The organism is Pseudomonas sp. PA-6-3C (genome assembly GCF_021605825.1).
Taxonomy (GTDB): domain Bacteria; phylum Pseudomonadota; class Gammaproteobacteria; order Pseudomonadales; family Pseudomonadaceae; genus Aquipseudomonas; species Aquipseudomonas edaphica.
In genome coordinates this window covers 57407-172749 of sequence record NZ_WKDV01000005.1, presented here as the reverse complement: position 1 = coordinate 172749, position 115343 = coordinate 57407, and the positions used below count along the sequence as shown (strand labels likewise).

Annotated in this window: 70 protein-coding genes and 1 pseudogene (2 of these 71 running past the window's edge); 45 read left to right on the top strand and 26 right to left on the bottom strand. The window is 62.1% G+C overall.

Annotation, left to right across the window (positions count from 1 at the left end; genetic code table 11):
* The 15 genes and pseudogenes from GIW48_RS05900 to GIW48_RS05830 form a co-directional block, all read left to right on the top strand.
* A protein-coding gene (locus tag GIW48_RS05900; RefSeq protein ID WP_017139649.1) for a substrate-binding domain-containing protein crosses the window boundary here: on the top strand, positions 1 to 492 show its end. The gene continues 681 nt to the left of window position 1, outside the view; only the last 492 of its 1173 coding nucleotides appear in the window; its start codon lies beyond the left edge, outside the window; it ends in the stop codon at positions 490 to 492.
* 227 nt (positions 493 to 719) lie between these two features.
* On the top strand, positions 720 to 13337 hold the full coding sequence (locus tag GIW48_RS05895) for a filamentous haemagglutinin family protein (RefSeq protein WP_236461979.1): 12618 nt from the start codon (positions 720 to 722) through the stop codon (positions 13335 to 13337).
* A 1010-nt stretch (positions 13338 to 14347) separates the two neighbouring features.
* A pseudogene (locus tag GIW48_RS29845) lies at positions 14348 to 14447 on the top strand (transposase); the annotation flags it as partial.
* Positions 14448 to 14715: 268 nt separating this feature from the next.
* Positions 14716 to 16296 carry a ShlB/FhaC/HecB family hemolysin secretion/activation protein gene (locus GIW48_RS05885; RefSeq protein ID WP_170039727.1) on the top strand — a complete coding sequence of 527 codons (1581 nt, stop codon included), beginning with the start codon at positions 14716 to 14718 and terminating at the stop codon, positions 16294 to 16296.
* Between the two features lie 23 nt (positions 16297 to 16319).
* Complete coding sequence (locus GIW48_RS05880; RefSeq protein ID WP_236463031.1) at positions 16320 to 18119, top strand: DUF2341 domain-containing protein; 1800 nt, start codon at positions 16320 to 16322, stop codon at positions 18117 to 18119.
* 11 nt (positions 18120 to 18130) lie between these two features.
* Complete coding sequence (locus tag GIW48_RS05875; protein ID WP_017139644.1) at positions 18131 to 18556, top strand: ExbD/TolR family protein; 426 nt, start codon at positions 18131 to 18133, stop codon at positions 18554 to 18556.
* A gap of 3 nt (positions 18557 to 18559) precedes the next feature.
* On the top strand, positions 18560 to 19261 hold the full coding sequence (locus GIW48_RS05870; RefSeq protein ID WP_099549254.1) for an energy transducer TonB family protein: 702 nt from the start codon (positions 18560 to 18562) through the stop codon (positions 19259 to 19261).
* A gap of 42 nt (positions 19262 to 19303) precedes the next feature.
* Positions 19304 to 21004, top strand: a complete 1701-nt coding sequence (locus GIW48_RS05865; protein WP_099549255.1) for a putative porin — start codon at positions 19304 to 19306, stop codon at positions 21002 to 21004.
* A gap of 18 nt (positions 21005 to 21022) precedes the next feature.
* The gene (locus tag GIW48_RS05860; RefSeq protein WP_017139641.1) at positions 21023 to 21652 is read left to right on the top strand and encodes a hypothetical protein; all 630 of its coding nucleotides are present in this window, start codon (positions 21023 to 21025) and stop codon (positions 21650 to 21652) included.
* Positions 21653 to 21671: 19 nt separating this feature from the next.
* The gene (locus tag GIW48_RS05855; protein WP_099549256.1) at positions 21672 to 22151 is read left to right on the top strand and encodes a YbjN domain-containing protein; all 480 of its coding nucleotides are present in this window, start codon (positions 21672 to 21674) and stop codon (positions 22149 to 22151) included.
* Complete coding sequence (locus GIW48_RS05850) at positions 22148 to 23089, top strand: peptidylprolyl isomerase (protein WP_017139639.1); 942 nt, start codon at positions 22148 to 22150, stop codon at positions 23087 to 23089. Before GIW48_RS05855 ends, GIW48_RS05850 begins: the two co-directional genes overlap by 4 nt.
* A gap of 53 nt (positions 23090 to 23142) precedes the next feature.
* Positions 23143 to 24123 (top strand): LysR family transcriptional regulator, encoded by a 981-nt coding sequence (locus GIW48_RS05845; protein WP_017139638.1) that lies wholly within the window; start codon positions 23143 to 23145, stop codon positions 24121 to 24123.
* Positions 24124 to 24228: 105 nt separating this feature from the next.
* On the top strand, positions 24229 to 24819 hold the full coding sequence (locus GIW48_RS05840; RefSeq protein ID WP_236447468.1) for a histidine phosphatase family protein: 591 nt from the start codon (positions 24229 to 24231) through the stop codon (positions 24817 to 24819).
* Between the two features lie 9 nt (positions 24820 to 24828).
* The gene (gene cobF / locus GIW48_RS05835) at positions 24829 to 25584 is read left to right on the top strand and encodes a precorrin-6A synthase (deacetylating) (protein ID WP_236462656.1); all 756 of its coding nucleotides are present in this window, start codon (positions 24829 to 24831) and stop codon (positions 25582 to 25584) included.
* Positions 25585 to 25595: 11 nt separating this feature from the next.
* Entirely contained in the window at positions 25596 to 26315 is a 720-nt protein-coding gene (locus GIW48_RS05830; protein ID WP_236462659.1) for an alpha/beta hydrolase, read from the top strand.
* A gap of 134 nt (positions 26316 to 26449) precedes the next feature.
* Here the strand turns inward: GIW48_RS05830 and GIW48_RS05825 are convergent, their stop codons facing one another.
* Positions 26450 to 27007: a hypothetical protein gene (locus GIW48_RS05825; protein WP_017139634.1), complete on the bottom strand. Its 558-nt coding sequence runs from the start codon at positions 27005 to 27007 to the stop codon at positions 26450 to 26452.
* A 72-nt stretch (positions 27008 to 27079) separates the two neighbouring features.
* Entirely contained in the window at positions 27080 to 28888 is a 1809-nt protein-coding gene (locus GIW48_RS05820) for a monovalent cation:proton antiporter-2 (CPA2) family protein (RefSeq protein ID WP_099549260.1), read from the bottom strand.
* A 302-nt stretch (positions 28889 to 29190) separates the two neighbouring features.
* Here GIW48_RS05820 and GIW48_RS05815 point away from each other — a divergent pair, with 302 nt between their 5' ends.
* The 4 genes from GIW48_RS05815 to GIW48_RS05800 all read left to right on the top strand — a co-directional run bounded on the left by GIW48_RS05815 (position 29191) and on the right by GIW48_RS05800 (position 42364).
* Positions 29191 to 40569, top strand: coding sequence for an autotransporter-associated beta strand repeat-containing protein (locus tag GIW48_RS05815; RefSeq protein WP_236472924.1), 11379 nt, complete (start codon positions 29191 to 29193; stop codon positions 40567 to 40569).
* Positions 40570 to 40784: 215 nt separating this feature from the next.
* Complete coding sequence (locus GIW48_RS05810) at positions 40785 to 41150, top strand: type II toxin-antitoxin system RelE/ParE family toxin (protein ID WP_080593813.1); 366 nt, start codon at positions 40785 to 40787, stop codon at positions 41148 to 41150.
* Entirely contained in the window at positions 41143 to 41448 is a 306-nt protein-coding gene (locus GIW48_RS05805) for an XRE family transcriptional regulator (RefSeq protein WP_236462380.1), read from the top strand. The genes GIW48_RS05810 and GIW48_RS05805 overlap by 8 nt, the downstream gene beginning before the upstream one ends.
* Positions 41449 to 41467: 19 nt before the next feature.
* On the top strand, positions 41468 to 42364 hold the full coding sequence (locus GIW48_RS05800; protein WP_236462377.1) for a LysR family transcriptional regulator: 897 nt from the start codon (positions 41468 to 41470) through the stop codon (positions 42362 to 42364).
* On the opposite strand, the gene GIW48_RS05795 is transcribed toward GIW48_RS05800, so the two are convergent.
* Positions 42354 to 42755: a RidA family protein gene (locus GIW48_RS05795; RefSeq protein ID WP_170039707.1), complete on the bottom strand. Its 402-nt coding sequence runs from the start codon at positions 42753 to 42755 to the stop codon at positions 42354 to 42356. The genes GIW48_RS05800 and GIW48_RS05795 overlap by 11 nt on opposite strands.
* Before the next feature lie 81 nt (positions 42756 to 42836).
* On the bottom strand, positions 42837 to 43709 hold the full coding sequence (locus GIW48_RS05790; RefSeq protein ID WP_017139627.1) for an amino acid metabolite efflux pump: 873 nt from the start codon (positions 43707 to 43709) through the stop codon (positions 42837 to 42839).
* Between the two features lie 99 nt (positions 43710 to 43808).
* On the opposite strand from GIW48_RS05790, the gene GIW48_RS05785 reads away from it, so the two are divergent.
* From GIW48_RS05785 to GIW48_RS05775, 3 genes are all read left to right on the top strand, one after another.
* Entirely contained in the window at positions 43809 to 44591 is a 783-nt protein-coding gene (locus GIW48_RS05785; protein ID WP_169986385.1) for an AraC family transcriptional regulator, read from the top strand.
* An 87-nt stretch (positions 44592 to 44678) separates the two neighbouring features.
* Positions 44679 to 46232, top strand: a complete 1554-nt coding sequence (locus GIW48_RS05780) for a DUF726 domain-containing protein (protein WP_017139625.1) — start codon at positions 44679 to 44681, stop codon at positions 46230 to 46232.
* 41 nt (positions 46233 to 46273) lie between these two features.
* Positions 46274 to 47593 carry an Nramp family divalent metal transporter gene (locus GIW48_RS05775; protein WP_017139624.1) on the top strand — a complete coding sequence of 440 codons (1320 nt, stop codon included), beginning with the start codon at positions 46274 to 46276 and terminating at the stop codon, positions 47591 to 47593.
* A 28-nt stretch (positions 47594 to 47621) separates the two neighbouring features.
* Here the strand turns inward: GIW48_RS05775 and GIW48_RS05770 are convergent, their stop codons facing one another.
* The 3 genes from GIW48_RS05770 to GIW48_RS05760 all read right to left on the bottom strand — a co-directional run bounded on the left by GIW48_RS05770 (position 47622) and on the right by GIW48_RS05760 (position 49430).
* On the bottom strand, positions 47622 to 47999 hold the full coding sequence (locus GIW48_RS05770; protein WP_099549266.1) for a type II toxin-antitoxin system VapC family toxin: 378 nt from the start codon (positions 47997 to 47999) through the stop codon (positions 47622 to 47624).
* Positions 47996 to 48397, bottom strand: a complete 402-nt coding sequence (locus GIW48_RS05765; RefSeq protein ID WP_236462374.1) for a type II toxin-antitoxin system Phd/YefM family antitoxin — start codon at positions 48395 to 48397, stop codon at positions 47996 to 47998. Before GIW48_RS05765 ends, GIW48_RS05770 begins: the two co-directional genes overlap by 4 nt.
* Before the next feature lie 100 nt (positions 48398 to 48497).
* Positions 48498 to 49430, bottom strand: a complete 933-nt coding sequence (locus tag GIW48_RS05760; protein ID WP_017139621.1) for a LysR family transcriptional regulator — start codon at positions 49428 to 49430, stop codon at positions 48498 to 48500.
* 117 nt (positions 49431 to 49547) lie between these two features.
* Between GIW48_RS05760 and GIW48_RS05755 the strand changes: the two genes are divergently transcribed.
* From GIW48_RS05755 to GIW48_RS29840, 8 genes are all read left to right on the top strand, one after another.
* The gene (locus GIW48_RS05755; protein ID WP_017139620.1) at positions 49548 to 50036 is read left to right on the top strand and encodes a DMT family transporter; all 489 of its coding nucleotides are present in this window, start codon (positions 49548 to 49550) and stop codon (positions 50034 to 50036) included.
* Positions 50037 to 50040: 4 nt separating this feature from the next.
* Complete coding sequence (locus tag GIW48_RS05750; RefSeq protein WP_017139619.1) at positions 50041 to 50496, top strand: DMT family transporter; 456 nt, start codon at positions 50041 to 50043, stop codon at positions 50494 to 50496.
* Between the two features lie 89 nt (positions 50497 to 50585).
* Entirely contained in the window at positions 50586 to 50756 is a 171-nt protein-coding gene (locus tag GIW48_RS05745; RefSeq protein ID WP_017139618.1) for a metallothionein, read from the top strand.
* Between the two features lie 67 nt (positions 50757 to 50823).
* Positions 50824 to 51588, top strand: a complete 765-nt coding sequence (locus GIW48_RS05740; RefSeq protein ID WP_170039749.1) for an AraC family transcriptional regulator — start codon at positions 50824 to 50826, stop codon at positions 51586 to 51588.
* Positions 51589 to 51691: 103 nt separating this feature from the next.
* Positions 51692 to 51865 carry a DUF1427 family protein gene (locus tag GIW48_RS05735; protein ID WP_017139616.1) on the top strand — a complete coding sequence of 58 codons (174 nt, stop codon included), beginning with the start codon at positions 51692 to 51694 and terminating at the stop codon, positions 51863 to 51865.
* A 30-nt stretch (positions 51866 to 51895) separates the two neighbouring features.
* Positions 51896 to 52855 carry a quinone oxidoreductase family protein gene (locus tag GIW48_RS05730; RefSeq protein WP_099549270.1) on the top strand — a complete coding sequence of 320 codons (960 nt, stop codon included), beginning with the start codon at positions 51896 to 51898 and terminating at the stop codon, positions 52853 to 52855.
* A gap of 434 nt (positions 52856 to 53289) precedes the next feature.
* Complete coding sequence (locus tag GIW48_RS05725) at positions 53290 to 53625, top strand: DUF6124 family protein (protein WP_236461482.1); 336 nt, start codon at positions 53290 to 53292, stop codon at positions 53623 to 53625.
* 27 nt (positions 53626 to 53652) lie between these two features.
* Positions 53653 to 53850 (top strand): DUF6124 family protein, encoded by a 198-nt coding sequence (locus GIW48_RS29840; RefSeq protein ID WP_419789509.1) that lies wholly within the window; start codon positions 53653 to 53655, stop codon positions 53848 to 53850.
* A gap of 104 nt (positions 53851 to 53954) precedes the next feature.
* On the opposite strand, the gene GIW48_RS05720 is transcribed toward GIW48_RS29840, so the two are convergent.
* The 3 genes from GIW48_RS05720 to GIW48_RS05710 form a co-directional block, all read right to left on the bottom strand.
* Positions 53955 to 54983: a purine-nucleoside phosphorylase gene (locus GIW48_RS05720; RefSeq protein WP_236461479.1), complete on the bottom strand. Its 1029-nt coding sequence runs from the start codon at positions 54981 to 54983 to the stop codon at positions 53955 to 53957.
* Positions 54984 to 54997: 14 nt separating this feature from the next.
* Complete coding sequence (locus GIW48_RS05715; RefSeq protein ID WP_170039704.1) at positions 54998 to 55960, bottom strand: nucleoside-specific channel-forming protein Tsx; 963 nt, start codon at positions 55958 to 55960, stop codon at positions 54998 to 55000.
* A gap of 155 nt (positions 55961 to 56115) precedes the next feature.
* Positions 56116 to 57054: an AraC family transcriptional regulator gene (locus GIW48_RS05710; RefSeq protein WP_017139611.1), complete on the bottom strand. Its 939-nt coding sequence runs from the start codon at positions 57052 to 57054 to the stop codon at positions 56116 to 56118.
* A gap of 208 nt (positions 57055 to 57262) precedes the next feature.
* Between GIW48_RS05710 and GIW48_RS05705 the strand changes: the two genes are divergently transcribed.
* From GIW48_RS05705 to GIW48_RS05690, 4 genes are all read left to right on the top strand, one after another.
* A complete protein-coding gene (locus GIW48_RS05705) occupies positions 57263 to 58573 on the top strand; it encodes an ABC transporter substrate-binding protein (protein WP_236461476.1) in 1311 nt (436 codons plus the stop codon).
* A 13-nt stretch (positions 58574 to 58586) separates the two neighbouring features.
* Positions 58587 to 59360, top strand: coding sequence for an L-iditol 2-dehydrogenase (locus GIW48_RS05700; RefSeq protein WP_017139609.1), 774 nt, complete (start codon positions 58587 to 58589; stop codon positions 59358 to 59360).
* Between the two features lie 210 nt (positions 59361 to 59570).
* Positions 59571 to 60218, top strand: coding sequence for a nicotinamidase (locus GIW48_RS05695; RefSeq protein ID WP_170039700.1), 648 nt, complete (start codon positions 59571 to 59573; stop codon positions 60216 to 60218).
* Between the two features lie 212 nt (positions 60219 to 60430).
* Positions 60431 to 60787 (top strand): hypothetical protein, encoded by a 357-nt coding sequence (locus tag GIW48_RS05690; RefSeq protein ID WP_169986377.1) that lies wholly within the window; start codon positions 60431 to 60433, stop codon positions 60785 to 60787.
* Between the two features lie 39 nt (positions 60788 to 60826).
* Here GIW48_RS05690 and GIW48_RS05685 read toward each other — a convergent pair whose 3' ends face one another.
* Genes GIW48_RS05685 through GIW48_RS05655 form a run of 7 tightly spaced genes read right to left on the bottom strand, consistent with a single transcriptional unit; the run spans position 60827 to position 67264 of the window.
* Positions 60827 to 61858, bottom strand: coding sequence for an ABC transporter substrate-binding protein (locus GIW48_RS05685; RefSeq protein WP_017139606.1), 1032 nt, complete (start codon positions 61856 to 61858; stop codon positions 60827 to 60829).
* A gap of 12 nt (positions 61859 to 61870) precedes the next feature.
* Complete coding sequence (locus GIW48_RS05680) at positions 61871 to 62968, bottom strand: NAD(P)/FAD-dependent oxidoreductase (RefSeq protein WP_170039698.1); 1098 nt, start codon at positions 62966 to 62968, stop codon at positions 61871 to 61873.
* The gene (locus GIW48_RS05675; RefSeq protein ID WP_236461473.1) at positions 62965 to 64308 is read right to left on the bottom strand and encodes an FAD/NAD(P)-dependent oxidoreductase; all 1344 of its coding nucleotides are present in this window, start codon (positions 64306 to 64308) and stop codon (positions 62965 to 62967) included. The genes GIW48_RS05680 and GIW48_RS05675 overlap by 4 nt, the downstream gene beginning before the upstream one ends.
* On the bottom strand, positions 64305 to 64595 hold the full coding sequence (locus GIW48_RS05670) for a (2Fe-2S)-binding protein (RefSeq protein ID WP_017139603.1): 291 nt from the start codon (positions 64593 to 64595) through the stop codon (positions 64305 to 64307). Before GIW48_RS05670 ends, GIW48_RS05675 begins: the two co-directional genes overlap by 4 nt.
* Positions 64595 to 65389: an ABC transporter permease gene (locus tag GIW48_RS05665; RefSeq protein ID WP_099549278.1), complete on the bottom strand. Its 795-nt coding sequence runs from the start codon at positions 65387 to 65389 to the stop codon at positions 64595 to 64597. Before GIW48_RS05665 ends, GIW48_RS05670 begins: the two co-directional genes overlap by 1 nt.
* A gap of 4 nt (positions 65390 to 65393) precedes the next feature.
* Positions 65394 to 66239, bottom strand: a complete 846-nt coding sequence (locus tag GIW48_RS05660) for an ABC transporter permease (RefSeq protein ID WP_017139601.1) — start codon at positions 66237 to 66239, stop codon at positions 65394 to 65396.
* Positions 66236 to 67264, bottom strand: coding sequence for an ABC transporter ATP-binding protein (locus tag GIW48_RS05655; RefSeq protein ID WP_236461470.1), 1029 nt, complete (start codon positions 67262 to 67264; stop codon positions 66236 to 66238). The genes GIW48_RS05660 and GIW48_RS05655 overlap by 4 nt, the downstream gene beginning before the upstream one ends.
* Before the next feature lie 242 nt (positions 67265 to 67506).
* Between GIW48_RS05655 and GIW48_RS05650 the strand changes: the two genes are divergently transcribed.
* The 3 genes from GIW48_RS05650 (at position 67507) to GIW48_RS05640 (ending at position 70539) form a co-directional block, all read left to right on the top strand.
* Positions 67507 to 68337 carry an IclR family transcriptional regulator gene (locus tag GIW48_RS05650; protein WP_017139599.1) on the top strand — a complete coding sequence of 277 codons (831 nt, stop codon included), beginning with the start codon at positions 67507 to 67509 and terminating at the stop codon, positions 68335 to 68337.
* A gap of 248 nt (positions 68338 to 68585) precedes the next feature.
* A complete protein-coding gene (locus GIW48_RS05645) occupies positions 68586 to 69158 on the top strand; it encodes a DUF2239 family protein (protein WP_169986371.1) in 573 nt (190 codons plus the stop codon).
* A 25-nt stretch (positions 69159 to 69183) separates the two neighbouring features.
* Positions 69184 to 70539 (top strand): MATE family efflux transporter, encoded by a 1356-nt coding sequence (locus tag GIW48_RS05640; RefSeq protein WP_017139597.1) that lies wholly within the window; start codon positions 69184 to 69186, stop codon positions 70537 to 70539.
* Here the strand turns inward: GIW48_RS05640 and GIW48_RS05635 are convergent.
* Complete coding sequence (locus GIW48_RS05635; RefSeq protein ID WP_176991092.1) at positions 70523 to 71116, bottom strand: TetR/AcrR family transcriptional regulator; 594 nt, start codon at positions 71114 to 71116, stop codon at positions 70523 to 70525. The two genes, GIW48_RS05640 and GIW48_RS05635, sit on opposite strands and share 17 nt — an antisense overlap.
* A 141-nt stretch (positions 71117 to 71257) precedes the next feature.
* On the opposite strand from GIW48_RS05635, the gene GIW48_RS05630 reads away from it, so the two are divergent.
* Entirely contained in the window at positions 71258 to 72463 is a 1206-nt protein-coding gene (locus GIW48_RS05630; RefSeq protein WP_236461467.1) for an MFS transporter, read from the top strand.
* Here the strand turns inward: GIW48_RS05630 and GIW48_RS05625 are convergent.
* Both GIW48_RS05625 and GIW48_RS05620 read right to left on the bottom strand, forming a co-directional pair.
* The gene (locus GIW48_RS05625; protein ID WP_236461464.1) at positions 72430 to 72795 is read right to left on the bottom strand and encodes a type II toxin-antitoxin system HicB family antitoxin; all 366 of its coding nucleotides are present in this window, start codon (positions 72793 to 72795) and stop codon (positions 72430 to 72432) included. The two genes, GIW48_RS05630 and GIW48_RS05625, sit on opposite strands and share 34 nt — an antisense overlap.
* Positions 72780 to 73043 carry a type II toxin-antitoxin system HicA family toxin gene (locus tag GIW48_RS05620; protein ID WP_017139593.1) on the bottom strand — a complete coding sequence of 88 codons (264 nt, stop codon included), beginning with the start codon at positions 73041 to 73043 and terminating at the stop codon, positions 72780 to 72782. The genes GIW48_RS05625 and GIW48_RS05620 overlap by 16 nt, the downstream gene beginning before the upstream one ends.
* A gap of 209 nt (positions 73044 to 73252) precedes the next feature.
* On the opposite strand from GIW48_RS05620, the gene GIW48_RS05615 reads away from it, so the two are divergent.
* The 3 genes from GIW48_RS05615 to GIW48_RS05605 are packed head-to-tail and all read left to right on the top strand — an operon-like array spanning position 73253 to position 102470.
* Complete coding sequence (locus tag GIW48_RS05615; RefSeq protein WP_236461461.1) at positions 73253 to 84268, top strand: non-ribosomal peptide synthetase; 11016 nt, start codon at positions 73253 to 73255, stop codon at positions 84266 to 84268.
* A gap of 3 nt (positions 84269 to 84271) precedes the next feature.
* Positions 84272 to 92053: a non-ribosomal peptide synthetase gene (locus GIW48_RS05610; RefSeq protein WP_329606090.1), complete on the top strand. Its 7782-nt coding sequence runs from the start codon at positions 84272 to 84274 to the stop codon at positions 92051 to 92053.
* 10 nt (positions 92054 to 92063) lie between these two features.
* Entirely contained in the window at positions 92064 to 102470 is a 10407-nt protein-coding gene (locus GIW48_RS05605; RefSeq protein WP_442963266.1) for an amino acid adenylation domain-containing protein, read from the top strand.
* 135 nt (positions 102471 to 102605) lie between these two features.
* Here the strand turns inward: GIW48_RS05605 and GIW48_RS05600 are convergent, their stop codons facing one another.
* Both GIW48_RS05600 and GIW48_RS05595 read right to left on the bottom strand, forming a co-directional pair.
* Entirely contained in the window at positions 102606 to 104984 is a 2379-nt protein-coding gene (locus GIW48_RS05600; protein ID WP_017138098.1) for a TonB-dependent siderophore receptor, read from the bottom strand.
* Between the two features lie 154 nt (positions 104985 to 105138).
* The gene (locus GIW48_RS05595; protein ID WP_099549287.1) at positions 105139 to 106791 is read right to left on the bottom strand and encodes a cyclic peptide export ABC transporter; all 1653 of its coding nucleotides are present in this window, start codon (positions 106789 to 106791) and stop codon (positions 105139 to 105141) included.
* 201 nt (positions 106792 to 106992) lie between these two features.
* Here GIW48_RS05595 and GIW48_RS05590 point away from each other — a divergent pair, with 201 nt between their 5' ends.
* Complete coding sequence (locus tag GIW48_RS05590) at positions 106993 to 107820, top strand: formyltransferase family protein (protein WP_236462248.1); 828 nt, start codon at positions 106993 to 106995, stop codon at positions 107818 to 107820.
* A gap of 116 nt (positions 107821 to 107936) precedes the next feature.
* Here the strand turns inward: GIW48_RS05590 and pvdO are convergent, their stop codons facing one another.
* From pvdO to pvdM, 3 genes are read right to left on the bottom strand one after another with little or no spacing between them, the layout of a single operon-like run.
* Positions 107937 to 108809, bottom strand: a complete 873-nt coding sequence (pvdO, locus tag GIW48_RS05585) for a dihydropyoverdine dehydrogenase (RefSeq protein WP_170039678.1) — start codon at positions 108807 to 108809, stop codon at positions 107937 to 107939.
* A gap of 33 nt (positions 108810 to 108842) precedes the next feature.
* Entirely contained in the window at positions 108843 to 110123 is a 1281-nt protein-coding gene (gene pvdN, locus GIW48_RS05580; RefSeq protein ID WP_236462766.1) for a pyoverdine-tailoring periplasmic protein PvdN, read from the bottom strand.
* Between the two features lie 18 nt (positions 110124 to 110141).
* Complete coding sequence (gene pvdM, locus GIW48_RS05575) at positions 110142 to 111491, bottom strand: pyoverdine-tailoring dipeptidase-like protein PvdM (RefSeq protein WP_236462769.1); 1350 nt, start codon at positions 111489 to 111491, stop codon at positions 110142 to 110144.
* Positions 111492 to 111633: 142 nt separating this feature from the next.
* Here pvdM and pvdP point away from each other — a divergent pair, with 142 nt between their 5' ends.
* The gene (gene pvdP / locus GIW48_RS05570) at positions 111634 to 113247 is read left to right on the top strand and encodes a pyoverdine maturation tyrosinase PvdP (RefSeq protein ID WP_017138104.1); all 1614 of its coding nucleotides are present in this window, start codon (positions 111634 to 111636) and stop codon (positions 113245 to 113247) included.
* Here pvdP and GIW48_RS05565 read toward each other — a convergent pair.
* Entirely contained in the window at positions 113240 to 114187 is a 948-nt protein-coding gene (locus tag GIW48_RS05565; protein WP_236462772.1) for a DUF1853 family protein, read from the bottom strand. The two genes, pvdP and GIW48_RS05565, sit on opposite strands and share 8 nt — an antisense overlap.
* A 144-nt stretch (positions 114188 to 114331) precedes the next feature.
* Between GIW48_RS05565 and GIW48_RS05560 the strand changes: the two genes are divergently transcribed.
* A complete protein-coding gene (locus GIW48_RS05560; protein WP_010210870.1) occupies positions 114332 to 115222 on the top strand; it encodes an NAD(+) kinase in 891 nt (296 codons plus the stop codon).
* Positions 115219 to 115343, top strand: the 5' end (the start) of a protein-coding gene (locus GIW48_RS05555) for a metallophosphoesterase (protein WP_370589459.1). Its footprint extends 850 nt past the window's final position; only the first 125 of its 975 coding nucleotides appear in the window; its start codon is at positions 115219 to 115221; its stop codon lies beyond the right edge, outside the window. The genes GIW48_RS05560 and GIW48_RS05555 overlap by 4 nt, the downstream gene beginning before the upstream one ends.

Below are 115343 nucleotides of genomic sequence, written 5' to 3'. Positions count from 1 at the left end.
GCGGTCACCGGCAGTCAAGGTGTTGCCACTGCCATTACCAATAACAACGGTGCCATCGGTTACGTCAGCCCTGACTATGCACAGTTCAACAGCGCTGCCGCTGTTGCTTCGGTCAACGGTTTCCTGCCGACTGAAGTCAACGTTCAAGCCAGCCTTGACGGTGTTGTACCTCCGGTTCTTGGCAGCGACGAAGCCAAAAATCCTTTGAACTGGGTCCCTACGTTTCCTAACCCTACCGCAGGCTACCCCATTGTGGGCTACACCAACCTGGTCTTCAGCCAGTGCTACAAAGACACCACTGACACCGCGCGTATCCGTGTGTTCTTGAACCGTCACTACACCGGTTTGAACAACGCAACCACCAGCAGCCACTCGTTCATCCCGTTGTCCGCTACTTGGCAGAAAGCTGTCCACGACAACTTCTACGCCACCACCAGCGCCCTGCGCCTGGGCGACACCAACACCTGCAACGGTATTGGCCGTCCGCAGTAAGCCCCGTCTCGACAGGGTTTGCCCCACAACCGGCAATGACTTCGCGTCATTGCCGGTTTTGTCGTTTCCTCGCCCAACCAGCCAGTTGAACCGCACTGCGTGAACATTGTGTGACAACAGTTCGGTCGCGCCCCCCGGCAACTGCCTTAAGCAATAACCCCGACACGTGGCCGCGCAGTGTTTGCGTGCCCGTCGTTCGCCTGACCCGTCAAAAGGACCTGTAAGTGATGCGTTCCCGACTGAAGCTGCCTGCTACCCGTGCCGACAAGGTGCCTGCCACCTCAGGTCAAGTGTTGCTGCTCAAACCCCTGGCCCAGGTCATTGCGCTGCTGGTGTTTGCCGGTGGTGCCCACGCGGCGCAGCCTCAGGCGTTCAGTTCGGGCTGGTTTTCGGCCAAGGGCGCAGCGCAAACGGCCGGCAGCGCACGACCGGGTGTGGTGATGCCGGGAACGCCGCCGCCGTTGTCCCAGCAACAGCGCGGCAACGAGCAGTTGCAGCGCTCCTTGCAGAACCTCAATACCAGCGTCGCCGCGATTGCCGCGCAACAGGCCGTGCAGGCCGCTGCCAGAAGCAGCGCGGGCGCGGCGCCGCAGAGCATCCACAACGGCCTGGGTGGTAATGGCTTGAATGTGGTGATTGGCGCAGATGGCAAGCCGCTGTTCGTCAACGCCGAAGGGCCGGTGCAGACCGATGCCAACGGCAAGACGCTGGTGTCGATCAAGCAGACGGCCGACAAGGCGATCCTCAATTGGCAAACCTTCAACGTGGGCCGCGACACCACCGTGCAGTTCCAGCAGAACAGCGATTGGGCGGTGCTCAACAAGATCAATAACAGCACCGCGCCTAGCCAGATCCAGGGGGCGATCAAGGCCGACGGCACGGTGATGATCGTCAACGGCAACGGCGTGGTGTTCAGCGGCAGCAGCCAGGTCAATGTGCGCAACCTGGTGGCGGCAGCCACCGGGTTCAGCGATGAGCAATTCACCGCCAGGGGCCTGTACAGCGCCAGCAACAGCGCGCCGAGTTTTGCCCAGGCCGCCGGCAATGTGACGGTCGAGCGCGGCGCGCAGATCCAGACCCAGGTGCCCGCGACATCGACGGCGGGTGGCGGTTATGTGCTGTTGCTGGGCAAAGAGGTGGCAAACGCCGGGAGCATTTCCACCGCGCGCGGCCAGACTGTGCTGGCGGCGGGCGACAGCTTTGTGATCAAGAAGGGCTACAGCACCGACGGCAATGTTGCTTCCACTACACGCGGCAACGAAGTCAGCGTCACCGGCAGTGGCAAGGCCAGCAACACGGGGTTGATCCAGGCCTCTACGGGGGACATCACCCTGACCGGCCAGCAGGTGCTGCAAAACGGCGTGGTGCTTTCAAGCTCCTCGGTGGAAGCACGTGGCACCGTGCATTTGAAGGGCACCGGCAGCAACGCCAGCGTAAGCCTGGGCGAGGGCAGCCTCAGCGCCATTGTGCTCGACAGCAGCAACGCCCTCGACAGCCAGCGCGCCGGGTTGATTACCCCGGCGGCTGACCAGGCCGGTAACGTCGTGCCGGCTGACGTGTACCGGCGCGACCAATCCCTGGTGGAAATCACCAGTGACGGCACGGTGGACTTTCGCAGCGGCTCCCTGACGCTGGCAACGGGTGGTCAGGTCGGCGTGAAGGCGGCGCAGCGCAGCTTGCTGCGTGACGGCGCAGTGATCGACGTGTCCGGCGCCATCGGCGTCAAGTTGGCGATGGAGTCCAACAGCGTCAAGGTCAATATCCAGGGTAACGAGCAGCGCGATGCGGCGGTCAACCGTGACGGCAAAACGCTGAACAACAACGATGTGTGGGTGGATGTCCGCGACCTGATTTTTGTCCCGGCCGGCACCAATGGCTATGCCACCGACCGCTGGTACACCGCGGGCGGCCTGCTGGAAGTGGGCGGCTATCTGGGCACGCGCAACCACGGCATTGGCGAATGGATGGCCCAGGGTGGCACCGTGACGTTCAGCGGCAAGGACGTGGTGACCCGGCAGGGTTCGCAGATCAACCTGTCGGGCGGCACCCTTGATGTGCAGGCCGGCAAGATCCAGCAAACCTGGCTCAAAGGCCCTGATGGACGCTTGTACGAGCTGTCCAGTGCGCCGGGGGATTTGCTTTATACCGGGATCTACAAGGGTTACGAAGACCACAGCCAGCGCTGGGGCGTGACCGACTATTACTACAACCCGCTGATCGCCCCGCGCGAGCGCAGCGAAGCCGGCTATACCGTCGGGCGCGATGCCGGGCGCCTGGTCGTCAGTACTGCCGGCGCCGTGCTGGAAGGGCAAATTGTCGGCGACACCTACCAGGGTGAGCGCCAGACCCAGGCTGCGCAAAAAGGCCTGGACGGTTACCTGCAATCGCAAAAAGCCGTGGCCCGTGGCGCCGCCCTGGTGGTGGGCAGTTATGTGCCGTATTACGTCAAGGACAGTGCCCAGTTGCAGTATGCCTTGGGCGCGGACGCCAACACGGCGAAGAACGTGGTGCTGGGGCCAAGGGCCGCTGCCGTCGCGGCCGGGTTGGACTTGAACAGCGCACTGCCGGCTGATCGAGTGTCGACGTTGTATCTGGACAGTGAGGCGTTGAGCGCGACGAAACTGGGATCGATCAAGGTCGCCAGCACCGGCTCGATTCTGGTCAATGGCGCTCTGGAGGTGGAGCCCGCCGGTGACATCACCTTGTTTGGTCCCAAGATCGAGGTCAATGCCAACCTCACCGCGCATTCCGGCAGCCTGCAGCTGGGCAACGTGCAGGCGCAGATTACGCCGACCGGCAAGAACGACGTGACCCTTGGTGGTCGCGGCAGCTTGGTTGTCAATGCTGGCGTGTCGCTGGATACCAGCGGTCTGTGGAGCAACCAGTTGCTCAGTGTGAGCGACAGCAGCCGGTTGCCTTACCTCAACGGCGGCAACGTGGCCTTGCGCAGCAGTGGCGATGTGAGCCTGGCAGCCGGCAGCCGGGTGGACGTGTCTTCCGGCGCGGCCCTGGATGCCAGGAACCAACTGATCGGTGGCAAGGGCGGCGACGTCACGCTTGCGGCCAACGCCAACAGTGCAGACAGCCGCGGCAACCTGGCCCTCAACGGCGAGTTGCTCGGCTATGGCGTCAGTGGCGGCGGGCGCTTGAGTGTGCAGGCCGGCAAGGTGCTGATCAGTGATCAGCCGGCCGCGCCCCAGGCGGGCACGCTGCAACTCGACAGCGGGTTCTTCAACAAAGGCTTTGGTGCCTACGACATCACCGGCAACGAAGGTTTGTTAGTGGCCGACGGTACTCAGGTCGACGTGACTGCGCCGGTTTACCGCCTCAATGACACCGCGCAAAACCTGGTGAGCGGCGCCGACCCGCGCAGCGCACTGCAAATCTGGACCCCGCCGCAATACCGCGAAACCCCCACCAAAGGCCAGCTGACGCCACGCAAAGGCGCCAGCCTGAGCCTGCAAGCCGGCACACCATTGTCCACTGCCGCGCAAATGGCAGTGGTGCAGGCGCGCATTGGCCAGGGCGCGGTGATCAACGTGGATCCGGGCCAGTCCATCGGCGTGCGCAGCATTGGCCAGTTGACCGTGGACGGCACGTTGAATGCCTGGGGCGGCACTATCACCCTGGGTGGCGTCAGCGTGCAGCCCACGGTGGCCGATGGTGTTGAGGCCAAAGGTCACGACCGTTCGATCTGGGTCGGCGAACACGCCGTGCTGGACGTGGCCGCACGCGCAGCCACGGCTGTCGACAGCCTGGGGCGGCGCTACGGCGTGGTGGGCCAGGGCGGCACTATCGTGATTGGCGGGCTGATCGACCCGGCCACCGGAATCGCCAGCGCGGCCAACCTGTTTGTGGTGGTGCGCGAAGGCGCACGCCTGGACGCCTCTGGTAGCCAGGCGCTACTGGACATGTCCGGTGCCGGCCCCACAGTGGTCGCCAGCCGTGGCGGCAACATCTCCCTGGCTTCCAACAATGGCCTTTATCTGGACGGCACGCTTAGCGCCAACAGCGGCGGCGCCGGTGCGGCGGGTGGCAGCCTGAACGTGGCCCTGGAAGCGCCGTTGTACCTCGATACCGCCGTTGCCCGTGTGCGCCAGGCGCGTGAATTGATCGTCAGTGCCGCCGATTCAGGCGCGCCTTTACCGATCGGCAGTACGCCCGAAGCGGTGGCGGGCGGCTTGACCTACGGGTACGGACGGCTGACGGCCAACCAGGTCAGCGCCGGCGGTTTCGACAACCTGTCGCTGCTGAGCAACGGCCTGATCAGCTTTGACGGTGATGTGTCCTTGCGTCTGGGGCAGAGCCTGAGCCTGTATTCAGGGGCCATGGCTTTGACCGATAGCGCCGCGAAGCCGTCTCAGGTGTTTTTGACCGCACCCTATGTGCGCCTTGCCGGGGTGGGCAACAACAACAGCGCCACCGACAGCCTGGTGCGCCCGACGGTCCAGGGCGGCGTTTCCACTCAAGGTACGGCTGGCCTGTTGAGCGTCGAAGCGTCGAACGTGCTGGATGTGCGTGATAGCGTCAATTTCGGCGCCCATGCCGAGCGCTCCAAAGCGTTGGCCAACGGTATTGACCGGCGGGCCTTTGACCAGGCTCATTTGGTCAGCCAGGGGGATATGCGCTTTCTGGCCCGAAGCGCCGACAAAACCCAAACCGCCCTGACCACCCAAGCCGACCTGAACCTGATCGCCGCGCAGATTTACCCGGCGACCGGGGCCGTTGCCGAGGTGACGGCAGGTAACACCGGCGGTGAATTTGACCCGGCGCGTACGTTGCGCATTGGCCGGGTGCGCAGTACGGACCCGGCGCTGCCTTACTCAGTGTTCGGCAGCCTATCGCTGAACGCCTCGACCATCGAGCAAGGCGGTGTGCTTCGCGCGCCTATGGGCAGTCTCAGCTTGGGTGTGGACGGTGGTATTACGCGCGCTACCAAAGTGATCAATCTGTTGCCGGGCAGCCTGACCTCTGTCAGCGCAGGTGGCCTGGTGCTGCCTTATGGTGGAACAGTCGACGGCGTGACGTGGCGCTACGACGGCAAGCAGGTAGAGTTGTTGGGCGTTGGCGGCACCCGCAGTACAGGTAATGCGGCGGTGGGTGTGCAACTGGCGGGCGGCTCGCTGAATGTGCAACGGGACGCAGTGCTGGACCTTTCCGGTGGCGGCCAATTGCTTGGCGCGGCATTCGTTTCCGGGCGCGGCGGTTCCACGGATGCGCGCTACAACCCCTTGGTGCAAATCGGAGCGGACGGACGCTTTTCCTTACCGGGCCTGGCCACCAACCCCATCTATGCGATTGTCCCCGGCAGCCAGCCCTGGGTAGCGCCGAGCGGCGGCGAAGCGGGCGCGACCCAGCCTCTGGTCGGCCAGCAAATCAATATCGGTGCGGGTGTGCCTGGCCTGCCACAGGGGACCTACACCTTGCTGCCGTCCACTTACGCCCTGTTGCCAGGGGCGTTTCGGTTGGAGATCAACGGCTTGGCCGCGCCGTTCGCCAGCGGCGCGATGCACAGCGCCGCGGCCATGAATAACGGTTCCTGGTCAACCGAAGGCTTGCTGTCGGTTGCCGGTACTCACATTCGTGACAGTTTATCGAGCCAGTTGATTGTCACTCCGGCTGAGGTATTGCGCCGTTATTCCCAGTACAACGAAACCGCTTACGCAGACTTTATTCGCGCGGATGCGGCACGCCTGGGTGTGCCACGTGCTGCGCTTGAAGCCGATGCCAAAACCCTGAGATTGCGACTGGTGGGCGGTCAAAAAGACCTGGGGTTCAGCTTTGATGGTGAGGGGCGCTTCAAACCCGCACAGGGCGGTTTTGGCGCCACTGTTGCGGTGCTGTCCAGTGGCGACATAGAAGTGGTTTCTGACACCGCAACGGCCAGTAGCGCTGCATTGATGGCGTCGGTGCGGGCCAGCGACTTGAATGCCTTGGGGGCTGCCCGTTTGGTGGTGGGCGGTGAACTGACGGTGGTGTATGGCCAAGGTGGCAACTTCGTCAGGTCCGACCTGGCAGCCATCACCGCGAGCTCGGTGGTTGTGCGCCAGGACGCGACCCTGGCGGCGCCGGAAGTGTTCCTGGTGTCGGGCAGGTCATCGGGCGCGATTGAAATCGAGCAAGGTGCGTCGATCAATACCTTGGGGCGCGGCAAGGCCGCCTATGACTCCGATGATGGTTTTATCTACCGGCCGGGCACCCGCAGCGTGTTGGCAGTCTCCAATGGACGTTTGCAGATGCTGGCGCCGGTAAACGGTGACGGCCCCAGTGGGCCGGGCAGCATTCTTATCGGCCAATGCAGCCTGAGTGCCTGCAGCGGCGACGCATCACTCTATTCCGAAGGCTCGATAGCCTTTGCCACCACCAACCGGTTTGCCTTGAGTGACAGCGTGCGCTATGGCACCCGCCATCTGGCCCTGGCGGTGGGTGGGATCAACGTCGGCAGTGCCCAAGCGCTGGCCGACGCCGCTGCGCGGGGTGTGCTGCCGTCGGGCCTGACCCTCAACCAGCAGGTGCTGGACCGCCTGCTGCGCGGCGATGCTTCCAGCGGTGCACCGGCCTTGCAAAGCCTGGCGCTGACCGCCGGGCAATCGTTGAATTTTTATGGCAACACCACGCTGAGCACCCTCGACAGTTCGGGTAAGTCGCTGCTCGATGAGCTGCTGCTGACCACGCCTGCGATCTATGGGTACGGCAGCGCCAGTGATGTGGCGCTGATCCAGACCGGCACCCTGGTATGGGGTGGCGCCACCAGCACACCGCCAGCCGTGATCAGCAATGGGGCGGGTACCGGCAGCGGCACCCTGGCGTTGCAGGCCCGGCGCATCGCGTTCGGTTATGGCCGCGATGCCCAGCCCGACAGCCTGGCCAACAATGGCCGCATGACGCTGGGCTTTGCCACGGTCAACCTCAACGCCAGCGAACGTATCACGGCCAACCACAAAGGCAGCCTGACGGTACATCAGGCCCAGGGTGCGTACGAGGCCGGCAAAGGCTTCGCCTACAGTGGCGGCAACCTGAACATCAGCACGCCGTTGTTGACCGGCGAAGCCGGCTCGGTCAATCGCATCACTGTCGGTGGCGCGTTGACTGTGCGGGCCCCGGCCAGCGGCACAGCGCCGGTAGAGGCGGCGGCCATCGACGCCTTGGGCGCCGAGCTGCTGCTGTCCGGTCGCAGCGTGGCGCTGGATACCTCGGTGGTGCTGCCGAGCGGCAAGCTCACCCTCAGCGCCGATGAAGAACTGACCCTTGGCGCGGCTTCACGCCTGGACCTCAGTGGGCGCAAAGTGCAAATCAGCGATGTGAGTAAATACAGCTGGGGCGGTGATGTCAGCCTGGAAAGCCGTCATGGCAACATTCGCCAGGCGACAGGCGCGTTGATCGACGTGTCTGCGCAATTCAATCAGGGCGGCTTGCTCAAGGCTGTGGCGGTGGACGCCGGTGCCGGGCAGGTCGACTTGCAAGGGCAGGTTCGCGGCGCCAGCAGCGGTTATTACGATGCCGGTGGCACTCTGGTGCCGTACAAAGCCGGTGGGGTGGATATCCGCGCGCAGCAGGTAGGGGACTTTGCCGCCTTGAACCAGCGCTTGAACCAGGGCCAGGTCGTTGGCTCGCGCAGCTTCCAGCTCAAGCAGGGCAACCTGGTGATTGGCGATGAACTCAAGGCCAATCAAGTCAATGTCTCGATGGATAACGGCAGCCTGACGGTGCTGGGCACCATCGATGCCAGTAGCGAGCGGGTCGGCAGTATTCGCCTGGCCGGCAAGCAGGGCTTGACCCTTGCCGGCAGCGCGCTGCTGGATGCGCACGGCAGCGTATTGCGGGTCGACAGCTACGGCAAGATCATCGATGCGCCGAACCGGGCGATGGTGGAACTCAACAGCGGCGATGGTCAATTGACCTTGGCCGATGGCGCGCGTATTGACCTGCGCCACGGCACCGCTGCGGCCTTGGGCAGTGGTCCGGGACACTCCGACGGCGTGGCCCGGGGCACGCTGGAATTGAACGCACCGCGGCTCAATGCCAATGACGTGGCCATCGACGCCAGCGGGCAGGTCAACATCCAGGGTGCCCGCGCCATTGCAGTCAACGCGGTGGCCCGTTACAGCGATGCGCCGGTGGGCACAGAACCGTCGGCCAGTGGCCGACCGTATCAGGTGATTGACCAGAACTACCTCACGCAAAAGCACGCGCTTGCCGAGGCTTTCATCAACAACGCCCTTAACAACGCCGGGCTGATGCAGGGCAAGCTCGCGGGCTTGAATAACAGCCGTTATACCGAGGCGTTCCACTTGCGCCCAGGTGTGGAGATCGTCACCCAGGGCGACTTGGTGGTGAGCGGCGACCTGGACCTTTCCGGCTACCGTTACGCCAGCGTCAACCCCAACACGCCGAAGACTTCGGTGTACGGCTCGGGCGAGGTGGGCAGCCTGGTGGTGCGTGCCGGTGGCAACCTGGATGTCTACGGCAGTATCAACGATGGCTTTGCGCCGCCTCCGAAGACGCCGGACGATAACGGCTGGGTGCTGACGCCGGGGCTGCAAGGGTTCGGTGCCGATGTGATTGTGCCCGGCCCTGGCGTGGTACTCGCCAATGGCAGCGCATTCCCCACGGGCAAGACCCTCAACTACCCGTTGCCGATCCAGGCGACGACATTGGCCCAAGGCACTGTGCTGCCGACCCAGGGCACACTCGATGCACCACTGACCCTGCCGGCCAACACGGTGTTGAGCGCGGCGGTGCGCGACAGTGGCGGCAACCTGTTGTACGCCGCGGGCACCTTATTGCAGCAGCCTGTGGTGCTGGCGGCCGGAACACAACTGGAGGCGGGCACGGTCTTGGCCGGCGCGGCTTCGCTGCGCGCCATGACCTGGCCGGCGGGCGTGCCACTGCCCAGCCGTGGGGGCGTGACGGGCAGTGCAACGGACGGTGTGTTGCTGGCCGGTGACATGGCCCTCAAGGTCGGGGCGCTGATTCCGTATGGTACAGACGTCAAGTTGCCCAATGCTGCGGTGTCGGTACCGTTGCGCACCGTGACCGGCGCCACGGCGCGCCAGAACTGGGCCGTGGCACCGATGCTGGCCGAGGGCTCGCAGTCGTGGTCATTGCGCCTGGTGTCCGGTGCCGATACCCAGGCGGCTGATACCCGTGCGATCCAGCCAGCCTACGCCGGCGACTTGACCCTGGCCGACACGCACTACGGAATCTATGAGACCCACGACAAAATCATCATCCCGGCGCAACCGGCGCGGCCGGGTGGGGCATGGTACTGGAGTGATTTGGCCGCCGAGCTGTTCGGTTACGAGGCAGGGACTCCAGTGTCGCAGTCCGAGTCGGGATTGTGTGATGAACCCGACATGTGTATTCGCGTCAAGTACGTATGGAGCGACCTCGGGGAACTCTTCGGCTTTGTACCGGGCCAGCCGGTATCGCCTCAGGACGAAGGCACCTGCGACCCTGATTTGTGCGTTTCCCTGGGCGAACCGATTCCAGCAATACCTGAGCAGGTCACCATCGGGCCGGTGAAACGGGTCTCACCCGTGAGCCAGCACTTTAGCGTGCTGCGCACCGGCACCGGGGATCTGGACTTGATAGCCGCGGGCAATGTGGCGATGAAGTCGCCCTATGGTATTTATACCGCCGGCGCCTCCAGTGCTTCTCGTGCAGGCAGTGCCGCCGCTGAGTTTGATCGCGCTCGCGCCACCTCAGCGGATGGAACGGTGCTGGGCAGCGCGGCCAAGGCGTATGAAACGCTTGTCGATAAAAGCAGCCCCTATGCCGCTTGGTATCCCGATGGGGGCGGCAATTTGTTGTTGCGCACGGGTGGTAGCCTGACAGGCGATGTTTGGACGCCGCTCACCGACGCGATCATGCCCAATGACGGTCGCACTCAACTCAACAGTGCGAACCTGGGCAATTGGTTGTGGCGCCAAGGTACCGGAAACACTGCGGGTGTGACCCCGACACCTGCCAGTTGGTGGATCAATTTTGGTACTTACGTTAAAAGCGACAGTGGTGCCAACATCGAACTCGAAGACCGCGCACAGATAAACCTGCTTCCACGCCTGGTGGGGTTCACAGGTGTAGGCACCCTGGGCGGTGGCAACCTGACCCTGGACTTGGGCAGCGATGCCGGCATGCTCGTTCGTCGCGGCGATCCCGGTGCAGTCAGAGCACCGCGCAGCGAAGGGTTGGTGCTGGCTGTTGGCAGCACTGGCCGGGTGGTCGACGGGCAATTGCTGCTCACCGGTGGCGGTGATCTGGATGTGCGCATGGGCGGTGATTTGAACCCCGGGCTGGATGCCCGCGCGAGCCGTGATAAATCCGCTACGTTGTCAGCCGATTATAAAGCGCAGGTGCTCAGCCTCAACGGCGTACTGACCAACCTGCGTGGTGCATTGAACCTGCAAGCAGGCAGCCTGGGGGGCATTGCCTTGAACTACGGTGAAGTGCCCGGATCTCAGGATGCCAAGGACAGCCGTGCTTACTCACCGTACACCGCCAGCCTGGGCACGGCCACGGGCGGTATCACGTTGATGTTGGGGGACGCCACGGCCAACCTGTCGACCCGAGGTGACTTGGTGCTGGCGGGGACAGGCGATCCAGGACGTGTTTCTACCGAAAATACCCAGGCATTCAGTTACAACGGCACAGACTATGGCAATGGGACCACCTGGTTCTCGCTGTGGACCGATCGCACGGCCATTGACCTTTTTTCCGCAGGTGGCAGTTTGACGCCTAGCGTGCAGAGCATGTCGCTTGCCAGGTCAGGCATCCTTGCACCTTTGCAAGGGCAGAACTACTCAAGCTCCGATGGGCGTTTTATCTTCCCTTCCAAACTGGGCGTGGTGGCAGCCAATGGCAGCATCTATCTCGGTGCGTCCGCGTTGGGCGTTGGCCCGCTGCCCAATAATCCCGTTTACTCGTTATTGCTGGCGCCATCGAGCCAGGGGCGGCTGGCGATGTTGGCCGGCGATTCCATCTACGCCAGTGGCTATGCAGTCAACCAGTCGGGTGACAGCCTGAGTTCCATAGCGACGCCTTTGGCGCCAGCCTTTGTTGGCAGGAACGGGTTCAATCGCGTCATCGACAACCTGGGCGGTGACGCGATACAGGCTGATCTTTCCTTGTTTGCCTTGCGCAGCCCAACCGATCTTGCGCGCCCGCCAGCCCAGACACAGCCGGCCAGGTTTTATGCCAATCAAGGCGATATCGTCGGCTTGCGCAGTGGTGAAATCATCACGTTCAGCAGCGGTCGGCAAGGGCAGGTCCGCTATGAATCCGCAGGTCCGGTGTGGATGCGAGCGGGGCGCGATATTGTCGGCTCAGGCACGTATCTGGGCACATCCACGGTGTTTCCGGCGTTGCTTGCTGACAACGGCGACTACATAGGCGAAAGCCGCGGCAACCTGTTCGTGCATAACCGTCCCGAGGATGTCTCGGTGGTGTCTGCCGGACGCGACATTATCTACAGCAGCTTCAACGTCGCCGGCCCCGGCACCCTGGAAGTCAGTGCAGGGCGTAATCTGTTGATGGAAGACAAAGCCTCCATCACCAGCCTGGGCCCGGTGGCGGTGGGGGATTCCCGGCCAGGTGCGTCTATCGTGCTGGAAGCCGGGGTAGGGCCTAATGGCCTGGATTACCTGAAGTTCGTCACGCCTTACCTGGACCGCGCCAACCAAGCGCTCGACGGTGTGCCCCTGGCCGGGCAGACGGGCAAGGTGGTGAAAACCTACGAGACCGAACTGCTGCAATGGCTCAAGGAACGCTATGCCTTCAGTGGTGATGCCGATCAGGCGCGGGCGTACTTCGCCGGCCTGGGGCCTGAGCAGCAACGCATTTTTGCGCGCTCGGTGTACTTCGCCGAAGTGCGCGCGGGCGGTCGTGAATTCAACCTGAGCGCAGGCCCGCGTTCCGGCAGCTTTTTGCGCAGCCGCGCGGCTATCGACGGGTTGTTGCCGAGCAAGGACGTGGCGGGCAACCCGATTGTGTATGACGGCGATATCACCCTGTATGGCGGTGCCGGGGTGCATACCCGGTTTGGCGGCGATATCCAGATGCTCAGCCCTGGCGGGCAGCAGGTGTTCGGTATTGAAGGGACTGCGCCGCCGGCGACCGCTGGGGTGCTGACTCAAGGTGCCGGGGATATTCAGTTGTATGCCCAGGGCAGCATCCTGTTGGGCCAGAGCCGCATCATGACCACCTTTGGCGGCTCGATTCTGGCGTGGTCCGATGCCGGTGATATCAACGCCGGTCGGGGATCGAAAACCACCGTGCTCTATACCCCGCCGAAACGCGTGTATGACAACTGGGGCAATGTGACCTTGTCGCCCAACGTGCCGAGTGCGGGGGCGGGTATTGCGACGTTGGCGCCGATTGCCGAAGTGCCGGCCGGTGATATCGACCTGTTGGCGCCGGCGGGCACCATTGATGCGGGCGAGGCGGGGATTCGTGTTTCGGGCAACGTCAACATTGCGGCGTTGCGCGTGGTGAACGCGGCCAATATTCAGACCCAGGGCAAGTCGTCCGGGGTGCCGGTGACGGCGGCGGTCAACACTGGGGCGATGACCTCGGCGAGTGCGGCGGGGGCGGCGGCTTCCCAGGCAGCGGAGGACGCGGCGCGCAGTCAGCAGGCGGCGGCGAAGCAGGGCAGGGCTTCGATCGTGACGGTGGAGGTGTTGGGTTTTGGCGCTGAGCCGGTGGAGCGTGAACCGCAGCCTGCGGGCCAGCAAAAGACCTCGGGGTATAACCCCGGCAGTCCGGTGCAGGTGTTGGGCGCGGGGCCGTTGAGTGAACAGGCGCGGGCGCGGTTGACCGATGAGGAGCGTAGGCAGATTAGTTTGTAAGGGTTTTTGCGGGACCTCTCGTTGTAGGTTTGGGGTGATCGGTGATTGCCCCTTTTTTTGCGTGTATATCCGTTATTTGGGTGATGGCGACCTATGGTTCCGCTCTTACAGCGGGTCACTTTTGGCAAGCGCCCGGAATGCCGGCCCAGCCAAAAGTAACCAATCTGAATACACTGAAGAACTGCTTTTCTGTGGGAGCTGGCTTGCCTGCTATGCAGACACCTCGGTACATCAGGTTCACAGAGTTGATGCCATCGCAGGCAAGCCAGCTCCCACCTTTGATCGAGTGTGGCTCTGCTGTTGCTGTTGCTCTTACATCCTTTTCGCTGACGAAGTCAGCGGTCTTTTGATCTGCGCTTTTGATCTTGATCTGAAATCGCCCCCCAAATCACTGGCGGATTGCGGGCATGCCGAGCCATAGCGAGGCACCGAGTGTTGGGGCGAGGACCTTTTGGTTACTTTTGACTGGGCCGGCATTCCGGTCCTTGCAAAAGTGACCCGCTGTAAGAGCGCAACCAATAGCCGCCGTTACCTGAATAACGGATTTACCCCCTACAATCTCTCAGCAAAAATTGCCCCCGAACCAATCCCAAATGAAGCTTTCATGACAAAAGTTCGGTAGCCCCCACCCACTCCCGTCTTGCCTATGTAACGCGCTGCAGGCGATCAAAAGTCGCCTCCAAAGCCGTCAGCAGGACGCCAGGAGTGGGGCAATGGGAACTATGGAACGTTATTCGAAAGTCGGCATGCAGGAGCTCGATCAGCGCCTGTCGAAGATCGTCGAAGCCGCGCGCAAGAAGCCGGTTTCGGTATACCGCTACGGCGCGCCGTGGGTGTGGATCGTCTCCCAGGACGATTGGCAAGGCGCTTTGAAGGAAGTCTCCAGCTACATCCCGGCGGGCCACTCGCTGGTGTTGTTGCGCCCGCAGATCGACGACGTGCTCGAACAGTACCGCGACTGGCTCCAGCCCGAGCCGGGCATGTTGATCGCGCCGCACACCGTGGTGCACATCCTGTTGCTGCAACTGCTGTATTCGGTGCCCAGCGAACAGCAACTGCACGAGCAGCTTAATTACAACCTGCTGTTTCGCTGGTTTGTCGGCCTCGACCTGACCCAGAAGGTGTGGAGCCTCCACGCCCTGCAGCGTGACATCGCCAGCCTGCTGAACAACCCGCAGGCGGTGCAATTGATCCAGAAAATCATCGGTGAAGTGTTTTGTGGCGCCTTGCTGCACATGCCGGAGTTCCCACTGAACTTCGCCTTGTTGCACACCTGGCTGGCCCGGCACAGCCATCTTTCGACCACCAGCAATTGAGCAGGCCGAACGCCGTGCAATCGGTGAAGGCGCGCCACTTTTTTAGACAACCAGGGGGCCGTGTGGAGCATCTGTTCAAGTCAACGCTGGCGCTGTGCCTGACGCTGGGGGCCTTGGCCCAACCCGCGCTGGCCGAGGAGGAGGGCGCAGCGCGGCGGGTCGACGTCAACGAATATTTCGTGCGCGGCAATACCGTGCTGGATGCGGCGGCCATCGAGGAAGCGGTGTACCCGTTCCTGGGCCCGCAAAAGACCCTCGGTGATATCGAAGGCGCTCGCGATGCGCTGCAAAAGATCTACCAGGCGCGTGGCTATCAGTCGGTGTTTGTGGAGCTGCCGGAGCAGAAGGTCGATGACGGCATCGTCTACCTGCAAGTCAGCGAAACCAAGGTCGGCCGCGTGCGCGTGGTCGGCGCCAAACACTATTCGCCGGTGGAAATTCGCGAAGACGTGCCGGCGCTCAAGGAAGGCGCGGTGCCGGATTTTGCCAGTGTGCAAACCCAGCTCGCCGGGCTTAACCGGGGCGTCGGGCGCCAGGTCACGCCGCTGGTACGCGAAGGCGCGCGGCCAGGCACCATGGACGTGGACCTGCAAGTGGAAGACCAGAACCCCTGGCACGCCAGCATCGGCCTGAACAACGACTACAGCGCCGACACCGAGAAGCTGCGCACCGTGGCGACCCTGGGCTACGACAACCTCTGGCAAATGGGCCACAGCATCTCGCTGACCTACTTCACCGCGCCCCAGGACAGCAGCAATGCCAAGGTCTGGTCGGGTTCCTACAGCGCGCCGCTGGATGAGCGCTGGACCTTGCAGTTCTCCGGCTACCAGTCCGACAGCAACATCGCCACCATCGGCGGCAGCAACGTCTTGGGCAAAGGCCATTCCTACGGTGTGTCGGCGATCTACAACCTGCCGGCCAGTGATAACTGGGCCAATTCGTTCTCCTTCGGCGTGGACTTCAAGGACTTCGATGAGCAGCTCAAATTGGGCAGCAATGCCGACAAGGTGCCGCTCAAATATGCGCCGTTCACCTTCGGCTATAACGGCTATCGCTACAGCGAGCAATCGGCCCTCAGCCTGGGCCTGAACCTGGTGGTCGGCACCCGTGCGTTCTTCGGCTACGGCAGCGATGCCCAGGAATTCGAATACAAGCGCTACAAGGCCAGCCCGAGTTTTGCGGTGCTTAAAGGCGACACGACGTACACCTACACCTTCGCCAGTGATTGGCAGTCGGCAACCAAGGGCGGTTTCCAACTGGCCTCCGGGCCGTTGGTGTCCAACGAGCAGTATTCCGCCGGTGGCGCCACTTCGGTGCGCGGCTACCTGGCGGCAGAGCGCACGGGGGACGAGGGCCTCCTGTTCTCCCAGGAAATGCGCACGCCCTCATTGGCCAAGTTTCTTGGCAGCTACGTGCAGGAATGGCGCTTCTACGCGTTCGCCGAAGGCGCGCGCCTGCGCCTGCAAAAGCCGTTGGCCGAGCAAGAAGACGAATACAGCCTGGCCAGTGTCGGCCTCGGCACCCGCGCCAGTTTGAGCAAATGGTTATCCGGCAGCCTGGACTGGGGCTACCCGCTGCTCGATGGACCGAACACCCAGAAACAGGACTCGCGACTGCACTTCAGTGTGCAGGCGACTTTCTGACCCTTTCTCCCGGAGACTTCACCATGCAACGCCTATTTCTGAGCCTGTTGATCTGCCTGGGCTTCGCGCTTCCGGCCACCGCCCATGCCTGGTGGCAGGACGATTGGCACTACCGCAAACAGATTACCGTGGACACTACCGCCCAAGGCGCGGGCATCAATCAAGCCCTGGGCCGCACTGCGCTGCTGGTGCGCCTGCACACCGGTAATTTCACCTTTGATGGGGTGAAGGACGATGGCAGCGATTTGCGCTTTGTCAGCGCCGATGACAAGACCGTGTTCAATCACCAGGTCGAAAGCTTCGACCCGCTGATGGGCATGGCGCTGATCTGGGTCGACGTGCCCAAGGTCGAAGGCGGCCAGCGCCAGGAAATCTGGATGTACTACGGCAATCAAAAAGCCCCGGCCATCGCCAACGGCCAACTCACCTTCGATCCGAACTACACCGGCGTCTACCATTTTGACGGGGCCAACGGCACCCTGGCCCGGGACACCACGGCCTACAGCAACACCGCGCTGAACGCCACCGGCGCCAGCATCGATGGCGTGATCGGCCGCGCCCTGCAGTTTGGCGGCCAGCCGCTGATGCTGCCGGCCAGCCCATCCCTGCAACACGCCGCCGGCAGTGCATTGACCTTCAGTGCCTGGCTGCGCCTGGACCAGGCCAGTGGCGAGCAAATCGTCCTGGCCCGTCGCGATGGCCCCCACAGCCTGTTGCTGGGCTTGAACCAAGGCACGCCGTTTGTGGAAATCGACGGCCAGCGCGCGGTCTCCACCCAACCGTTGAACCCGGGCCAGTGGCAACACCTGGCGTTCACCGCCGAGGGTGAAAAAGTCGCGCTGTACGTCAATGGCCGCGAAACCGCGAACCTGGCCGTGGCCCTGCCGGCCTTCACTACACAGACGGCGATCGGTGCCGATGTGCCGGAGGCGGGCAGTACGCACCTGCCGTTTGCTGGCGCCATGGATGAGTTGCGCCTGTCGAAAGTGTCGCGCCCGGCTGCGTTGCTGCTGGCCGATGCGAGCGCCCAGGGTGCCGAATCCAAGCTGGTGGCGTATGGCGTGGATGAAGAACAGTCGGGCTTCGGTTTCGGCAGCCTGGGCTTTTTGCTCAAGGCCGTGCCGATTGACGCCTGGGTGATCATCCTGGTGCTGGTGGCGATGATGATTCAGTCGTGGTTCATCATGCTGCGCAAGAACCGTCAGGTCGGCCGCGTGAGCAGTGCCAACGAGATCTTCCGTGAGCACTTTGCGCAGATCGGCACCCGCCTGGAAATGTATGCCGATGACGCCCAACTGGCCGAGCGCCTGGGCCACTCTTCGCTCTGGCGCCTGTACCTGGTGGCGGTCAAGGAGATCCGCACCCGCCGTGCCCAGGGCGCAGATACCTCATCGGTTTCGGCGGCCACCATCGAAGCAATCCGCTGCTCCATGGACGGCGTGCGTACTCGCGAAAACCAGGCCCTGAGCTCGAAATTGTCGACCCTTTCCAATGCCATCGCCGGCGGCCCTTACATCGGTCTGCTGGGTACGGTGCTGGGGATCATGGTGGTGTTCCTCGGCACGGCCATGGCCGGTGACGTGAACATCAATGCCATCGCCCCCGGCATGGCGGCCGCCTTGCTGGCCACGGCCATGGGCCTGTTCGTGGCGATCCCGGCGCTGTTTGGCTACAACCGCCTGATCACGCGCAACAAGGAAGTCAGCGCCGACATGCGCGTATTTGTCGACGAGTTCATCACCCGCCTGGCGGAAATGCACGGCGAGAGCCAGTTCAGTGAAGCCGCCCACTCGCGCGGCCACCACGCCTCCGTTCCGGCCTGAGGAGAATCAGCATGGCTTCCGTAAATGCCGCCCACGACGATGACGATGACGCCGCCGTCGACACTATTAACATCACGCCCCTGGTGGACGTGCTGATGGTGGTGCTGGTGATGTTTATCCTCACCGCCACCGCCCAGGTGTCGGGTATTCAGATCCACTTGCCCAAGGCGAGTGCTTCGGTGTCGCTGTCCGAGGCCAAGACCAAGGCCATCTCCGTCAACGACGGCGGCCAGGTGTTTCTCGACGCCTACCCGGTAACGCTGGGCGAGCTGGAGGAGCGCCTGCGCATCGAGAAGGCGCAGAACCCGGACTTCCCGGTGATTGTGCGCGGCGACGCCATGGTGCAGTACCAGAAGGTGATCGAGGTGCTCGACTTGCTGCGCCGGCTGGAGCTGTCCCAGGTCGGGCTGGTCACCGGCAAGCCGAGCCAGGGTTGAACCATGACCGCACAGATGCCGATCCCGCCCATGCCCGTGAAGAACAAGCTGCTGCGCCCGCTGAAGTGGGGCGCTGGCCTGCTGCTGGCCGCCCTGGCGGCCTGGTTCCTGTGGCAGTGGGCCAATGACATGAGTGGCGTGCGCCGCGAAGCGCCGAAGGTGCCGACCATTATCCCGTTGCCGCCGCCACCGCCACCACCACCGGAAAAACCCAAGGAGCCCGAGCCCAAGGTTGAAGAAAAAATCCCGGAGCCGGTGCCCACGCCTGAGCCCGAAGAGGTTAAGCCGGCGGAAGAAGCCCCGCCTTCGCCCGCCGATGACTTGGCCAACCCGATGCAGATCGATGGCGATGCGCAGTCCGGCAACGACGCGTTCAACATCGGCGCCGGCAAGGGCGGCGGCATGGCCGGTTCCGGTGGCGGCGGCTTGGGCACCGGCACCTACAAACAGTACCTGGCGGGGCTGTTTCAACGGCTGCTGAGGGATGACCCCGAGTTACGCAAAAAGGCGTATGCGGTGCAGGCCGATTTGTGGCTGAGCGCCGCAGGCGAGGTTGTGCGTGCAGAGCTGGTGAAGTCCAGCGGCGATGCCGAGACCGACGCGCAAGTGCTCGCCGCCTTGCGCGCAACCCATGCCACACAACGCGTTCCAGCAGCCGTGACGATGCCGGTGCGCCTGTCGCTCAAGGGCCGACGCCCGGATTGATCACACCCATTTCTTGCAGGTTTTTACAGGAGTTGCGTATACATGATTTCCCCCGTGAATCGACTGACCCTGGCGGTCGGCATGGTCATCGCGACCCTGGTTGGCCAGGCGACGGCTGCCCCGGTTGCACCGTCGGAAAACGTCACGATCAACCTGATCCGCCTGCTGGTGCAGCAAGGTGTGCTGACCCAGGACGCCGCCAACGGGTTGATCGCCCAGGCCGAACAACAAGCCCAGCAGGCCCGGCAAGCCGCTGCTGCGCCGGTGGTTGCCAGCGGCCCGACGGCGGCGCCTGGTGATGTGCGCGTGCAGTACGTGCCGCAAGCGGTGCGTGACCAGATCCGTGACCAGGTCAAGGCCGAAGTCATGGCCACCGCCAAGCAGGAAAACTGGGCGCAGCCCAATACTTTCCCGGACTGGGTGTCGCGTGTCAGCTTCGACGGCGATATTCGCCTGCGTGACGAGTCGCGCTACTTCTCGGGCAACAACAGCAACGAAATCGTCGACTACGCCAAGCTCAATGAAAGCGGCCCGTATGACGTCAACAAAGACACCAACACCAAGTTGCCGCCATTACTTAACGCCAATAAAGACCGCGAAAACCTGTTTCGCCTGCGCGCTCGCCTGGGCATGAAAGCGCTGATTACGCCGGAGTGGACCGCCGGTATCCGCATCGGCACCGGCTCGGACAATAACCCGGTGTCCACCACCCAGACCCTGGGCGGCGGCTTCGGTAAAAAGGACATCTGGCTCGACCAGGGTTACCTGAGCTGGAAAGCCACCCCGGACGTGACCCTCACCGCCGGGCGTTTCGCCAACCCGTTCTATTCCACCGACATTTTGTACTCGCCGGACCTGAACTTCGATGGTATTGCGGCCAACTTCAACCATGCGCTGAACAGCGAGTGGGGCGTATTCGGCACCCTCGGCGTATTCCCCGTGGAGTACACCTCCGACGCGTCCAGCAGCAACGGTTTCGACAAGGAAGACAGCGACACCAAATGGCTGTTCGGCGGCCAGGTTGGCGCCAACTGGAAGATCAACCGCAGCAACAGCCTCAAGGGTGCGATGGCGTACTACCACTTCGACGATATCGAAGGCCAACGCTCCAGCCCGTGCAGGCCGTGGGCCGGCCAACCCGCCTGCGACAGCGACGGCTCGCGCCTGGCCTTTATGCAAAAGGGCAACAGCGTGTTCCTGCTGCGCGATATCACCCCCAACCCGGCCACACCTGGGTTGACCCCGCAGCCGCAGTTTGTGGGCCTGGCCTCCAAGTTCGACGTGCTCGACCTGAACCTGGCCTGGGACGCCGAGCTGCCCAGCGACTTCAAGTTGCGCACCCAAGGCAACTACATCCACAACCTGGCCTACGACAAGGGCGAGATGCTCAAGCGCAGCGAAGGCCAGATCGTCAACAACATCAACAGCAAGGGCCAGTTTGAAAGCGGCGGCAATGCGGCGATGGTGCAGTTCACCCTCGGCAACGCGTTCGAGATGCGCAAGCGCGGCGACTGGAACCTGTTGGCCGGCTACAAATACATCCAGCCCGACGCCTTGCCGGATGGCTTCAATGATTCCTCGTTTCACCTGGGCGGCACCAACGCCAAGGGCTATTTCGTGGGCGGCAACTACGGCATCGACAAGAACATCTACGCCAGCGCCCGTTGGTTGAGCGCCTCCGAAGTGTATGGCGCGCCGTTTGAAGTGGATGTGATGCAACTGGAACTCAACACGCGCTTTTGATGCGCAGGGAGATGCCACATGAACACGCGAATCTTAGGCGGGCTGTTGCTGGTGCTGGTGGCCACGGGCGCTTCGGCCGAAGGCATGGAGGAGCGCCTGCGCACTCAACTGCGTAGCACCACCCAACAGTTGCAGGCGTTGCAAAGCGAGCAGGCCCAGGCCAGTGCCGCGCGTATCGCCGCCGAAGCACAGGCCAAGCAGGCCCAGGCGCAGATCAAGCAATTGACGGCCGAGCTGGAAAAGGCCCGGGGTGCGGCCGAGCAATTGGCCGGCCAGCAACAGAGCCTGCACAGCCAGGCGCAAGCCCAGGTGACGGCGAGCAATGAACAGATCGGCAAGTTCAAGAAGGCCTATGACGAGCTCTTGGTTTTGGCCAAGGGCAAGGAAACCGAACGTGCCCGCCTGCAGGCGCAACTGAGCGAACGTGACACACAAGTGCAGCAATGTTCAGCCAAGAATCAACAGATGTACGGCGTGGCCCGGCAACTGCTGGCGGCTTACGAAAAAATCGACGTGGCCGAGGTGATGAGCATCCGCCAGCCGTTCGCCAGCAGCGCGCGGGTCAAGTTCGAGGAACTGGCCCAGGGTTTTGGAGATGAGCTATACCTTAATCGGTTTGATGCTCCGCACACCGCCCTTAATCAATGATCAACAAGGAAGAGACACTATGAGCGATGTTCAACTGATCTCCAGCGTCACCCCGCAAAGCCTCACCGAGTTGCTGCAGGAAGCCGGCTACCGGGTCAACCAGACCGAACAGAACGGCATCGTGCAACTGCTCAGCGCCAGCCAGGGCATCGGTTTTGCCGTGCGTTTTGGTAACGCGGCGGCCGAGCAGGGCAGCTACGTGGACTTCACCTACAGCTGCGCGCTGCGAGTACAAGGTGAACTGCCCAAGGGGCTGGCCGAGGTGTGGAACGCCTCGCGGCGCTTTGCCCGCCTGTCGTTGCAGGGTGAATTTTTGCTGATGGAAATGGACGTGGTGGTTGCCGGCGTGGGCGCCGCGCACCTGCGCAGCCAACTGGAATTGTGGGACCGACTGCTGCAGGAGTTTATCGTGTACCTGCGCGATTACAGCCAGCAAGCCGCGCAATTGCAGGCCCAGGCGGCCGCAGCACCGGTGGATGAAGAGGCGCCTGTCCTGTGAAAAAACCAACCCTGCTGGTCGGCGCCGGTGCGCTGACATTGCTGGTCGTGGCGGTAGGGTTGAGTCTGCGACCGGGTGCTGACCCGGTCGCCGCTCAGCAGCCGGCGCCGGGCGTGAACACCGAAGGCGCAGGCCCGGCGGTGGCGCGCCTGGGTAACCAGCAGATCGACCTGCCTGAACTGCAACGCGTATTGGCCGGCTTGCCGGCTGAAACCCGCGAACAACTGCGCGGCAACCGTGGCGCACTGGAAGCCTGGATTCGTTCACGCCTGGCGCAAAAAGCCGTGCTCGAACAGGCGGATGCCCAGGGCTGGCGTCAGCGCCCGGAGGTGGAGCAGCAGACCCGCGCCGCCACTGAGCAGATAGTGTTCCGTGACTACATGCTGTCGGTCAGCCAAGTGCCGGCCGACTACCCCAGCGCAGCTGAATTGCAGCAGGCCTACGACAGCGGCAAGGCCCAATGGATGACGCCGCCGTTGTACCGGGTCAGCCAGATTTTCCTCGCCGTCAATGACCCGCAAAACCTCGACAGCGTGCGCCGCCAGGCCCAGGAACTGAGCCGCAAGGCCCAGGCTGCACCGGCTGAATTTGCCGCCCTGGCCACACAATATTCCCAGGACCCTGGCACCGCTCAACAAGGCGGTGACTCCGGGTTGCAACCGTTGCAGCAACTGGTGCCGGAAGTACGTGGCGTGGTTTCGCGCCTCAAAGTCGGCGCGGTGTCGGATGCGCTGCAAAGCGCGGCCGGTTTTCATGTGCTCAAACTGACCGGCCAACAACCGGCACGCACCGCCAGCCTTGATGAGCTGCGCGAACGCCTCACCCAAGCCTTGCGCGCCCAACGCCAGGAACAGATCGCCAAGGCCTACCTGGAAGGCATGCTCAATACCGCGACCTTGAGCATTGACGGTGCCGAGCTGAACAAGGTGCTGGAATAACACCGGCCTGGCTTGGCACTGGATGTATCGACCGACACGACAGGGAGTCTCCCATGGCATATTTAGAACCGTCCGGCCCTCAGGGGGCTGCAGCCTATCGCGCGCCAAACGAGCCGCGCAGCGCCTGGCTGGCCCTGGCAGAGGAGATCGAGCCGGAGGTGGTGCGCTACTTTTTGGTCAGCGCGCGGTGTGGCTGTTTTATGCAAGCCGCGCGCAGTTTGAATATCAAGGCCACGCTGTTGCGCAAGCGCCTGGCGCAGTTGGAAGAGCAACTGCGCCGCTCACTGTTCAGCTATCAAGGCAATGGCTTGGCGCTGAGCCGCGACGGCTTGCAACTGCAAGCGCAACTGGTGAGCCTGGCTCGCGAGCGGCGCCTGCCGGTGATGGTGCAACAGCCGCTGATACGCCTGGCCGTTGCTGAGCCGATCCTGCATGACATCCTCGGCCGCGACCTGATCGCGTTGTTGCGCCGCAATGCCAGTGTGCGTCTGGAGATCATCTCCATCGACAGCCAATTGTCGTTGCAGGCGGTGGATGTGGACGTGGTGTTATGGCTGTCGGATGCCGACGGGCCGGTACCTGGGCCGAGTTTTGCCACCGAGCCGCCGCGGCGCCTGGCGCTTTTGCAGTATTTGCCGCATATCGCCAAGCGCTATTCGCGGTTGACCACGCGCCCGGACAGTGTGGAAGACCTGGATGACTACATGCTGGTGCAGTGGCAGCCGGATGTGCAGGTCGAGGCCTTGCAACCCTGGAACAGCGTGGTCGAACAGCGCTTGGCGGCGGTGGTGAAAGTGCAGGCCTATTCGCTGATGCTGGAGATGATTCGTTGCGGCGCGTGCATTGGCCTGCTGCCGCACTACATGGGCAGCTTCGACCGTGGGTTGGTGGCGTTGCCCGGGTTGATGGGCGAGACCATGCAGCGTCAGGTGTGGCTGGCGGTGAATGCCCAGGCGCATGATGCTGAAGCGGTGCGGATGGTGGTGGAGCTGATTGTGGGGACGTTTGAAGGGCGGCGGGAGTGGTTTGATTGACGGGCTGCTGAGTACCGAGAGGCATCCTGTTTCATGTGTGTTGTAATATATCGAGACAACCTCGCCAGTCTCCGCGGACTGCGCCATGAAACAGAGTGAAGAGTGATGCAGGCCACCCGGTTGACCTTGATTTGCCATGCCGTCACGCCGCTGCAAAAGCGCGGGCGTTTTCCCGATGACGAGTCTGTCGCGATGGATTGGCAAGGAGCGGCGTTATCCCTGGCCGGGCGTTTCAAGAAAACCATGCGGTTAGTCAGCGCGCCCGAGGCCAGAAGCCGTCAGACGGCGGGCCTGTTCGGTGCCGACGCGCAGATCGAAAATGCTTTGCGTGATGTTGATTTCGGCGCCTGGAAAGGCCAGGCCATCGATCAATTGGCCCCCGATGCGTTGGCGGCCTGGATGACCGACAGCGCCGCCGCACCCCATGGCGGTGAATCGGTAGAGCAGCTCTGCACGCGGGTTGGGCACTGGATCAAATCCCTCGAAAGCCACGCCGGCCATGTCGTGGCCGTCACCCACCCCTTCGTGATCCGTGCCGCCTTGCTGTACGTCATGCAATTTCCTCTCTCGAAGTTCTACTTGATCGACGTCGAGCCGCTGTCCGCCACCGAGCTGCGCTTCAACACTGTATGGCGCCTGCGCCTGGAAACTCACGCCGAGTGCCATGAACATGGCAAAATCCACGCCCCGCAATGAGAGCACCCCATGAAACGCATCCTGATCATCGGCATTGGCGCCGGCAACCCTGACTACATCACGATGCAGGCCGTAAAGGCGCTGAACCGCACCGACGTGTTTTTTCTGATGGACAAGGGCCAGAGCAAAGACAAGCTGATCGACCTGCGCCGCGAGATCTGCGAAACCTACATCACCGAGCCCGGTTACCGCTTCGTCGAGGCCGATTGCCCCGAGCGCGTGCGCGGTGATATCGACTACACCACCGCCGTGCAGGACCTGAACCGCGACAAGCAACTGACCTTCGAGCGCATGATCAACGAGCAAATGGCCGACGGTGAAGTGGGCGCTTTCCTGGCGTGGGGCGACCCGGCGCTGTACGACAGCACCATCCGCATCTTGCAGGCGATTCTGGCCAGCGGCCGTTGTGCGTTTGAGTTCGAAGTCATTCCTGGCATCACCAGCGTGCAGGCTTTGGCGGCCCAGCATAAGGTGGCGCTCAACCGTATCGGCCGCTCGATCGAGATCACCACCGGGCGCCGGCTGGCGGCGGGGCAGGCAAGTGATGCCGATACCTTGGTGGTGATGCTTGATGCCGAGGACTCCTACCGCACTGTGGCCGACCAGGATATGGATATTTACTGGGGAGCCTACCTGGGCACCCCGGATGAAATACTGATCAGCGGCAAAGTCAGTGAAGTGGCCGACGAAATCCAACGGGTGCGCAAGGCTGCGCGCCTGGAGAATGGCTGGATCATGGACACGTATCTGTTGCGCAAACCCTGAGGTTGATGCCCATGTTCAAACTGTTCGCCCTGGCGCTGGCGTTAGTCGCCGGTGCCGCCCACGCCGATGATGCCTTGCACACGGACTTGCCGTTGGCCTACCTGGAGCAGACGCAGAGTGATGCGCGCAACCAACCCCTGGTGATCTTCCTGCACGGGTTTGGCAGCAACGAAGAAGACTTGTTTGGCATCAAGGACGCGTTGCCGTCCACCTGGACCTATTTGTCGGCCCGCGCGCCGATGCCGGTGGACCCCAGTGGTTATCGCTGGTTTGCCAAGAAGCCCGGGGAGGGTGATTACGACGGCGAGACGGCGGATTTGCAGCGCAGCGCCCAGCTGATTGAACACTTTGTCAGCAAGGCCACGGCCAAGTACCACACTCAAAGCGATCGGGTGTTCCTGGTGGGGTTCAGCCAGGGCGCGATCATGGCGTATGAGGTGGGCTTGCGAAAGCCTGCCATGGTGCGCGGGATTGCGGCGCTGAGTGGCAGCGTGTTGCCGGTGCTCAAGGCTGAGCTCAAGCCTGATGAGTCATTGAATAAGCTGGCGATTTTTATCGGCCATGGCACCTTGGACCAGGCGCTGCCGTATGCGTCGGCCACCCGCGCCAATGAGGTGTTGCTGGGGCTGGGGCTGAAGCCTGAGTTTCATGGGTATATGGGCATGCCGCATACCGTGAGCGCGGCTGAAATACAGGACCTCAAAGCCTGGCTGGAAAATAGTTTGAAGTAAAAACGCGGTTAAACAATGTGGGAGCTGGCTTGCCTGCGATAGCGGTGTATCAGTCACCCAATAGGTCGACTGGTAAATAGCTATCGCAGGCAAGCCAGCTCCCACAGTTGATGTGTGTTGTTTGTTAAACCAGGTTACTTGCCGCCGGTAATCTGCTTCACCAGCTCAGCATGCCCCTTCACGTCATCCGCCCGCGAAATCGCCTGGATCACCAGCAGATGGTTGCCCGAACCGCCGAGGAATGTGGAGTTCAGGGTCTTGCCACCGCCTTGGGTCGCCGTACTGTCCACCTGGCGCAGGCCCAGGCCTTTGAAGGTCAGCTTTTTCTCGTTTTGCTTCTTGAAGTCGGGCAGGGCAGCGCTCTGGTCCTTGACGAAGTCCGCCACGGCACCATCGAGAAACTGCGGGTCATTGTCCTTGATGGTTGCCCCATCGTTGCGCACGGTTTCGGCGACGATCACGACACTTTTCGTGGTCGAGTTCGCGTACAGCGTGCCTTGGGTGTCGGCGGTGCCATCCTCGACCTTGCCAGTCGGCAACGTGTCAGCGACGAAAGCCTTGGGCAGGTTGAAGGTGAACTTGCCGCCCAAGGTCGAGATGGTCTGGGTGGCAGGGGACTTGCTGGCGGCGAACACGCTACCGGCGGTAAGCGCAAGGGCCAGCAGGACGGCGGTCTTGGTGAAAGTGGCCATGAAACGCTCCAGGGATGAACGAAATTGCGGCATATTCTGTCAGAAATTTCGCAATATCGTTCATCCCTAAGTTCACACCTTGTCGGACTCCTCTTGAAGCCGGTCCATCTCGAACAGCCGCGCCAGTTCCGTGCGGGCTTCCTGGGCCGATTGCAATACTTTGGCCGCGTCGTCATACACCGCGTGTTGAGCGGCGAGTAACTGGTGGTCGTGGTTTTTGAATCGATCAATGCGTGCATCGGCCTGGGCCTGGCTCAAGCCGAGGCCGACCAGGGTGCGACGGCTCATTTCCAGGCTGGAGTAGAAGGTCTCGCGCACCGGCGAGGCGTCCAGGTCGACCAGGCGGTGAACGTGCTGGCGGTTACGTGCGCGGGCGATGATTTTCATGTGCGGATAAAGGCTGCGCACCAGGGCGGCGGTCTTGATATTTATTTCCGGGTCGTCCATGGCGATCACAAAAAACTCGGCTTGGTCGACCTTGGCTGCATGCAGGATTTCCGGGCGCTGCGGGTCGCCGTAGAACACCGGCATGCCGCCGAAGCTGCGGGTCAGCTCGATGGTTTCCACCGAGGTGTCGAGGGCAATGAACGAGATGTTTTGCGCGCGCAGGATCCGCGCGACGATCTGGCCCATACGGCCCATGCCGGCGATCACCACGCGGGGCGCATCGCTTTCGATGGTGCGGTATTCCTCCGGCACCTCCACGGTCTTGGCCTTGTGTTTGAACAGCTTGGGGCACACCAGCAACAGCAGCGGCGTCACCGCCATCGACAAGGTGATGGTCAGCACCAGCACATCGTAAAGGTGCGGCTCGAACAGGCCCTGGTCGCGGCCGATCTTGAACACCACAAAGGCGAACTCACCGCCCGCCGCCAGCACGATACCGAGGCGCAAGGCGCTTTCGCGGTTGAGATCACCCACCAGCCGGCCCACGGTGTACAGCAGCGGCAGTTTCAGGCCGATCAGCAGCAAGGTCAGCCCGATCACCATCAACGGCGTGCTGAGCAGCAGGCTGAGGTTGGCGCCCATGCCCACGCTGATAAAAAACAGGCCCAGCAGCAGGCCCTTGAACGGCTCGATCTGGGATTCCAGCTCGTGGCGATATTCCGAATCGGCCAGCAGCAGCCCGGCGAGGAAGGCACCGAGGGCCATGGACACACCCACCAGTTCCATCAGCCACGCGGTGCCGATAACGACCAGCAGCGCGGTGGCGGTGGACACTTCGCGCAGGCCGGTCTTGGCGACGATGCGAAACACCGGGCGCAACAGGTAGCGCCCACCGATGATCACCACGGCGATGCTGCCCAGAATCTGCAGCACGTGTTGCACGCCCTGGGCTTCGGTCGTCGGGTGATCGCTGCCGGCCAGCAGCGGCACCATGGCGATCAGCGGGATCGCCGCGATGTCCTGGAACAGCAGGATGGCAAAGGCCAGGCGCCCGTGGGGCTGGTTGAGTTCCTTGCGTTCGGCCAGGCTTTGCAGGCCAAAGGCAGTGGAGGACAGCGCCAGGCCCAGGCCCAGCACGATTGCACTGTTCCACGGCTGACCAAATAGCCACAGCGCCGCCACGCCCATCACCACGCCGGTGAGCACCACCTGGGCCAGGCCGACGCCGAACACCGCCTTGCGCATCACCCATAAACGTTTGGGCGACAGCTCCAGGCCGATGATAAACAGCAGCAACACCACGCCCAGTTCAGAAAATTGCGCCACGCTCTGCGGGTTGCCCACCAGGCCCAGCACGGACGGGCCGATGATCACACCGGCAAACAGATAGCCCAGCACGGCGCCCAATTGCAGGCGCTTGGCCAAAGGCACGGTCAACACAGCGGCGAGCAGGAACACCACGGCTGCTTGTAACAGGTTGCCTTCATGGGGCATTGAGATCTCCCAGATCTTTAAAGCGAATCAACAGGGCGTTATTAGCGCCTTTTTTACATTTGGAAACTTGTATTTATGTCGCGACAGTCAATGGATGCTGGCTGTAATCCCATTCTGACAGGGAGTTTACGAAAGTATTAATACCATTTAATTCAATGACTTTTCTGTAGGTCTACTACCGTTTCGACAAATTGGATCAATTGTCACCACGGTCAGGTATCTCGAATTCGATGCGTGTGGATCAATAAAGTTGAGCTTGTACGCACCCATGGATGAAAGGCTTGGACCACAAGGAGTTGAGCGTGGATAAAAGACTTGCTACTGCCGTTGTACCTCGTATTTCTGCGCTTTCTCTTGCTATTCGCCTCGGCGTAGCGGGGCTGGTGATGGGCCTTGCAAGCCCCGAAGCGATGGCGGCCTGCTCGCCCGCAAGCCCCACGGCGGGTGCCACGGTGACGTGTACGGGGGTGCCGTCGTTACCGCTGTTTCTGAACACCTTCTCGAGTGCGGTGAATGACCTGACGGTCAACGTCAACCCTGGCGCGCAGCTCAACGCAACGTTGGGCGGCATTGCGTTGAACCTGACCGGTAACAACACCACACTGAACAACTCCGGCACCATCGACCCGGCGCTGCTCGGGTTTGTATCCGTGCTCAGTGGCGGTGTGGTGGTGGGCAATACCGCGGCCAGTACGGTGAATATCACCAACACGGCCACCGGGATCATCCGCGGTACCGGCGCACTGCTGGGGCTTAATCTGACTTCGTTGGGTGGTGCGGCGCTGAACGTCACGAATGGCGTCGGTGGCACCACCACCCTCACCAACGCCGGCACCCTCGGCTCCAGTTCGTTGCTGGGTCTTACGTTGTTTGCCTCTGACACGCCAGTGGTCGCCGTGCAAGGTGGCGGCCAGGTCAACATGACCAACAGTGGCACGCTCACCGGGCGGGTTGCCTTCGAGGCGTCCACTTTGGGTAATACCTTCGTCAACAGCGGGACCATTTCCGGCGGCGTGTCGATGGGAGCAAACAGCACCAACACCTTTACGGCGGTGACCGGGTCGAGCGTGTCCTCGGGTGGCGGTATCGGCTTGAGCCTCGGCGGCCTGTTGGGCGTAAACCTGACGTTTGCCCCCACCGGCCAGGTGGATGGCGGCGCAAACGGCAGCAACACCTTGATCCTGCAAAACCCCGGCGCCACCGGCAGCAGCGGCACTGGCACGGCGTCCAGCGCCACCTATGTCAACTTCAACAACCTGACCATCAACGGCGGCACCTGGACGCTGCAGGGGCCGTTGGTCAGCGGCAGCACAACGCTCAATGGTGGCATTTCGCAGTTCGATAACAGTGCGACGTTCGGTACTGGGGCAATCACCGCCAATGGCGGGGTTATCGAGGCAACGGCCAATAACCTGACGCTGGCTAACCTGCTCACGCTGGGCACCGGCGGGTTGACCGTCCAGGGCGCCAATACCGGGCTGACCCTGGGCGGCGTGCTCTCGGGCACCGGCGGCTTGACCAAGGCGGGCACGGGTCAACTGATCCTCAATGCCGCTAACACTTACACCGGCGCCACCACGCTGTCCGGCGGTTCGGTGCAGTTGGGCAATGACCTGGCGCTGAGCAGCGGCGCTGTCACCGTCACGGCCGCATCGACTTTGCAGGCGCCTGGCACAGTCAGCCTTGCCAACACGTTCACGCTTAACGACAACCTGACGACCGATGTGGCCGGTACGCTGAGCCTGAACGGCGCCATTACCGGCAACGGTGGGCTTACCCAGAGCGGCGCGGGCAGCCTGACGCTCAATGGCGTCAACACCGGCTTCAGCGGCGCCACCAACCTGGGCGCCGGCACCCTGGTGCTGGGCAATAACAATGCCCTGGGCAGCGGCAACCTGAATGTGACAGGTACTGCCAACCTGGACACCAGTGGCGCCTCATTACTGAACAACAATGTCGTCTTGACCGGCGATCTCAGCCTGCTCAACGCCAACCCACTGACCCTGAGCGGCGTGATGTCCGGCGTCGGCGGCCTGACCAAAACCGGCGCGGGCCTGCTGACCCTGGCCGGTAACAACACCCGCAGCGGTGTAACGTCGCTGAATGCCGGCGGCTTGTTGCTCAGCACCAACACCGCCCTGGGGACGGGCGCGCTGAATACGGCTGCGGGCACTTCGCTGGACGCCACGACGGCGGTGACCCTCGCCAACGCGGTCAACCTGGCCGGCAACCTGGGCATTGGCGGCACCGCCGACCTGACGCTGGCCGGTACGATCAATGGCGCTGGCAGCCTGACCAAAAACGGCGCCGCCAATCTAGTGCTCAACGGCGTCAACAACTTCCTGGGCGGCACCACGCTCAATTCGGGCACCCTGACGGCGGGCTCCAACTCAGCCCTGGGTCTGGGCAACTTGACCGTTGGCGGCGCGTCGACGCTGGACAGCAGCGGGGCATTCAGCCTAGGCAACAACGTTGTGCTCAACGCCGGGTTGACGGCCGGCGGTACCAATAACCTGACCCTGGCGGGTGTGCTCAGTGGGGCAGGGCCGCTGACCAAAAGTGGCCTGGCCAACCTGACCCTCAACGGCAACAACACCTTCAGCGGCGGCACCAACCTCAATGCAGGGACCTTGACCCTGGGCAACGCCAATGGCCTGGGCAGCGGCGCCTTGACCGTCGGCGGTGCGGCGACCCTGGACACCAGCGCGTCCTTTGGCATCGGCAATGCCATTGCGCTGAATGCTGACCTTACGGTCGCCGGCAACAACGACCTGAGCCTGAACGGCGTGGTCAGCGGCGCTGGCAACCTGATCAAAAATGGCTTGTCCGACCTGACCCTGGCCGGCAACAACACCTTCACCGGCGCCGTGAACGTGGTCTCCGGCAGCCTGACGTTGCTCAATGCCAATGCCTTGGGCAGCACTTCCGGGGTTAATGTGAGTGCGGGCGCCGGGGTCAACCTGGCCACTGACGTCAGCCTGGCCGGCTTGAGCGGCAGCGGTAGCGTGCAACTGAGTGGCGCCAACAGCTTGACCGTTGGCGGGGTCAACACCACCAGTACCTTTGATGGTGATTTGAGTGGCGCTGGCGGGCTGATCAAGGTCGGCACCGGCACTCTCAACCTTACCGGCATCAATGGCGTCACTGGCAACACGGCGATCAATGCAGGCACCTTGAACCTCAGTGGTTCCCTGGCCAGCGCCCAGGTCAATGTCAACAACGGCGGTACGCTGACCGGTACCGGTTCGTTATTGGGCGCGTTGAACGTCAATAACGGCGGCCATTTGGCCTTGAGCAGCGGCAATACCTTGTCAGCCGGTGCACTGAACATGGTCGCGGGTGGCAACCTGGATGTTGCCCTCGGTGCGCCATCCCTCACTTCCTTGCTCAATGTCGGCGGTAACGTGGCGCTCGCCGGCAACCTGAACGTCACCGATGCCGGTGGTTTTGGCGCGGGCACTTATCGCCTGATCAACTACACCGGCGGCCTGACCGGTGGCCTGACGGTAGCGGGTGTTCCCGTGGGTTATGGCCTCGGCGATCTGCTGGTACAAACCTCGGTCGGCAACCAGGTCAACCTGGTGGTGTCGGCGCCCAATATCCGCTTCTGGGACGGCAGCCAAGCTATCGCCAACGGCGTGGTGGATGGCGGCACGGGCGCCTGGACCGCCGGCGGTACCAACTGGACGTCCGCCGACGGCTTGACCAACTCTCCTTGGTCCAGTGGCTTTGCGGTGTTCACCGGTGCTGCCGGTACGGTCACCGTGCAAGGCCCGCAAGCCTTTACCGGCCTGCAGTTTGTCACCGACGGCTACAGCCTGGTCAGCGGCGCAGGCGGGCAATTGACTGCGATCAATGGCGGCAGTGGCAATGTATCGATGCGTGTAGATCCGGGCGCAACCGCGACCGTCGGGGTCAATATCGATGGCGCCGGCACCTTGAACAAGCTCGACACCGGCACCCTGGTGCTCAACGGCGCCAACACCTATACCGGTGGCACCTTGCTCAATGGCGGCGCGCTTATCGTCGGTAGCAACACTGCACTGGGCGGCGGCCTGTTGACGACAGCGGCCGGGACGACACTGGACAGTAATGCTGCCATCACCTTGGGCAACACGGTGCTCTTGAACGGCGACACCACTGTCGCGGGCGGCAACGCGCTGACCCTTAATGGCGGGATCAGCGGCGTTGGCGGCCTGATCAAAAACGGCGCGGCCACTTTGACCCTGGGCGCAAGTAACACTTTCCTCGGGCCTGTGGCCTTGAACGCGGGTGGGCTGATCCTGGCCGCCAACAATGCCTTGGGCGCTGGCGCGTTGAATGCGGCTGGCGGCACGACACTGGATGCCAGTGCGGCGGTCACTGCCAATAACGCGATCAACCTGGCAGGCAACCTGGGTATAGGCGGCACGGCTGACCTGACCTTGGGCGGTGCAATCAATGGTGCTGGCAGCCTGACAAAAAATGGCGCAGCCAACCTGATTCTCAATGGCGCCAATACTTACCTCGGCGGCATGACGCTGAACGTGGGCACATTGACCCTGGGCAATAACCTCGCGCTGGGCCTGGGCAACCTGACGGTGGGGGGTGCATCGACGCTCGATAACAGCAGCGCGCTGAGCATCGGCAATGGTGCTGTGCTGAACGCTGCGTTGACGGTGGCTGGCAACAATGACCTGACCCTGGGAGGCCTGCTCACGGGCACCGGCGCGCTGGTCAAGGATGGCGCGGCCAACCTGACCCTCAATGGCCTCAATGCCTACAGCGGTGGAACGACCGTCAATGCGGGTACCTTGACCCTGGGCACCGCGACAGCCCTCGGGACGGGCGCCTTGACGGTGGGCGGCGCGGCCAACCTAAACAATGGCACGCCACTGGTGCTGGCCAATGCGGTCAACGTCAATGCCAACCTGACGGTGGGCAGCCTGAATAACAACCTGACGCTGGCGGGTGTGGTGGGGGGGAGCGCCAATCTGATCAAAACCGGCACTGGCGACCTGGCCCTGACTGGCAACAACACCTTCTCCGGCCTGCTCGATGTGCAAGCAGGCAGCCTTACCACCGTGGGTAATGGCGCGCTGGGCGCAGGCGCCGGGGTCAACCTGGGCAGTGGTACGCAATTGAACCTGGGTGGCTCGGCCAGCCTGGGTGAACTCACCGGCAACGGCGTGGCCGTTGTTGGCACCGGCAGCACCTTGAGTGTCGGCAGCAATAACCTCGACAGCACGTTCGGCGGCGTACTCGCCGGGTTGGGCGGTCTCAACAAAATCGGCAGCGGTGCCTTGACCCTCGGCGGCCTCAGCGTGTTGACCGGTGACACCCAGGTCAACGCCGGCAGCCTGCTGGTCAACGGCGCGCTGGCCAGTACCAACGTGAACGTGGCTAATGGCGCCACCCTCGGCGGCACCGGCACCCTGGTGGGGGCCGTCAACATTGCCGACGGTGGCCACCTGGCCGTCAACTCGGGCAACACCCTGACAGTCGGCTCGTTGGTGCTCAATACCAACTCCAACCTCGATGCCGGGCTCGGTGCCCCGTCTACCGGCGGCACGGCGCTGATTCATGTGGGCGGTAACCTGACCCTGGATGGCACGCTGAATGTCAGCGATATCGGTGGCTTCGGCCCCGGTATCTACCGGTTGATCGACTACACCGGCGGCCTGACCAATAACGGCCTGCAGCTGGGCAGCTTGCCGGTGAATATCCCGGCCACCGACCTGGACCTGCAAACAGCAATCGGCAACCAGATCAACCTGCTGGTCAACGGCAACACCACCGTGCAGTTCTGGGACGGTAGCCAAACCACCGGTAATGGCAGCATCGAGGGCGGCAGCGGTACCTGGACAAGTGGCGCCACCAACTGGACAGGCGTCAACGGTTCGTTCAACGCCGCCTGGGCGCCAAACAGCTTTGCGGTCTTCCAGGGCACGGCGGGTACTGTCAGCGTGGACGGCGCCCAAGCAATTACCGGTCTGCAATTTGTCACCGACGGCTACAACGTGGTCGGCGGCACGGCGGGGGCCTTGACCTTGTTCAATGGCACCGGCGGCAACACCGCCGTGCGCGTTGATCCGAATGCCACCGCGACCCTGGGCGTCACCCTCAATGGCGGCGGTACTCTGGCCAAGCTGGATGCGGGCACCTTGGTGCTCAATGGCGCCAACACCTACACCGGCGGCACCGCGCTCAATGGCGGTACGTTGGTGGTCGGCAATAACAGTGCGTTGGGCAGCGGTGCGTTGACCGCGTCCAATGGCACCACCCTGGACAGCAATGCCGCTGTCAGCCTGGCCAATGATGTGAACGTCAACGGCACGCTGACAGTCGGCGGCAGCAACGCGCTGACCCTGGCCGGCAGCGTGGCCGGCACCGGTAGCCTGATCAAAAACGGCATCGCCAGCCTGACCTTGAGTGGCAACAACACCTATGCAGGGCCGACGGCATTGAACGCCGGCGGGTTGATCCTGGCCTCTAACACTGCGCTGGGCACCGGCGCGCTGAATGCGGCGGCAGGCACCACGCTCGATACCAGCAGTGCAGTCACCCTGGCAAACGCCGTGAACCTGGCGGGCAACCTGGGCATTCTCGGCAGCGCCGACCTGACCCTTGATGGGTTGGTCACCGGGGCTGGCAGCCTGGCTAAAAGTGGGGCGGGCAACCTGACACTCAACGGCAACAATGCTTACCTCGGCGGTACGCAGTTGAACGCAGGTGGCTTGGTACTGGGCAATGGTTCGGCACTTGGCACCGGCAGCCTGGCCGTCAACGGCGCAGCGACGCTGGATACCAGTGCCGCAGTGGCGCTGGCCAATAACACCACGCTCAATGCTGCGCTGACCGTGGTTGGCAGCAACGACCTGGCGCTTGGCGGTGTGGTTGATGGCACCGGATCGCTGATCAAGAACGGCACTGCCAACCTGACCCTCAACGGCGCCAATACCTACAGCGGCGGCACCACCCTTGCGGCCGGTACGCTGACTGTCGGCAATGCCACGGGCTTGGGTTCCGGCGCCTTGACCGTCAATGGAGCAAGTACGTTGGACAACAGCGTGCCGCTGGTATTGGCGAACGCCGTCACCTTGAATGCCGACCTCAGTGTGGCCGGTAACAACAACCTGACCCTGGCGGGTGTGTTGGCCGGCAATGCGGCGCTGATCAAAAATGGCGCGGCGGACTTGCTGCTCAGTGGTAACAACACCTTCACCGGTCCACTCAATGTGCTCGGCGGCAGTGTGACCACTACAGGTAACGCGGCCTTGGGCAACACCTCCGGCGTCAACGTCGGCAGCGGTGCCAGCCTCAACCTGGGTGGCAATGCCAGCCTCAATACCCTGACCGGTACCGGCGCGATTCAAGTGGCGGGCGGCAGCACGCTGGCGGTGGGTGGCAGCAACCTCGACAACACCTTCGCAGGCACGCTCAACGGTGCCGGTAACCTGGATAAAAACGGCACCGGCGTGCTCAACCTGAGCGGCACCAATGGGATCAGCGGCGCGGCCAACGTCAATGGCGGCACTTTAAATGTGAGCGGCTCACTGGCCAGTGGCACGGTGGCGGTGAACAACGGCGCGACGCTGGCCGGTACTGGCTCATTAGCGGGTGCGGTGACGGTGGCTGATGGCGGGCACATCGGCCTGAACGCCGGCAGCACGCTGTCGGTGGGCTCGTTGGTGCTGGGTAATAACGCCAACCTGGACGTCGGCCTCGGCGTGCCGGTGGTGGGCGGTGGCAGCGGGCTGCTGAATGTCGGCGGCGATCTGACCTTGGGCGGCAAACTCAACGTCACCGATATCGGCGGCTTTGGCAGCGGCGTCTACAACATCATCAACTACGGCGGGGCACTCACCAATAATGGCCTGGCCCTTGGCAGTTTGCCGGGCAGTGTGATTCCGGGCGATGTGCAAGTGCAGACGGCCATCAGCAACAAGGTCAACCTGCTGGTGACTGCGCCCAATACCACCGTGCAGTTCTGGGACGGCGCCAACCTGATCGGCAACGGCGCCATCGACGGCGGCAACGGCACCTGGGGCACTGGCACCACCAACTGGACCAACGTTGACGGCACCCTCAACCAGAACTGGAACAACAGCTTTGCAGTGTTCCAGGGCGCGGCGGGTAACGTGACCGTGGAGGGCACGCAAAACCTCACCGGCATGCAGTTCGTCACCGATGGCTACAACCTGGCCTCCGGCACGGCGGGCGTGCTCAACCTGATGAATGGCGGCACCGGCAACACGGCGATCCGTGTCGACCCGAACGCCACCGCAACGTTGGGCGTCACGCTCGGTGGTGCTGGCACCCTGGCCAAACTCGACACTGGCACCTTGGTGCTTAACGGCACCAATACCTACACCGGCGGCACTGCGCTCAATGGCGGCACGCTGGTGGTCGGCAATAACAGCGCGCTGGGCAGTGGCGCACTGACGGCGGCCGACGGCACCACCCTGGACAGCAACGCGGCCGTCACACTCGGCAACGCTGCGGTACTCAATGGTGCACTGGCCATCGGCGGCAGCAATGCGCTGACGCTTAACGGCAGTATCAGCGGCAATGGCAGCCTGCTGAAAAAAGGCGCGGCAACCCTGACGCTCAACGGCGCCAACACCTACAGTGGCGGCACCGGCCTGAACGCCGGGCAACTGACCCTGGGCAATAACGCCGCATTGGGCAGCGGCGCGCTCACCGTCGGCGGCGCTGCGGCGCTGGATGGCAGCACCGACCTGCAACTGGCCAACGCCATCAGCCTGAGTGGGCCGCTGACCCTGGTCGGCAGCAATGCACTAGCGCTTAACGGCGTGGTCAGCGGCACCGGCAGCCTGGTGAAAAACGGCAACGGTGCGCTGCTGTTGACCGGCGCCAACACCTACAGCGGTGGCACCACCCTTAACGGCGGCACCACCACCGGCAACACCAACAGCTTGCAAGGCGCGATTGCCAACAATGCGGCCCTGACCTTCGAGCAAGGCACCGATGGCACCTACACCGGCAACCTTACCGGCGCAGGCGTGCTGAATAAAACCGGCACCGGCGCGTTGCTGTTGACTGGCAACAACACCTTGACCGGCAACACCAACGTCAACGCCGGCAGCTTGCTGGTCAACGGCACCTTGAACAGCGCAGCGGTGCAGGTAGCCAGCGGCGCGACCCTTGGCGGCAGCGGCAGCCTGGGCGGTGCTGTGACGATGGCCGATGGCTCGACCCTCAAGGCCGGGGCGGCGACGCCGCTGTCGGTGGGTTCGCTGGCGTTGTCGTCGGGCACTGCCCTGGACTTCGCCCTCGGCGCGCCTGGCGCATCCACCACGGCGGTGAATGTGGCGGGCAACCTGACCCTTGATGGCACGCTCAACGTTACCGATGCCGGGGGCTTCGGCCTCGGCGTTTATCAACTGTTCCGCTACGGCGGCGCGTTGACCGACAACGGCCTGACCCTCGGCTCGCTGCCGGTCGGCGTGGGTAATCTGAGCCTGCAAACGGCGCTGGCCAACCAACTGAACCTGCTGGTGCAAACCACGCCGGGGCAAATCCAGTTCTGGAACGGTGGCACCACCAACCCTGACGGCACTATCACCGGCGGCAGTGGTACCTGGGGCCCAGGCACCAACTGGACCGATCCAACCGGTACCCAGGGCCAGGCGTCAAATAACCAGTTTGCCGTGTTCGGCGGGCAGGGCGGTACGGTCACCGTGGTCGGTAACCAAGGCTTTACTGGCCTGCAATTCCTTGACCCTGGTTACACGCTGACGGCAGGCGCAGGTGGGACCTTGTCGCCAACCGGTGCCGCAGTGGTGCGTGTCAATTCGGGCGTCACTACCGAAGTGGCTGCGCCAATCGTGGGGGCCGGGTCGATCAACAAACTTGACGCCGGCACCTTGCTGTTGACCGGCGCCAACACCTATTCCGGTGGCACGACCGTCAGTGGCGGTACGCTGGCCGGTAACACGCTGAGCTTGCAGGGTCGCATCCTCAACAATGCGCAACTGTTGTTTGTCCAACCCACTAACGGCACCTTTAATGGTGTATTGAGCGGAACCGGCAGCATTACCAAACAAGGCGCAGGCGCGCTGTTGCTGACCGGCAACCAGCCATTCAGCGGCACGGTGGCGGTGGACCAGGGCGTACTGCAAGTCGGCAACGCGGCCAACCCAGGCGCGGTGTTTGGTGGGCAGGTGACCGTCGCCAACGGTGCAGGCCTGACCGGCAACGGCAGCGTCGGCGCGTTGGTCAACAACGGCAGCGTCACACCTGATAACGGTAAGCTGACGGTGGCCGGTAACTTCACTAATGGCAGTACCGGCGCGTTGAACCTGCTCATCACCCCATCGTCGACCGGCTCCCTGGCCGTTGGGGGTACGGCGAACCTGGGCGGCACGTTGAATGTGGTCAACCTGGCGCCGTACGCCGGCCCGGCCACCTACACGCTGCTCACGGCGGGTGCAGTGAACGGCACCTTCGGCACCACCAACCTGGAGAACCTGGCGTTCCTCAATACCGCGTTGAACTACAGCCCTACTCAGGTGGCGCTGGCGGTTAGCCGCAACAACGTCAGCTACGCCAGCGTGGCAGCCACTGGTAACCAACGTGGCGTGGCCGCCGCGTTGGACAGCGGTGCCGCGGTGGGTGGCGCAACGGTGCAGAACGCGCTGCTCAACTCCAATGTTGCCGGGGCGCGCGCCGCGTTCGACAGTTTGTCCGGGGAAATTCATGCCAGCACCGCCAGCGCCATGCTCGAAGATTCGCGTTACGTGCGTGACGCGGTCAACGAGCGCCTGCGTCAGCCCGGCTGCTACCGCGAAGATGACCCACGCAACAGCCTGGCGCCCAGCGAAAACCGCCTGAGCAGCGCCGGTTGCCACGGCGAAATGGTCGGCTGGATGCGTGTGTTGGGCACCTGGGGCCACATGGGCGGCGACAGCAACACCGCCAAGCTGGACCGCAACCTCGGCGGCTTCCTGCTCGGCACCGACAAACAAGTGGATGACGCCTGGCGCGTCGGTGTGGCCGCCGGCTACACCCGCAGCGACCTGGACGCCAAGCGCCGCAGCTCCAGCGCCGACGTCGACAGCTACCACTTGATGGCCTACACCGCGTACCAGCAGGAAGCCTTCGCCGCTCGCATGGGCGTGGCATACAGCTGGCACGACATCGAAAGCAAACGCGATGTGGCCGTAGGCGGCGTGGGGCAACGCCTCAAAGCCGACTACAAAGCGCGCAGCGCGCAAGTGTTCGGTGAAGTGGGCTACACCATTGAAACCGGCAAAGTGGTAGTAGAACCGTTCGCCGGCCTGGCTTACGTCAACTACGACAGCGACACGATCAAGGAGAAAGGCGGTTCGGCGGCCCTGCGCGGCGATGCCGATCAGGACGTGACCTTCTCGACCCTGGGCGTGCGCATCGGCCAGACCATCACCTTGGGTAACGGCTCGAAAATCACCCCACGGGGCAGCATCGGCTGGCGTCATGCCTTTGGCGACACCAAGCCGGATGCCGACCTGAGCTTTATCAACGGCGGTGCATCGTTCAGCACCCAAGGTGTGCCGATCGCCAAGGACAGCGCGGTGGTGGAAGCGGGCGTGGACTACCAGATCAGTCAGAATGGCAAGTTGGGCCTGGGCTATTCCGGCCAATTGTCGCGCAACGATAAAGACCATGCGATGACGATCAGCTTCTCCCTCGGTTTCTGATCAAAGCCGAGTATTTTTAACCGCCCGAAAGGGCGGTTTTTTTTTGGAAATATTTCTTAACGCTATTCGATGGTTTGCCAATAGAGCAGGGTTGTTGCTCAGCGTCTGGTCAGAAGGATGTACAAACAATTTCCCCTGGAGCCCGGCTGGTAATGCAGTCTTTTCTGAATCTAAAGTATGCCCTTGAGTTTATATTCCTTAGGTGGCATATTCGCATGGATTGGGACGTTGAATACACGGATGAATTCGCAGAATGGTGGGATGAACTGGGCGCAAAGGAGCAAGTCTCCGTGTCCGCCAGCGTAGATCTGCTGGGGCTTTTCGGGCCTGGCCTGGGCTTCCCCCATACCAGTGATATCAAGGGTTCCCGGCATGGCAACCTGCGGGAACTGCGGGTCCGGCACGCCGGCCGGCCCTATCGAGTGCTGTATGCATTTGATCCCCGGCGCTGCGCTGTCCTGCTGATCGGCGGCGATAAAGCCGCACACCCCAGGTGGTACGAGGTGCATGTGCCCTTGGCCGAAAATGTGTACGACATCCATTTGCAAACATTGCGTAAAGAGGCCCGTCACCATGGCTAAAAAATTCGCTGAACTTCAAGCGCGCATGACCCTGCAGTCGCGTGCCGAAGCCGAGCAGCTGTTCCGCCAGCACCTCAAGGAAATGCCCCTGCATGAGCTGCGCAAGGCCCAGCAACTGAGCCAGGAAAGCCTGGCCAAGGCGTTGAATATCAACCAGGCAGCGGTTTCCAAGATGGAGCGGCGTACCGACATGTACATCAGCACGCTGCGTGACTACATCCGGGCAATGGGCGGCGAGTTGGAAATCATCGCGACCTTCCCGGATGGCCAGGTCAAGATCGACAACTTCGCTCACTAAGTCACAGTGGACCACCCCGATGAATCAGCTCCTGGCCATGCGCGCCTTCGTCCGTGTTGTCGATACCGGTTCATTCAGCCGTGCATCCGACCAGTTGGCGCTGCCACGCTCTACCGTCAGCAAACTCATCACTGACCTGGAAAGACACCTGGGCACCCAGCTGATGCACCGAACCACCCGCGCCCTGGCGCCCACGCTTGAAGGGCTGGAGTATTACCGCCATGCGCGACGGCTGGTGGCTGAGCTGGATGAAGTGGACAGCGCCGCACGCGGGCAGATCCTCAAGCCCGGCGGGCACCTGCGCGTGGATGCACCGGCCTCGCTTGCCAATTGCCTGTTGATTCCGGCGTTGGTGGACTTTCATCGTGAGTACCCCGATATCACCATCGCCTTGGGCATCAGCGACCGTGCGGTGAATATTGTCGGGGAGGGCGCCGATTGCGTGATCCGTGCTGGCAAGCTGGAAGACATGGCGATGATCGGGCGCAAGGTGGCGGACCTTGAATACCTGACCTGTGCGGCACCCAGTTACGTGGCGCGCCGGGGTTTGCCGGTTTCGCCCGAAGACCTTGTAAACAACCACCTCAGGGCCGGGTATTTTTTTGCTGGGTCGGGCAAGCCGGAGCCGCTGATTTTTGAGCAGGGCCAGCAACGTATCGAGGTCAACGACTGCGCTTTTTCGACTAACGAAGGCAACGGCCTCAAGGAAATGCTGCTCGCGGGCCTTGGTGTGGGGCAGCACTTCAAGTCGATCGTGCAGCACTACCTCGATACCGGCCAGTTGGTTGAGGTGCTGCCGGGTTGGTCGCGCCCGGCCACGCCATTGCATATCCTCTACCCACCTAACCGTCATCAGAGTGCGCGGCTCAAGGTCTTTACCGAGTGGGTGATCCGCACGTTTGGGGTCAGGGAATAATCGCGGTTACGCGTATCTCCACGCGCATGGTTGGCAGTCCCAGGGCCTCGACGCCGACTTGCGTCCAGATCGGCGCATGGTGGGGCATGTAGCGCCGGTATTGCTGGACCATCGCTTCGTTGACCTCAGGTGCAAACCCACCGACGTGGTAGGAGTTTATGTGAATCACATGCTCCCAACCCGCGCCGGCGGTGGCCAGGGTTCGGTCCAGGTTGTGAAACGCCTGGGCGATTTCTTCACTGAGGTCGGCGGGGATCTGGAACTCATCGTCCCAGCCGCCCTGGCCTGACGTTTCCACGCGGTTACCGATTTTCACTGCTTGGGAATAGTGCAGGTGTTCGCGCATGGTATCGCCGTAGCCTGGGGTGACAAAAAATTCGGGCGTGCTCATGGTATTTCCTCGGTTGAGTACAAGACCCGATGGATGCTAATAGAGCGAATACTCGAACAAAATCCCGAGTTCCTGCCATGACTATCTACCGGTATGCACAATCGGTTTGCGATAAAGCCCGACTGCCAAGCCGCTGATAATCACTGCGATAAAGACCAGATTGGCTGTGGAAACACGCTCGCCCAGTATCAACATCGAACTGGCAATCCCGAACACCGGGATCAATAGCGACAGCGGCGCTACCGTGGACACGGGGTACGCCTTGAGCAACGTGTTCCAGCCCCAGTAAGCAAAGTGCGTGGCCAGGTAAACCTGAAACAGCAGCGACCACACGGCGGTGAGGTCGAGGTTGGCGGGGAGGCTTACGAACGCACCGTCGCCGTGCACCCACCAGGCCATCAGGAACAGCGGGATTGGCGGAAACAGGCTGGCCCAGACCATGAACGAAAAGATTTCTTTAACCCCCGACGTCTTGATGATGACGTTGCCGATGCTCCACGCCAGTGCGCTGAACACGATCATCAGCACGCCGAGCGCAGCGTGTTCGCCTTGCTGGTTGGCGATGATCCCGGTTAATCCGATCAAGGCCAGAAAAGCCCCGGCCCACTGCGCGCCGCGAATTTTCTCCTTGAATAGCACGCAGCCCCAACCCAGGGTGAAAAACACGCTGAGCTGGATGAGCAATGAGGCAATCCCCGGGCTCACCCCAAGCTGGATGCCATAGTTGATCACACCCCACATGCCCAGCCCGAAGATCACGCCATAGGCCGCTACATAACCGAATGGCACGGCGGGGCGCTTGATGACGAACACCAGGGGCAAGGCGGCGAGGGCGAAGCGCAGGCCGGTGAGTAAAAAAGGGTCGATGGCCCGCAGGCCCAGTTTGGTAATGGGAAAATTCAGCCCCCAGGCCAGCGTGACCAACAGGGCAAGTGCCAGGTGTTTCTTGTGCATGGACGTTCCTTCGAACCGGTTGCTTCAAAGGGGTGAAGGTTAGAGCTCGGGCGTATGGCCCGCTTGCTATGCCAGGTCATACTTTGACAAGATCGGGCCATGATTCCGACCTTTGACGACAACGACCCCGAAGCGCTTGTGACCCTGCGTGAATACCCGTGCGGCAGTGTGTTTGCCCGGCATACGCACCCGCGCGGCCAGTTTGCCTATGCTTCCACCGGTGCCTTAAGAATGTTCACCGACCTGGGCAACTGGGTGGTGCCGCCGCAGCGGGCCGTCTGGGTGCCCGGTGGCATTGCCCATGAAATGCACATGCGCGGCGATGTGGTGATGCTCAATACCTACCTCGATGCTCAAGCCGCCGAGCGCGCAGGGCTGCAGGGACACTGCCAGGTTTTCGAGGTGTCGCCACTGCTCAGGCATCTTCTGGAAGCGGCATTGACGTGCGGGGCATCGGCAACGTCCGAGGTGCGGCGGCACTGTGTATTGACGCTGCTGATCGACGAAATCAGTACGCTGTCGGCCTTGCCCCTCAGTGCGCCGCTGCCCTCTGAACCGCGTTTGGCGAGGGCTTGCCAGCGCTTTCTGGACGCGCCTGCGCAAACCGTGTCCCTCGATCAAATGGCGAGTTGGTCGAGCATGAGCCGGCGGACCTTTACTCGTCACTTCCTGGAAAGCACCGGCATGACCTTCGTGGCGTGGCGCCAGCAAGTCTGCCTGCTGGAGGCCACCGCGCAACTCAGCCACGGCGCCTCGATCACCGAGGTCGCATTTGCATTGGGCTTCAGCAGCCCCAGCGCCTTCACCGCGCTGTTCCGCCGTCACCTGGGCGATTCCCCGGCGCGCTACCTGGCCAAGTCCAAGGCCGTGTCGTTGTTCTAAAAAGCTCACACGCTGGTCAGGATTCACCTTGCAGGCGGTCCTGCTTTGTTACTATCGCCGCCCACCGTCATCAGGAGTCACCGGCCCATGCAACACCAGTGGGATGAAATGCACCGCACCCGCAAGCCCACGTTTCTGTTGTGTGGCGAGCCTCAGGGGGATGTGCTCAATCTCTATGTTCACGGTTATTCGGCGTTCTTCAACCGCCAGCAACTGGGCAATTTCACGCAACAACTGGCAAGCATCGAAGGCTCGACCAACCTGATGCTGTTCTGGCCGGCGGGTCACTTTCTGGAAAACCTTTTTGCTCCCTTTAAAGATGTGATTACCGCAATGCTTGGCGGTGGCGGCCTGGGCGCGGCAACCGTGGGTGTGGGCCGTGCGATTGCCTACTTTCTCGACCATTACAAAAGTGTCGAGGCGCGTGTCGATGAAGTGGCCAAGACGCTATTGCCTGAGCTTGCCCATTACCTGCACGGCGAAGCGCTGCCCGTGCGGCGCATCAACCTGATCGGGCATTCCCTGGGCGCGCGTATCCTGGTCAAGAGTCTGCTGGCCAGCCCCGAGGTCGCCCGCCAATTGCCGCTTAACAATGTGTTGCTGATGGGTGGCGCGATCAGTACGTCCAGCCCCTGGGATGAAGTGTCGGCGCCCCTCAAAGGGCGCGTGATCAACTGCTACTCCAGCAAGGACTGGGCGCTTGCCATCAAGCCGGACACCGAGCGCTGCATAGGCCGGTATGCGATCGACGTCACGCCCTCGCTCAAGGCCAAGGTCACCAATGTTCACCTGGCCACCTTCGACCATGCTGCCTACTGGCCGCAGCTGAAAACGGTGGTGCAGTACACCGACCTGCTGCAGGAACGGCGTGGCCTGATCCGCGCTGACCTGCGCAGCAGCGAAGTGCGTTTTGCCGAGGAGGACGTGGAACTGTTCCCCGCGCTGGTGCAGGCGCGGCCGGAGGAGCTTAAGTTTCTGGCTGAGTTAATGGCACAAAAACGCAGTGCCTCGATCGATGCCGATGTACGTGAACCGCTGAAACTGGCCATCGAGCTGCAACGCATGGGCGGTGACAGCTTTATGAACATCGCCCGTGGCCATGGCGTGAGTTATCGCCAGATCGCCGAAGATGTCGCACAGCGGCTGGGCATCAAGTTCGATGGGCCGCTTGAAACCGTGGTGCTGGCAGATATCGAGGCACAGGTCGCGGAAAAGCTCATCGAGCAGTACAAGGACAAACTCAGTCGCGCCGACCGCCAGGCCTTCGACGCCGAGCTTAAGGCGGCCGCGCAAAAAGAGCAGGGCCTGTTCAATCGTATCGATATCGGCCGCTCGGCCACCACCGCCCTGAGCGGCACGGCGTTGGCGGGGCTCACCGGGTTTATCTTGCGGCGCGGCGCGGCCACCGCAATTCCGGTGGTGGGCCAGGCGCTGGCGGCGGCGATGTTGCTGGTAACGGGCGTGCGTGCGTTTTCCGGCCCGGCCTATTCGATCACCACCTTGGCGGTCTTGGTGATTGGCGTGATTCGCCAGCGCATGGAGCGCGAAGCGTTGAACCAGGAGATGGACCTGGTGGTGCAAGTCGTCGAAGCGTTCGACTTGCCCCGGGAGACGGTGATGCGCACGGTCGCGTCGGACTGATAAGCTGCGGCCCTGACTTGTGTGTTTGCCTGGGATACCGCGTGAAATTCAGCCTGCCGAAAATCGCCACTGCCCCGTTCTGCCCGCCGGAAGTGGCCGGCTCCGTTATCGTCGACCCCAAGGCCTCGTTTTTCAAACGGGCGCTGATGTTTGCCGGCCCCGGCCTGCTGATCTCCATCGGCTACATGGACCCCGGCAATTGGGCTACCGCCATCGAAGCCGGTTCTCGTTACGGCTACAGCCTGCTATTCGTGGTGCTGCTGGCCAGCCTGGCCGGGATGGCGGTGCAGTGCCTGTGTTCGCGCCTGGGCATCGCCACCGGCAAAGACCTCGCGCAACTGTGCCGTGAGCGCTACAGCAAACGCTCCGCGCGCACGCAATGGGTGTTGGCGGAAATCTCCATTATCGCTACCGACCTGGCTGAAGTCCTCGGTTGCGCCTTGGCGTTTCACTTGTTGCTCGGCGTATCGCTGACGACCGGTATCGTGATCACCGCGTTCGACACACTATTGATCCTGGCCCTGCAAAATCGCGGTTTCCGCCGCCTGGAAGCGATCATGCTGGCGCTGGTTGCAACCATTGGCGTGTGTTTCTTTATCGAACTGGTGCTGATCAAACCTTACTGGCCGGACGTACTCAGTGGCTTTACCCCGTCACTGGCGGCCATCAGCGATGCAGCGCCGTTGTATTTGGCTATCGGTATCCTTGGCGCCACGGTGATGCCGCATAACCTCTATTTGCACACCTCGATTGTGCAGACCCGCCTGATTGGCAAAGACCTCGCCAGCAAACAGGACGCGGTCAAGCTGGCGCGTATCGACACCATCGGCTCCCTGGCCCTGGCGTTGCTGGTCAACGCCGCGATCCTGGTGTTGGCCGCCGCCGCGTTTTACAAGACCGGCCACACCGAAGTGGTCGAGATCCAGGACGCCTATCACCTGCTTGACCCATTGGTGGGAGGCGCCTTCGCCAGCATCCTGTTCGGCATCGCCTTGTTGGCTTCGGGGCAGAGTTCGACCTTTACCGGCACCATCGCCGGGCAAGTGATCATGGAGGGTTACCTCAACCTGCGCATCCCGTGCTGGCAGCGGCGCCTGATCACGCGCGGGCTGGCGCTGATCCCAGCGTTCCTGGGGGTGTGGCTGATGGGCGACGATGCCATCGGCAAACTGCTGATTCTGAGCCAGGTGGTGCTCAGCCTGCAGCTGCCTTTCGCGTTGTACCCGCTGATCCGCATGACTGACGACAAGCAACTGATGGGGCCCTTCGTTAACCGCTTGCCCACGCGGTTACTGGCGTGGTTTCTGTTTGCGCTGATCAGTGGGGCGAATGCGTGGTTGATTGGGCAGTGGTTGTTTTGACTTAAACGTGTGATCGCTCCAACGCGGTCTACACCAGAATTGCCAAGGATGTGTACTGGGCAACCTGCGGATCGGCCGTCAGCAGTTTCATCGGCTCGCTCATGGCTGCCGCAATGATAAGCCGGTCGAACGGGTCTTTATGGTGGTGCTCAAGATCCTTCACTGCAATCGCGTGTTCTGGGGTGATCGGCAATTCGGTGAAACCGCTCTCCAGGCAGTATTCACGGATTTCATCCAGCTGCACCTCGAGCTTTCCCAAGCCTACCTTGATCGCCATTTCCCAGAAGGTTGCAGCGCTGACGTAAATCTCAGCAGCGTCTTCAATCAATTTTTTGGCTTTATTGGATAGCCTGGGGTCATCACTCAGTGTCCACAGCAGAATATGGGTATCCAATAGCACCCTCATAAAGGGTTGACCTCAAACGCATCCAGCAGGTCATCGGGTAAAGGCGCATCAAAGTCTTCGGGGATAATGAGCTTGCCTTTCATTGCGCCAATCCGGCGGCCTTTGGCCTTTCCTACGGGGACGAGCTGTGCCATCGCACGCCCATGCTTGGCGATGGTGATCACTTTGCCAGCAGCAGCCTCATCGACCAGCTTTGACAGATTATTTTTTGCTTCACCCAGCGGTACGGTAATCATGTGGCGATCTCCATATTTTGGCCAAATATAGCCAAAATCAGCTGAGCTATCAAAGACGGCATGACGACCGGCTTTAGCCGCGCGTTCAGAGCGCGATTGTTTTTGATAAACGAACCCATGGCACCTCTCCAAAAAAAGATTGAGCCAAAGTCTGCCTGCCATATGCCGTGTCTGAAATAGTGGCCCGAAAAATCAGAACGAGCCTACTTTTCCCACGAGGAATTTTTACCTTCCAATGCTTTTCCAGTGAGAGGGAGGAGCCTCACCGATCCCAATACGGCACCGCTCCAAAACACTCCACAAAATAATCAATCACCGTGCGCACCTTCAGCGACAGCCGCCGGCTGCCTGGCCACAACGCCGCAATCTGTTGCGGTTCAAGGGTGGTGGCCACGTCGTACTCCGTGAGTACCGCCTGCAAGGTGCCGGCGCGCAAGCCTTCGCCGATCAGCCAGGACGGAAACACCACCAGCCCAAGGCCTTGCTCCGCCGCGTGGGTGAGGGTGTCGGCGTGGTTGCCGGTGATCGGGCCTTTGACGCTGTAAGGCGTCCAGTCGCCCTGGCCGCGGCGGAAGAACCAGCGCTGCTGGCCGGTGATGCCTTTGTAGGCCAGGCATTGATGGTTGGCCAGTTCTTCGGGGTGGCGCGGCGTGCCATGCCGGGCCAGGTAGGCGGGGCTGGCGGCGAGGCGAAAACGCTGGGGTGCGAAGATGCGCGCCTGCATGCTGGAGTCGTTAAGCACGCCGATGCGAAACAGCAGGTCGGTGCCGTCTTGCAACGGGTCGACGTAGGTGTCGGTTTGCTGGATATCCAACTGTAGCTTGGGGTAGCGACGGCACAACTCGCCCAGCCACGGTGACAGGTGGCGTTGGCCGAATACCATCGGCGCGTTGATGCGCACCAGCCCGCTGGGTTCGCTTTCCTGCTCTTGCAGGGCCTGGCCGGCGGCCTCCAACTGTTCCAGCATCAGGCGCGCATGACGCCCCAGTAGCCGCCCGGCTTCGGTGGGGCTGACCGCACGCGTATGGCGGTAGAGCAATTGCTGGCCGAGCGCCTGTTCCATCAATTGGATTTGCCGTGAGATGGAGGAGGGCGCCAGCCCTTCGCGACGTGCCACTTCGGAAAAGCTGCCGTGATCCAGCACGGCTACAAACAGGCGCAATGCCTTGAAACTCAGTTCATTCAAACCCTGCATCGTGGCTCCGTGCTGTGCGTAATGCGCAAAGGTGTTGTTTGCATGCTCCCATTTATCGCACAAGACGGCCACCGGATAATGCGCGCCATGTTTCGTTTCTTGACGCGCAGGTGATGTATGCAGGCAAGTTCCATCGAAGGCGTGGCGCAGGCCAGGCCGAAAAAAAACCTTTTGCGATTGCTGCTGTTGCCGCTGGTGATTCTGGCGGGCATGGGCCTGTCGGTTGAGGCCGGCTTGCTCGGGCCATTGGGTGTACAGGTCGGGCATTTGTGGGCAACGTTGAGCATCTTTGGCGTCGGTACGGCGATTCTGTTTTTGCTGCTGCTGTTCAGCGGCGCGCAAAAAGGCCCGGCACTCACCGACCTGCCGCGCTGGCAGTTGATCGGCGGCTTTTTGGGGCCGATGTACGTGGTGGTGCTGACTTTGGCCACGCCGCATATCGGCATCGCCATGACCATGGTCGCGATCCTCTCGGGCCAGGTCGGCAAGAGCGTGCTGATCGACCATTTCGGCTGGTTCGGCACCGCGCGTAAACGGGTCAATGGCGAACGCTGGATTGCCCTGGCGTTGATTGTGGCGGCACTTGTTCTGATTGCACGGGGTTAAAGCGATGAATCTGATTCTGTTGTTGGTACTGGTGATTGCCGCCGGTGCGGTGCTGAGTGTGCAAGCCGCGATCAACGGCCGCCTGGGCCAGACGGTCGGCGTGTTGCGCAGCAGTTTATTGACCTTTGCGGTGGGCGCAATCAGCACGGCGTTGTTGATTTTCTTCTTCGAACCCGCACAGGCCGTGAGCTTGCTGGACGTGCCCAAATGGCAGTTGACCGGCGCGTTGTTTGGCGTGGTGTACATGATGGTCATGGTCGGCGCAGTGCCCGTGGTGGGGACGGCAGTGGCCACGGTGGCGGTGATCGTCGGGCAGTTGGGCATGGGCATGCTGATCGATAACTTCGGCTGGCTGGGCAACCCGGCCATCGAGCTGTCGGGCAGCCGTATCGTGGCAATGCTGCTGTTGGCAGTGGCGCTGGTGTTCATGTACCGCAGCAACAGCCGACTGGCCGATTAACGGCGGTGAACCTTGAAACCTTGCCGGTAGTCACTGCTTAAGGTGCAGCGCCCGTTGCACCTGGACGACCATGCAAAAGGAGTCTGAACATGGCTGATAAAACCTGTGCCTGCCCACACTGCAAATGCGTACTGGGCACCAACGCGGTGATGAAAGACGGCAAGGGCTACTGCTGCCAAGGCTGCGCCGAGCACCATGCGCATGGCGAACCGTGTGCCTCGTCGACCGGTTGCGAGTGCGCCAAGTCTGCCCACGGCTAAAAATCCGCTCGGCTTATCGGGTGGCGGTCATTACCATGGCCGCTCACCCTTGATTGATGTGTGCTTCATGGCCCTGGCCGCGCCTCCCGACCTCACTGATCATGCCGTCCCCGTGCAACCACTGGCGCGCACCTACCCCCGTGGGTTGTATGTGGAGCCACACAGCCACGACTGGGGCCAGTTGCTCTACGCCATGAGCGGGGTGATGTGGGTTGAAACACCGCGCGAAGCCCTGGTAGTACCGCCGCAGCGCGCCGTGTGGTTGCCACCGGGTGTGGAGCACGGGATTCGCGTGGTCTCGGACTTGCAGATGCGCAATATCTACCTGCGCCCAGCCTTGGCGGCGACGCTGGACAGCCAGGTGCAGGTGATTGAAGTCGGCGGGCTGCTGCGTGAGCTGATCGTCACGCTGGTTGATCAAGGCGATAACGGTGATACCGCCTATTACGACGCCGTAGTCGGTCTGGCGCTGTTGGAGTTGCAACGCGCGCGCCGCTCCCAGATCCGCATTGCCATGCCACTGGGGGCGGACCGCCGGTTGATCAATGCCTGCCAGGCAGTGATGGCGGCGCCCTCGCTGGAAATCCCCTTTGAGCAACATGCCGAAGCGGCGGGTGCCAGCGTGCGCACCCTGGCGCGGTTGTTCCAGAACAACCTCGGTATGGGCTTTGCCGAATGGCGCCGTCAGGTGCAGCTAGCCACGGCGGTGGCGGAACTGATCCAGGGCCAGTCGGTGAGCGGCATTGCCCGCTCTTTGGGCTATTCGCCGAGCAGCTTCAGCGACATGTTCCGCCGTGAACTGGGTGTGGCACCGTCGCAATACGTCGGTTGAGGCTTTGGCCGAAATCCTGAAGCACTTGGCCGATGCTTCGGGGGGGTGCTCACTACACTGAGCGCATCAACCCACCCGGCGTAAACCCTATGAACTATCCCCTATGAACTATCTCATTTCCCTCGCCATCGGCCTGTTTGTCGGCGTGATCTATGGTGCCCTGGACTTTCGCTCACCCGCGCCGCCTGCCATTGCCCTGGTGGGGCTGATGGGGATGTTGATCGGCGAGAAGCTCTGGCCCATGGGCCGTGAGCTGGTCAGCGGTTGGTTGTCCTGATTTCTTTTTCCACTTCGATGGATATTGGCCATGAAAGCACTGCAATTTTCCGCCACCGGCGACCTCGCCGCCCTCAGTTTCGTTGAAGTCGACAAGCCGCTGCCGGCTGCCGGTGAAGTGTTGGTCCAGGTTAAAGCGGCGGGTTTGAACCCCAGCGACGTTAAAAACGTACTTGGCCGGTTTCCCTACACGACGTTGCCGCGTATTCCCGGCCGGGACTTTGCCGGTGTGGTGGTGGAAGGCCCGCAGCAACTGGTTGGCCAGGCAGTGTGGGGCACCGGCCGTGACCTCGGCTTTTTTGCCGATGGCTCCCACGCGCAGTACCTCACGGTGTCGGCGAAAGGCGTGGCGCATAAACCGACGCATCTAAGCTTTGCCCAGGCTGCCAGCCTCGGTGTGCCGTACACCACCGCCTGGGATGCGCTGGAGCGCAGCGGTGTCGGCAAAGGCACGCGGCTGCTGGTGATTGGCGCCAATGGTGCTGTAGGCAGCGCGGCGTTGGCGCTGGCGAAAATTCGCGGTGCGCAGGTGCTGGCGGCGGTGCGCAAAGCGGATCAGGTCGAGGCGTTGCAGGCGCAGGGCTTCGACGCGATTGCCCTGGGCCAACCGGACGCATTGGGCGGGCAGGTGAATGCGGTGTTCAAGGGCGGCGCCGATGTGATCTTCGACACCACCGGTTTCTGGCTGCCGGCGGCTGTCGCCGGTTTGGCCCCGTTCGGCCGCATCGCGATTATCGCTGCGCCGGTTGATGGGCATGTGCAGCTGCCGGCGCTGGCGTTGTACCGCAAGGGCGGCTCAGTGGTGGGCATCAATTCATTGCTCTACAACTGCGAGCAATGTGCGGTGATGCTGGAGCAGTTTGGGCGGTTTTTTGATGAGGGTTCGCTACCGTTGCCGACAGGGTTGCGTGAGGTAGCGTTGGCAGATGGGGTGCAGTGCTACGAGGAAGTCAACAAAGGCAGCGCGGACAAGGTCATCTTCCTGCCTTAATGCGGTTAAAAAGTGTGGGAGCTGGCTTGCCTGCGATGGCGGTCTGTCAGTCAGAGAGTTATTGACTGATCCACCGCTATCGCAGGCAAGCCAGCTCCCACATTTTGATCTTCACTGGGTTTGAGGACTGTTTTTGATCGGACGTTTCCCACAAAGGTTTCAGGTTGTCGCTCGGAAGCGGGCTGACTAACCTCACTGGCGTCGCTGACAATTCAGCGATCGGATTTGACCGTCCGACTTAACCAGTACGCAAGAGCACCCAAGACCTATATCAGGCGTTTTTTTTACGCTTGATGTATCGTGTCGCGGCAGCTGTGCGCGGGATACCTTCGGGTATGCCGGATCCCTGGTTCCGGTCGGTCAACCCGCGTTCAGCTGCCACCCCACTTTGTTTGACCGCAAGTGATGACAGCTCCACTACCAGGAGTTCCACCATGATCAAAGACAGCCCCAACCCCCCAGTCCATCAAGACTACGACACCAGCACCCTGCACGAAGTCGCCTACCGCGCGATCAACCACTATCTCAACCCCGGTAAACCCATTCCTGAATTCAGCGAAGGCATCTTCACCGTGCGCGCAGACTTGGGCACGGAAACCTTGCTGGTCAATGCTTCCCAGGATCTGGCTTCCATCAGTGATATCGCCAACCACCTGGCGTTTGAAATCGAGGGTTCGCAACGCAATGTCGCGTTGGGTATCTGCCGAATGCTGGAAGGTGTGCAACTGCTAGTCGACAAGGCGCTGAATGTAGCCCACCCCGTAGCTTGAATGGGGGGCTAAGATCGTTCCCACGCTCTGCGTGGGAATGCATCCAGTGACGCTCCGCGTCACCTTGCATCCTCTATGGCGGGACGCGGAGCGTCCGGGGCGGCATTCCCACGCGGAGCGTGGGAACGATCTCAACACAAGGTCGCGCTGGGTATCTGCCGAATGCTGGAAGGTGTGCAACTGCTGGTCGACAAGGCGCTGAATGTAGCCCACCCCGTGACTTAAAAGTGTGGGAGCTGGCTTGCCTGCGATGGCGGTCTGTCAGTCAGAGAATGATTGACTGATCCACTGCTATCGCAGGCAAGCCAGCTCCCACATTTTGATTTTTACTAGGCTTCAGGGACGCCTTTTTCCCAGGCCGACCAGTTCTTCAGGATCGCCTGTACCAGCGGATTGCCCGTGCGGTACAGGTTCTCCAACGCCGGTACAAACCCACCCTGGTCCGCATACTTCAGCAAGTTGTCCACCTCGCTGTAGCCCGGATACGGCCGGTCGAAATCGGAACCGGCGCGTACCACGGCCAAGCGCTGAATATCCACCAACCCTTCACGGCTGGCGCGCAGCAAGGCTTCATAGGTGGAGTTGTCTTCCTGCTGGGTGGTGCAGTACTCGCCTTTGTTGTCGGTGAGCAACTTGGTCCAGACCTCGGCGCGTTCGCTCAGGCGTGTGCCGGAGAACCAGGTGTTGCCCGCCAAAGTGTCGCAGCGTGTGACTTGCGGCGGCTGGTTGGCCGGCGCGGCCGGGTAGTGTTTACGCCAGGCGCTGGATTCCTTGCTTTCGCTCAGCTCTACCTTTTGCGACAAGGCAAACGCCTTGGCCTGCAACTTCGGGTTCAGCTCGAATACTTCGGTCTTGTAGTCCAACGGTGGTTTTTCGTTGGGGTCTTTGGTGTTGATGCCGATGTAACCGGTTGGCCAGTCTTTAGGCGCATCGCGCGAATCCAGCTCCCATTGGGTGCCGAACTCCACCAGGTAATGCGCCCAGGCGGCGGTGCCGATGGTTCCGTGTTTAGGGCTGATGCCGGCGATCCCGGCAATCAGGAAGTAGCTCTGGCGCAGGTCGAACTTGGGCGACAACGCCAGGGCCAGTGTGGACGCGGCGGCGTTGGTTTGGCCCATGCCGGTCACCAGCAGGCACACGTCCAGGGTGTTGCAGCGGATCACCGGGTATTCGGCCGACAGGCCTGGCACACGGACTTCCTGCTTGAGTTCCAGGCGGTCGATCCAGGTTTGCGCCTCGGGGGCGAACATGGTGATCAGCATCACTTTGGGTTTGATCGGCGCCGCAGCATCGGCCAGCACCACGTGGGGCAAAAAGGCCAGGCCGATGGCCATCGAGAGACGGGTAAGCATGTTCATCTATAGCTCCTTGATCAGAATTGGTAACCGACACCGGCGTAGTAGCCCCAGCCATCCGAGCGGGCGCGGAAGTTGCCTTCGCCAAAATTCAGCTCGCTGCCATCCTCCCAGTTGCCGCCGTTGTGGAAGTAACGACCGACCAGGGTGAAGCGCAGGTGGGTGAACGAATACAACAGCACGTTGGTGGCCACCAATGAATTGGCGGTGCGCGCCGGGTTGTCCTTGTGCAAGTCCGAGCCGAAATCGTAGTTGGTAAAGCCGATGTAGGTCAGCGAGGCACCGTTATCGAAGCTGCTGATGGGCACGATGTATTTCATTTGCGCACGATAGCCGTCCCACGAGTATTCGTTGCTCGCGCCGTAGTTTTCCCATTGGTAACGCCCATAGAAGTTGGCCGACAGGTTGACCCGCGAATGAGTGTCGATGTCGGTGCCCAGGCCGCTGTACAAGGTGTTGGCGCGGTTGGACTTGTTACTGCCGTGGTCGTAGATCCAGTCAAAGGCTACATACCATTCCTTGAACGGACCGATGGCCAAACTGCGGCCGGCCAGGTAGTCGATGGAGATACGCGGCTCATGCTCCATAAATACCGGCGAACCATGGTCCCACGCGCCTTTGTCATTACTGTTACCGATGCCGAGGATTTTCGGCACGTCGATATAGCCATACAGCTCGAACGGGCCTTTGCGGCCGAAATACTCGTATTCCAGGTACACATCATCCTGCGGCTTGGGGCCGAAGCTGATGTCTTTGCTGCCGATCAGGGTCAGGTCCTGGTTGAACCAGTCCGACATGTACACGCCTTTTTTTACCGGGCTGGCTTCCGGGTTTTTGGTTTCAGGACTGAGGGTTTCGCCCTGTGCTGAGTCATCGGTGGGTTTTTGCTGCGCCAAAATGGGTGCGCTGAGTACTCCCGTAACGGCGGCCAGTAGCAAGGAAACACCAAAACAAGCGGGACGCCTTGAGGTGAGGTGCATTGAAAATCCCTATTCTTACGCGGTTGGAACCCGTTTCTGCGGGTAGTGGTGAACTTGGCGGCCAAGTTCGTTCCGCAAACGTTTGCACGTGGCGTACCAACTTTGCTCAAAGGGTTGAGCAGTATGGAGAAAACAGGGATTAGTCGACCTTTTGGTCAAAATTGGCTGGGTGTCAATTTCTCGATGCGGTTGAATAAATGCATCGCGGTTTCGCGTCGATACTCGCTCGGCGTCTGGTGCATCTCGATGCGAAAGTGCCGGTTGAAGTTGGACAGGTTGGCGTAGCCCACTTCAAAGCAGATGTCCGCCACTGACATGTCGCTTTGCAGCAACAGGCGGCAGGCGCGTTGCACGCGGAACTTGCGCATCAGGTCTATAAACCCGTGACCGGTGTTGCGTTTGAAGAAGCGTGAGAAGCCGGGTTCGCTCATCTGCAGTTGCTGGGCGATGACCGAGAGGCGCAAGTCGCCGGTCAGCTCGCGCATCAGGTAATCGAAGGCTTTGTTGATGCGTTCGGCGCTGCGCGCATCCAGGGTTGGCGCGTAGCAGGGGCTGGCCAGCGCCTTTACCTGCGGCTGGGGTGCATTTTTTAGCGTGTCGAGCAGTTGCAGGAACAGGATCAACCGTTGCAGGCCTTGGGCGTTGCCGATGGCTTCCATCAACCCGGCTGCCTGCACGGCGGTCTCACCCGTGAATTCCAGGCCGCGTCGGGCCTGTTCGAACAGCGGCTGCAAGTCGCCGAGTTCCGGCAGGGTTTTGCGCAGCGCGAGCAGGGCGGCGCCGTCGAATTGCAGCACCACGTCGCGGCCAGTCAGGTATTCGCCAGGGGCCAGGTCGCCGATCCAGTCGTGGGGCAGGTCGGGGCCGATCAGCGCCACATGCCCGGCGCTGAACGCACCGATATAGTCGCCCGCTACCAACTTGCCACTGCCTTGGCGGATCAGGTGGATCTCAAACTCGGGGTGGTGGTTCCAGCGCGCCAGGTCATACGGGTAGTCATGTTCGAACCAGCGAAAACAGTGGTCCGGCTCGGGCAGGATCACTTCGAGTTCGGCGGGGCGATGTTCGAATAGTTTGTCGCGGCTGACGGGCACGGTGATGCCTCTTATACATTGGATAACGCCAAAATACGCGTAGCGGCAATCAGTGCGCTACCCCCGGTTTTGCCCGGCACTGATACTTTTTTGACTTTCAAGTACGGGTTAAAAAAGTATCAGCAGCGCATTCGCCATTCGTTTGTGAGGCCTTGACCAAGCTGCTGTAATCGCAACTCAACAACAAAAACAACAGGTGGATACCGCCATGCTCAAGCTCCCACACGCGCTGTTCCTGCTGACTGGCCTGGCGCTGGCCATGCCCAGCTACGCCGCCGACACCGTGACCATCGCCACAGTCAACAACAGTGACATGATCCGCATGCAGCGCCTGTCCAAGGTGTTCGAGCAGCAGCACCCGGACATCAAGCTCAATTGGGTGGTGCTCGAAGAAAACGTGCTGCGCCAACGCCTCACCACCGATATCGCCACCCAGGGCGGGCAATTCGATGTGCTGACCATCGGCACCTACGAGACGCCATTGTGGGGCGCCAAACACTGGCTGGAACCGCTGACCGAACTGCCTGCCAACTATGACGCCGAGGATATTTTCCCTTCGGTGCGCCAAGGCTTGTCGGTCAACAACACCCTGTACGCGTTGCCGTTTTATGGTGAAAGCACGGTCACCTACTACCGCACAGACTTGTTCAAGCAAGCGGGGCTGAGCATGCCTGCGCACCCGACCTGGACTCAGCTCGGTGAGTTTGCCGCCAAACTCACGGTAAAAGATAAAGACCAATACGGCATGTGCCTGCGTGGCAAAGCGGGTTGGGGCGAGAACATCGCCTTGTTGAGCACCATGGCCAACGCTTTTGGCGCACGCTGGTTCGACGAACAGTGGAAGCCGCAGCTGACCAGCCCTGAATGGACGGCCGCCGCCAACTATTACGTCAACACCCTGAAAAACTACGGCCCGCCAGGCGTCTCCAGCAACGGCTTCAACGAAACCCTGGCGCTGTTCAACAGCGGCAAGTGCGCGATCTGGGTGGATGCCAGCGTCGCTGGCTCGTTCACCACCGACAAAACCCAGAGCAAAGTGGCCAACAGTGTAGGGTTTGCCGCCGCGCCGACCGAAGTCACCGACAAAGGCTCTTCCTGGCTCTATGCCTGGTCCCTGGCCATCCCGGCCACGTCCAAACACAAGGACGCCGCCAAGGCCTTTATTGCCTGGGCCACCTCCAAGGACTACATCCAACTGGTCGCCGACAAAGAAGGCATCACCAACGTACCACCGGGCACTCGCCAGTCCACCTACAGCGAGGCTTACCTGAAGGCCGCGCCGTTTGCCCAGGTGACGCTGGAAATGATGAAACACGCCGACCCTGCGCACCCGTCGGCCCAGCCGGTGCCGTATGTGGGCGTTCAGTACGTGACCATCCCGGAGTTCCAGGCCATCGGCACCTCGGTGGGCAAGCTGTTCTCGGCGGCGCTTACCGGCGGCATGACGGTTGACCAGGCGCTGCTTGAGGCTCAGTCCACCACCGAACGCGAAATGAAACGCGCCGGTTATCCTAAGTAAACAGGACTTCCTTATGAAACGACTCGAAGGTAAAAGCGCGCTGATCACCGGATCGGCGCGCGGTATTGGCCGCGTCTTTGCCCAGGCTTATATCGCTGAAGGCGCAACGGTTGCCATTGCCGATATCAACCTGCAACGCGCGCAGGCCACAGCCGCCGAACTGGGGCCACTGGCTTACGCGGTCGCGATGGACGTCACGGATCAAGCCTCCATCGACGGCGCGATTGCCACCGTGGTGGCCCATGCCGGCAAACTCGATATCCTCATCAACAACGCCGCACTGTTCGACTTGGCGCCCATCGTCGATATCACTCGCGACAGCTTTGACCGGCTGTTTTCGATCAACGTCGGCGGCACGTTGTTCACCTTGCAGGCCGCGGCCCGCCAGATGATCCGCCAGGGCCACGGCGGCAAGATCATCAACATGGCCAGCCAGGCGGGGCGGCGCGGCGAGGCATTGGTGGCGGTGTATTGTGCGACCAAGGCGGCGGTGATCAGCCTCACGCAGTCAGCGGGCTTGAACCTGATCAAGCAGGGTATCAACGTCAATGCCATCGCGCCGGGCGTGGTTGATGGCGAGCACTGGGATGGCGTGGATGCGCTGTTTGCCAGGCATGAAGGGCTGGCGCCTGGCGAGAAGAAACAACGGGTTGGGGCCGAAGTGCCGTTCGGGCGCATGGGCACGGCTGAGGATTTGACCGGCATGGCGATCTTCCTGGCCTCTAAAGACGCCGATTACATCGTGGCCCAGACCTACAATGTCGACGGCGGCAACTGGATGAACTAGGTCAAGTGTGGGAGCTGGCTTGCCTGCGAAAGCGGTTTATCAGTTGCAGTCTTGCTGCCTGACCCACCGCTTTCGCAGGCAAGCCAGCTCCCACCTTTGATCTTTGAGCTTCTTGGACGGCAACACTGTGCTCAAAAAAGTAAACAAAGTGTTTGTGGAGGTAGCCGTCCCTCATGTCTACTTTTACCTGCACCTCACAGGAGTGCCGCCATGACCCTTGCGAAAACTGCCATTGCCTCATTCGACGTCGACCCTCAAAAGAGTTTCACGCCGCTGTGCCCCAATGAACTGCCGGTGGCCGGTGGCGACCAGATCGGTGCCGAACTCAACTACATGGCCAGTCTTGCCGGTTACCGTGTCGGCAGCAAAGACGCACATACCCCGCAAGCACCGTGGGTGGTCACGCAACCTGGCGACATGCTCAAACCCACCGGCCTTGAGCATGCCGACCTTACCTGGCTCAGTCATTGTGTGCCGGGCACTGAAGGCTTCACCTTGCTCGACGAATTACCCACCCCGTATGACTACGACTACTTCATCTGGAAGGGCGTTGAACCCGACCTGCATCCCTATGGCGCCTGTTACCACGACCTGCACGACAAGCTGTCCACGGGGGTTATCGAGTACCTCAAGGCCCAGGGCGTGCGTCGCGTGATCGTGGGTGGCCTGGCCCTGGACTTCTGCGTCAAGACCACCGCCTTGCAACTGCTCAAGGCTGGCTTGGAAGTGGTTCTGCACCTGCCGGCGTGCCGAGGCATCAGCGAGGCGGGTGGTGCGGCGGCGGTAGAGGAGTTGCTCAATGCCGGTGCAGTCATCAGCCGTAGTCGCGAAGAGCTGAGCGCGATGGCCACGCGCTAACTGCAGGCCCGGTAACGTGCTGTGCCGGTGTTTCGCGGCTAGAGCGGTAGTTCTGCGCGTTAAAAAATGAGACGCGTCCTACATCACTCGCTGGGAGTTACTGATTACCCTCTACGCTTTTGCACAAGCGGCCTTGTCTGGCCGGGGGGCGCTATCGCGTGAGGGAGTCAACTGCAAACCGTGTTGCCCGGTTCCTGCCGGAATTTATGCTTATGGTCGTTGTAAGCCTGCTTTCAGGCGGGGCCGCTACCTTTCTGGCGAGCACCACCTATTTGCGCCGCCTTGGCCCGGCGATGCAAACCGGATGTACCGTTGCGCTGTTGCTGGGCTTGATGATTTTATCTGGCCTTGGCCATTGGATGCTGGCACGCGGGCGCGTTGCGTCCTCTGGATGGCAGACGGGCTATTTTGTCCTCTGCTTGATAGTGGTGACACCGACCATTCAATACCGGCCCCACGCGCTGGCTTATCTGTTGGGGGTTGTGTTTCCACTGCTGGGAATACTTCTGCTAAACACTTACCGCTATCACGACATGCGACTGAAACTGGCAAACATTCGCTGCCCGTAGCTCCCGCGCAGTCACGCGGGAGCACACCAGGCCTGCCCGCTACCGCTCGATCGAGCGGCTCCACCGCGCATTCCACTCCGGCCGCGCCTGGTTCACCTGGTCCCAATCAATCGAAATCGCTGTCTGCAAGTAACCTTGCATGGCCTCCACCCGCGCGCGGGTTTTGTCGGTGGTCGGCGTAGTCGGATTCGACGGGATCTGGTCACCTTCTTCCAGCGCCGGCGCCTGGGCTTGGGCGGTCAGCAAGAAGGCCGCAAGTTTCTGTGCCAGTTCCGGCTGGTCATTACGCGCAATGACACACTCGGCCACGTTGAGCACCACTGCGCCTTCCTTGGGCTGGGCGTATTCCATCGGGATGCCGAGCAATTGCTGCGTGGTCACTTGAGTCGGGGTGAGCGGGAAGATCGCCGCTTCGTCGGTCTGTACCATCTCGGAAATCTTCGCGGAACTGGCGATGTACTCCAGCACGTTGGGGCCGATGGTTTTTGGCCAGGCCTTGAAGCCCGGCTCCACGTTGGTCTCGGAGCCGCCCTGGATGCGGTTGAACATCAAGAAGCCGTGCAGGCCGAAGGTGGAGGAGGCCAGGGACTGGAACACCACCTTGTCCTTGAATCGCGGATCGGCCAGGTCCATCCATGAGGTGGGCGCGGCCCAGCCTTTTTCCTTGAACATCTTGGCGTTGTAGCCCAGGCCCGTGACGCCCAGGGTCACGGCAACCGCTTCATCCTTGATTTTGGCCTTGGCCGGGATCTGGTCCAGGGTCGGGTTGGGTGTGAGTTTGTCGCACAGGCCCATGGAAATGGCGCGGTACATGATGCCGTCGTCGAGGAACATCACGTGCATCTGCGGGTTGTCTTTGTTGGCCTGGACCTTGGCGAGGATGTCCGACGAGGTGCCGGGCACAATCACCACCTTGACGTTATTGGCCTTCTCGAACGCGGGCAGCACCTTGTCGGCGTACACCCGTTCCATGGTGCCGCCGTTCATGCCCAGGTACAGCGTCGGCGCGGCATGGGCGGTGGCGGTGAGCAAGGCGAGGGGCAAGCAGGACAGCGCGATACGTGGGTTCATGGGTTTTTCCTCTCAGGCTTGGAAACGACGAATGGAAAACGCTTCGATGGGTTGGCGGCTGGCGCCTGTGCAGACGATCTCTGCCAAGGCTTCACCGACGGCGGGGCCGAGCTGGAACCCGGCGCCGGCAAAGCCGAAACCGTGGAGCAGGCCAGGTTGGGTGCTGCTGGGGCCGATCACCGGTTCATGATCGGGTAAGTAACCTTCGGTGCCGCTCCAGGTACGAATCGCCTGGGCACCCTTGAGAAACGGGTACAGTTCGCCGGCATTGCGCAGAATCTCCAAAACTGCCGCTTGCCCAGGGCGCGCCGTCAGCGGGCCAAGGGCAAAACCACGGCCGCCGCCGAGGATGCAATTGCCACGGGTGACCTGCCGTGCATAAATCCCGCCGCCTTCAACGCCGGTGCTCACGTTCATCACCACTGGCAGCGGCTCGGTCACCAGCATCGCCGGGTGTGCCGAGGTAATCGGCACCGGCTCGCCAAATTGCGCGGCAACCGTACCGGCCCAGGCGCCCGCGCAGTTCAGCAACCACGGCGCGTGCAGGTGCAGGCCATTGGCGCAGCGCACCTGGAAGCACTGGCCGTCATGTTCGATCTGAGTCACTTCGGCCTGCTCGTGCACCGCCGCGCCAAGGCGCTGCGCCGCACGGGCGAAAGCGGGCGACACCAGGCGCGGGTTGGCATGCCCGTCTTCAGGGCACAGCGAGGCGCCCACCGCGATATCCCCGACCCAAGGGAAGCGAGCGCGCAGTTCGGTGTAATCCAACAACTGCAAGCCCAGGCCAAAGCCACGGGTCTGTTCGGCATAGGCTTGCAGCGCGGCGAAATCCGCATGGCTGCGCGCCAGTTTCAAATGCCCGGACCGCACATACTCGCCGTCGATGCCGATCAACCCCGGCAGGTCGGCCCACAGTTCATGGGCGCGTTGTGACAGTGGCAGTTGATGCAAGGGGCGGCCCTGGCGGCGCACACCGCCGTAATTCACGCCGCTGGAGTGCGAGCCACAAAAGTCTCGCTCCACCAAGGCCACACGCTGGCCTTTTTGCGCGAGCATCAACGCCGCCGAGGCGCCGACGATGCCGCCACCCAACACGATCACGTCGATCATGGCTGCACCTGCACACCAAACGGCAGCGGCTTGATCGGCGCCTGACCGCGCAGGCGGCCAACGTCTTGTATGGCGCGACCGCTGCGTTCGGCCACAACCTCTGCTGCCGCCAGCCCACACATGCGGCCCTGGCAGCGGCCCATGCCGACCCGGCAATGGGCTTTGACCCGGTTGATTTCCCAGTGGCCTTCATCGACGACGGCGCGTACGTCGCCGACGCTGACTTCTTCGCAGCGGCACAGGATTAACTCATCCGGCGCCTGTGCAGCCCATTGCTCGGGGAAAGGGAACGCGGTTTCCAGCCCACGGCGAAAGCGCTGGATACCCGCCAGTTGCTGCTCAAGCAGCGTTGGGCGAAGCGGATCGATGGCAATGCCTGAATCTTCCAGGACCGCCAACGCCGCACGTTCACCGGCCATCTGCGCGGCATCGGCGCCCATGATCCCGGCCCCGTCACCGGCCAGGTACACGCTGCTGACGCTGCTGCGCCCGGCACTGTCGCGCTGTGGCAGCCAGGCGCGATTCAAGCTGTTCCAGGCAAATTCACAGCCGAGCAAATCCGCCAGTTGCGTCTCGCTGCGCAGCGCATGGGCGAACGCCACGGCATCGCATTCCACTACGTGCTTATCCCAGCGGATGCCACGCACCCGTTGCTCGCCGTCGATTTGCTGGAGCGTCGCGCCCTGATACACGGGAACCCCATGGGCAGTGAGCCAGGCACGGTAATAAATGCCTTTGGCCAGGGTCGCCGGTTGCCCCAGCAGCGCCGGCAAAGCACGGCACTGGGCACTGAACGGCGCGCTGTCGAGCACCGCCACCACCTTGGCCCCGGCCTTGGCGTATTGGTACGCGACCAGATACAGCAACGGCCCGCTGCCACACAACGCCACGCGTTCTCCGATGGCGCAGCCCTGGTATTTCAACGCGATTTGCGCAGCGCCAAGGCTGTAGACACCAGGCAAGGTCCAGCCGGGCACCGGCAGAATGCGGTCGGTGGCGCCGGTGGCGACGATAATCTGCGCGTACTCCACGCTTTCGGCGTAGCCGTCAGTCAACATATCCAGGCGACCGTCCTCGGCATTCCACACCAGGGTTTCGGGCCGGTAGTCGATCAGCGGCGCCAACTCATCCAGTGTGCGGTGTACGGCCGTAGCCTTGCCCGCCTCAAAGCCATACAGTTGCTTGGCCGAGCGCTGAAAATTAGCCGGTTGGCGCCGGTAAATCTGCCCGCCGCCGCGCAGGCTTTCATCCACCAGGCAAGGCTTGACGCCATGGTCGAGTAAGGTGCGCGCCGCGCTGATGCCCGCCGGGCCTGCGCCGACAATCACGATCGGTTTCATGCCTGACGCCCCGGATCGCGGCTGATCGCCTGGCCCTCTTGCAGCAGCGTCGAGCAAGCCCGCACACGGCGCCCATCCTCCAGCCGCACCCAGCAGTCCTGGCACGCGCCCATCAGGCAGAAACCGGCGCGGCGTTCGGCGCTGAAATCGCTGCCGCGCAGGTGCTCGGCGCAGGTCAATATGGCGGTGAGCAACGTGTCGCCCAGCAAACCGGTGGCCGGTTGCCCGTCGAGGGTGAAGGCCAGGGCAGGGCGCCGGGTTTCGGCCAAGCGTTTGAACAAGGCCATCAATGTTTCCCCACCAGTACGCGGTCCAGGCCATACACCCGGTCGAGCAGGACCATGGTGGCTGCGGTGAGTGCAATGACCAGCGCCGAGACCGCCGCCATCATCGGGTCGATGGACTCGGTGGCGTACACGTACATGCGCACCGGCAGGGTTTGCGTGGCTGGCGAGCTGACAAAAATAGACAGCGTTACTTCATCGAAACTGTTGATGAACGCCAGCAACCAGCCGCCGGCCACGCCCGGCAGAATCATCGGTAAGGTGATTTGACGGAACAGCGTGAAGCGCCCGGCACCCAGCGATTCGGCGGCTTGCTCGGCACTGCGATCAATCCCGATGGCCGCCGCCAACACCAGGCGCAGCACGTACGGGGTGATGATCACCACGTGCGCCAGCATCAGCCAGGTGAAGCTGCCATTGACGCCCATCAGCGCAAACAGGCGCAGCATCGCCACGCCCAGCACCAGGTGCGGAATGATGATGGGCGAGAGGAACAACGCGCTGAAAAAGTTGCGCCCCGGGAACTGATAACGGCTGATCGCCAAGGCGGCGGGCACTGCAATCAACGTGGCCAAGGTGGCGGCGGTAAACGCCAGGATCAGGCTGTTGTAGAACGCCTGGATAAAGTCGGCACGCTCGAACACCGCCCGAAACCAGCGCAGCGAGAAGCCCGAGGTGGGCAGGCTCAAGGTGTTTTCCGGGGTGAAGGCCACCAGGCACACCACCACCAGCGGCGCCATCATGAACAGCACCACCACACCATGAAAACCGAGGGCCAAAGGACCGTTTCTGGACATGCGCTTAAACCCCCAGGGACTTTTTGTAGCGGCCTTCGACCATGCGGTTCCAGCTCAGCATGATCAGCAAATTGACCAACAGCAGCACCACCGCAATGGTCGCGCCCATGGGCCAGTTGAGTTCCGAGAGGTACTGGTCGTACACCACGGTGGCGACCATTTTCAGGCGGCGTCCGCCGAGCAGGCCGGGGATCGCAAACGAACTGGCGGCCAAGCCGAACACGATCAAGGTGCCGGACAGCACGCCCGGCATCACTTGCGGCAATACGATCTTGCGCATCACCGTGGCCTGGCTTGCGCCCAGCGACAACGCCGCCTGTTCCGCCGACGGGTCGAGCTTTTGCAGCGAGGTCCATACCGGGATGATCATGAACGGCAGCATCACGTGCACCAGGGCGATCACCACGGCGAACGGCGTGTACAGCAGCTTCACCGGGCGCCCGCCGAGGAATTGGATGACTTGGTTGACCAGCCCATCGGCGCCGAGCAACAAGCTCCAGCCGAAGGCGCGCACCACCACCGAAATCAGCAGCGGCGTGAGGATCAAAATCAAAAAGATTGAGCGCCACGGCGTGCCCATACGGCTGAGGATGTAGGCTTCGGGTACGCCGATCACCACGCACAGCAGGGTCACCAGGGCGCTGATCCAGAAGGTGCGCCAGAAGATCTCGTAGAAGTACGCATCGCTGAACAGCGACAGGTAGTGGGCAAAGGTCCACTCACCAGCCTTCACGCCCACCTGGTAGTCGAACACGTTGAACGACAGCACCAGGGTCATGAACAGCGGCAGGATCAGCAGGCCGCTGAACAGCAGCAGCGCCGGCAGCGACAACAGATAACCGCGGCTCATGCGCGCACCTCATCCGCCGCCAGCACGCGCAGCAATTCGGCGTGCCAGTCCAGACCCACCGCCGCGCCGCAGCCGAGCGGCGCGCTGCCGTCATTGCTGCGTACCACGGTAATTTCGCCCAGAGACGTTTGGATGCGGTAGAGCCATTGGCTGCCGAAGAAATAACTGTCGAGTACCTTGCCCTGCAGGCGGCCTGCGCCGGCATCCACCAGCTGGATTTTTTCCGGGCGCAGGCTCAGGACCAGTTCGCCTTTGCCGCCGACAAGACGCACTTGCGCAGTGCCGAATTCGTCGTAGTCACCGGCGAGCAGGTTGGCCTTGCCGACAAAGTCCGAGATAAACCGCGTACGTGGGTGTTCGTAGAGCTTGTAGGGCGCGTCGATTTGGGTCACGCGCCCGGCCTGCATCACCACCACGCGGTCGCTGATCGACAGGGCTTCGGCCTGATCGTGGGTGACCATCAAGGTGGTGATGCCCACGGCGCACTGGATGCGGCGGATTTCAAACTGCATTTCTTCGCGCAGGTTGGCATCGAGGTTGGACAGTGGCTCATCGAGCAGCAGCACGGGCGGCTCGATCACCAGCGCACGCGCCAGGGCCACACGTTGGCGCTGGCCGCCGGACAATTCACGCGGGTAGCGCTCGGCGTGCGGGGCCAGGCGCACCAGTTCCAACACGGTTTTGACTTTGCTGGCGATTTCGGCGGCCGGCACTTTGCGCATTTTCAGGCCGAAGGCCACGTTGTCACGCACACTCATGTGCGGGAACAACGCATAGCTCTGGAATACCACGCCCAAGCCACGGCTGGCGGGTTTGGCGTGGGTGATGTCGCGGCCGTTGAGCAGGATCTGCCCGCCGCTCACGTCCACAAAACCGGCGATCATTTGCAGCGTGGTGGTTTTGCCGCAGCCCGAAGGGCCGAGCAGGGAAACGAACTCGCCTTTTTCCACCGCAAGGTCGGTGGCGACCACAGCGTCGACGGCGCCGTAGCGTTTGCTCAAGGCGTTGAGTTGGAGAAAAGCCATGTCTGCGTTCCACCTTTTTTGAGACGCGTCGAAACGCGCTTTTTTGTTTTGGGCAGATGCGAAAAGAGTGTTGCGGGTGCGTTGGCGCTCGATCTCACGTCGGCTGCTCGTTGTTGTTCATTTCGCCCCTGTGGACGCAGATTAGGACGAAGACTAGGATGGGCGGAAGATGGAATTTCACTGAACGGACTATTATTTTCAATTTTATTCATTCACCAGAATGTATACCGAGATTAAGTGTTATGAATTCCACTGAGCGGAATGAAAACGGTAAGGAAGTCGGCGCTGGGAGCGTCTCTCGGCTGTTTGCGTTATTGCGCACGTTGGGCGAAGTGCCCGAAGGCGGTGAGCGCGTGACTCAGCTCGCGCAGCAAGTCGGGCTGTCGCAACCCACCACGCACCGGCTGCTACGCAGCCTGATGGAGGAGGGCATGGTTGAGCAGGATGCGCGCAGTAAGCGCTATCGCCTGAGCCTGGAGTTCTTCGCCCTGGCGGCCAACGCGGGTAAGACTGGTAATTTGCGCGATCTGGTGCGCCCGAGCATGTTGCGCCTGAGTGCTTCATTGGGCGATTCGCTGTTTTTGCTGGCGCGCAGCGGCTTTGATGCGATCTGCCTGGACCGCAGCGAAGGGCCGTATCCGATTCGCACCTTCACTGGCGATATCGGCGGGCGCGTGGCGCTCGGCGTGGGGCAGGGGAGCCTGGCGATTCTGGCGTTCTTGCCGGAGGAGGAGCGTGAGACGGTGATTCGCTACAACCTGCCACGCCTCAAGGATTTTCACCTGTATGACGAGGTGTTGTTGCGCTCCGAGGTCGAGAATGTGCGGCGTCTGGGTTATGCGGCGCGTAACACCGGCGTGCTCGAAGGCATGGCCGGGTTGGCGGTGCCGATTCTGAATCGCGACGGGCACGCGGTGGCGGCGCTGAGTGTGGCGACCATCAGTGACCGCTTGGGGCCGAGCCGGTTGCCGATGGTGGTGGAGTTGCTCAAGCGCGAAGCGGCGGCGATCGGGCCACGGATCAACCCGTTTGATCCGACGTTGCGTCGGCCGTCCCAGACCTTTGGTGGCTAGCTCATCTCAACGCAATGAGGATCAGGTTTTCTGTGGGAGATGGCTTGCCTGCGATGGCGGTACACCAGTCGCCGAAGATGCAAGCTGCCAAATCGCAATCGCAGGCAAGCCAGCTCCCACAGGTTCAGGTTGCAGCTAACGCGACAAGTGTGTGGCCGCGCCGACGGTTTTTACCGCATCGGCTTGCGGATTATTGAAATACAGTTAATATAATCCGGGTAAAATAAATATCACCCGGGTAATAATCAATGCCTATTCAAAATACAGCAGTCTGCACTGCCTTTGTCCGTCACCAACGCGTGGCAGCCGGCGCCTATTCCCAGGTGGCCGAAGCGCTGGCGGGCCTTGACCTGCCCACCGGCAGTTTCCTGGTCTTCGACGATGCCACCGGCACCCAGGTCGATTATCCGTGGCCTGCGGATTATGCGCCTGTCCAAGCGGCACCGGCCCAAGTCGATGAAGCCCCTCCCGCGACGCCTTCGGTCGGCCGTCCCAAGCTGGGCGTGGTTGCGCGGGAAGTCACTCTGCTGCCGCGCCACTGGGAATGGCTGGGCCAACAACGTGGCGGCGCGTCGGCGGCGTTACGCCGGTTGGTGGATGAAGCGCGCAATGTTCACGCAGCCCACGATCAAATGCGCCAGGCCAAAGAAGCCAGCTATCGTTTCATGAGCGCCCTCGGCGGTGACCTGCCAGGGTTTGAAGACGCGTCACGGGCGCTGTTTGCCCATGATGGTGCTGACTTTTCCCATAAGATCGCGCATTGGCCGGTAGACGTGCAGACGTACCTGGCCTGGCTATCACGCAATGCCTTTACCGCATAACAATAATTCAAGGATTCAAACCAGCATGGACGTCACCCCAAAGCGGCCGTTGTGGCAGATCTACCTGATGTTTTTGGCACCCATGGTGCTGTCCAACTTCCTGCAAAGCTTTTCCGGCACCCTCAACGGCATCTATGTCGGGCAGATGCTCGGCACCCAGGCGCTGGCGGCGGTGTCGGGGATGTTCCCCATCGTATTTTTCTTTATTGCGTTGGTGATCGGCCTGGGGGCGGGCGCTTCAGTGTTGATAGGGCAAGCCTGGGGCGCCCAGGAAACTGCGATGGTCAAGGTGATTACCGGCGCCACCCTGACACTTGGCGCGTTGGTGGGCTTGATCGCGGCAGTGCTGGGCAGCCTGTTCGCGCGCCCGGCGTTGCAGGCGTTGGGTACGCCAATCGATGTGCTCGACGACGCAGTGGGTTATGCCCAGATGATGATGTTGATCATGCCGCTGCTGCTGGTGTTTATCCTCTACACCCAGCTGTTACGGGGTGTGAGCGATACGGTTTCGCCGTTGCTGGCGTTGATGGTCTCGACCCTGGTCGGCCTGCTGCTGACCCCGGCGCTGATCCGTGGCTGGATCGGCTTGCCACCCATGGGGATTCAGAGTGCGGTGTATGCAGGCTTGGTGGGCAACGCGGCGGCCATGCTGTTTCTGATTTTGCGCCTGCGGCATAAAAACCATGTGATGGCGCCGGACCGTGAACTGCTCGCGGCCTTGCGCCTGGACCGGGCGATCCTCGGCAAGGTCCTGCGCATCGGCTTGCCAACCGGCTTGCAGATGGTGGTGTTGTCGCTGTCGGAGCTGGTGATTCTGGCGCTGGTCAACGGTCACGGCTCACAAGCTACGGCGGCCTATGGCGCGGTGACGCAGATCGTCAACTATGTGCAGTTCCCGGCGCTGTCGATTGCGATCACGGCCTCGATCCTCGGTGCCCAGGCGATTGGTGCCGGGCGTCTGGAGCGTATCGGGCCGATCCTGCGCACCGGGCTTGTGATCAATCTGTGTCTCACCGGTGGCTTGATCCTGTTGGGTTACTTGTTGTCCCACTGGTTGCTGGGTTTGTTCATCACGGACGACGCGGCGCGGCTCAATGCCGAGCACCTGCTGCATATCATGCTGTGGAGCATCCTGGTGTTCGGGTTCCAGGCGGTGATCGGCGGGATCATGCGCGCCAGCGGCGTGGTGTTGATGCCGGTGGCGATTTCGATCTTCTGTGTGCTGTGTGTCGAGTTGCCAATGGCGTATCTGTTCAACGCGCACTTCGGCCTGGAAGGCGTGTGGATGGCGTTTCCGGTGACCTACCTGGCGATGCTGGTGTTGCAGACCGCCTATTACCGCTTGGTGTGGCGCCACAAGCAGATCAAACGGCTGGTGTGACAGGTTGCTTCAGGCCTTGCAGTAACAGCTCCAGGCCCTGCAAACCTTCTTGCAGACGCACGTGTGGGTGTTCGTCACGGGCGATCCACAGGGCCGTGTTGACCAGGCTGCCATTGATCAACTGAGCCAGCGCGACGCTGGGGGCTCGCGCGATGACACCGGCCTGCATCATCGCCTCCAGCAACTGGCGCAGGGATTCCACGCATTGTTGCTGGGAGCCGGTATCACCGAGTACGGCAGGCGCATCCTGCAACACGATGCGTTGGATCTCGCCATCCTGGGCCATGCGCAAATAGGCGCGGCAGCGCTCACAAAAGCCGCTCCAGGGCTCCTGCGCCTGGTCGCTGATGCCTTGCAGGCGCGCGTCCATCTCCGCGTCGATCTCGGCGACCACCGCCGCCAATAAACCTTTCTTGTCGCCGAAGTGATGGTACAACGCACCGCGGGTGAGGCCGGCGCGCGCGGTAAAATCATCCATCGAAGTGTTGGCGTAGCCTTGGGTAGCGAAGGCTTGGCGAGCGCTGGCGATCAGCCGGGCACGGGTGGCGTCGATCATTTCGGTACGGACTCGGCTCATGGGTAAGGCTCGCGTTATCTCAGTGAGTGATTGACATACGCTGCGTATGTTACGCATGATTTGTCACATACGCACCGTATGTATTTTGCCTTGATACCTGCAAATCGCAAGTTTCAAGAGTTGAGGAAGAGGTTAAGCAGGATGGCAAATCCCTACGCCGAGTTATTCCAGGCCCCAGGCAGCCGGGCGTTTGTACTGGCGGGCATGCTTGCGCGCATGCCGATTTCGATGACCGGCATCGGCCTGATCACCATGCTCTCGCAAGTGCATGGCGGTTATGGCCTGGCAGGCGCGGTGGCGGCGGTGTTTGCCCTGGCGACGGCATTCTGCGCGCCGCAGGTGTCCCGCCTGGTGGACCGCTATGGCCAGGGTCGGGTGCTGCCGGTTGCGGCGCTGATCGGCGGCGGAGCGTTGTTGCTGCTGTTGCTGTGCACACGCTTGCAGGCGCCAGCCTGGACGCTGTTTGTGTTCGCCGCACTGGCTGGTTGCATGCCGAACATGTCGGCCATGGTACGGGCGCGCTGGACCGAGCTGTACCGCGGCCAGCCCAGGCTGCAAACCGCGTTTGCCCTGGAATCAGTGCTTGATGAGGTGTGTTTTATTATTGGCCCGCCAATTTCGGTGGGGCTGTGCGTGGTGCTGTTCCCAGAAGCGGGTCCATTGGTGGCAGCGGTGCTGTTGGCGGTTGGCGTCACCACGTTTGTGCTGCAGCGCGCGACAGAACCGCCGGTGCATGCGCCGCAAGACCACCACGGGCGCTGGTTGATCGCTTCACCGTCGGTACTGATCCTGATGATCCTGCTGCTCGCCATGGGCGTGATCGTGGGTGTGGTGGACGTGGTCAGCGTAGCCTTTGCCCAACACCAGGGCCAACCGGCGGCGGCCAGTATCGTGCTGTCGGTGTATGCCATCGGCTCGTGCCTGGCGGGCTTGGCCTTTGGCATGCTCAAGCTCAAGGCGCCGTTGCCTCGGCAGTTTCTGTTTTGCGGCGTAGCCACTGCGTTGACCACATTACCGCTACTGCTGGTGACCAATATCCCCGGTCTGGCGGCGGCGATTTTTATCTCCGGGCTGTTCTTTGCCCCAACGTTGATCGTCTCCATGGCCCTGGTGGAGCAGGTGGTGCCGCCCAGCCGCCTGACTGAAGGCATGACCTGGCTGATCACCGGCCTGAGCATCGGCGTGGCCATTGGTGCCGCCAGCTCCGGTTGGATGATCGACCACTTTGGCGCTGCCAGCGGGTTCTGGGTGGCATTGGCGGCCGGGGCGGTGGTGTTGGGTTCAGCCGCGTTTGGGTATCGGCGGTTGGGGCGTCAGCCTACCGCCGGGAGTAGTTCTACGCAGTGATGTTGCAGAAACTCATTCAGCGCCTGCCGCGTCAGGTCATTGAGCGTCACTTTCTTGCGCGTCGCTGCCAGGGCCGCTGCCAAATGCAGGTCATGCCCAACTCGCACGTTGAATGAACCCTTGCAAGGTTTCTCCGGGGTTTGCCCCAGCGCCTGGCAGGTTACGAGGTAGTCATCCACGGCCTCACGGAACGCCGCGTCCAGTTCGGCGACGGTTTTGCCTTCGTAGCTCACCAGTGCCTTGATGAACAGCACCTTGCCGAACAGGCAGTTGTCTTCGAGGCTGGCTTCGATAGAGCCGATGTAGCCTTGGTGTTTCAGTTGGTTGTCCACTGAATCAGTTCTCCTGATTTCAATTGTTCGATGATCTGGCGCCGAATGTAGTGTTTCAGTTCGTTGCCGGGATGGGGCCTGTGCAAGGTGATCATTGCACTGGGGTTGCCGATATCGAATTTTACGCGGCTTCCAGCCCCTTCAATCTGTCTGTAGCCGAGCTGGTGCAGCAGCGTTACCAGCTCAGGCCAGGTAAAAGCCATGTGCTCATTGAGCAGTTTGGCGAGCAGCTTTTCATTTTTGGACACGGCGTTCCCTGCGTGTAACTAAATGTAGTTGCAAAAAGTGGTGTTCGTCAATGCTAGCCTGAGTTTGCGAGCCTTGGCTGAGATTGATGTAACCCTTGATGACACCGCGCTTCACGCCGCTTACGCCCCGCTAATTTTTCCTTGTCCGGTTCGTTTTATAGGGACGACGTGCCTTTGTGCTTCCTGCCTATTGTTCCGGACTCCAAGAAATGAATGCTGAAGACTCCTTGAAACTTGCTCGCCGGTTTATCGGGTTGCCCCTGGAAAAGCGCCAGGTATTCCTGCAAGCCCTGCAGAAAGAAGGCGTGGATTTTTCCCGGTTTCCGATTCCGGCGGGCGTGGACGTGGAGGATCGCCAGGCGCTGTCCTACGCGCAGCAGCGCATGTGGTTTCTGTGGCAACTGGACCCGGCCAGTGGTGCCTATAACCTACCCGGCGCGGTGCGGTTAAAAGGCGCCCTCAGCCTGCGCGCACTGGAGCAGGCATTCGCAAGCCTGGTGGCACGTCATGAAACCCTGCGCACGGTGTTCCGGCGCCAGGCCGACGATCGTTTGCTGCAAGTTGCCATCGAGCCGTCGGTTGCCGTCGAGCCTCTGGACTTCAGTGCGCTGGGCTTTGACGAACGCGAGCAGGCCGTCAATCAGGCGGCGACCCGTCAATCACTGCTGCCGTTCGATCTGGAAAACGGCCCACTGCTGCGCGTGCAATTGCTCAAGCTCGATGCGCAAGAGCATGTGCTGCTGCTGACCCTGCACCACATCGTCTCCGATGGCTGGTCGATGAATGTGCTGATCGACGAGTTCATTCGCTGCTACGACGCCCACGAACGCCACGAGACGCCGCAATTGCCGGCGCTGCCGATCCAGTACAGCGACTACGCCCTGTGGCAGCGCCGTTGGCTGGAAGCGGGGGAGCAGGCACGCCAGCTTGAATACTGGCAGGCACGTCTGGGTGATGAGCATCCGGTGCTGGAACTGCCCACCGATCGCCCGCGTCCGGCCATGCCCAGCTACCAGGGCACCCGGCATAATTTCGCCATCGATTCAGGCCTCGCCGCGCAGTTGCGTAGTTGCGCGCAAAAGCACAACGTCACCCTGTTCATGTTGCTGCTGGGCGCTTTCAACGTGTTGTTGCATCGCTACACGGGGCAGGGCGATATCCGCGTCGGTGTGCCGATCGCCAATCGTAATCGCAGTGAGGTCGAAGGGCTGATCGGTTTTTTCGTCAACACTCAGGTTCTGCGTACCGAGTTAACCGGGCAAACCCGTGTCGCCGAACTGTTGCAGGGCATCAAGGAGCACGCCCTCGGCGCCCAGGCCCATCAGGAGCTGCCGTTCGAGCGTCTGGTGGAAGCCCTCAAGGTCGAGCGCAGCCTGAGCCATACGCCGCTGTTTCAGGTGATGTACAACCACCAGCCGGTGGTAGCGGACATTGCCTCGGTGAGCACCGCCTCCGGCCTGGAACTGGCGCTGGTGGAGTGGCAAGGCCGTACCACCCAGTTCGACCTGACCCTGGATACCTATGAAAAGTCCGGCACCTTGCAGGCTGCGTTGACCTACGCCAACGACCTGTTTGACGCGCCTTCTATTACGCGTATGGCCCAGCACTGGATCAGCCTGCTGCAGGCCATGGTTTCCGGCGACGAACACCGCATCGGTGAGTTGCCGATGCTGGCCGCCGATGAGCAGCAGGTGCTGGTCCAGGCATGGAACCAGACGGCCCAGGCGTACCCGACCGCGCAAGGAGTGCATCGGCTCATTGAAGAGCAGGTACAGCGCACCCCGGATGCTCCGGCGCTGGTGTTTGGTGCGACCACGTTGAGCTATGCCCAGCTCGACGCCCGCGCCAACCAGTTGGCCCATGCCTTGCGCGAGCAGGGCGTCGGCCCTGACGTGCTGGTGGGTATCTGTGTGGAGCGCTCGGTCGAGATGGTGGTGGGCCTGTTGGCGATCCTCAAGGCCGGCGGTGCCTATGTGCCGTTGGACCCCGAATACCCCCAGGAACGCCTCGCCTACATGATCGAAGACAGCGGCATCAAGCTGTTGCTCAGCCAGCAGAGCCTGCAGGCTTCGTTGCCGATTAATGGCGTGCAAGTGATCGTTCTGGACCAGGCGCCGGGTTGGCTTGACGGCTATAGCCGCGAATCACCGGCCGTGGCCATCCAGGCGCTCAACTTGGCCTACGTGATTTACACCTCCGGTTCCACCGGCAAACCCAAGGGCGCCGGCAACAGCCATCGCGCGCTGGTCAACCGCTTGTGCTGGATGCAGCAGGCTTACGGCCTGGACGCCAGCGATGCGGTCTTGCAGAAAACCCCGTTCAGCTTTGATGTGTCGGTGTGGGAATTTTTCTGGCCATTGATGACCGGCGCTCGGCTGGTGGTCGCCGCTCCTGGCGAACATCGCGAGCCGGCGCGACTGATCCAGACCATCGGCCGTCACGCCATTACCACCTTGCACTTCGTGCCGTCGATGCTCCAGGCGTTTATCCATGAGGCGTGCGTGCAGGCTTGTACGAGCCTCAAACGCATCGTGTGCAGCGGCGAAGCCTTGCCGTTGGACGCGCAGTTGCAGGTGTTCGCCAAACTGCCAGCGACGGGTTTGTTCAACCTCTACGGCCCCACCGAAGCCGCCATCGACGTCACCCACTGGACATGCGTCGACGAAGGCGCCGACAGCGTGCCCATCGGTCGTCCGATTGCCAACCTGGCCACCTATGTCCTCGACGCCCAGCTCAACCCGGTGCCCGCCGGTGTCTCTGGCGAGTTGTACCTGGGCGGCGTCGGCCTGGCGCGCAGCTATCACCGCCGCCCGGGCTTGACCGCCGAACGCTTTGTGCCGAGCCCTTTTGTTGACGGAGAGCGCCTCTATCGCACCGGCGACCGCGTGCGCCAGCGTGCCGATGGCGTGATCGAGTACCTCGGCCGCCTCGACCATCAGGTCAAGCTGCGCGGCTTGCGTATCGAGCTGGGCGAAATCGAAACCCGGCTGATGCAACACCCGCAGGTGCGCGAAGCGGTGGTGCTGGTGCAGGGCGGCAAACAGCTGGTTGCCTACCTGGTTAACGAGGGTGAAGCGCCGAGCGACCTCAAGGCCTGGTTGCTCAGCAGCCTGCCGGAATACATGGTGCCCACGCACTTCGTCACCCTGGCCAAACTGCCGGTCACTGCCAACGGCAAGCTCGACCGCAAGGCGCTGCCGTTGCCGGATGCTGCGCCGCAGCAAGCCTTTATCGCGCCTGAAAACGCCCTGCAAAAAGCCCTGGCGGCAATCTGGAGTGATGTGCTCGGCGCCGCGCAAGTCGGCCTGGACGACAACTTCTTCGAGCTGGGTGGCGACTCGATTATCTCCATCCAAGTGGTCAGCCGCGCCCGTCAGGCGGGGATTCGCCTCAGCCCGCGTGACCTGTTCCAGTACCAGAGCGTGCGCAGCCTGGCGCTGGTGGCGAGCTTTGAACAGGCGGCGGTTATCGATCAGGGGCCAGTCAGCGGCGAGGTGATCCTCACGCCCGTGCAACACAGCTTTTTCGAGCAGGTGATCCCGGCGCGCCAGCATTGGAACCAGTCGCTGCTGTTGGCCCCGCGTGAAGCCCTGGAGCCCGCGCGCATTGACGCGGCCTTGACCCGTTTGATTAACCACCATGACGCCCTGCGCCTGCGTTTTGTGCGCCAGGCAGACGGTTGGCAGCAGGCCCACGCCGAGCCGGTTGCAAGTGCTTCAGTGTGGCAGGCCCAAGTCGCTGACGAGGCTGAGCTGGCCGCACTTTGCGACAAGGCACACGGCAGCCTCAACCTTGAACAGGGTCCGCTGCTGCGCGCGGTACTGGTCTCGATGGCAGACGGCGCCCAGCGCCTGCTGCTGGTGGTGCATCACCTGGTGGTCGATGGCGTGTCGTGGCGCATCCTGCTCGAAGACCTGCAGCAGGCTTACCGCAACGCTGCGCTGCCGGCCAAGACCAGTGCCTACCAAGACTGGGCGCAGCAGTTGCAGGCCCATGCGCTGACGCTGGGCAACCAGCTGCCGTACTGGCAGGCCCAGACCGCGAGCGCCGATCTGCCCTGCGACAACCCCCAGGGCGGCCTGCAGAATCGCCTGGGCAGCAAGCTCGAAATCCGCTTGAGCGCCGAACACACCCGTCAACTGCTGCAAGACGCCCCGGCGGCCTACCGCACCCAGGTCAATGACTTGCTGCTAACCGCGCTGGCGCGCGTGGTCAGTCGCTGGAGCGGGCAGCCTGCCGCGCTGATCCAGCTGGAAGGCCATGGCCGTGAAGACCTGTTCGATACGCTCGACCTGAGCCGTACCGTCGGCTGGTTTACCAGCCTGTTCCCGGTGCGCCTGCAAGCCGATGGCGAGCTGTCGGCGGCGATCAAGTCGGTGAAGGAGCAACTGCGTGCCGTGCCGCACAAAGGCATTGGCTACGGCCTGCTGCGCTACCTCGGCACGCCTGACGCCCGTCAAGCCCTCTCGAACCTGGCCGCGCCACGCATCACGTTCAACTACCTGGGGCAGTTCGACCGCCAGTTCAACGAGTCGGCGCTGTTCGTTCCCGCCACCCAGGGCAGTGGGCAGGCTCAAGACCCGGAGGCGCCGCTGGCTAACTGGCTGACGGTGGAGGGGCAGGTGTACGGCGGTGAATTGGCCCTGCAGTGGGGGTTCAGCCGTGAAATGTTCGAGGTCGCGACTGTCCAGCAGCTGGCGGATGATTACCAGCAGGAACTGCTGGCACTGATCGCGCATTGCGTCGACCCTAAACAGGGCGGCCTGACACCGGCCGACGTGACCCTGGCGCAATTGACCCAGCCCCAGCTCGACGAGTTGGCACTGCCGGCAAGGGACGTGCAGGACCTGTACCCGCTGTCGCCGATGCAACAGGGCATGCTGTTTCACAGCCTCTACCAACAGGGCGAGGATGATATTTACGTCAGCCAGCTGCGCGCCGATGTGCACGGCCTGGACGTGGCAGTCTTCCAGCGCGCCTGGGCGCAAGTGCTGGCACGGCATGACATGTTGCGCACCGGGTTTGTCTGGCAGGACGACCAGGGCCAGGCCCTGCAAGTGGTGTATCGACAGGTCAGCTTGCCGTTTACCGAATTCGACTGGCGTGGGCGTCAGGAACTTCCCGCCGCCCTGGACAGCCTGGCTGCCGAGCACCATCGCGAGGGCTTCGAGCTGGCGCGTCCGCCGTTGCTGCGAGTAGCGTTGGTACGTACGGCTGAAGACTGCTGGCACTTGATCTACACCAGCCATCACATCCTGATGGATGGCTGGAGTAACGCACTGGTGCTCAATGAAGTGCTGCAGGCCTGCAAGGGCCAGGCACTGGCGCCGGTGGGCGCGGGGTTTTCCCAGCACATCGCCTGGTTGCAGCAGCAGGATCCGGCGTTGGGCGAGGCCTTTTGGCGCCAGCGCCTGGCGCAGTTGGACGAGCCGACGCACCTGGCGCGCAGTGTGGCCAAGAGCCCAGCGCAGAGTGCGGGTGAATACGGTGAAGTGCTTTGTGAGTGGGATGCTATCCAGACGCAGCGCCTGGCGGTCTTCGCCCGTGCACACCAAGTGACCCTCAATACCCTGGTGCAATCGGCGTGGCTGTTGCTGCTGCAACGCTACACCGGCCAGTCCAGCGTCGCCTGTGGGGTGACGGTTTCCGGGCGCCCGGCGCAATTGGCGGATGTCGAGCAGCAAGTCGGCCTGTTCATCAACACCTTGCCGCTGATTGCCGCCGCCAGCCCGGCGCAAAGCGTCAGCGATTGGGTGCGATGCGTACAGGCACTGAACCTGGAAATGCGCGAGCATGAACACACGCCGCTGTTTGATATCCAGCGCTGGGCCGGTTCGGCCGGTGAGGCATTATTCGACACGCTGGTGGTGTTCGAAAACTTCCCGGTGGCCAAGACGCTGGAACAGTCGGGCGAGGGCGGTTTGCGTTTCAGTGGCGTCAGTCATCAGGAGCGCACCAACTACCCGTTGACACTGACCGTGCACGGCGGCGAGCGCCTGAGCCTGCACCTGGAATACCTGCGTGCGCAGTTCGACACCGACACTGTGCAGCACATCGGCACCTACTTGCAGGGCTTGCTGCAGCAATTTATCCAGGCGCCGGAGCAAACCGTGGGCGCCATCCCCTTGCTGTTGGACCCTGAATACACCCGCGTACTGCAAGACTGGAACCCGCGCAGTGTTGCTCAAACGGCCAAGGCAAGCGTATTGCAGCGCTTCGAACAACAAGCCGCGCGGCACCCGCAAAACATCGCGCTGATCCTGGACCAGCAGCGTATGACCTACGCCGACCTCAACCTGCGCGCCAATCGCCTGGCCCATCGTCTGATCGCGTTGGGCGTCAGCGCCGACACCCTGGTGGGCGTGGCGGTGGACCGTTCCCTGGAAATGATCGTTGGCTTGCTGGCGGTGCTCAAGTCCGGTGGCGCTTATGTGCCGCTGGACCCGAAATACCCGGCCGAACGCCTGCAATGCATGATCGAGGACAGCGGTCTGCAATTACTGCTGACTCAGCAGCCGTTGGTGGCGCATCTGCCGATCAGCGCGAACCTGACGCTTGTGTGCCTGGAGTCCGGCGCAGACTGGTTGGCCGATTACAGTGCTGAAAACCCCGTGTCGAGGGCGCAGCCGGCCAACCTGGCCTACGTGATGTTCACTTCCGGCTCGACCGGCAGGCCAAAAGGCGTGGGCATCGACCTGGCGTCCCTGGCCCGGCATGTGGAAGTATTCACCGAACTGTTTGCGCTGCAGGCCCATGACCGCGTGCTGCAATTTGGCACCTTCAACTTCGACGGTTTTGTCGAGCAGCTCTACCCGGCGCTGTGCTGCGGTGCGGCGGTGGTGGTACGCGGTGGCGAACTGTGGGACAGCGACACCTTCTACCAGCAACTGATTGAACACGATATTTCCGTGGTCGACCTGACCACGGCCTATTGGCTGTCTCTGGTGCGCGACTTTGCAGACCTAGGCCCACGTGATTACGGGCGCCTGCGCCAACTGCACATTGGCGGCGAAGCCATGCCGCCTGAAGGGCTGAATGCCTGGCGCGCAGCAGGCTTGCAGCATGTGCGGCTGCTCAATACCTACGGGCCTACCGAAGCCACCGTGACCGCCACTGCCCTGGACTGCGCCGCGTATGTCGAGGGCCGTGAAGCCTTGCCGTCGATGATGCCGATTGGCCGCGTGCTGGATGGCCGTGCCATTTACCTGCTGGATGCCAACCTCAACCCGGTGCCGGTAGGTGTCGCCGGCGAGTTGGTGATCGGCGGGCCGCTGCTGGCGCGGGGTTATTTCAAGCGTGCGGACCTGACGGCCCACCGCTTCATTCCCGATCCTTTCTGTGCTGACGGCGTCGGCCGTTTGTACCGCACCGGTGACCTGGCGCGCTATCGCGCCGATGGGATGATCGAGTACGTGGGGCGAATCGACCATCAGGTCAAGGTGCGAGGTTTCCGTATCGAGTTGGGTGAAATCGAAGCGCGCCTGCTGGCCCAGGCCAGTGTGCGCGAGGCGCTGGTGATCGCGGCGGACAACCAGTTGGTCGGCTATATCGTGGCCAGCCAGTCATTGTCCGACACCGAGCAGGCCCAGTTGCGCACGCAGCTCAAGGCCGCGTTGCGCCAAGAGCTGCCGGACTACATGGTGCCGGCGCATCTGCTGGTGCTGGAGCGCCTGCCGCTGAGCCCCAACGGCAAGCTCGACCGTGCCGCGCTGCCCAAGCCGGATACCAGCCAAGCTCTGGTCGATTGGGTTGCACCGGTCACCGAGACCCAGCAACGTGTCGCGGCCATCTGGGCCCAGGTGCTGGGCGCCGTACGGGTAGGGCTCAACGATCACTTCTTCGAGATGGGCGGGCATTCGTTGCTCGCCACGCAAGTGGTGTCCCGCTTGCGCCATGGCCTGGGGCTCGAAGTTGCACTGCGCACGCTGTTTGAGCAGCCCGTGCTGGGCGACTTTGTTAACACTCTGGCTGGGGTCAACACTCTGGCCGCGGTCAGCGCTTCGGCGCCGGCGATGGTGGCGGCGGACAGCGATCAGCCATTGTTGCTGTCCTACGCCCAGGAACGGCAGTGGTTCCTCTGGCAACTGGACCCGCACAGTTCGGCCTATCACGTGCCGAGTGCGCTGCGCTTGAAAGGTCCGCTGGACCGCTGCGCCCTGCAACGTGCCTTCGATACCGTGGTGGCGCGTCACGACAGCCTGCGCACGCATTTTCAGCAAGAAACCGACCGCACGGTGCAAGTGGTCAGCCCACAGGCGCGGATCGAACTCGCATTCGCGCTCACCGACCAAGCGCAGCTCAAATCCAGGGTGCAAGCGCTGGTGGCGCAACCGTTCGATCTGCGCCAGGGGCCGCTGATGCGTGTGAGCCTCTTGCGCCTGGCTGAAGACGAGCATGTGCTGGTCCTGGTGCAACATCACATCATCTCCGACGGCTGGTCGATGCAAGTGATGGTCGACGAACTGGTGCAGTTGTATACGGCCTACAGCCAAGACCAGGCCCTGCAATTGCCGGCGATGCCGATCCAATACGCCGACTACGCAAAATGGCAGCGCGATTGGATGGAAGCCGGTGAAAAGGCGCGCCAGCTCGACTACTGGCGTGAACTGCTCGGCGGCGAGCAACCGGTGCTGGAGTTGCCTTTTGATCACCAGCGCCCTGCGGTACCGTCCCATCACGGCGCGCGTTTGTATATGGCGCTGCCGACCCCGTTGCTCGATGGCCTCAAGTCGTTGGCCCAGCGCGAAGGTGTGACGCTGTTCATGCTGTTGCTGGCCTCCTACCACGCGCTGTTGCATCGCTACAGCGGCCAGCGGGGCATCCGTGTCGGCGTGCCAATCGCCAACCGCAACCGCGTAGAAACCGAACGGCTGATCGGCTTCTTCGTCAACACCCAGGTGCTCAAGGCCGAGATCGACGCGCAAACCACCGTTGCCCAGTTGCTGCAGCAGGTCAAACAGCGCGCGCTGGAAGCCCAGGCCCATCAGGACCTGCCGTTCGAGCAACTGGTCGAGGCCCTGCAACCTGAGCGCAGCCTGAGTTTGAGCCCGTTGTTCCAAGTGGCGTTCAACCATCACATCAGTCAGGCCAGCGAGCATTTACAGCGCCTGGCGCAGTTGGACATGAGCCCGGTGAGCTGGGATGAAACGGCTGCGCATTTCGACCTTACCCTGGACATCGAGGAGTCCCGTGACCAGTTGAGTGCGTCCCTGAGCTATGCGACCGACCTGTTCGAAGCCTCGACCATTGAACGCATGGCCCGTCACTGGCACAACCTGTTGCAGGCGATGGTTGCCGACCAGCAGCAGCCCATCAGCCAGTTGAACCTGCTCAGCCAGGATGAGCAACAGCACATCCTGCAGCTGTGGAACCAGGCCGACGCCGGTTTCCCGGCCGAGCGCCTGGTACACGAACTGTTCGCCGATCGCGCCCGGGAAAACCCGGATGCGGTGGCGGTCAAGTTCGAGGCGCAAACCCTGACTTATGGCGAGCTGGACCGCCAGGCCAACCGCCTGGCCCATGCGCTGATCGCCCGTGGCGTCGGCCCGGAAGTGCGGGTGGCGATTGCCATGCCGCGCAGTGCGGAAATCATGGTGGCGTTCCTCGCAGTGATGAAGGCTGGCGGCGTGTATGTGCCGCTGGACATCGAATACCCGCGTGACCGCTTGCTGTACATGATGCAAGACAGCCGTGCGAAATTGCTGCTGAGCCACACCAGCGCCTTGCCGCAATTGCCGCTTGCCGAGGGTCTGGAAACCCTGGCCATTGACCGCACCGAAGACTGGGCCGGCTATAGCGATACCGCACCGCAGGTCGATCTGGACGGCGACAACCTCGCCTACGTGATCTACACCTCCGGCTCCACGGGCATGCCCAAGGGCGTGGCCGTTTCCCACGGCCCGTTGGTGGCGCACATCATCGCCACGGGCGAACGCTACGAAACCGGCCCCGCCGACTGCGAATTGCATTTCATGTCCTTTGCCTTCGACGGCTCCCACGAAGGCTGGATGCACCCGCTGATCAACGGCGCCAGCGTACTGATCCGCGACGACAGCCTGTGGCTGCCGGAATACACCTACGCGCAAATGCACCGTCACAACGTGACCATGGCCGTGTTCCCGCCGGTGTACCTGCAACAATTGGCCGAGCATGCCGAGCGCGATGGCAACCCGCCCAATGTGCGCGTGTACTGCTTCGGCGGTGATGCGGTGGCGCAGGCCAGTTACGACCTGGCGTGGCGCGCACTGAAACCAACATACCTGTTCAACGGCTACGGCCCGACCGAAACCGTGGTCACGCCATTGCTGTGGAAAGCCCGCCGAGGCGATCCCTGCGGCGCCGTCTACGCGCCGATCGGCACACTGTTGGGCAACCGCAGCGGCTACGTGCTGGACTCACAACTCAACCTACAACCCATCGGCGTGGCTGGTGAGCTGTACCTCGGCGGCGAAGGCGTGGCCCGTGGTTATCTGGAGCGCCCGGCACTCACCGCCGAGCGTTTTGTGCCGGACCCGTTCGGCAAGCCTGGCAGCCGCGTTTACCGCAGCGGCGACCTGACCCGTGGCCGTGCGGACGGCGTGGTGGATTACCTCGGGCGTGTCGACCATCAGGTGAAAATTCGTGGTTTCCGTATTGAGTTGGGCGAGATCGAAGCACGCCTGCGCGAGCAGGACAGCGTCGGCGAAACCGTCGTCGTGGCCCAGGAAGGCCAGGCCGGTAAGCAATTGGTCGCCTATGTAGTGCCTGCCACCGTGCAGCTCGACCACACCGCGTTCCGCGACAGCCTGCGCCGGGCCCTGAAAACCCGGCTACCGGATTACATGGTGCCGACGCACTTCATGTTCCTGGACCAAATGCCATTGACCCCCAACGGCAAACTCGACCGCAAGGGCCTGCCCGAGCCGGATGCGAGCCTGATGCAGCAGCACTACGTCGCCCCGCAAACCGAGCTGGAGCAGCAAATCGCCGCGATCTGGGCCGAGATTCTGCACTTGCCTCGCGTGGGCCTGGACGACAACTTCTTCGAAGTGGGCGGCCACTCCTTGCTGGCAATCCAGATCACCTCGCGGGTGCAGGCCGAACTGGGGCTGGAAGTGCCGCTGGTGGAAGTGTTCCAGACCGAAACGTTGCGCGCCTATGCCCAGGCCGCTGCCACCTTCCGCGCCGGCAGCGCGGAAGACTTTGATGATCTTCGTGACTTTTTGAGCGAACTAGAGGCGATTTGAACCATGCTTTCCAACCCTAATATCGATCTGGTTTCGCGCTTTCTTCGCCTGCCTCTGGAACAGCGTCAACAGTTCTACCAACGCCTGCAAAGCCGTGGCATGAGTTTCGCGCAACTGCCGATCGCCTCGATTCGCGAGGACGGCCAGCACGCACCGCTGTCTTATGCCCAGGAGCGCCAGTGGTTTCTCTGGCAACTGGACCCGGACAGCGCGGCCTATCACGTCCCCGGCGCCTTGCGCCTGAGCGGGCGCCTGGACAAGGCCGCGCTGCAGCGCAGCTTCGACACGCTGGTGACACGCCATGAAAGCCTGCGCACCCGTTTGCACCTGGAGGGCGAGCAGCGTGCCCAGCAAGTATTGGCCCAGGCTGTGATCGAGATCGCTGAACACTCAGCCGACGAGGCCGGGCTAAAAGCAAGCGTCGAAGCTGAAATCGCCCGACCTTTCGATTTGCAGCAAGGTCCGTTATTGCGGGTCAGCTTGTTCGGCCTAAGCGAAGAAGAGCATGTGCTGGTGCTGGTTCAGCACCATATCGTCTCTGACGGTTGGTCGATGGGCGTGATGGTGCAAGAGCTGATGCAGCTTTATGCCGCCTACAGCCAGGGCCAGGCGTGCACGTTGGCACCGCTGCCGATCCAGTATGCCGATTACGCGTTGTGGCAACGCCGCTGGATGGAGGCGGGGGAGAAGGCCCGTCAACTGGATTACTGGCGTGAGCTGCTCAGTGGCACGCAGCCGGTGCTGGAACTGTCGCTCGATCACCCGCGCCCGGCACAGCAGAGTTTCCTTGGCGCACGCCAGGACATTGCCCTGGAACCCGCCCTGGTCGCCGGTCTCAAGGCCTTGGCTCAGCGCGAAGGGGTGACGCTATTCATGCTGCTGTTGGCGTCGTTTCAGGTATTTCTGTATCGCTACAGCGGGCAGTCGGACATTCGCGTCGGCGTGCCGATCGCCAATCGCAACCGCGTCGAGACCGAATCGCTGATCGGCTTTTTCGTCAACACGCAGGTGCTCAAGGCCGATCTCGACGGCCAGATGACCTTCGCCCAGCTGCTGCAACACACCAAGCGCCGCGCGTTGGAAGCCCAGGCCCATCAGGATTTGCCCTTCGAGCAACTGGTCGAAGCGCTGCAACCCGAACGCAGCCTTAGCCATAACCCGCTGTTTCAGGTGATGTTCAATCACCAGGCCAAGACCCCATCCGCAGAGCAGCAACTGCCGGGCCTGCGTGTGGCCAGCCTCGAACTGGAAACCCAAAGCGCCCAGTTTGACCTGAGCCTGGATACCCAGGAAACCGGCGACGGCCTCTGGGCCTCCCTGACCTATGCCACCGACTTGTTCAACACGGCGACCGCCTCGCGCATGCTGGGCCATTGGCTGAACCTGTTGCGCGCCGCCGTGGCCAACCCTGCAATGGCCTTGCAGGACCTGGCGACGCTGGACGCCACGGAGCGCCAACAACTCCTCTACCAGTGGAATGCCACCGAGCGCGCCTACCCGCAAGGCCAGTGGGTGCATCAGTTGATTGAAGCGCAGGTGCTGGCGCAACAGGATGCACCGGCATTGCGTTTTGGTGACGTTTCGCTGAGTTACGCTGAACTGAACCGCCGCGCCAATCGCCTGGCCCATCGTTTGATCGAGGCCGGCGTTGGCCCGGATGCGCTGGTGGGGCTGGCGGTGGAGCGCTCCATCGAGATGGTGGTGGGGCTATTGGCGGTGCTCAAGGCCGGTGGCGCGTATGTGCCGCTGGACCCGGAATACCCGCGTGAGCGCCTGGCCTACATGCTTGAAGACAGCGGCGTGAAGCTGCTGCTGACTCAGGCGCATTTGCTCGAACAGTTGCCGATCCCACAAGGATTGGAAACCCTGGTGCTGGGTGAGACCGGCTTCGACAGCTACAGCGCCGCAAACCCGGATATCGCGCTGGACGGCGAAAACCTCGCCTACGTGATCTACACCTCCGGTTCCACCGGCCAACCCAAAGGCGCCGGCAACCGCCATTCGGCGCTGCTCAATCGCCTGCAATGGATGCAGCAAGCCTATGGCCTGGGCGCCAGCGACAGCGTGCTGCAAAAGACCCCGTTCAGCTTCGACGTGTCGGTGTGGGAGTTCTTCTGGCCACTGATAACCGGCGCGCGCCTGGTCGTTGCAGCACCGGGCGATCACCGTGATCCGGCCCGGTTGGTCAGCCTGATCACTGCCGAACAGATCACCACGCTGCACTTTGTACCCTCGATGTTGCAGGCGTTCCTGCAAGACCCGGCGGTTTCGACCTGCCACAGCGTGCAGCGCATCGTGTGCAGCGGCGAGGCGCTGCCGGTGGATGCGCAACAGCAAGTCATGGCCAAACTGCCGCAAGCCGGGCTCTATAACCTCTACGGTCCAACCGAAGCCGCCATCGACGTGACCCACTGGACCTGTGTCGATGAAGGGCGTGACGCCGTGCCGATTGGTCGCCCGATTGCCAATCTGGGCTGCTACATCCTCGACAGCCATTTCGAACCGGTACCGATTGGCGTGCTGGGCGAGCTTTACCTGGGCGGTCTCGGCCTGGCCCGTGGTTATCACCGACGTCCGGCATTGACCGCCGAGCGTTTTATCGCCCATCCCTTTGTCAGCGGTGAGCGTCTGTACCGCAGCGGCGACCTGGCGCGGTATCGCGCAGACGGCGTGATTGAATATGCCGGGCGTGCCGATCATCAGGTCAAGTTGCGTGGCCTACGTATCGAATTGGGCGAAATCGAAGCGCGTTTACTGGAACACGATTACGTCCGCGAAGCGGCCGTGTTGGCACCGGACAGTCAATACCTGGTGGGCTACCTGGTGCTGCAAAACGCAGCGGATGATTGGCGCGATGTGCTCGGCGCTCATCTTGCCGAAACACTGCCGGATTACATGGTGCCCGCACAATGGATGCTGCTGGAGCAGATGCCGCTGAGCCCCAACGGCAAGCTTGACCGCAAGGCGCTGCCAAAGCCCGAAGCCACGCAGCAATATGAAGCCCCGCAAAGCGCGCTGGAGCAGCAGATCGCCGCCATCTGGGCCGACGTGCTGGGCATCGAGCAGGTGGGGTTGAATGACAATTTCTTTGAGCGCGGCGGTGACTCGATCATCTCGATTCAGGTGGTCAGTCGCGCACGTGCCGCCGGTATTCATTTCACCGCCAAGGCGTTGTTCCAGCATCAAACCGTGCGCAGCCTCGCGCGGGTGGCGCAGTTGCAAACCGCGCGGGTGATCGACCAAGGTTCGGTGCAGGGTGAGACGCCGTTGCTGCCGTTCCAGCAGTTGTTCTTCGAGATGCAGCTGCCGGACCCGCATCACTGGAACCAGTCCTTCTTGCTGACGCCACGCCAAGCGCTTCAGGGCGATCGTCTGGAAGCCGCGTTGCAGGGCCAGATTGCTCACCACGATGTGCTGCGTTTGCGCTTCAGCCAGCACCTTGAGGGTTGGCAAGCCGAGCATGCTGCGGCTGGCACACAGGTACTGTGGCAAGCCAAGGTGGCAGATGCCAGCGAGTTGACCGCGCTCTGCGAAAAAGCCCAGCGCAGCCTCGACCTGCAACAGGGGCCATTGCTGCGTGCGGTACTGGTCGAGCTGGCAGACGGTTCCCAGCGCCTGTTGCTGGTGATGCACCACTTGGTGGTGGACGGCGTGTCCTGGCGGGTGTTCCTTGAAGACCTGCAAGCGCTGTATCGCGACCAAAAATTGCCGGCCAAGACCTCTTCATTCAAAGCCTGGGCCGGGCGCTTGCAAGCCCACGCCCGTAGCGCTGCGATGGCGTCCGAGCAAGCCTTTTGGCTGCAACAGCTGCAAGGTGCGGCCACCGACTTGCCGTGCCGTGACCCGCAAGGCGCGCGTCCCGGGCGACTGGCTGAGACTGTGGTCAGCCAACTGGATGCCGAACGCACCCGGCAATTGCTGCAACAGGCGCCGACGGCCTACCGCACTCAGATCAACGACCTGCTGCTCACGGCCCTGGCTCGGGTGATCTGCCAGTGGACGGGTCACGCCTCGAGCCTGATCCAGCTGGAGGGCCATGGCCGTGAAGACCTGTTTGACGACATTGACCTGACGCGCACCCTGGGCTGGTTCACCAGCCTGTTTCCGGTGCGCCTGACCCCCGACGTGTCCCTGGCGGTTTCGATCAAACAGATCAAGGAGCAATTGCGCAGCGTGCCGCATAAAGGCTTGGGTTTTGGCGCTTTGCGTTACCTGGGCGATGACGCCACACGTGAGGCGTTCAGTGCTTTGCCAGCGCCGCGCATCACCTTCAACTACCTGGGCCAGGTTGACGGCAGTTTCGACCAACCGGACACCCTGTTCGCGCCCGCCGCAGAAAGTGCCGGTGCCGAACAAAGCCCGGATGCGCCGCTGGGTAACTGGCTGACGCTCAACGGCCAAGTCTATGGCGGCGAACTGCAACTGGGCTGGACGTTCAGCCCGCTGATGTTCGACCCCGCGGTGATCGAAACGCTGAGCGCGGCTTACACCCGCGAACTCAACGCGCTGATAGAACATTGCTGCACGCCCGGCAATGGCGGTGTGACCGCCTCGGATTTCCCGTTATCGCGCTTGAACCAATCGCAGCTGGAGTCGTTGCCGCTGGCGTTCGATGCCGTAGAAGACATCTACACCTTGTCGCCCATGCAGCAGGGCATGCTCTTTCACACCCTCTATGAGCAGACGGCGGGCGACTACATCAACCAGATTCGCGTGACGGCGCAAGGCCTGGATGTGGCGCGCTTCCAGCACGCCTGGGATGCCACGGTGCAGGCCCATGATGTGCTGCGCAGCGGGTTCTTCTGGGAAGGCCAGCTGGAATGGCCATGCCAGGTGGTATACCGCGAAGCGCGGCTGCCGATTCAGGTTCTGGACTGGCGCGCCATGCCGGAGCGCGAACTGGAACTGCACAACCTGCAACAGGCCCAGCGCCGCCAGGGTTTTGACCTGGCCAAGGCGCCACTGGTGCGGCTGGTACTGGTGCGCACCGATGAGCAGTGCTACGAGTTGATCTACACCAGCCATCACATCCTGATGGACGGCTGGAGCAATTCGCGGCTGTTCGGCGAAGTGCTGCAACGCTATGCCGCTGTGGCAGTGCCGGAAGCGGCCGGGCGCTATCGCGATTACATCGGTTGGCTGCAACAGCGTGATGCCGCTGCGACCGAAGCCTTCTGGCGTGAGCAATTGAGTGCATTGCAAACCCCGACACGGCTGGGCAGCAGTCAACCGATGGCGGTGCAAGGGCATGGCGAGTATCAACTGGCGCTTGATCGCACACTCACGACTCAACTTGAGTCGTTCGCCCGAAGCCACAAAGTCACGCTCAATACTTTGATCCAGGCGGCGTGGCTGATTCTGTTGCAGCGTCACAGCGGCCAGGCGGTAGTGGCCTTCGGTGCTACCGTGGCCGGTCGCCCGGCGGAGCTTGCGGGCGTTGAGCAGCAGATCGGTCTGTTCATCAACACCTTGCCGGTGATCTGCGCGGTCGAGGGGCAGGTGTCAGTGGCCGACTGGTTGCAAGCCGTGCAGGCGCAAAACCTGGCCTTGCGTGAGCATGAACACACTGGCCTGTATGACATTCAGCGCTGGGCCGGGCAGGGCGGTGAAGCCTTGTTCGACAATATCCTGGTGTTCGAAAACTACCCGGTGTCCAAAGCCCTGGCGCAAAGCGGCGGCAGCGGCATTCGGTTTGGCGAGCCCCATGCCCATGAACAAACCAACTTCCCGCTGACGGTGCTGGTGGATCTGGGCGAAACGCTGTCGGTGCAGTTCAGCTTTGCCCGCGCGCATTTCCACGAAAATACGGTGCAAGGTTACGGCCGGCATCTGGTCAACCTGCTGCAAGCGATGCTTGAGGGCGGGCAGCAACGCCTGGGTGAGCTGGCGATGCTCGACGCCACTGAGCGCCAGCAGGTGATTGAGGACTGGAACGCCACATCCCGCGATTACCCGTTGCAGCAAACGGTGCATCAACTGATTGAAGCGCAGGTTGCGCTCACGCCAGAGGCACCGGCACTGGTGTTTGGCGAGCAGCGCTTGAATTACGCCGAGCTCAACCGCCGCGCCAATCGCCTGGCCCATCGTCTGATCGAGGCGGGCGTGGGGCCGGACACGCTGGTGGGGCTGGCGGTGGAGCGCTCCATCGAGATGGTGATCGGCCTGCTGGCGGTGCTCAAGGCTGGTGGCGCATACGTGCCGCTGGACCCGGAGTATCCGCGTGAGCGCCTGGCCTACATGCTTGAAGACAGTGGCGTGAAGCTGCTGCTCACTCAGGCGCATCTACTCGGTCAGTTGCCGATTCCACACGGCCTGGAAACGCTGGTACTTGGCGAGACTGGATTCGAAGACTTTAGCGCAGATAATCCGGATATTGCTCTGGACGGCGAAAACCTCGCCTACGTGATCTACACCTCCGGTTCCACCGGCCAGCCCAAAGGCGCCGGCAATCGTCATGCGGCCCTGACCAACCGCCTGCAATGGATGCAGGAAGCCTACGGCCTGGATGTCAGCGACAGCGTGCTGCAAAAGACCCCGTTCAGCTTTGATGTGTCGGTGTGGGAGTTCTTCTGGCCACTGATGACCGGCGCACGCCTGGTCGTTGCTGCGCCCGGCGATCACCGTGATCCGGCCAGGCTGGTCAGCCTGATCAATGCCGAACAGGTCACCACGCTGCACTTTGTACCCTCGATGTTGCAGGCATTCCTGCAAGACCCGACCGTCGCGACCTGCCACACCTTGCACCGCATTGTGTGCAGCGGCGAAGCGTTGCCGGTGGATGCGCAACAGCAGGTCTTCGCCAAACTACCGCAAGCCGGGTTGTATAACCTTTACGGTCCGACCGAGGCCGCCATCGACGTGACCCACTGGACCTGCATTGATGAAGGTCGCGATGCGGTGCCGATTGGTCGCCCGATTGCCAACCTGGGCTGCTACATCCTCGACGGCAACTTTGAGCCGGCGCCGGTGGGCGTGTTGGGCGAGCTGTACCTGGGCGGTGTCGGCCTGGCCCGGGGTTACCATCGCCGCCCGGCATTGACCGCCGAGCGCTTCATTGCCAACCCCTTTATCGACGGTGAGCGCCTGTATCGCACCGGCGACCTGGCGCGCTATCGCGACGACGGCGTGATCGAGTACGCCGGGCGTATCGACCATCAAGTCAAGTTGCGTGGCTTGCGTATCGAGTTGGGTGAAATCGAAGCGCGCCTGCTCGAACACGAGTGGGTGCGTGAAGCCGCGGTGCTGGCCGTCGACGGCAAATACCTGGTGGGCTACCTGGTGTTGCAAAACGCCGCCGACGACTGGCGCGACGTAGTGAGCGCGCACTTGGCCCAAAACCTGCCGGACTACATGGTGCCCGCGCTATGGATGCTGCTGGAACAGATGCCCCTGAGCCCCAACGGCAAGCTCGACCGCAAGGCGTTGCCCAAAGCCGACGCCAACCTGCAGACGCGCGAATACGTGGCGCCGGGCAGCGACCTGGAACAACAGATCGCCGCAATCTGGGCCGAAGTGCTCGACGTGCAACGGGTGGGCCTGAACGACAACTTCTTCGAGTTGGGCGGGCATTCCCTGTTGGCGACCCAAGTGGTGGTGCGCCTGCGCGAGCAGTTGCACGCCGAATTCGACGTCAAATCGATCTTCACCACCCCGACCCTGGCGGATTTCAGTGCCTATGTCGCCACCCGGCAAACAAATAATTCACCGGTGCAGGACGCATTGGCTAAATCCTTGGAGGCCCTCAAACGTCTATCAGCAGAAGATTTGGATAAATTGATTTCCTGAGGGGCGTGGCGTGCAAGCATTAATCGAGTCGGTAGGTTCACTTTCTGCGCAACAAAAGAAAGCGTTGGCGGTAATGCTCAAGCAGCAAGGCATCAACCTGTTTGAGATTGCCCCGGTTTTCAAGCGTCAGGAAGGCGAGCCGCTGCGACTCTCTTATGCCCAGGAGCGGCAGTGGTTTTTGTGGCAGTTGGAGCCGCAGAGCCCTGCCTACCATTTGCCACGTGCGTTGCGGTTGAAAGGTCGACTTGATCGATCGGCCTTGCAGCGCAGCTTTGATGCCTTGATTGCCCGTCACGAAAGTTTGCGCACCTGCCTGCATCAAGACGTCGATCAGGTATTACAGGTGGTGAAGCCTGAACTGCACCTTGAGATCGCTGAGGGTGTGGGTGATCGCACGCAACTCGAAGCTCAAGTGCAAGCCGAAGTCGCCAAACCCTTCGATCTGCAACAAGGCCCGCTGTTGCGGGTGAAGTTACTGCAGCTGGCACCGGATGAGCATGTGCTGGTGCTGGTGCTTCACCACATTGTCTCCGACGGCTGGTCGATGCAGGTCATGGTCGATGAGCTGGTGCAGTTGTACGTGGGCTACAGCCAGGGCCAGGATGTGCGTTTGCCTGAGTTGCCGGTTCAATACCCCGACTATGCCTTGTGGCAGCGCAGTTGGATGGAAGCCGGCGAAAAAGAGCGCCAGTTGGGTTATTGGGTTGAGCGGTTGGGCGGTGAGCAACCGGTATTGGAGTTGCCCCTGGATCATCCGCGCCCGCCGGTGCAAAGCTATCGCGGCGCGCGTCTGGACATGGACCTGGACGCGGTGTTGGTCAGCAGCCTCAAGGCGCTGGCTCAACGCGAAGGTGTGACGTTGTTCATGCTGTTGCTGGCGTCCTTCCAGACGCTGTTGTATCGCTACAGCGGGCAGTCGGATATCCGCGTCGGTGTGCCGATCGCCAACCGTAATCGCGCAGAAACCGAGCGCCTTATCGGCTTCTTCGTCAATACCCAGGTGTTCAAGGCTGATATCGACGGGCAGATGCCCTTTAGCCAGTTGCTGACCCAGGTCAAGCAGCGCGCACTCGAAGCCCAGAGCCATCAGGATCTGCCATTCGAGCAGCTTGTCGAGGCGCTGCAACCGGAGCGCAGCCTGAGCCATAACCCGTTGTTTCAGGTGATGTTCAACCATCAGACCGAAGCCCATAAGTTGCGGGGCGAGCTGCAATTGCCGGGCCTGGCACTTGAGGCGCTGGAGTGGGACAGTCAGAGCGCACAGTTTGACCTTAGCCTGGATACTCAAGAATCTCCGCAAGGTATCCGGGCTTCGCTGACCTACGCCACGGACCTGTTTGAAGCGCCCACTGTGCAGCGCATGGCCGAGCATTGGCAGCGTTTGCTGCGCGCTATTGTCGGGCGTGCGGACACCCGTGTGGCCCAGTTGGCCATGCTGATCGATGCAGAACAGCGTGATTTGCTGTACGCCTGGAACCAGGGTGGCCCCGTGTTCGAGGCGGCGGCAGGCGTTCACGGGTTGTTCGAGGTCCAGGTGCAGCAGCGCCCGGAGGCAGTTGCGCTGTGCCTGGACGAACACACCATCAGCTATGCCGAGTTGAATCGCCAGGCCAATCGCCTGGCACATGCGCTGATTGAGCGCGGTGTCGGCCCGGAAGTGCGGGTGGGTGTGGCAGTCGAGCGCTCGTTCGAGATGGTGGTTGGCTTGTTGGCCGTGCTTAAGGCGGGCGGCGCCTATGTGCCGCTGGACCCGCAATACCCGCGTGAACGCTTGCTGCACATGCTTGAGGACAGCGGCGTGCGTGTGGTGCTGACGCAATCCCATGTGCCGATGCCGCTGCCCGAAGGCATGGCGACGCTGGATGTGGCGGATTCGGGGCTGGCCCACTACGGCGAGAGCAACCCGCTGGTCAAGGTCGACAAACACAACCTGGCTTACGTGATCTACACCTCCGGTTCCACCGGCAAGCCCAAAGGTGTGGCCATCGATCATGCGGCGCTTACCGAGTTTTCTCGGATAGCCGCCGACTATTCGCGCCTGACCCAGAATGATCGCGTACTGCAATTCGCTACCTTGAATTTCGACGGTTTTGTCGAGCAGCTCTACCCGGCGCTGATCCATGGAGCGACGGTGGTCCTGCGCGGGCCGCAGCTGTGGGACAGCGCTCGACTGTACGACGAAATCATCGCCCAAGGCATCACGCTGGCCGACTTGCCGACCGCTTACTGGAACCTGTTCCTGCTCGATTGCCTGGCGGCGGGGCCTCGATCCTATGGCGCGCTTCGCCAGGTGCACATCGGTGGCGAAGCCATGCCACTGGACGGCCCGGCGCAGTGGGTGAAAGCCGGTCTTGGCCATGTACGCTTGCTCAATACCTATGGCCCCACAGAGGCGACCGTGGTGTCGAGTGTGCTGGACTGCTCAGCGGCTGCTGAAATCGTCGGTGCCACCGCCAGCCCGATTGGCCGTTCCTTGCCAGGGCGCGCCCTTTACGTGCTGGACCGTGACTTGAACCTGACGCCGTTGGGGGCGGTGGGCGAGTTGTACATCGGCAGCCGCTGCGGTTTGGCGCGCGCCTATTTGAACCGCGCGCTGCTCACGGCTGAGCGCTTTGTGCCGGACCCGTATGGCGAAATCGGCGAGCGCCTGTATCGCACCGGTGACCTGGCACGCTATCGCGCCGATGGCGTCATCGAGTATGTCGGGCGGGTCGATCATCAAGTCAAGATCCGCGGTTTTCGTATCGAGCTGGGTGAAATCGAGGCGCTGTTGTTGGCTCAGCCCTGCGTGCGCGAAACACTGGTGCTGGCCGTCGACAATCAATTGGTCGCCTATCTGGTTGCCGAGCAGCAAGACGCCGCAACCCTCAAGCTGACGCTGCGCGAACAACTGCCGGATTATATGGTGCCGACCCACATCATCTTCCTTGACCGCATGCCGCTGAACCCCAACGGCAAGCTGGATCGTCACGCGCTGCCCAAACCCGACGCCAACCAATCGCAGCAGGCATGGGTGGCACCGGTGACTGAGCTGGAGCAGCAGGTCGCTGCCGTATGGGCGCAAATCCTGGGTGCCGAGCGGGTAGGGTTGACCGACCACTTCTTTGAGATGGGCGGGCATTCGCTGTTGGCCATGCAGGTGGTATCACGCTTGCGTCATACGCTGGGGCGCGAAGTACCGCTCAAGCTGGTGTTCGAGCAGCCACGCCTGGAAGGATTTGCTGGCGCTTTGCACGCGCTGGAAGGTGGCCTGGGTGAGGAGGCTCCGGCACTGGTGGCGGTCGGTCGTGACCAGCCGTTGCCACTGTCCTATGCCCAGGAGCGCCAGTGGTTCCTTTGGCAACTGGCCCCGGACAGCGCCGCCTACCATATTCCCAGTGCCTTGCGCCTCAGGGGGCGCCTGGACACGGCGGCGTTGCAGCGCAGTTTCGATGAGTTGGTCGCTCGCCATGAAAGCCTGCGCACCTGCGTCGAACAGCACGCGGAGGGGGCGCGGCAAGTTATCCGTGCGCAGGTGGTGTTGCCTGTCCAGTGCGTTGACGTGCAAGAAGCTGATCTGCAAGCGCAAGTCGAAGCCGAAATCGCCCGCCCGTTCAATCTGCAACGCGGGCCGTTGCTGCGCGTGACCTTAATGCGTGTGGCGCAGGACGATCATGTGTTGGTGCTGGTGCAGCATCACATCGTTTCTGACGGTTGGTCGATGCAAGTCATGATCGACGAACTGGTGCAGCTCTATGCCGCGTTCAGCCAGGGCCAGGCTGTGCAGTTGCCGGTGATGCCGATCCAGTACGCCGACTTTGCCGTGTGGCAGCGTACGTGGATGGAGGCGGGTGAAAAGTCCCGCCAGCTGGATTACTGGCGTGACTTGCTCGGTGGCGAGCAGCCCGTGCTGGAGTTGCCATTCGACCATCAGCGCCCGGCGCAGCAAAGCCATCGTGGCGCGCGCCTGGATGTGCCGTTACCTGCCGAGCTGGCGCGAGGTCTTAAAACCCTGGCCCAGGCGCAGGGCGTGACGATGTTCATGTTACTGCTGGCCTCGTTCCAGACGTTGCTGCACCGCTACAGCGGCCAGCAAGACATTCGCGTAGGCGTGCCGATCGCCAATCGCAACCGTGTGGAAACCGAGCGTCTGATCGGCTTTTTCGTCAACACTCAGGTACTCAAGGCCGATATCGACGGGCACATGACGGTTGCCGAGTTGTTGGCCCAGGTCAAGCAGCGTGCGCTGGAGGCCCAGGCCCATCAGGACCTGCCGTTCGAGCAATTGGTCGAAGCCCTGCAACCCGAGCGTAGCCTGAGCCTGAACCCGCTGTTCCAGGTGATGTTCAACTATCAGAGTGAGGGTCACCTGGGGGCGCAAGCACTGACGGATTTGCGCATCGAAGGCCTGGAGTGGGAACGCCGTACCGCGCATTTTGATCTCGACATGGATGTGCATGAAAGTACAGAAGGGCTGTGGGCCTCGCTGGGCTATGCCACCGACCTGTTTGAAGCCGTCACCATTGAGCGGATGGCCCGCCACTGGCAGAACCTGTTGCAGGCGATGGTGGCCGATCAACAACAGAATATCGGCCAGTTGCACTTGTTGGACAGCGACGAGCAGCAGCACATCCTGCAGCTGTGGAACCAGGCCGACGCCGGTTTCCCGGCCGAGCGCCTGGTACACGAACTGTTCGCCGATCGCGCCCGGGAAAACCCGGATGCGGTGGCGGTCAAGTTCGAGGCGCAAACCCTGACTTATGGCGAGCTGGACAGCCAGGCCAACCGCCTGGCCCATGCGCTGATCGCACGTGGCGTCGGCCCGGAAGTGCGGGTGGCGATTGCCATGCCGCGCAGCGCGCAAATCATGGTGGCGTTCCTCGCGGTGATGAAAGCCGGTGGCGTGTATGTGCCGCTGGACATCGAATACCCGCGTGACCGCTTGCTGTACATGATGCAAGACAGCCGTGCGAAATTGCTGCTGAGCCACAGCAGTGCCTTGCCGCAATTGCCGCTTGCCGAGGGTCTGGACACCCTGGCCATTGACCGCACCGAAGACTGGGCCGGTTATAGCGATACCGCGCCGCAGGTCGATCTGGACGGCGACAACCTCGCCTACGTGATCTACACCTCCGGCTCCACCGGCATGCCCAAGGGCGTGGCGGTTTCCCACGGACCGTTGGTGGCGCACATCATCGCCACCGGGGAGCGTTATGAAACCGGCCCGGCCGATTGCGAACTGCATTTCATGTCCTTCGCCTTCGATGGTTCCCATGAAGGCTGGATGCACCCGCTGATCAACGGCGCCAGCGTACTGATCCGCGACGACAGCCTGTGGCTGCCGGAATACACCTACGCGCAAATGCACCGTCACCACGTGACCATGGCCGTGTTCCCGCCGGTGTACCTGCAACAGCTGGCCGAGCATGCCGAGCGCGATGGCAACCCGCCCAATGTGCGCGTGTACTGCTTCGGCGGCGATGCGGTGGCGCAGGCCAGTTACGACCTGGCGTGGCGCGCACTGAAACCGACCTACTTGTTCAACGGCTACGGCCCGACCGAAACCGTGGTCACGCCGCTGCTGTGGAAAGCCCGTCGCGGCGATCCGTGCGGCGCTGTCTATGCGCCGATCGGCACACTGTTGGGCAACCGCAGCGGCTACGTGCTGGACTCACAACTCAACCTGCAACCCATCGGCGTGGCTGGTGAGCTGTACCTCGGCGGCGAAGGCGTGGCGCGTGGTTATCTGGAGCGCCCGGCGCTTACCGCCGAACGCTTTGTGCCGGACCCGTTCGGCAAGCCCGGCAGCCGCGTTTACCGCAGCGGCGACCTGACCCGTGGCCGTGCGGACGGCGTGGTGGATTATCTGGGCCGTGTCGACCATCAGGTGAAAATTCGTGGTTTCCGTATTGAGCTGGGTGAAATCGAGGCGCGCCTGCGTGAGCAGGATGCGGTTGGTGAAACGGTCGTCGTGGCCCAGGAAAGTCCGAGCGGCAAGCAGTTGGTGGCGTACGTCGTGCCCGCTGAGCCCGTGGCCGACCCGGTCGCATTCCGCGAAGCCTTGCGTCGTGCCCTGAAAACCCGTCTGCCTGACTATATGGTGCCTGCGCACTTCATGTTCCTGGACCAGATGCCGTTGACGCCCAACGGCAAGCTCGACCGTAAGGGCTTGCCCCAGCCGGACGCGGCGCAGTCGCAAGGTGTGTGGGTTGAGCCGGTTACGCCATTGCAACAGCAGGTTGCGGCGATTTGGGCCCAAGTGCTGGGCGCTGTGCGCATTGGCCTGACGGACCACTTCTTCGAGTTGGGTGGGCACTCGTTGCTGGCCATGCAGGTGATTTCCCGTGTGCGCCAGTTACTTGAGCGTGACGTGCCACTGCGCACCTTGTTTGAGCAGCCGCAACTGCAGGGTTTTGTGCTGGCACTGGACGCCGCTGAAGAGGACTTGGCGCCGCCAATGCGGGCGATAGGGCGGGATCAGCCGTTAGTGCTGTCCTTTGCCCAGGAGCGACAGTGGTTTCTTTGGCAGCTGGACCCGCAAAGCGCCGCTTACCACATCCCGAGCATTCTGCGCCTGAGCGGCCGCCTTGATCTGCATGCCTTGCAGTGCAGCTTTGATCGCTTGGTGGCGCGACATGAAAGCTTGCGCACTCGCATCAATCAGCAGGGTGAGCGCACGGTGCAGGTGGTTTTGCCTGCCGAACCGTTGTCCATCATGCGAGGCGATGCCACTGAGCAGACACTGCAGCAGCAGGTAGAAGCCGAAATTGCCAAGCCTTTCGACCTGCAGCAAGGGCCGCTGCTGCGCGTCACCTTGTTGCGCCTGGCCGAAGATGAGCACGTGCTGGTGCTGGTGCAGCACCATATCGTTTCCGATGGCTGGTCGATGCAGGTGATAGTCGACGAACTGGTGCAGTTGTATAGCGCCTACCGCCAGGGCGAGGTCGCGCAGTTACCGGCGCTGGCGTTGCAATATGCCGATTACGCACACTGGCAACGCGAGTGGATGGCGGCGGGTGAGCGCGAGCGTCAGTTGGCGTATTGGCGCGAGCTGCTGGGCGGCGAGCAACCGGTGTTGGAGCTGCCCACCGCGCACGCGCGCCCGGCGGTGCAAAGCTATCGCGGTGCCAGCCTGGAGCTTGAGTTGCCGACGCCGCTCGCCGAAGGGCTTAACGCTTTGGCGCAGCGTGAGGGCGTGACATTGTTCATGCTGTTGTTGGCGTCTTTTCAGGGTTTGTTGTACCGCTACAGTGGCCAGCACGACATCCGTGTCGGGGTGCCGATCGCCAACCGCAACCGGGTTGAGGTCGAGCGGTTGGTCGGCTTCTTTGTCAACACGCAGGTACTCAAGGCCGACGTGGACGAGCAGATCACCGTTACCCAACTGTTGCAGCAGGCCAAACACCGCAGCCTGGATGCGCAGAGCCATCAGGACCTGCCCTTCGAGCAACTGGTCGAAGCCTTGCAACCGGAGCGCAGCCTGAGCCATAACCCGTTGTTCCAGGTGTTGTTCAACCATCAGAGCGAGGCGGGGTTGGCCACCCGCGGCCGTCAGTTGCCCGATTTGCGGGTAGAGGGCCTGGATTGGGGTAGCCAGACCGCGCAGTTCGACCTGAGCCTGGACACCCAGGCCACCGCGCAGGGTATCTGGGCCACCCTGACCTATGCGACCGACCTGTTCGAACCGGCCATGCTCACGCGCATGCTGGGGCACTGGCAAAATCTGTTGCAAGGCATGCTCGACGACCCGCAGCAGCGCGTCAGCCAGTTGCCGCTGTTGGACGGCACCGAGGAACGTAGCGCGCTGCAAGACTGGAACGCCACCGCGCGTGACTACCCGCAGCAGCCAGTGCATCAGTTGATTGAAGCGCAGGTTGAACTCACGCCGGATGCCGAGGCGCTGGTGTTTACCGGGCAGCGCTTGACGTACACCCAACTTAATCGGCGGGCCAACCGCCTGGCCCATCGCCTGATGGACGCCGGTGTCGGCCCCGATAGGTTGGTGGGGCTGGCCGTGGAGCGTTCGATAGACATGGTCGTCGGCCTGTTGGCAGTACTCAAGGCTGGTGGCGCGTATGTGCCGCTCGACCCCGAATACCCCCGCGAGCGACTCGCCTACATGCTGGAAGACAGCGGCGTGAAGTTGCTGCTGACCCAGGCGCATCTGCTCGAACAGTTGCCGATCCCGGAAGGTCTGGAAACCCTGGTGCTGGGTGAATCCGGTTTTGACGGCTACAGCGAAGCGAACCCAGGTATTGTGCTGGAGGGCGAAAACCTCGCCTATGTGATCTACACCTCCGGCTCCACCGGCCAGCCCAAAGGTGCGGGCAACCGCCATTGTGCGCTGACCAACCGCCTGTGCTGGATGCAGGAAGCCTACGGGTTGAACGCCCGTGACACGGTGCTGCAAAAGACCCCGTTCAGCTTCGACGTGTCGGTGTGGGAGTTCTTCTGGCCGCTGATGACAGGCGCACGCCTGGTAGTGGCTGCGCCGGGTGATCACCGCGACCCGGCCAGGCTGGTAGAGCTGATCAATACCGAACAGGTCACCACGCTGCACTTTGTGCCGTCGATGCTGCAGGCTTTCCTGCAAGACCCGGCCGTTGTTTCCTGCCACTCCTTGCAACGCATTGTGTGCAGCGGCGAAGCGCTGCCGGTGGATGCGCAACAGCAGGTATTGCGCAAGTTGCCGCAAGCCGCGTCGTACAACCTGTATGGCCCGACCGAAGCCGCCATCGACGTGACCCACTGGACCTGCTTCGACGAAGGGCGTGACACGGTGCCCATTGGACAGCCGATCGCCAACCTGTGCACCTATGTGCTGGACGCACAACTGCAAGCGACCGCTGTGGGTGTGGCAGGTGAGTTGTACCTGGGCGGTATCGGCTTGGCACGCGGTTATCATCGACGCCCTGGGCTCACCGCCGAACGGTTTGTTGCTTCACCGTTCGTGCCCGGAGCGCGCCTGTATCGTACCGGCGACCGCGTGCGTCAGCGTGCCGACGGGGTTATCGAATACCTTGGGCGCCTGGATCATCAGGTCAAATTGCGTGGCCTGCGCATTGAATTGGGTGAGATTGAAGCGCGTGTTCTTGAACATCCACAGGTGCAGGAAGCCTCGGTCCAGGTGGTTGATGGCAAGCACCTGGTGGGCTATCTGGTGTTGCTGGCGCCGAGCGAAACCTGGCGTGAATCCCTGGGCGCACACCTGTTGGCGCACTTGCCGGACTATATGGTGCCGGCGCAATGGGTGCTGCTGGCGCAAATGCCCCTGAGCCCGAATGGCAAGCTGGACGGCAAGGCGTTGCCCAAGCCTGATGCGCACGCGCAAGAACGCGTCTATCAGGCGCCGCAGACGCAGCTGGAGCAGCGCCTCGCGACGATTTGGGCCGAGGTCCTGGAGGTTGAACGCGTCGGGTTAAATGACAATTTCTTTGAGCTGGGTGGCCATTCGCTGTTGGTGTTGAGGCTCAAGGAGCGCATCCGCAAGGCGACCGGCACAGCGCTGTCGGTCAGCCAACTGATGCTTAACCCGACCATTGCGGGGCAGGTGGCCTGCCTGGGTGGCGAAACCCGCCACTCGCTGATCGTCAAACTCAACAGCCAGACCCAAGGCACGCCACTGTTCCTGTTCCACCCAAGCTTTGGTTCGGTGCATTGCTACAAGGCCATCGGCCTGGCACTGCGTGAACAACGGCCGGTGCTGGGGGTGATCAGTCGGGCGTTGGTCGAGGAGGGCAGTGACGTGCCCAACTGGCAATCAATGGTCGATGACTACACCGCGCAACTGCTCGATGCCGTACCCGAAGGCCCTTATCGCCTGGCCGGTTGGTCCCTGGGTGGCAACCTGGCCATGGAGGTCGCGTATGCGTTGGAACAGGCGGGGCGTGTGGTCGAGGTTGTCGGTTGGATCGATGCATCGCCGCCGCACTGGCTCAAGGCCTATTGGGACACGGCGGTGATGACCGATGACAGTGAAGTGCCGGTTAATCAGCGGCGTGTCGAGTTATTGCAGGTGATGTTTGCGCAGTCGAGCGCGTTGATTCAGGCGGCGTGGTTGCAAAGCCAGGCGCTCTCTGAAGACGAGGTGCAGCAATGGCAGGCGTTCAGCACGTGGGCCGAAGGCGCACTTGGTGAGACCTATGTGGAGGTCAAGGCCAGCTTGCTTGAGGGCGACGAAGCGCAGATCTCCTGGGAACTCGACCGTGCTCTTGGCCAGAGTCTCAAGGACGCCGACTTCAAGCCGATCCAGGCACCGATCAATTGCTGGTGGGCCGCTGCGAGCCGGGCAGGGCAGCATCGTCAGTTAATTGAGGCAAGCATGGCGCAGGTTATGGGCCGGCCGTGTATTGAGCAGTCAGTACTGATCGACTCTACCCATGATCGAATCATCGATAACGCCGCGTTCGTGCAGAGCTTTGCTGATGCGATGAAGTAACCCCCCGTGTAAAAGAAACGCCCCTGGACCGATGGCCAGGGGCGTTTTTTTATCGGTGTTATTCGCCAAACGCCACGATTCAGCGGGCAACAAAAAGCCCCTGGTCATCAGCGATGACCAGGGGCATGGGCCGGATCAGAAGTTCCAGCGGGTGCTGAGCATGACGTTACGCGGGTCGCCGTAGTAAGCCGAGTTGTAGAAGCCGATGTTGGTGTAGTACTTCTTGTCGAAGATGTTGTTGACGTTGAGGGTCGCCGATACGTTCTCGGTCACCTGGTAACGGGCCATCGCGTCGACGATCCACAGTGGGTCCTGGGAGAAGTTTTCCTCGGTGCCTTTGGCATAGTTGTTCAGCAGTTTCCAGCCAGTGCCCTGCCAGCGCACGCCGGTGCCCAGGGTCAGCTTGTCGAGTGGGCCGGTCAGCTTGTAGCTGGTGTAGATATTGACCTGATCTTCCGGCTCCCAGGTGGAGAGCTTCTCACCCTGTTTGTCGCGCATGATCTTATGGGTATAGCCCGCCTGCAACTGCCAGCCTGGCGCCAGCTCGCCGGAAATTTCCGCTTCGTAGCCTTTGGTCTTGGCTTCGGTGCCCCTGGAGGCGTAATCCAGCCCTGGGTGGCTGTTGGGGATGTAATCCGTGTCGTCGACGGCGCGGTTTTTCTCGTGAACCTCGAAGTAGGCCAGGCTCGAATTCAGGCGACCGTCGAAGAACTCGCCCTTAAGGCCGATCTCGTAGTTCTTGCCTTCATCTGGTTCCAGCGGTTTGTCGTTGCGGTCTCGGTAATCGTCCTGGGGCAGGTAGATTTCGGTGAAGCTGGCGTAGGCCGAGAAGTTGTCGTTGAGGTCATAGGTGATGCCGGCATAAGGCACTACCTTGCCGGTGTCCTTGACCTGGCTGGTGCCGCTGACTTCGTAGTTGTTGACCCGAGTGCCGAGGATCAGGTGCAAGTCATCCGCGAGGCTGAAGCGCCCGGTGATGTAGCTGGCGCTCTGGCGGGTCAGCTCGTCGTTCTTTTTGGTTCGAGGACCACGGTCCGGCTTGGGGGCGTCGCCGTCCCAGTTGAAGTAGTCGTGGCTGTTGTCGTAGTTGGTGGCGTTGGTGTAGTCGCTGCCCAGCCAGTGCGAGCGCGAGACCGACGTGCCGACCACCAGTTCGTGCTCACGCCCGAACAGGCTGAACGGCCCAGTGGCGTAGAGATCACCCGTGTCGCTGGTGGTTTCACCATTGTAGGTACGGGTCAGCAGCGATGCCTTGCCCGTTTCGGCATTGGGTGACAGCAGGGCCGACAACGGGGCTTTGTAGCCGTTGATCTGGTGGTTGTACTGCGCCTTGCCGACCCAGCCGTTGTCGAACGTGTGTTCCAGGGTGGCGAAGGCGGTACGGGTGTACTGTTTCCACTTGCTGTACTTGGCGCCGTTGTTGAAGGAGCGCGGGGTGCTGATGTGGTTGCCGGCCGAGTCAAAGAGCGAGGCCGCACCGGACCAGCTGGAGCCCTGCGGGTCACTGTCCTGGTAGTCGCCACCGATGGTCAGCAACGTATCCGGTGCCAGGTCGAACTCGAGAATGCCGTAGTAGACGTTGGTCTGGCGTTGGTAGTGATCGAGGAACGTGTGTTTGTCCTGGTACGCCGCAACAGCACGGCCACGCACGTTGCCGGTCTCGGTCAGCGGGCCGCTGACGTCGATTTCCGAGCGGTAGTTGTCCCAGGAGCCCGCGCCCAGGTCCACATAGCCCTTGAATTCCGAGGTGGGCTTTTTACGCACCATATTGATGGTGCCACCCGGGCCGCCGGCGCCGGTCAGCAGGCCGGTGGCGCCCTTGAGAATTTCGACGCGGTCGTAGATCACGGTGTCGGTCAAGGTGTGGCCCGACGAGTACTGGGCATCCTGCAGGATCGGAATACCGTCGTACTGGAAGTTCTGAATGGCGAAACCACGAGAGAAATAGCTGGTGCGCTCGCTGTCGTAGGTGGCAACGGTGATGCCCGGTGTGTGGCGCATCACGTCGTCGATCGACTTGAGGCTGAAGTCGTCCATAGCCTGGCGGGTCACCACGGAAATCGATTGCGGCGTCTCACGTGGGCTTAACACCATGCGCGTCGCGGTGGCGATGGTGCCAGGGGTGTAGGAGCCGGAGCCTTCGGTGATGGTCCCCAACTGGTTGGCGGTTACCTGGGTAGCACCCAGTTCCAGTGCCGACGTTTTCGCCGCGCTGATGGTGAACGAGCTGCCCTGCAGGTCATAGCTGATGCCCGTCCCGGACAGCAAGGTGGTCATGGCCTGGCCAGGTTGCAACTTGCCTTTGATCGCGTGGCTGCGCTTGCCTTCTACATCGGTAGGGCTGTAGAGCACCTGCAAGTTGGTCTGGCGACCGAACTCCTGAAGCGCGCTCCCCAGCGGCTGTGCGGGCACATTCAGCTCGACCTCCTGCGCCTGCACATAACCTGCGACCGGCAATGCCAGTGCCAGGGCAATCGCGCTTGGCAGCAGAGGGGTATTCAAGAGGCGGCGCATGGAGAGTGCCTTGCTCAAGGGACTCAGACCGAACGTTGCTGGCATGGATGCATTCTCTTCTATGTTTTAAGTGGGCAGCTTTTAGTGTTTATTGAGGTCAATTCTCATTACCACTAGTGAGACGTTCCTATCCGGAAAAACCGGAAAATAAATTTCAAGCCGGCTCCATCTCGTGCACGACCTTGCCCGCTCGCAGGCGCACCAGTTGGTCGGCGATGTCGAAGTAGCGGTCGTCGTGGCTGATCACGATGATGGTTTTGCCCAGGCGCTTGAGGTCGGGCAGCAGCTCGGTGTAGAACACGCGGCGGAAGGCCGGGTCCTGGTCGGCGGCCCATTCGTCGAACACCAGCACCGGGCGTTCTTCGAGCCAGGCATTGACCAGCGCCAGGCGCTTGCGCTGCCCGGTGGAGAGGTCGGTGGTGCTGAATACGCCGTCCTTGACGCTGACTTTGTGCGCGATTTCCAGGCGCTCCAGGTACTTGGCAGCACTGTCCAGCGATTGCGTGGCGCTGCCCTGGACCAGGTCGTCGAACAGGTAATAGTCGGCGAACACCGTGGTGAACAATTGGCGATAGTCATCGCGCACCGGGTCGGTCACGGTTTCGCCGTTCAGGCGGATTTCGCCGGCGTCGGGTTGATACAGGCCCAGCAACAGTTTGATCAGTGTGGTCTTGCCGCAGCCGTTCTCGCCGACGATAAACACGATATCGCCCTGCTGGATGCTCAGGTTGATCGGCCCCAGGTGAAACGGCTCGCTGCCCTCTACCGGCGGTGGGCTGTAGGTGACGCCACGCAGTTCAAGGCTGTTGACCACCGGCGTGGGGGCTTCGCTGCCGTCCATCAACAGATGCGGCTCGGGGGACGAGAAGCGATCCGACAGCTCGGTGATACGCGCAAAGGCAATGCCGGCCTTGCCGATGATCGGCAGGTAACCGATCACGTGTTCCAGCGGGCCTTTCATGTACAGCAGTACCAACACAAAACCGGTGATCACCGCCGGGTCCGGGTTGGGGCTGTAGGCTTGCATTGCCAGGGCCAGGCCGATGACCACAAAGAACAGCATCGAGCCAAAGGTTTTGGCCACGATGTAGATGTTGACCGAGCGCACCTGGATGTCGCTGATCCGGTCAGCGGTTTCCTGGATGCGGTGGGTGTTCATCCGGTAGCGCCGTGGCCGGTGGATGCGCAGCTCCTTGGCGCCAGAGGCAATCGCCGAATAGTAGCGCTGCAGTTCGTCTTCCAGGTCGCGGGCGGCGTCGAAGCCGCGAATGCCTTTGTGGCCGGCGATGAACTGCACGCTGCTGCCGATCACAATGGCGACGATCATCATCAGGAACATCGGCACAGACAAGTAGGCCAGGTAACCCAGGCAACCCAGGGTTACCGTGCTGGCGATGGCCAGCGGGGTGAACGCGAAGGAGAAATCGCTGATGGTATCGACGTCGTGGGTGAGCACCGGGATCAGGCGGTGCGAGCGGTAGCGTTCGATCTGCTCGATGGGCGCCGACAGCACTTTCTCGCCGAGATCCTTGCGCAGGGCGGCAATGATCCGCTGGCCCACATAGTTGGTGCCGATATCCGAGACGATCGAACTGGTCAGCGCCAACAGGCATAGCGCCGCAAAGGTCAGGACCACGCCCTGGGTCATGCCGGTTGTAGAGTGCAGGGCGTTATTGATAGTCGCCAGCAGCAACGTGATGGCCAGGCCGCCGGCCATGCCCAGCGCGACAGAGACTGTCACGATGGTGCGAAAAGGCCTGAGCAATGCGAGCAAACCGTTAAAGGCGCCGCGCTTGGGGTCGGTCATAAATACTTCCCGGAAAGTGAAAAAAGAGGGGGCTGGGCACACAGACCCTTACCCATGACAAACGAAGTGCCGGGGCGACTATTTAGCGCGGCATGCCGGGCGGTGGAGCGGGTCGATAAATTGCCAACAGGCTGGTTCGTTCTTGTTGTGTAGGCGCACGCGTATTGGCGCGTGCCTGATCTATCCAGCGAGAGCGAAACAATGACGAAAAAGAATCTGGTGTATGTCTGGTCCCTGAGAAACGCTGCCGCCGACAAGGCCGGTCAACCAGTGGCCTACAAGGACCACGAGCGCTATATGAAGTCGGTGCTGGAGTTTCTGGTGGGGTCGCTGAACGACACACCGTTGGGCCAGGCCTACAATCTGGTCGGTGTGGTGTATGACGATGACGAGCAGAACCCACGGGACCAGCAGTTGGTGGCCGACTATGGTTTTGCCTACCAGCCGGGTCGCCAGTGGCTCTACCCGGCAGACCTGAGGGTGCAGGGCAACCTGGTCAATGACTTGTTGCTGAGCGTGCCGTCCACCTACCGCCGCCTGCCGCGTGGCAGCGCCGAACACATCGCCGGCAAGCAGGATTTTGAACGTCGCTTGCACGACACGCTGGTGGAGTTGAAGGCCGATATTGTGGTGCTGGACGGCCTCTTGGTGATCCTCGATGAACTGGTGCGGCCCGATGCGCCGTTTGCGCGGCGGATCATGAACATCCACCCAGGCATTACCCGTATTGAATCGCCTTACGAGCGCCGTGGCGCCTATGCCACCTGGAATGCCTTGTACGGCGCGCGCGGGCAGACGGTGGTGGATTGGGCGACCAAAGCCACCAAGGCCAGCGAACCGCTGTACCTCACCGGCGCTTCGTTCCATTACGTGGACAACGGCATTGATTCGGGCGAAGTGTTCCACGACGTGCTGAAAACCGAGATTTCGCCTGAGGACACCATCCTCGAATTGCGCTGGAACAACTTCAACAACAGCCTGTTCCCGGCGTTGCATGAAGGGTTGGAGTTGTTGGCCAAGCAGGCCTAAGGCGATCCAAGTGTGGGAGCTGGCTTGCCTGCGATGGCATCAACTCGGTGTACCTGATGTACCGAGGTGTCTGCATCGCAGGCAAGCCAGCTCCCACCTTCTGCTCGGTGTGCTGCTTAAAGGTCGCGCACTACCCGAAACCCAATCCAATCCCCACGGGTTTGCGGGTAGATGGTGTTGCGGTTGCCCGAACGTGAGAACACCGGCGCTTCGCCCCAGTCATTGCCGCGGATCTGGTAGCCCTCGCAGTGGGGCTCCATCCAGGCGCTGCCGTCGGTAGGGGCGCCGATATAGTTGGGGTGCTCGCAGTCGGCAACCCGCTCATACACATTGCCGTGCATGTCGTACATGCCGAATGCATTCGGCGGGTAGCTGCCCACCGGCGAGGAATAGCTGTAGCCATCTGCCGGGCCGTAGGTGTTGGCGTGCTGGGCGATGCTGTAGCCCTTGCCCTCGTCGAACGGGAAGGGGAACGGCCCGGTGGAGCCGGCGCGGGCGGCGTATTCACGTTGGGCTTCGCTGACCATGTGGTACTTGTGGCCGGTTTTTTCCGATAGCCAGGCGACGTACTGCTTGATGTCGTCCATGTCCATGCACACTGCCGGCTGGCGTGGCCCTTGCGGGTAGCGGGGCTTGCTGGCGATGCATTCGCGGCCGGGGCGGGTGTCGCCGTCGGCGATCTTGACGCCGGTCTGGCGGATATAGCTGTCCCATTCGGCGGCAGTGACGTGGAAGCGGCTCATGGCAAACGGTTTGGCGAAGGTCACGTCGTGCATCGGGCCTTCATCGGGCTCGCGGCCGACTTCGTCTTCCGGCGTGCCCATGGTGAAGGTGCCGGCGGGCAGCACCACCATTTCCGGGCAGTCCTTGCAGTCCTTGAACACTTTGCCGGGTTGCGGCGTGGCGGCCTGCGCCAGGTTGGGCAGCCATGCCGCGCAAAGAGCAGTCAGCGCCAGGGCGGTCAGGGGTTTGAGTCGGGATGGATTCATGTGGGCATCTCGTTCAAAGGAAAAAAGGGCGCATCACAGGCGTTGGCTCAGCAGGGCCATAAACTGCTGGATTTCGTCCGAGCTGTTAAGCAGGCCGGGGGAAGTGCGGATCACCGGGCCGACATCGCGGTCGACGGCATCGATCACCACGCGGTTTTTCAGCATATGGGCGACGACCGCTTCGCTGTCCTGGTCCTTGACCCGAAAAAACGTAAAACCGGCCGACAGGTCGGTGCTGCGCGGTGTCACCAACTCGATCTGCGGATGCGCCAGCAACTGGGTTTTGAGTTCGCTGTTGAGTACGTGGATGCGCGCCTCAACCTGTGCCTTGCCCAGTTGCAGGTGCAGCTTGAACGCTTCATCCGCCGCCCAGCGATGCTCAAAGGCGTGGTAGCCGCCGGGCGTCATGGTGGTGGCAAAGTTGGTGTCTTCGGAGAAGGTCGGCACCATGGGTGTGACGAATTTGTTTTCGGCATCGCGGGCGCAGACCAGCCCGGTGCCGCGTGGGCCGAACATCCATTTATGCGTGCCGGCGATAAAGAAGTCGCAGTGCATGGCCGGGAAGTCGAGGTTCTCCACGCCAAAACCATGTACGCCATCGACCACATACAGGATGCGGTCGTTGTCGTCGCGGTTGCGATTGAGTTCCTCCACCAGCTTGCCGATTTCGCCGATCGGCAGCTTCACGCCACTGCCGGACTGCACCCAGGTCATGCCCAGCACGCGGGTAGTGGGGCGAATGGCGCGCTTGATGTTGCCCAGCACTTCGTCACTGGAGACCTGGCTGGCCCGTTCGAACAAGCGGATGCGCCGCACCTGGGTGCCTTGGCGGGCGACGCGAAAATCCAGCACGTTCTGGGTGGCGTAGTGTTCGTGTTCGGTGGTGAGAATCTCTTGGTCGGGGCGCAGCTTGATCCCGCCGTAGATCATCGCAAGACCTTCCGACGTGCTGCCGGTGAGGGCGATCTGCGCCGGCTTGGCGTTCAGGTAACGACCGGCCCATTCGCGCACCTGGCCTTCACGTTTCCAGGTTTCTTCCAGGCCCCAGTCCATGGCCAGGCCGGGGTTGCGGTCGATCTGCTGGCGGTAGCGCTCAATGGCTTCGCGCACGGGGCGTGGGTGGGAGGTCACCAGGAAGTTGGAAAAGTGCAGGTAGTCCGGGTCTTGGGTGAACAGCTGTTTGAAACCCGTCCATGGGTCGTTTGTGGCAGGCGACTGGGTGGCTGCCTGGGCGTGCGCGAGCAATGTGTTGCCCAATGGCAGGCTGGCGGCGAGTACGCCAGCCTGCTTGAGGAATGTACGGCGGTCGGTCATGGACTGGCTTCTGAGTAATTAGCGGTTGGCCAACGGCTTGGCGGCTTTTTGTACCTGGTCCCACACCCGCAGGAAGTTGCCTCCCCACAGCTTGGCGATGTCGGCCTCGGAGTAGCCGCGCTGGATCAGTTCGGCGGTGACATTGCGCACTTCGCCGACGTTCTCCCAGCCCTGGATGCCGCCGCCGTCGTTGAAGTCCGAGGCGATGCCGACGTGGTCGATGCCGATCTTGCGCACGCTGTAGTCAATGGCATCGCCCCAGTCCTTGAGGGTGGCCTTGGGTTCTTCTTCAAGAATGGCGTACAGCCCCTGGGCGTACTGGCCGAACTTCTGCTCGGACCAGGCGGCGATGATGGCGTCGCCGGGCATCAAGGCCATGGCCAGGTTGGGCAACGGCGGCAAATCAAAGCGCGCACGCAAAGTGTTGAGCTTGTCCTGAGTGGGTTGGCTCAATGGGCGCAAATAGGTCGGGAAGCCCACCACCTGCACCACGCCACCGCTGTTTTTGATCAGTTGCAGTTCTTTGTCGCTGAGGTTGCGCGGGATATCCACCGAGGCACGCGGCGCCGAATGCGAGGCAATCATGGGGGTACGGCTCAATTGCGCGACTTGCTCCAGCGCCTTGGTCGACATCTGCGACACATCGATGATCACGCCCAAGTCATTGAGGCGGTGTACGGCCTGTTGGCCGATGGCTGACAGCCCTTCAAGCGCGTCGGTGGTGTCATTGAAAAACGGCAGCGGGCGTGACGAGTCGGACCAGGCGTTGTTGCCGATATAGCTGAAGCCGAACATGCGCATGCCGCGTGCCGCCCACAGGTCCAACTGGTTGAGGTCGTCGCCCAGCGGGTAGGCGTTGAGCATGCTGATAAAGATCGCAAACTTGCCCTCGCCATGCAGGCGCCGCATATCGTCCGGGGTGTAGGCGATGCCGACCTGATTGGGGAAGTCGCGCACCATGCCGGAGATGATCTTGTAGCGTACCTCTTGCTCGTGGCGGGCCTCTTCGACAAAACCGTCGGTGGGTTTGTGCGGCGCGTTGGGGCCGTTCCAGATTTCCGGCCAGCCGAAAATTGTCAGGGCCGCGCCCGACAAGCGCCCGCGTGCCGCCTTGGCGAGGTCAAACTGGCCGCTGCCATCCTTGTCGGCTTCGTTGCCGGCGGTGCCGAAATCCATGGGCACGGTGATATGGCTGTCGAACGACAACAAGCGGTCCTGCATTTCGTTGGCCTGCTTGATCACCTCCAGCGGGTAGCCGGCATTGCCTTTGAACCAGTGATCCCAGGCCAGGAAACCGACCCCGGCGCCGATGGCCAGTGCCAGCGGCAGGCCGATATACAGCGCCTTTTTCGAACGTGATTTTGTCATTGCCATCTCAGTCAGTTGAGGCCTTTGCTATCAGGGAAGAACGAGCCATGGCCGGGGAAATTTAGGCGCGGGCGCTGGGCCGGTAAATTTCTCGCGGCCGTCAACGTTCTAGCTCTGATCAAGCTGTTTCCTAAGGTAGACAATGACCCTCTCTCGACGTGGCTTCATCGCCGGCCTGGCGCTGACCGGCGCTGCCGTGCCAGCGGCCCTTTATGCCCACCGCGAGCTGACGCGTGAAGAATTCCCGATCACGCCGGGCGAGGCCACGGTGGACCTGGCCGACACCGCCGGCCAACACCTGGCCAATACCCTGCGCGGTGTGTGGAGCCTGCGCCTGGAGGGCCGCGATGCGGGCCTTAAAGGCTTGCCGCTGCAAGGCCTGGAGCTGTTGCTCGACATCGCCCCGCGCGGCCGTGGCTTGCGTGGCTATCTGGACACCGCTGCAAACCTGCGTGCCGAGGGCGAGCCGCGTTACCGCGTGCTCGGTGATCTGCTGACGGGCGAGGGCGCCGTGCTCTACTGGCGCCTGATCGACCGCGACGCCGCGGATGGCGCACCGGCCTATGAGTTCAAGATGACCCTCGACGAAGTCTGGGCCGACTTCGCCAATGCCGGCAGCAGCACGCTGAGCGGGCAGGTTCTCGACCTTGAGCGCCCCCTGGCCCTGACCGAGCGCGACAACCGCTTTATCGCCCACAAGCAACTGTTCCCCGAGGCGCGCCAGCGTATCGGCCTTAACCCGACCTTGCTGGCCTGGCTGATCGCGCCTGAGCACCGGCTGTTCCACCAGCTCTGGCACGCCACCCGTGACCAGTGGCACAAGCTGTCCGAGGAAAAACGCGATGCCCTGCGCGGTATCGGTTGGCAACCCGGGCCACGCGGCCAGGAGCGCGACGCGCGCGGCAAACGCAAAGACCGTAACGGTTCGGGTATCGACTTCTTTTTCATGCACCGGCATATGCTTGGCACTGCGCGCTCCATGCAAGACCTGCCTTCCTGGCCGCAATTCCCTGAACCCCAACCGGCGCTGGAACGCGATCGCCTGGGGTTTTTGCGTTATTTCGATAACCACGACGGCTTTGCGCTGCCACCCTGTTGGTCAGCACCTGATGACAGCGACTACACCCAATGGGTCAGCGATATCAAGGCGGCCGAGACCTACCACAGCAACTTCCAGGTGTGGGAGTCGCAGTACCGTGACCCGCGTTACCTGGCCAAACTGACCTTGGGCCAGTTAGGTTCGGAGATGGAGCTGGGCCTGCACGACTGGCTGCACATGCGTTGGGCCTCGGTGCCCCGCGACCCGTCCAACGGCGCGCCGGTGCCGTTCGCCCGTGACCCGGCGGACTTTGCCGCGCGTTGGTACGCGCCGCAGAACGACTTCCTGGGCGACCCGTTCTCATCGCACGTAAACCCGGTGTTCTGGCACTTTCACGGCTGGATCGATGATCGCATCGAGGACTGGTTTCGCGCCCATGAGCGGTTCAATCCAGGCGAGGTCAGCCGGCTGGAGGTCAACGGGGTCAAGTGGTTTGCCCAAGGCCGCTGGGTGGAAGTCGCTGACCCATGGCTGGGGCCGGACACCCACGGTTGCAGCACCACGCCGGGGCTGCAGATGGGGCGGTCGATGGAGATGGACCCGGAGACCATGAAGCTGGCGCTGCGCATCACCTTCGCCGAAGAAGACGGATTGCAGGCCTTGTTCAAGCGCGTGCCGAAACGGCCCTGGTATGCGCGCCACTTGAAACTCAAGTAATGCCCGGGACGTTTGGCCACAGGTCTGCAACAAGGAACAAACGTTCGGCTTCTTCCCAATCTGCGCCTTGCTGAACCAGCCGCACCAGTAATTGGGCCGGTGCCATCGGGTCGAGGTCTGCCAGCCAGGCTTGCATCTGGTCAGCACGCCACACCTGATCCTCCGAGTAATGCGCCGGCGCCAGCCAGGCGTGCCGAGGCAGGGGTTGCCAGCGCCCCGGCGGGCTCTGGCTGACGAAGTCGCGCCAATCACGCTGATGCAGCCAGCGCCCGTACAGGTGCTGTGGTTCAACGCCCAGCGGGGATTCGGCGGTGCCGGGCCACGGATAGAGCAAATACCCGCCCAGCCACAAATGTGCATCGAACTGCGCAATATCCAGCGCCGCCAGGGCTTCGCGGCTTTCCGGGCGGGCCGAAATCGGTAGTTGATGCTGGGCCAGGTGCGCGAGCTTGCGGTCCAGCCGGTCATGACAGCCGGGGCCGAGCCATTGCGCGGGGTCCTGGCCGTTGCCGTCCTGCGGCCCCAGATACAGTTTGATCGCCAGTTCCAGGTGGTGCACGCCATCGCGGTCGCGCACCAGCATGTCCAGCTCGCCCAGCGTATGCCCGGCGCGGCGGATCGGCAGGTTGGCGGCCAGCAAATCCACGCCGGGCGCATGCTGCACCGCAAATTGCCAGAGGCGCTCGTAGTAAAGGCCCAGCCGCCGCGTGCGCGACAGGCTTAGCCAATGCTGCAAGGCGCTGCTGTCCTGGTCGAGGGTGCGTAACCAATGTTCGAGCCGGTGCGGCGCCTGCACCCAGTCGCTGCCGGCCAGTGGGTGGCGCTGCGGCCAGGGCGTTTGCGCAAGCATCGGCGGGGCGAGCACCACCCACGCCAGGTCGCGCACCTCGGGGTGGCGCAATTGGCGGGGCAGGTTGAGCAGGTCGGGGAACACAGTCATGGTCCGAGCATAGCCTTTTAGAGCCGTTAAGGGTGGCTGAGAACCATTGTCATCAAGGTCCTGCGGCGACAAAGGGTTTTGCCTGACGCGGCCTTTCGCCCATAATCGTTCTTTTTGCCAGACCCCAAATCCCGCAGGAGCCCCATGGAGCAATTTCGCAATATCGGCATTATCGGTCGCCTGGGCAGTACCCAGGTGCTGGACACCGTCCGCCGGCTGAAAAAATTCCTGCTGGAACGCCACCTGCATGTGATCCTCGAAGACACCATCGCCGAAATCCTGCCCGGCCACGGCCTGCAAACCTCGTCGCGCAAGATGCTCGGCGAAGTCTGTGACATGGTTATTGTGGTCGGCGGCGACGGCAGCCTGCTGGGTGCCGCCCGTGCACTGGCGCGGCACAACGTGCCGGTGCTGGGGATCAACCGTGGCAGTTTGGGGTTCCTCACGGATATCCGCCCGGATGACCTCGAAGTCGAAGTGGCCAAGGTGCTCGACGGCCATTACCTGGTGGAAAACCGCTTCCTGCTGCAAGCCGAAGTACGCCGCCACGGCGAGGCCATCGGCCAGGGCGATGCGCTCAACGATGTGGTGCTGCACCCTGGCAAATCCACGCGCATGATCGAGTTCGAGCTGTATATCGACGGCCAGTTCGTGTGCAGCCAAAAGGCTGACGGCCTGATCGTCGCCACGCCGACCGGTTCTACCGCGTACGCACTGTCGGCCGGCGGTCCGATCATGCACCCCAAACTCGATGCCATTGTGATCGTGCCGATGTACCCCCATATGTTGTCCAGTCGGCCAATTGTGGTTGATGGCAACAGTGAGCTGAAAATCGTGGTGTCCAAAGACATGCAGATCTACCCGCAAGTCTCCTGCGACGGGCAGAACCATTTCACCTGCGCCCCCGGTGACACCATCACCGTGAGCAAAAAGGCACAGAAGTTGCGGTTGATCCACCCGCTGGACCACAACTACTACGAAGTGTGCCGCACCAAGCTGGGCTGGGGCAGCCGCTTGGGGGGTGGAGGCGACTGATGCTCGATCCCGCGCGTAGCTACGACCTGATTGGTGACGTGCACGGTTGCGCTCATACCCTTGAGCACTTGCTCGACCGGCTGGGCTACCATAAACAGGCTGGAACCTGGCGCCATCCGAC

Coding starts and splice junctions, on each gene's coding strand:
- GIW48_RS05895 (WP_236461979.1), top strand. CDS start 720: ATGCGTTCCCGACTGAAGCTGCCTGCTACCCGTGCCGACAAGGTGCCT.
- GIW48_RS05880 (WP_236463031.1), top strand. CDS start 16,320: ATGCAACGCCTATTTCTGAGCCTGTTGATCTGCCTGGGCTTCGCGCTT.
- GIW48_RS05875 (WP_017139644.1), top strand. CDS start 18,131: ATGGCTTCCGTAAATGCCGCCCACGACGATGACGATGACGCCGCCGTC.
- GIW48_RS05870 (WP_099549254.1), top strand. CDS start 18,560: ATGACCGCACAGATGCCGATCCCGCCCATGCCCGTGAAGAACAAGCTG.
- GIW48_RS05865 (WP_099549255.1), top strand. CDS start 19,304: ATGATTTCCCCCGTGAATCGACTGACCCTGGCGGTCGGCATGGTCATC.
- GIW48_RS05860 (WP_017139641.1), top strand. CDS start 21,023: ATGAACACGCGAATCTTAGGCGGGCTGTTGCTGGTGCTGGTGGCCACG.
- GIW48_RS05855 (WP_099549256.1), top strand. CDS start 21,672: ATGAGCGATGTTCAACTGATCTCCAGCGTCACCCCGCAAAGCCTCACC.
- GIW48_RS05845 (WP_017139638.1), top strand. CDS start 23,143: ATGGCATATTTAGAACCGTCCGGCCCTCAGGGGGCTGCAGCCTATCGC.
- GIW48_RS05840 (WP_236447468.1), top strand. CDS start 24,229: ATGCAGGCCACCCGGTTGACCTTGATTTGCCATGCCGTCACGCCGCTG.
- cobF (WP_236462656.1), top strand. CDS start 24,829: ATGAAACGCATCCTGATCATCGGCATTGGCGCCGGCAACCCTGACTAC.
- GIW48_RS05830 (WP_236462659.1), top strand. CDS start 25,596: ATGTTCAAACTGTTCGCCCTGGCGCTGGCGTTAGTCGCCGGTGCCGCC.
- GIW48_RS05825 (WP_017139634.1), bottom strand. CDS start 27,007: ATGGCCACTTTCACCAAGACCGCCGTCCTGCTGGCCCTTGCGCTTACC.
- GIW48_RS05820 (WP_099549260.1), bottom strand. CDS start 28,888: ATGCCCCATGAAGGCAACCTGTTACAAGCAGCCGTGGTGTTCCTGCTC.
- GIW48_RS05810 (WP_080593813.1), top strand. CDS start 40,785: ATGGATTGGGACGTTGAATACACGGATGAATTCGCAGAATGGTGGGAT.
- GIW48_RS05805 (WP_236462380.1), top strand. CDS start 41,143: ATGGCTAAAAAATTCGCTGAACTTCAAGCGCGCATGACCCTGCAGTCG.
- GIW48_RS05800 (WP_236462377.1), top strand. CDS start 41,468: ATGAATCAGCTCCTGGCCATGCGCGCCTTCGTCCGTGTTGTCGATACC.
- GIW48_RS05795 (WP_170039707.1), bottom strand. CDS start 42,755: ATGAGCACGCCCGAATTTTTTGTCACCCCAGGCTACGGCGATACCATG.
- GIW48_RS05790 (WP_017139627.1), bottom strand. CDS start 43,709: ATGCACAAGAAACACCTGGCACTTGCCCTGTTGGTCACGCTGGCCTGG.
- GIW48_RS05785 (WP_169986385.1), top strand. CDS start 43,809: ATGATTCCGACCTTTGACGACAACGACCCCGAAGCGCTTGTGACCCTG.
- GIW48_RS05780 (WP_017139625.1), top strand. CDS start 44,679: ATGCAACACCAGTGGGATGAAATGCACCGCACCCGCAAGCCCACGTTT.
- GIW48_RS05770 (WP_099549266.1), bottom strand. CDS start 47,999: ATGAGGGTGCTATTGGATACCCATATTCTGCTGTGGACACTGAGTGAT.
- GIW48_RS05765 (WP_236462374.1), bottom strand. CDS start 48,397: ATGGCAGGCAGACTTTGGCTCAATCTTTTTTTGGAGAGGTGCCATGGG.
- GIW48_RS05760 (WP_017139621.1), bottom strand. CDS start 49,430: ATGCAGGGTTTGAATGAACTGAGTTTCAAGGCATTGCGCCTGTTTGTA.
- GIW48_RS05755 (WP_017139620.1), top strand. CDS start 49,548: ATGCAGGCAAGTTCCATCGAAGGCGTGGCGCAGGCCAGGCCGAAAAAA.
- GIW48_RS05750 (WP_017139619.1), top strand. CDS start 50,041: ATGAATCTGATTCTGTTGTTGGTACTGGTGATTGCCGCCGGTGCGGTG.
- GIW48_RS05745 (WP_017139618.1), top strand. CDS start 50,586: ATGGCTGATAAAACCTGTGCCTGCCCACACTGCAAATGCGTACTGGGC.
- GIW48_RS05740 (WP_170039749.1), top strand. CDS start 50,824: ATGGCCCTGGCCGCGCCTCCCGACCTCACTGATCATGCCGTCCCCGTG.
- GIW48_RS05735 (WP_017139616.1), top strand. CDS start 51,692: ATGAACTATCTCATTTCCCTCGCCATCGGCCTGTTTGTCGGCGTGATC.
- GIW48_RS05730 (WP_099549270.1), top strand. CDS start 51,896: ATGAAAGCACTGCAATTTTCCGCCACCGGCGACCTCGCCGCCCTCAGT.
- GIW48_RS05725 (WP_236461482.1), top strand. CDS start 53,290: ATGATCAAAGACAGCCCCAACCCCCCAGTCCATCAAGACTACGACACC.
- GIW48_RS05720 (WP_236461479.1), bottom strand. CDS start 54,983: ATGAACATGCTTACCCGTCTCTCGATGGCCATCGGCCTGGCCTTTTTG.
- GIW48_RS05715 (WP_170039704.1), bottom strand. CDS start 55,960: ATGCACCTCACCTCAAGGCGTCCCGCTTGTTTTGGTGTTTCCTTGCTA.
- GIW48_RS05705 (WP_236461476.1), top strand. CDS start 57,263: ATGCTCAAGCTCCCACACGCGCTGTTCCTGCTGACTGGCCTGGCGCTG.
- GIW48_RS05700 (WP_017139609.1), top strand. CDS start 58,587: ATGAAACGACTCGAAGGTAAAAGCGCGCTGATCACCGGATCGGCGCGC.
- GIW48_RS05695 (WP_170039700.1), top strand. CDS start 59,571: ATGACCCTTGCGAAAACTGCCATTGCCTCATTCGACGTCGACCCTCAA.
- GIW48_RS05690 (WP_169986377.1), top strand. CDS start 60,431: ATGGTCGTTGTAAGCCTGCTTTCAGGCGGGGCCGCTACCTTTCTGGCG.
- GIW48_RS05685 (WP_017139606.1), bottom strand. CDS start 61,858: ATGAACCCACGTATCGCGCTGTCCTGCTTGCCCCTCGCCTTGCTCACC.
- GIW48_RS05680 (WP_170039698.1), bottom strand. CDS start 62,968: ATGATCGACGTGATCGTGTTGGGTGGCGGCATCGTCGGCGCCTCGGCG.
- GIW48_RS05675 (WP_236461473.1), bottom strand. CDS start 64,308: ATGAAACCGATCGTGATTGTCGGCGCAGGCCCGGCGGGCATCAGCGCG.
- GIW48_RS05670 (WP_017139603.1), bottom strand. CDS start 64,595: ATGGCCTTGTTCAAACGCTTGGCCGAAACCCGGCGCCCTGCCCTGGCC.
- GIW48_RS05665 (WP_099549278.1), bottom strand. CDS start 65,389: ATGTCCAGAAACGGTCCTTTGGCCCTCGGTTTTCATGGTGTGGTGGTG.
- GIW48_RS05660 (WP_017139601.1), bottom strand. CDS start 66,239: ATGAGCCGCGGTTATCTGTTGTCGCTGCCGGCGCTGCTGCTGTTCAGC.
- GIW48_RS05655 (WP_236461470.1), bottom strand. CDS start 67,264: ATGGCTTTTCTCCAACTCAACGCCTTGAGCAAACGCTACGGCGCCGTC.
- GIW48_RS05650 (WP_017139599.1), top strand. CDS start 67,507: ATGAATTCCACTGAGCGGAATGAAAACGGTAAGGAAGTCGGCGCTGGG.
- GIW48_RS05645 (WP_169986371.1), top strand. CDS start 68,586: ATGCCTATTCAAAATACAGCAGTCTGCACTGCCTTTGTCCGTCACCAA.
- GIW48_RS05640 (WP_017139597.1), top strand. CDS start 69,184: ATGGACGTCACCCCAAAGCGGCCGTTGTGGCAGATCTACCTGATGTTT.
- GIW48_RS05635 (WP_176991092.1), bottom strand. CDS start 71,116: ATGAGCCGAGTCCGTACCGAAATGATCGACGCCACCCGTGCCCGGCTG.
- GIW48_RS05630 (WP_236461467.1), top strand. CDS start 71,258: ATGGCAAATCCCTACGCCGAGTTATTCCAGGCCCCAGGCAGCCGGGCG.
- GIW48_RS05615 (WP_236461461.1), top strand. CDS start 73,253: ATGAATGCTGAAGACTCCTTGAAACTTGCTCGCCGGTTTATCGGGTTG.
- GIW48_RS05610 (WP_329606090.1), top strand. CDS start 84,272: ATGCTTTCCAACCCTAATATCGATCTGGTTTCGCGCTTTCTTCGCCTG.
- GIW48_RS05600 (WP_017138098.1), bottom strand. CDS start 104,984: ATGCGCCGCCTCTTGAATACCCCTCTGCTGCCAAGCGCGATTGCCCTG.
- GIW48_RS05595 (WP_099549287.1), bottom strand. CDS start 106,791: ATGACCGACCCCAAGCGCGGCGCCTTTAACGGTTTGCTCGCATTGCTC.
- GIW48_RS05590 (WP_236462248.1), top strand. CDS start 106,993: ATGACGAAAAAGAATCTGGTGTATGTCTGGTCCCTGAGAAACGCTGCC.
- pvdO (WP_170039678.1), bottom strand. CDS start 108,809: ATGAATCCATCCCGACTCAAACCCCTGACCGCCCTGGCGCTGACTGCT.
- pvdN (WP_236462766.1), bottom strand. CDS start 110,123: ATGACCGACCGCCGTACATTCCTCAAGCAGGCTGGCGTACTCGCCGCC.
- pvdM (WP_236462769.1), bottom strand. CDS start 111,491: ATGACAAAATCACGTTCGAAAAAGGCGCTGTATATCGGCCTGCCGCTG.
- pvdP (WP_017138104.1), top strand. CDS start 111,634: ATGACCCTCTCTCGACGTGGCTTCATCGCCGGCCTGGCGCTGACCGGC.
- GIW48_RS05565 (WP_236462772.1), bottom strand. CDS start 114,187: ATGACTGTGTTCCCCGACCTGCTCAACCTGCCCCGCCAATTGCGCCAC.
- GIW48_RS05560 (WP_010210870.1), top strand. CDS start 114,332: ATGGAGCAATTTCGCAATATCGGCATTATCGGTCGCCTGGGCAGTACC.